This window comes from Rhodocyclus tenuis (assembly GCF_014197755.1).
Taxonomy (GTDB): domain Bacteria; phylum Pseudomonadota; class Gammaproteobacteria; order Burkholderiales; family Rhodocyclaceae; genus Rhodocyclus; species Rhodocyclus tenuis.
In genome coordinates, this window is record NZ_JACIGE010000001.1 from 345123 (window position 1) to 460465 (window position 115343).

The following is a 115343-nucleotide window of genomic DNA, read 5'->3' on the forward strand; positions in this document are numbered from 1 at the left end:
TTTCAGCGCGCCTTCGAGGGCGATCGGGTAGTGTCGGCCGCGGCCGAGGAAGAGCGCGTGCTGCTTGTCGGAGAAGCGTTCGGCCCAGGCCTTGATTTCCGGCTCCAGCTCAAGCACGCGGGCAACGGCGGCGGGCAGGTGGCGCAGCGCCTGCAGCGCATTGGCTTCGCGCACGGCGTCGAGACGGCCGAGGCGCGTGGCCAGCGCCAGCGTCAGCAGGTAGAGCGCGGCAAGCTGCGTGGTGAAAGCCTTGGTCGAGGCGACGCCGATCTCGGGGCCGGCGCGGGTGATGAAGCGCAGCGCCGTTTCGCGCACCAGCGACGATTCGGGCGCGTTGCAGATCGCCAGCGAGTGCGCCATGCCGAGGTTTTTGGCGTGCTGCAGCGCGGCCAGCGTGTCGGCGGTTTCGCCCGACTGCGAGATGGTGACGACCAGCGTGTGCGGGTTGGCGACCGATTCGCGGTAACGGTATTCGCTGGCGATTTCGACTACGCAGGGCACGCCGGCGATGGCTTCGAGCCAGTAGCGGGCAACCAGACCGGCGTGGTAGCTGGTGCCGCAGGCGATGATCAGCACCCGATTGACGTCGGCAAAGATCGCTTCGGCGTTGGCGCCGAACAGGCCCGGCTGCACGCTGCGCGCGCCTTCGAGCATTTCCAGCGTCGCCGACAGCGCTGCCGGCTGCTCGAAGATTTCCTTCTGCATGTAGTGGCGGTACTGGCCGAGTTCGATGGCGTCGGCCGAGAGTTGCGATTCAAACACCGGCCGCTCGACCGGCGTGCCGTCGACGCGCGTGATGCGGTAGCCGCTGCGCGTGATCTCGGCGCAGTCGCCGTTTTCCAGGCAGACCATGCGCCGCGTCACCTGCAGCAGCGCCGAGGCGTCGGAGCCGGCAAAGTAGCCGTCGATGGCGCCGTCGGCGCCTTCCGAAACGCCGAGCAGCAAGGGCGAGCCTTCGCGCGCGACGACGATGCGCTCCGGCTCGGCTTCGCGCAGCACGGCCAGCGCGTAGGCACCCTGCACGCGCGAGATCGCCGCGCGCACGGCGTCGAAGAAGTCGGCACCGGTTTTCAGCTCGTGCGCGATGAGGTGAGCGACCACTTCGGTGTCGGTGTCGGAGGTGAATACGTAGCCGGCGGCGGTCAGCTCGGCGCGCAGTGCCTCGTGGTTTTCGATGATGCCGTTGTGCACCACCGCGAGGCCGCCCGAGACGTGCGGGTGCGCGTTGCGTTCGCAGGGCGCGCCGTGCGTGGCCCAGCGCGTGTGCGCAATGCCGCTGTTGCCGGCGGCGGCGGTGGCTTCCACCTGCGCCGCCAGTTCGGCAACGCGGCCGACGGCGCGCAGGCGCAGCAGCCCGGATTCATTGACCAGCGCCAGGCCGGCCGAGTCGTAGCCGCGGTATTCGAGCTTGCGCAGGCCTTCGATGAGGACGGAGACGATATTGCGGTCGGCGACCGCGGCAACGATGCCACACATGAATGAACTCGCTTTCGGTCAGGCGATTGACGCTTCGACGCAGCCGGCGGTGGCCAGTACGCCGCGGAATTGGGGTCGGCTCAGTCTTTCTTCGGCTTCTTGGTCGGGCGCTGCCAGCCGGGGATGGTGGTCTGGCGGGCGCGCGAGACGGTCAGCGCGTCGGGCGGCGCGTCGCGCGTCAGCGTGGTGCCGGCGCCGAGCGTGGCGCCGCGGCCGACGGTGACCGGCGCTACCAGCTGCGTGTCAGAACCGATGAAGGCGTCGTCCTCGATGGTCGTCAGGTGCTTGTTGGCGCCGTCGTAGTTGCAGGTGATCGTGCCGGCGCCGATGTTCACCCGGCTGCCGATCACCGCATCGCCAACGTAGGCGAGGTGGTTGGCCTTCGAATGCGCGGCGACGCGTGCGTTCTTGAGCTCGACGAAATTGCCGACATGCACGTCGGCGCCAAGCTCGGTGCCGGGGCGCAGGCGGGCAAACGGTCCGATCACGTTGTCCGGGCCGACGATGGCGTTCTCGATGTGCGAAAAAGCTGCCAGGCGCGCGCCGGCGCCGATGCGCGCGTTCTTCAGCACGCAGTTGGGGCCGATCTCGGCGGCTTCGTCGATGCTCACTTCGCCTTCGAAGACGCAGTTCACGTCGATGAACACGTCGCGCCCGCAAACGAGCTCGCCGCGCACGTCGATGCGCGCCGGGTCGGCGAGGCGAACGCCCTGCTCCATCAGCCGCTCGGCGATGCGCCGCTGGACGACGCGTTCGAGTTCGGCGAGCTGCACCTTGCTGTTCACACCGGCGGTTTCCCACGCGTCGCTGACCGTTGCCGTGCGCACCGGCACGCCGTCGGCGACGGCCAGCGCCACCAGATCGGTAAGGTAGTACTCACCTTGCGCATTGTCGTTCGACAGCCGGCCGAGCCAGCCGGCGAGCTGCTGCGTCGGCAGCACCATGATGCCGGTGTTGATTTCGCGGATGGCGCGCTGCGTGGGCGTAGCGTCCTTCTGCTCGACGATGGCCTGCACGGCGCCCGCAGCGTCGCGCACGATGCGCCCGTAGCCGGTCGGGTCGGCAAGCTCGGCGGTGAGCAGGCCGACGCCGTCGCCAGAGGCGTGCAGCAGATTGCGCAGCGTTGCGGCGCTGGTCAGCGGTACGTCGCCGTAGAGCACCAGCGTGCTGCCGGCGGTCGGGCTGTCGTCGCCCAGATGCGGCAGCGCCTGCTGTACGGCGTGGCCGGTGCCGAGCTGCGGTTCCTGCAGCGCCCAGGCGAGGTCGGGCGCGTCGAGCGCCGAACGCACGGCGTCGCCGCCGTGACCGTAAACGATGCACAGGCGCTGCGGCGCCAGGCTGCGCGCGGTAGCGATGACGTGAGCGAGCAACGCGCGCCCGGCCAGCGGCTGCAGCACCTTGGGCAAAGCGGAGTGCATGCGCTTGCCCTGACCGGCAGCGAGGATGACGATGTTCATGAGGGGATCGTTCAAGAAGAGGCGCGTTGGCGGCAAACGGGCGAATGCTGCCGGAAACGCCGGGGTATCACATGGAAAAATATCACACCGAGATGACGCCGATCAGCGCTCGTCCTGACCCGAAAGGATCTCGTCGAGCAGCTGTTTGCCTTTCGGCGAGACGTACCAGTGCAGGACGTTGCGGTCGTTGATGCGCGTTTCGAGGATGCCGCAGGCTTTCAGCGCAACCAGCCGGGCGCCGACCAGTTCGCGGCCGAGGCCGGTCTTTTCGGTGAGGCCGGCGAGGTTGCCGTAGATGGTCGCCTCTTCGGCGATGGCACGCACGATCTCGATGTCGTTGTACGACAGCGCGTCCTTCTCGGCGTCTTTTGCCGCCTGCCTTTCGGCGGCCTCAGCCTGCTCGCGCGTGGCGGCTTCGGCAGCGGCTTCTTCCTGACGGCGTTCGATACGGTCGATGCGCTCGATTTCGGGCTGGATTTCGGCGACCTGCCGCTTCATCTGTTCGACCTGGCCGAGCAGGCGCAGCGCAACGTTCTCGAACAGCCGGCGCGAGGCGACGACGTAGAGCAGGCAGAAGCCGCCAAAGACGAACAGCTCGACCGGCCGCGTACGCGAGGCTTCGATCAGGTTGCTCGAAATCATGTTGAGGAAGAGCGGTACGGTCAGCGCGGCAACAACGCCGAGAACGCTGTAGCGCATGACGTCGCGCAGGTCGCGCGAGGCGGCGCGTTCGCTGAGGAAGTAGTTGGCAACGCCGGCGAGCGCGCCGGCGGCAACCATGACCAGCAGGATGAGCAGCAGATGGCTGTCGAGTGCGCCATCGCTCGCTGCCAGTTGCAGCGATTTCTGCAGTTCAGGATTCATCGCATCATCCCCCCGGATTCAGACGCTACTATGCCATAGCGCTGTCGCCGACCCAAGGCGGAAGCAGAGACACGACTCGCGGCAACGCAGGCACGTCGCCGCGGGCGTGGCCGCCGCCGGTCCGGCTGGCGACGGCCGCTGGCAGCATCAGCGCGGCAGCTTGCTGCTGCCGGTCAGGAAGGCGTCGACTTCACGCGCGCACTGACGACCTTCGCGGATCGCCCAGACGACGAGCGATTGACCGCGACGCATGTCGCCGGCAGCAAATACCTTGGGAACGCTGGTGGCGTAGGCACCTGCGCCGTCGGTCTTGGCGCGCACGGCACCGCGCGCGTCGAGGGCGACGCCGAGTTGCTCGAGCAGACCGGCCTTCACCGGCGCGACGAAGCCCATGGCGAGCAGCACGAGATCGGCTTCGATCTCGAAATCGCTGCCGGCGATCGGCGTCGGCACACCGCCAACCAGTTCGACGCGGGCGAGGCGCAGCGCGCGCACGCGGCCATTTTCGCCAAGCACTTCCTGCGTGGCGACGGCGAACTCGCGCTGGCAGCCTTCCTCGTGCGAGGTCGAGGTGCGCAGCTTGAGCGGCCAGTACGGCCAGGTCATCGACTTGTTTTCCTGCTCGGGCGGTTGCGGCATCAGTTCGAGCTGAACGACCGACTTGGCACCCTGGCGGTTGCTGGTGCCGACGCAGTCGGAACCGGTGTCGCCGCCGCCGATCACCACCACCTTCTTGCCGGTGGCGAGGATCTGGCCGGGAACGCTATCGCCGGCGACAAGCTTGTTCTGCTGGCCGAGGAATTCCATGGCGAAATGCACGCCGCCGAGCTCGCGGCCGGGAACGGACAGGTCGCGCGGCTTTTCGGCACCGCCGGCGAGAACGACGGCGTCGAACTCGGCGGTCAGCGTCGCCGCGGCGATGCCATTGGCGCCTTCGCCACCGATGTGCGCGTTGGTGCGGAATTCGACACCTTCAGCCTGCATCTGCGCGACGCGGCGGTCGATGTTCGACTTGTCGAACTTGAAGTCGGGAATGCCGTAACGCAGCAGGCCGCCGACGCGGTCGTTCTTCTCGAAGACGACAACATCGTGGCCGGCACGCGCCAGCTGCTGCGCCGCAGCCAGACCGGCCGGGCCGGAGCCGACGACGGCAACACGCTTGCCGGTCTTGACGGCAGCCGGTTGCGGAACGATCCAGCCGTTCTCCCAGCCCTTGTCGACGATGAAGTGCTCAATCGACTTGATGCCGACGGCCGACGAGTTGATGTTCAGCGTGCACGCCGCTTCGCACGGTGCCGGGCAGATGCGGCCGGTGAAATCCGGGAAGTTGTTGGTCGAGTGCAGCACCGTCAGCGCCGTATGCCAGTCGCCGCGATAAACGAGATCGTTCCAGTCGGGAATGATGTTGTTCACCGGACAGCCGCTGGTGCAGAAGGGGATGCCGCAGTCCATGCAGCGCGCACCCTGCGTCTTCGAATCGGCGTCGGAAAGGTGCTCGGTGAACTCGCGGTAGTGCTTCAGACGGCTGGCCACCGGCTCGGCGGTTTCGCTCAGGCGTTGAAACTCGAGAAACCCGGTCGGCTTGCCCATTATGCGGCCTCCTTCTGTTGCGCAGCGGCTTCGGCAAGCGCGCGGCGGTATTCGTTCGGCATGACCTTGACGAAGCGCGGAAGCGTCTCGCTCCAGTTCGCCAGCAGGTCCTGCGCACGCTTGCTGCCGGTGGCGGCGAGGTGCGCTTCGATCAGGCTGCGCAGCAGCGTCTCGTCGGCGGTATCGAGGTGGCGCGGTTCGCTGGTCGATTGCTCGGCGGCCGGAACAACCGGGCCGAGGCTGACCATCGCGGTGTTGCAACGCTTGGCGAAATCGCCGGCGACGTCATAGACGTAAGCAACGCCACCCGACATGCCGGCAGCGAAGTTGCGCCCGGTCTGGCCGAGAACGACGACGGTGCCGCCGGTCATGTACTCGCAGCCGTGATCGCCGAGGCCTTCAACGACCGCGGTGGCGCCCGAGTTACGCACGCAGAAACGCTCGCCGCCGACACCGGCGAAGAAGGCCTGGCCTTCGGTGGCACCGTAGAGAACGGTGTTGCCGACGATGATGTTTTCGCTGGCCGTGCCGTCGAAGCTGGCATCCGGGCGGACGATGATGCGGCCGCCGGAAAGGCCCTTGCCGACGTAGTCGTTACCTTCGCCGACGAGGTCGAGCGTGATGCCGCGCGTCAGGAAAGCCGCGAAGCTCTGCCCGGCGGTGCCGGTGAGGCGGATGTTGATGGTGCCGTCGGGCAGGCCGGCGTGGCCGTAGCGACGCGCCACTTCACCCGAGAGCATGGCGCCGACGGTGCGGTTCACGTTGCGGATCGGGATGTCGATGCTGACCTTCTCGCCACGCTCCAGCGCCGCTTGTGCCTGCGCGATCAGCTGATGGTCGAGCGCACGCGTCAGGCCGTGATCCTGGCTTTCGCAGTGCAGACGGCCAACGTCGGCGGTGGCTTCCGGTTGATGGAATATCTTGGCGAAGTCGAGGCCGCTGGCCTTCCAGTGATCGAGACCAGCCTTCATGTCGAGCAGGTCGGCACGACCGATCAGCTCGTCGAACTTGCGCACGCCGAGTTGCGCCATCAGCTCGCGCACTTCCTGGGCGACGAAGAAGAAGTAGTTCACCACGTGCTCGGGCTGGCCGGTGAAGCGGCGGCGCAGCACCGGGTCCTGCGTGGCGACGCCGACCGGGCAGGTGTTGAGGTGGCACTTGCGCATCATGATGCAGCCTTCGACGACCAGCGGCGCGGTGGCAAAACCGAATTCGTCGGCACCGAGCAGCGCGCCGACGACGACGTCGCGGCCGGTGCGCAGCTGACCGTCGACCTGCACGCGGATACGGCCGCGCAGGCGGTTCAGCACCAGCGTCTGTTGCGTTTCCGACAGGCCGAGTTCCCAAGGCGTGCCGCAGTGCTTGATCGACGACAAGGGGCTCGCGCCAGTGCCGCCGTCGTGGCCGGCGATGACCAGATGGTCGGCCTTGGCCTTCGAGACGCCGGCAGCAACGGTGCCGACGCCGACTTCGGAAACCAGCTTGACCGAGATCGAGGCGCGGTCGTTGGCGTTCTTCAGGTCATGGATCAGCTGCGCCAGATCCTCGATCGAGTAGATGTCGTGGTGCGGCGGCGGCGAAATCAGGCCTACGCCGGGAACCGAGTGACGCAGGAAGCCGATGTACTCGGACACCTTGTGGCCGGGCAGCTGGCCACCTTCGCCGGGCTTGGCGCCCTGTGCCATCTTGATCTGGATCTGGTCGGCATTGACCAGGTATTCGGTGGTGACACCGAAACGCCCCGAAGCGACCTGCTTGATCGCCGAGCGCAGGCTGTCGCCCGGCTGCAGCTGGTAGTCGCGTTCGATGCGGCTCTTGCCGACGATGTCGGAGAGCATTTCGCCGCCGGCGAGCGGCGCGAAACGACGCGAATCTTCGCCGCCTTCACCGGTGTTCGACTTGCCGCCGATGCGGTTCATGGCGATGGCCAGCGTCGAGTGCGCTTCGGTCGAGATCGAGCCGAGCGACATGGCGCCGGTGGCGAAGCGCTTGACGATCTCGCTCGCCGGTTCGACTTCGTCGAGCGGCACCGGCGTCGCCGCGGTCTTCAGTTCGAACAGGCCGCGCAACGTCAGCTGGCGCTTGCTCTGGTCGTTGATGATGCGCGCGAATTCCTTGAAGGTCTCGTACTTGCCCGAGCGCGTCGCGTGCTGCAGCTTGGCGATCGCGTCCGGCGTCCACAGGTGTTCTTCGCCACGCACGCGGTAGGCGTATTCGCCGCCGGCGTCGAGCATTTCGGCGAGCACCGGGTCGCTGGAGAAGGCCTGGTTGTGCAGACGGATCGCTTCTTCGGCGGCTTCGAACAGGCCGATACCCTCGATGTTCGACGGCGTGCCGGTGAAGTACTTGTCGACGAAGGCCTTCTGCAGACCGACGGCTTCGAAGATCTGCGCGCCGGTGTAGGACATGTAGGTCGAAATGCCCATCTTCGACATGATCTTGCACAGACCCTTGCCGACCGCCTTGGTGAAGTTCTTGACGTACTTTTCGCCCTTCTCGGCGTCGCCGCCGGCGAGTTCGCGCAGCGTCTCGAAGGCGAGGTAGGGATGCACGGCTTCGGCGCCAAAACCGCCGAGCAGCGCGAAGTGGTGCGTCTCACGCGCCGAACCGGTCTCGACGACGAGGCCGGCGCTGGTGCGCAGGCCCTTCTTGACGAGGTGCTGATGTACCGCCGAGGTGGCGAGCAGCGCCGGGATGGCGACGTTGGCGGCGTCGATCTTGCGGTCGGAGACGATCAGGATGTTGGCGCCCGAACGCACCGCGTCCTCGGCTTCGGCAGCGAGCGAGGCCAGTCGCGCTTCGACGCCTTCCTTGCCCCAGGCCGCCGGGTAGCAGATGTCGAGTTCGTGCGAGCGGAACTTGCCGGCGGTGTACTTGCCGATGTGGCGGATCTTCTCCATGTCGCAGGCGGAGAGGACCGGCTGTTCGACTTCGAGACGGATCGGCGGGTTGATGTCGTGCACGTTGAGCAGGTTCGGCTTCGGCCCGATGAAGGACAGCACCGACATGACCATTTCTTCGCGGATCGGGTCGATCGGCGGGTTGGTCACCTGCGCGAACAGCTGCTTGAAGTAGTTGTAGAGCACCTTCGGCCGCTGCGACAGCACCGGCAGCGCCGAGTCGTTGCCCATCGAGCCGGTGGCTTCCTCGCCATTGACGGCCATCGGCTGCATGACGAACTTGATGTCTTCCTGCGTGTAGCCGAAGGCCTGCTGGCGATCGAGCAGCGGCGCCGTCGAGTTTTCGCGCAGTTCGGTGACGACCGGCACCTCGTCGAGCTTGATGCGGATCTTTTCGATCCACTCGCGGTAGGGCTTGGCGTTGGCGAGCGAGTCCTTGAGTTCCTTGTCGTCGATGATGCGGCCCTGTTCCATGTCGATCAGGAACATCTTGCCCGGCTGCAGGCGCCACTTCTTGACGATGTTGGCTTCGGGAATCGGCAGCACGCCGGATTCGGAGGCCATGACGACGAAGTCATCCTTGGTCACCAGATAGCGCGCCGGACGCAGGCCGTTACGGTCGAGCGTCGCGCCGATCTGGCGGCCATCGGTGAAGGCGACGGCGGCGGGGCCGTCCCACGGCTCCATCATCGCCGCGTGGTATTCGTAGAAGGCGCGACGGTTCTCGTCCATCAGCGTGTGCTTTTCCCAGGCTTCCGGGATCATCAGCATCATCGCGTGGGCGAGCGAATAGCCGCCCATGACCAGCAGTTCGAGCGCGTTGTCGAAAGCGGCCGAGTCGGACTGGCCGGGGTAATGCAGCGGCCACACCTTCTTCAGGTCGTCGCCGAGCAGCGGCGAGGAGATTGCCTGCTCGCGCGCCTTGAACCAGTTGACGTTACCACGCACCGTGTTGATTTCGCCGTTGTGGGCGATCATGCGGAACGGGTGGGCAAGGTCCCAGGTCGGGAAGGTGTTGGTCGAGAAGCGCTGGTGCACCAGCGCCAGCGCCGATTGACAGCGCGGGTCGCGCAGGTCGAGGAAGTACTCGCCAACCTGGTCGGCGAGCAGCAGGCCCTTGTAGTTGACCGTACGTGCGGAGAACGAGGTGACGTAGAACGCCTGCCCGTGCTTGAGCTTGAGCGACTTGATGGCGTTGGCCGAGCGGCGGCGGATGATGTACAGCTTGCGTTCGAGCGCGTCGGTGACGAAAACGTCAGGACCGCGACCGACGAACAGCTGACGGATCACCGGCTCCTTGGCCTTCACCGTCGGCGACATCGGCATGCTGTGGTCGACGGGAACGTCGCGCCAGCCGATGACGACCTGGCCTTCGGCGCGCACGGCGCGTTCGAGCTCTTCCTGACAGGCGAGGCGCGAAGCCGATTCGCTCGGCAGGAAAACCGTGCCGACGCCGTATTCGCCGGCCGGCGGCAGCTTGATGCCGCGCGACGCCATGTCCTCGCGGAACAGCGTGTCGGGCAGCTGGATGAGGATCCCGGCACCGTCACCCATCAGCGGGTCGGCGCCGACGGCGCCGCGGTGATCGAGGTTCTTCAGGATGAGCAGGCCTTGCTCGACGATCGAGTGGCTCTTCTGACCCTTGATGTGCGCCACAAAACCGACGCCGCAGGCATCGTGTTCGTTGGCCGGGTCATACATCCCCTGCTGCTCGGGCAATGCCCCTCCGGGTTGTTCCCCGACTGCAACCAAATCCTTCACGCTCGAATCCTCACAAGACAAGCCGCGGCGCGCGGTCGCCCCGCTCTGCCGAAGGGCGCGCCAAACGTCAAAAAAGCCGGCGGATTGCCGGCTTGCGAAAAATGGGGGCGACTGCGGAATATACGCTGAAAGTGTAGGGTCTTCAAGATTGCAGAAGGCGCCAGATCGCCCCGGACAAGGCGCTTGCGCCCCCGCTGCAACACTTGGCGCGGCAAGGACTCGGCACTCGCCGACGGCGCCCGGCCGAGGCTCAGATTTCGCCGACGGCGAACAGGCGGCGATGTTCCTTCATCGCGTAGCGGTCGGTCATGCCGGCGATGTAGTCGGCGACGGCGCGCGGCCGGTCGCCGTCGGGCGGCGAACGATAGCGCGGCGGCATCAGGCGAGGATCGTCGATGAAGGCAGCAAACAGCTCGCCGATGATGCGCTGCGCCTTGGTCGTCATGCGCAGCACCTGATAGTGGCGGTACAGCTCGTCGCGCAAAAAGTGTTTCATCTCGCGCTGCAATGCATGAACCGCCGGCGAGAAGGCGACCAGCGGCGCCGCCCGGCGCACCGCGTCGACCGACGGCGGCTGCACGCGGGCGAGGTTTTCGGCGGTGGTGGCAACGAGATCGCAGACCAGCGTGTTGATCATGCGGCGCACCGTCTCATGCACCAGACGGCGCCCGGCGAGACCGGGATAGAGCGCGCGCACCTCGGCGACGTGGCGTCCGAACAGGCCGACATGCTCGAGCTGTTCGAGCGTGATCAGCCCCGAGCGCAGGCCATCGTCGACGTCGTGGTTGTTGTAGGCGATCTCGTCGGCGAGATTGCAGATCTGCGCTTCCAACGTCGGCTGGCCACCGGCGAGGAAGCGCTCGCCGACATCGCCGAGCAGGCGCGCGTTGGCCAGCGAGCAGTGCTTGACGATGCCTTCGCGCGTCTCGAAGGTGAGGTTGAGTCCGTCGAAGGCGGCGTAGTGCTCTTCGAGCACGTCGACGGTACGCAGGCTCTGCAGATTGTGCTCGAAGCCGCCGTAGTCGCGCATGCAGGCGTTGAGTGCGTCCTGACCGGCGTGACCGAAGGGCGTGTGGCCAAGGTCGTGCGCCAGCGCGATGGCTTCGGCGAGGTCCTCGTTGGCGCCGAGCGCGCGCGCGATGCCGCGCGCGATCTGTGCGACCTCGATGCTGTGCGTCAGACGCGTGCGGAAGAGATCGCCTTCATGATTGACGAAGACCTGCGTCTTGTATTCGAGGCGGCGAAAGGCGGTCGAATGCACGATGCGGTCGCGGTCGCGCTGGAACTGGCTGCGCCCGGCGGGTGGCGCTTCGGCATGGCGACGGCCGCGCGTCTGCTCGGCGCGGGCGGCCCATGGCGCCAGCGCCGGCGGATGCACCGGCAGGCTGGCAAGATCGGGGAAAGCGGGCAACTCAATCATGACGGTCGCCTCCAGCAGATCATTCGGCGCGGCAGCGCGCCGCGATGGCGGCGGCGATATCGGCCGCCGGCGCCGCAGAACTCAGCACCGCTTCGCCGGCGCTGCGCAGCAGCACCAGACGCAGCTTGCCGTCCTGCACCTTCTTGTCGTGCGCCATCAGTTCAAGGTAACGCTCGACGCCGAGCGCCGGCCCCTGCACCGGCAGGCCACAGCGAACGAACAGCGCTTCGATGCGCTCGACCGCGGCGGAGTCGATCCAGCCGAGGCGCCGCGACAGCTCGGCGGCCATCAGCATGCCGACGGCGATCGCCTCGCCGTGCAGCCAGACACCGTAGCCGCAGCCGGTTTCGATGGCGTGGCCGAAAGTGTGACCCAGGTTGAGCAGCGCGCGTTCGCCGCTTTCGCGCTCGTCAGCGGCGACGACCTCGGCCTTGTTGCGGCACGAACGGACGATCGCCTCGGCCAGCGCCTGCGGCTCGCGCGCCAGCAGCGCGTCGGTATTGGCCTCGAGCCAGGCGAGGAAGGCCGGATCGCGGATCAGCCCGTACTTGATCACTTCGGCGAGCCCCGAGCGGAACTCGCGCAGCGGCAGCGTCGCCAGCGTGTCGGTATCGGCGAGCACCAGCTGCGGCTGGTGAAAGGCGCCGATCATGTTCTTGCCGAGCGGATGGTTGATCGCCGTCTTGCCGCCGACCGAGGAGTCGACCTGCGCCAGCAGCGTCGTCGGCGCCTGGATGAAAGGAACGCCGCGCTGGTAGCAGGCCGCGGCAAAGCCGGTGATGTCGCCGATGACGCCACCGCCGAGCGCGATCAGCGTCGTCGAGCGCTCGCAGCGATTGGCGAGCAGCGCGTCGAAAATGCGGTTGAGCGTTGGCCAGTCCTTGTATTCCTCGCCGTCGGGCAGGATCACGTCGAGCGTGTCGATGCCGGCGGCAGTGAGCGGCGCTTTCAGCTTGGCCAGATGCAGCGGCGCGACCGTTTCGTTGCTGACGATGACGGCGCGCGGCTGCGCCAGCGCACCGGCGATCAGGTCGGCACGCGCCAGCGCGCCGGCGCCGACGACGATCGGGTAGCTGCGCTCAGCGAGATCGAGATTCAGAGTTTGCATCGGACGGCGGCCTCCCTGGCCAGCAACTGGGTGATCGACTGTGCGTTGCCGCGGCCGCCATCGACGATCAGGTCGGCAACTTCGCGATAAAGCGGATCGCGTTCGGCAAACAGCGTTTCGAGCCGCGCCAGCGGATCGGCAACGCGCAACAGCGGCCGGTTGCGGTCCTGGCGTGTGCGCTCGTGCAGCACACGCGGCGGCACGCGCAGGTAAACAACGAAACCTCCGGTACGCAGGCGCTCGCGGTTCTCGGGCAGAAGTACGGCACCGCCGCCGGTGGCGACGACCAGACCGTGCTCGCGCGTCAGCTCGGCGATGACCAGCGCCTCGCGCCGGCGAAAACCGGCTTCGCCCTCGATCTCGAAAATGGTCGGAATGCTGACGCCGGTTCGCGCCTCGATTTCGTGGTCGGAGTCGACACAGCGATAGCCGATGCGGCGCGACAGCGCGCGCGCGACCGTCGTCTTGCCGGCACCCATCAGACCGACGAGATAGATGTTGGGGGGATTGAGGACACTGTTAGGCACGGCGGCATTCTAGCGTAAGGACCGTGCCGGCGAGCGGGATCGCAACTGCAACGGAAAATGACGACGGCTTGCGCGCGGCGGGCGATCACGGCGCTCGCCGCGCGCAAGCAGGCGCGCTGGCAACGCCGCCTGAGCGGCCCGCCCCGATCAGGCAATCGCGAAATTGTCCGGAGTCCGGCGCGCGGAGGCGGCAGATGCCTGCGGGCCGGCGCCGGCTTAGCGGACGTTCAGCGTTTCGGTGACGATGCGCGGCGTGATGAAGATCAGCAGCTCGCTCTTGTCGTCGATCTTCTCGTTGTTGCGGAAGAAGAAGCCGATGTAGGGCAGATCACCGAGGAAGGGAATGCGGTTGGTCGTGTCCTTGGTTTCCTGCGTGTAGATGCCGCCGATGACAACAGTGCCGCCGTTCTCGACCAGCACTTCGGTGCTGACGTGCTTGGTGTCGATGGCAACGCCCGAGCCGGTGGTGATCTTGGTATTCGGCGTGTCCTTCTTAACGTCGAGGCTCATCGTGATCTTGCCGTCGGGCGTGATCTGCGGCTTGACCTTCAGCGACAGGTTGGCCTTGCGGAAAGAGACGCTGGTGGCGCCGGAGCTGGTCGCCTGCTGGTAGGGGATTTCGACGCCCTGCTCGATCAGCGCCTCGACCTGGTTGGCCGTCATCACGCGCGGACTGGAAATCACCTTGCCGCGACCATCGGCTTCAAGCGCCGAGATTTCGGTATTGAGGAAAGCGGTCTTGGCAGCGTTGAAGAGAATGAACGAGAAGGCGCCGGCGGTTCCTGAGCGCGGCGTGGCGGGGAGATTGACGCCATAGGTGCTGGAGAAATCGGGCTTGGTCGCAATCTGGCCGGTGTAATAGCCCGTCGCCGACAGACTGCCGCCAACCGAGACACCCGTGTTTCTGCCACCGCCGTTCATATCGTTGTAGCCGAGACGCACGCCGATATTCTTGCTGAAGGTATCCGAGGCTTCGACGATGCGCGCTTCGATCAGCACCTGCCGCACCGGCAGATCGACCTTGGCAATCAGCTGACGGACGTCGTCGAGGCGACTCGGCGTGTCCTGCACGAAAAGGATGTTGGTACGCGTATCGACGACGGCGCTGCCGCGCTTCGAGAGCAGGCGCTGGTTGGCTTCGGTGAGCAGTTTCTGCACCGCGTCGGCCTTCTGGTAATTGAGCTGGAAAGCCTCGTTGCGCAACGGCTCGAGGTCGCCGATCTGCAGACGCGATTCGAATTCGAGCTTTTCCTTGGTGGCAATTTCCTCGCGCGGCGCGATGAGCACGACGTTGCCGTTCTTGCGCATGTCGAGGCCCTTCTGCTGCAGGATGATGTCGAGCGCCTGATCCCAGGGCACATCCTTGAGGATCAGCGTGATCGAGCCGCCGACCGAGTCGCTGACGACCATGTTCAGGCCGGTGAATTCACCGATCACCTGCAGCAGGCGGCGCACATCGACGTTCTGGAAATTGAGCGACAGCTTCTCGCCCTGATAACCGCCGCGCGTTCCCTGAACGAGCTTGTTCGGGTTCTCGATGATCGGTTTGACCTCGATCACGAACTGGTTGTCCGACTGGTAGGCGTTGTATTCCCAGAGCCCCTTCGGCTGGATCGTCATGCGCGCGTTCGAACCCTGCTGAAGGACGCTGTACGCCAGCACCGGCGTCGCGAAATCGGTGACATCGGTGCGCTTGCGCAGCGTTTCCGGCAGGCTCAGGCGGACAAAATCGACAACAAGATTCGGGCCCTGCTGACGGATGTCGATACTGGCACTGGGATCGGAAAGGTCGACGGTGATGCGCGCCTCGCCCTCGGCGCCGCGGCGGAAGTTGATGTCGCGGATGCTGTTGCTGACCTTCGACGGACGCGCCTCGGCAAAGTGCGTGACGGTCTGCGTCTCGGTATCGGGCTTGGCGCTCGGCGTCAGCGCCAGCAACAGGCCGCCGTCCTCGAGCGTCGCGGTGTAGGACATCATCCGGCCAAGATTGAGCACCAGCCGTGTGCGCCCATCGACCTGCAGGATATTGGCGCTGCGCAGGTCGCCTTCGTTGAAGTTCTGCAAACTGCGCCCGAGACCGTTGGCGGTGTCTGGGAAATCGAAGGCGATGCGCGGCGGCCGGGCGACGCTGAAACTCGCGGGTACGGCGCTGAGCGGCTTGCGGAAGGCAAGCTTGACGTTGAGCACGCCGCCCTGCTGCGCGACGTTCATCGATTCGATCGCATTGCCGGGTGCGGCGCTGGCAGCGCTGTCCTGGGCCTGCGCGTTGGCGAACAGGCAGGCGCTCGCGAGCGCCAGCAGGAAGTGTTGTAGACGCTTCACTTTTTCGCCTCCTTTTCCTGCAACAGCAGGGTGCTCGCGCGTTCCACCCAGTCGCCGGTCGGGTCCTGGACAAGCTCGCGCACACCGACCTCGGTTTCATTGATACGCGTGATGACGCCGAAGTTCTGCCCCATATAGTTTCCGATTCTCACCTGATACAGCGACCCGTCCGCCTGGATGATGGCGAAGGCCTGCTTGTTGCGGATCATCACGCCGACATAGCGCAGCGATTCGAGCGGATAGGCTTCGAGCGGCTCGCGCGGACGGTTGAAGTCGGGCTGCAGACCGCCGCCGCCACCCTTGCGCTCGGGTTCGATTTTCGAGGGACGGAAGGGATCGAGCAGGCCGGCGCCTTCGTAGGCCACCGGTTCGTAAGGCTTCACCTGCGGCAGCGGCGGAATGCGTCCCTTGATGTCGCGCGTCGCTTCATCCATCCACTGCCGCAAATCCTCGTGATCGCCGCCGGAGCAGGCAACGAGCGTCAGGCAAGTCAGGGCGAGCGCCACGCCTTTCATCATTTGGCTCCCTTCGCGGCCTGCGCAGCTTTGCGCTGCCGCGCCACTTCCTCGTCGTCGAGGTAGCGGAAGGTCTTGGTCACCGCATCCATGGTCAGGCCGCCCGATCCGGGCGCTGCGCTGATCGCGACGTTGTTGAGCGTGACGATGCGCGAGAGGCGGCCGATGTCGCCGGCAAAGGCGCCAAAATCGTGATAACTGCCGGTCAGGCGGACATTGATCGGCAGTTCGGCGTAGAAGTCGCGCAGCACTTCCTGGCCGGGCTTGAACAGCTCGAACTGCAGACCGCGGCCCATGCCGGCCTGGTTGATTTCAACGAGCAGCGACTCGACTTCCGACTTGTTCGGCAATTGCTTGAGCAGGGCGCCGAAGGAGCGGTCGATTTCGGCGAGTTGCTGCACATAGAGGTCGAGGTTGACCGCCTGCGTCTTCTTGGCGACGAACTCTTCGCGCAACTGCGCTTCCTCGGCGCGCTTGCCGTCGAGCGTCTCCAGCTGATCCTTCCAGATGAACCACCAGCCGGCGGCGATGATGGCGACGAAAACGCCGGCGAGAACGGCGATGCGCGGCGCCAGCGGCCAGGTGCCGAAATCCTTCGGATTGAGGCCGCGAAAGTCATCGAGCAAGGCGCGGAAATCGACCGTCGGCAGCGAAACCTTGGGCAGGTCGGGCTTCTTCATTTCCTGTCCTTTGCCGCATCGGCCGGCTTGGCGCCGGGTTTTCCGGCATCCGGCTGCGCTTCGCGCCGGATGAAGACATTCATGGTGAATTCGTTGAGGCGTCGCTTGTCGACGGTCACTGCCTTGATCTCGACCAGTTGCGGTTTTTCCAGCCAGGGCGAGGCGTCGAAGTTGCGCATCAGCGTCGACACACGCGCATTCGACTGCGCATAGCCACCGAGGCTGACGCGCACGCCTTCCTGCTTGACCGAGCGCAGATAGACGCCCTCGGGCATCTGCCGCGCCAGTTCGGTGAGCAGCCGCGTCGCTTCGGCGCGATCACGCTGCAGCGACTCGATCACCTGTTTTCTCGCCAGCAGCGCCTGCGTCTGTTCCTTCAGGCGCTTGATCTGGTCGATCTGCTTGTTGAGCGTGGCGATTTCCTGCTTGAGGAACTCGTTCTTGTCGTTCTGGCTGTCGATGTAGCCACCGATGACGGTAAAACCGAGAAAGACGACCAATCCGGCGAGCACCGACACCATGCCCAGCAACGCAAAGAACTGCTGCCGCCGCGCGCGGCGCTTTTCTTCGCGGTGCGGCAGCAGGTTGATGCGGATCATTCGTCGAACCTCCGCAATGCGAGGCCGCAGGCGACGAGCAGCGAGGCTGCGTCGGCGAGCAGGCTCTTCGCCTTGACGCGATCGGAAAGAAGCATGTCGGCAAAAGGATTGGCGACGATGGTGTTGATCTGCGTACGCCCGGCAACGGCTTCGTCGGCGCCGGCGAGATTGGCGCAGCCGCCGGCAAGAACGATGTGGTCGACCTGGTTGAACTGCGTCGAGGTGAAGAAGAACTGCAGCGCGCGCGACACTTCGAGCGCCATGCTCTCGACGAAGGGACGCAGCAACTCGGTTTCGTAACCGTCGGGCAGGTTGCCGTTGCGCTTGGCGCTCTCGGCATCGTCGAAACTCATGCCATAGCGGCGGGCGATGTCCTGCGTCAGCTGGTTGCCGCCGAAAGCCTGCTCGCGCGCGTAGAGCTGCTGACCGTTGCGCAGGACCGTGAGATTCATGACATTTGCACCGACATCGACGAGCGCGACGATGCGTCCGCGACCGCCATCGGGCAGCTGCTGTTCGATCAGCGCGAACGAAGCCAGGATGGCGTAAGTCTCGACATCCATCACCGCCGGCTTGAGACCGGCGGCCTCGGCGACGGCGACGCGATCCTCGACGCGCTCCTTGCGCGAAGCGGCGATCAGCACCTCGATCTCGTCGGGTGACGAAGGCGCCTCGCCGATCACCTGGAAGTCGAGATTGACTTCTTCGAGCGGAAAAGGAATGTACTGGTTGGCCTCGGCCTCGACCTGCGCCTCGAGATCATCCTCGCGCTGACCGGCGGCAAGAATGATCTTCTTGGTGATCACCGCTGCCGGCGGCAGCGCCAGCGCGACCAGACGCGTCGGCGTCGCCAGACGCTTCCAGGCGCGCTTGACGGCTTCGGCAGCGGCTTCGAGATTGACGATATTGCCGTCGGAAACGACGTCTTTCGCCAGATACTCGATGCCGTAACGCTCGACGCGGTAGCCACCCTTACCATTGCTGGCAAGCTCGACCATCTTGACCGACGACGCACTGATGTCGAGGCCAACCAGGGCACGCGCCTTGGGATTAAAGATGGAAAAGTCGAGCTGCAATTGGCATCCCTTCGCCGAAAAAACCCTTGAATAATTGGTAGTTAGCGGATTTATAGATAATCTACTTTAGATCCTAGCAACAAGCCCCCGGACTGTAAAGCAATTTTTGGCAGCGTTCCGGGCACGCTTATAATGCTGAATCTACGTCCGAATACACGGAAATCCCCTTGCCAACCGCCCTACGCTGGATACTTTATCCACTCGCCCTTGTCGCCGGACTCGTCGCCATCGGTGTTGCACTACTGGCGATCGTTCTCGCCCTCGCCTATCCCAACCTGCCGTCGCTGGAAGTGCTCACTGACTACCAGCCGAAGATTCCACTACGCGTTTACTCGGCCGACGGCGCACTGATCGGCGAATTCGGCGAAGAGCGCCGCGCCGTCGTGCGCATCGCCGACGTGCCGGAAGTGATGAAGCAGGCGATCCTCTCGGCCGAGGACGAGCGCTTCTACCAGCACGGCGGCATCGACACGCTCGGCGTGCTGCGCGCGGCGTACTCGAACATCGTCGGCGGCGGCAAGCGCCAGGGCGCCTCGACGATCACGCAGCAGGTGGCGCGCAACTTCTTCCTCTCGGCCGAGAAGACCTACACGCGCAAGCTCTACGAAGCGCTGCTCTCGTTCAAGATCGAGGCTAACCTCAGCAAGGACCAGATTCTCGAGCTGTACATCAACCAGATATTCCTCGGCCAGCGCGCCTACGGCTTCGCCGCCGCGGCGCAGATCTACTTCGGCAAATCGCTGCACGACCTGACGGCCGCCGAAGCCGCGATGCTTGCCGGCCTGCCGAAAGCCCCCTCCGCCTACAACCCGGTGGTCAATCCGAAGCGCGCGCGCCTGCGTCAGCAATACGTGCTGCGCCGCATGCACGAACTTGGCTACCTCAGCGATGCGCAACACGAAGCGGCACTGAAGCAGACGCTGGTGGTCAAGCGCGACGCCAGCGAATTCTCGGTGCACGCCGAATACGTCGCCGAAATGGCGCGGCAGATGGCCGCCGAGCGCTTCCCCGACGACGTGTACACGCGCGGGCTGCGCGTCTATACGACGATCCTCAAGGCCGATCAGGAAGCCGCCTTCGCCAGCGTGCGCCGCGGCGTCTTCGATTACGACCGCCGCCACGGCTACCGCGGCGCCGAAGCCTACCTCGACCTCGCCGAAGTGAAGAGCGAGCAGGACGAAGCGCTCGACGAACTGCTGCAGGACGTTACCGACGTCGACGACCTGCATCCGGCGATCGTCCTCGAAGCCGGCGCCAAGCAGATCCGCGCCTACCGCCGCGGCGGCGAGATCGTCACGCTCGCCGGCGACGGCCTCAAGTTCGCCGCGCGCATGCTCGACGACAAGGCGCCGCCGAACAAGCGCCTCAAGCGCGGCGCACTGATCCGCGTGCAGCGCGACGACAAGGGCGCCTGGCAGATCGCACAGATGCCCGAAGTCGAAGCCGCGTTCCTCTCGGCCGACCCGCACAGCGGCGCCATCCGCGCGCTGGTCGGCGGTTTCGACTTCAACCGCAACAAGTTCAACCACGTGACGCAGGCGTGGCGGCAGCCGGGTTCGAGCTTCAAACCCTTCATCTACTCGGCGTCGCTGGAAAAGGGCTTCACCCCGGCAACGGTGATCGAGGACGAACCGATCATCTTCCCGGCGTCGGTGACCGGCAGCCAGGCCTGGGAACCGAAGAACTACGACGGCAAGTACGAAGGCCCGATGACCATGCGCACCGGTCTGGCCAAGTCGAAGAACATGATCTCGATCCGCGTGCTCGAGAAGATCGGCGTGCAGTACGCGCAGGACTACATCACGCGCTTCGGCTTCGACGCCGACAAGCACCCGCCCTACCTGACGATGGCGCTCGGCGCCGGTTCGGTGACGCCGTGGCAGATGGTTTCCGCCTACTCGATCTTCGCCAACGGCGGCTACCGCATCACCCCCTTCATCGTCAGCGAGATCCGCGACGAGAAGAACCACGTGCTGGCGCAGGCACAGCCAACGCCGGCCGGCGACGAGGAACTGCGCGCGATCGACGCACGCAACGCCTACGTGATGGACAGCATGATGCGCGACGTCACCCTCTACGGCACCGCCGCGCGCGCCTCGGCAACGCTCAAGCGCCGCGACCTCGCCGGCAAGACCGGTACCACCAACGAACACGTCGACGCCTGGTTCTGCGGTTATCAGCAGACCGTCGTCGGCTGCTCGTGGATCGGCTTCGACCAGCCGAAAAACCTCGGCAACGGCGAAACCGGCGGCACCGCAGCGCTGCCGACGTGGGTCAACTACATGTCGCGCGTGCTGAAGAACGTTCCCGAATCGTTCATGCCGCAGCCCGACGGGCTGGTTGCCGTCGACGCGCCGGGACGCGCCAAGGGGCCGGCCAAGGAGATGTTCTACAAGGAAAACATGCCGGCCGAACCGCCGACAGAACTGCCGACCGGCGACAGCGGACCGGCAGTCGATTGATGATGGTAAGTGGGGAGTGGGAAGTCACTCCCCACTTACCACTACCCAATTACCACTTCCTACTCGCCACTTACCAGATCCACCGCCGCGCCGGCCTGCGCTGATACCAGTCGCGACAGCGCGCTCATCAGTTCGCTGCCGTCGCGCGTGTCGCGCCAGACGGCACCGTCCCAGCGGTAATGGAAACCGCCGCTCTTCGCGGCGACCCAGATTTCCTGCGCCGCGCCGTGGCGATTGACGACGATGCGGCTGCCGTCGGCAAACTGCAGTTCGATGACGCCGACTGCCGGCGTCTCGAAATCGAGCTCGGCGGCCGAATCGTCCATCGCCGCCTCGAAGGCGGCCTCGATGTGTGCCAGTGCCGCGCCGCTCAGGGCCTCAAATTCGCTCTCGTTCATCTGTGCTACCATTTTTTCCTTTTCGGGTTAGCCACCGATGCGCTGCACACCTCGCTGCACACCCTTGAACCGCCTGCCTGCGCGCAGCGCACCCCTCATTCTTGCCGGCGCGCTCTTCGCCGGCACGCTGCTGAGCGGCTGCGGCACGCGCGGCCCGCTGGTGCTGCCGCCCAAGCCGGCCAGCGCGGCCAAGGCGCCAGCCAAGCCGGCAACAGCGCCGGCCACGACCAGCAGCGCGACGAGCACGCCCGACAATCCTAGCACGCAGACCAACAAGGCCGAGACCGCCAGATGAACCCCTTTACCCTGCAAGACGGCGTGCTGCACGTCGAAAACGTCGCCCTCGACCGCATCGCCAGCGAGTTCGGCACCCCCTGCTACGTTTACTCGCGCGCCGCGCTGGAAGCCTCCTTCCGCGAATTCCAGAACGAACTCGGCGGCCTCGATGCGCTCGTCTGCTACGCGGTCAAGGCCAACGGCAACCTCGCCATCCTCAACCTTTTCGCGCGCCTCGGCGCCGGCTTCGACATCGTCTCCGGCGGCGAACTGCAGCGCGTGCTCGCTGCCGGCGGCGACGCGCGCAAGGTCGTCTTTTCCGGCGTCGGCAAGACCGGCGCCGAGATGGAGCAGGCGCTCGCTGCCGGCATCCTCTGCTTCAACGTCGAATCGGCGCCAGAGCTCGAGCGCCTCAATGAAGTCGCCGGCCGTCTCGGCAAGGTGGCGCCGGTGAGCCTGCGCGTGAACCCCGACGTCGACGCCAAGACGCACCCCTACATCTCGACCGGGCTCAAGGAAAACAAGTTCGGCGTCGCCTTCGCCGACGCGCTGGCGATCTATCGTCGCGCCGCCGCGCTGCCGAACCTGGCGGTGCACGGCATCGACTGTCACATCGGTTCGCAGCTGCTCGACCCGGCGCCCTTCGCCGAAGCGCTCGACCGCCTGCTGGCGCTCGTTGATGCGCTCGCCGATGAAGGCATCGCCCTCTCGCACATCGACCTCGGCGGCGGCCTCGGCATCCGCTACCAGGACGAGACGCCGCCGTCGGTTGCCGCCTACCTGCGGCCGCTGCTGCACAAGTTGCAAGGGCGCGGCCTCAAGGTGCTGCTCGAGCCCGGTCGGCGGCTGGTTGGCGAAGCCGGCGCGCTGCTCACGCGCGTCGAGTACCTGAAGCCCGGCGAGAAGCACTTCGCCATCGTCGACGCGGCCATGAACGACCTCGCCCGCCCGGCGCTCTACGACGCCTGGCACGACATCGTTCCGGTGCGCCCGCGCAGCGACGTCGCCAGCGAGCAATGGGACGTCGTCGGTCCGGTCTGCGAATCGGGCGATTTCCTCGGCCGCGGCCGCACGCTGGCCTTGCAGGCGGGCGACCTGCTGGCGCTGCTTTCAGCTGGCGCCTACGGCATGAGCATGAGCTCGAACTACAACTGTCGGCCGCGCGCCGCCGAAGTGATCGTCGACGGCAGCACGGCACACCTTGTCCGCCGCCGCGAGAGCATCGCCGAGCTCTATGCCAACGAAAGCGTGATCGGCTGATCGCCCGCGCTCACGCCGCGGAAGCCGGCAGGCGCCGGCTTCCCGCTCAAGCCTCCGCGCTACAGCACGTAGCGCGACAGGTCCTCGTCCTGCGCCACTTCGCCCAGGCGGGCGTCGACGTAAGCGGCGTCGATGCGCAGCGCTTCGGCGCCGTGGCGGCCGCCGCTGAAGGAAATCTCCTCGAGCAGGCGCTCCATCACCGTGTGCAGGCGGCGCGCGCCGATGTTCTCGGTCTTCTCGTTCACCGACCAGGCGATCTCGGCCAGCCGGGCAACGCCGTCTGCGGCAAACTCCAGCGTGACGCCTTCGGTCGCCAGCAGCGCCTCGTACTGCATGGTCAGGCAGGCGTCGGTCTGCGTCAGGATGCGCTCGAAGTCGGCGACCGACAGTGAATCGAGTTCGACGCGGATCGGCAGCCGGCCCTGCAGTTCGGGGATCAGGTCCGAGGGCTTCGACAGGTGGAAAGCGCCCGAAGCGATGAACAGGATGTGATCGGTGCGGATCATTCCGTACTTGGTCGTCACCGTCGTTCCCTCGACCAGCGGCAGCAGGTCGCGCTGCACGCCCTGGCGCGAGACGTCGGCGCCGTGGCTATCCGATCGCGTCGCAATCTTGTCGATCTCGTCGAGGAAGACGATGCCGTTCTGCTCGACGTTCTTCACCGCGGCGAGCTTCACTTCCTCGTCGTTTACCAGCTTCGCCGCCTCTTCCTCGATCAGCAGGCGGCGCGCTTCGGCGATCTTCAGCTTGCGCGCGCTGCGCCGGCCGGCGCCGAGGTTCTGGAACATCCCCTGCAGCTGCGCCGACAGGTCTTCCATTCCCGGCGGCGCCATGATGTCGGCGCGCAGCGGCGAGGCAGCGAGGTCGATCTCGATCTCGCGTTCGTCGAGCTCGCCTTCGCGCAGGCGCTTGCGGAATTTCTGCCGCGTCGCGTTATCTTCGGCCGGTTTCGCTTCCTCGCCGAAAGCGGGCCGCGGCCCGGGCAGCAACGCGTCGAGCAGACGGTCCTCGGCGGCGTCTTCGGCGCGCATGTGCACGCCCTTCATCGCCTGCTCGCGGCCGTTCTTGATGGCGATCTCGACCAGATCGCGGATGATCGTATCGACGTCGCGGCCGACGTAGCCGACCTCGGTGAACTTGGTCGCCTCGATCTTGATGAACGGCGCCCTGGCCAGCCGCGCCAGCCGGCGCGCGATCTCGGTCTTGCCGACGCCGGTCGGGCCGATCATCAGGATGTTCTTCGGCGTGATTTCCTGCCGCAAGGGCTCGGCCACCTGCGAGCGGCGCCAGCGGTTCCTCAGTGCGATGGCCACCGCGCGCTTGGCGGCGGCCTGTCCGACGATGTGCTTGTCGAGTTCGTGAACGATTTCCTGCGGAGTCATTTGCGTCATGGCGAACCTGCGTGCATGCGGGGCTGAAAGCCCGGAAATCTAGCATGTTCTCGCGCTGCGGGCGATTGTGGCAGACTGCTGGGAATCGCACGACGCAGAGGACAAACGCATGAAAACCCGAACCGTCTGGTTGCCGCCAGGGCGCGTCGCGCCGGGAATGACGCTGGCCGTACCGGTGATCGGCCGCGACGGCAAGACGCTGCTCGCCGCCGGTGTGACGCTCGATCCGACGACGCTCGACCGGCTGACGCGGCGCGGCGTCGAAGCGCTGGCGGTGAGCGAGATCGACGCGCGCGACCCGGCCGAACTCGCGCGCGAACGCGCTGCCAGCGAGGAGCGCCTGCGTCACCTCTTCCGCGGCGAAGGCAGCGACGCGCGCAGCGAGCTGCACGCCGCGCTGCTCGCCTGGCGACTCGAGGAACTGCAATGAACCCGCCCGACCTCGAAGAGCTGATCGGCCACGCCGACGCAATCCCCTCGCTGCCCGAGATCGTCCGCCACCTGATCCACTCGCTCGACGACGATCTGGCCGACGTGGACACGCTGGTGCACGACATCAACGCCGACCCGGCGATCGTCGGCCGTCTGCTCGCCGCCGCCAACTCGGCGGCCTTCGGTCTGTCGGCAAGAATCGATTCGGCGCGGCAGGCCTTCCTCGTGCTCGGCATCAACCGCGTGTCGGCGATCATCCTCGGCGCCGCGCTGCTCGACCGCTACCACGCCGGATCGCCGGACTTCGATGCGCGTCTGCTCTGGCGGCACACCTTCGGCGTCGCCGTATGCGCACGCGTCATCGCCGAAGCCTGCGACGAAGAACCGGAGACGGCCTTCACCGCCGGACTGCTGCACGACATCGGCCAGCTGCTGATGGTCAGCGGCGCGCCGGCGGCGTACGCGCGCGTACTGGCGCTGCAGAGCGAAGACGATTGGTCGGTGCTCGCCGCCGAGCACGAGGTGTTCGGCTACAACCACGCGCAGGCCGGCGGCCGTCTCGCCGACTACTGGCGCCTGCCGCGCGACATCGCCGAGGCGATCGCCGCGCACCACGAACCCGACCGTTTCGACAGCACGCTCGGCGAGATCGTGCACCTTGCCGAAGCACTGGCGCACGCGCTCGATCTCGGCGGCCCGCCGAACAACCGCGTTCCGGCGGTATCCGACCGCGCCAGCGCCCGGCTCGGCGTGCGCTGGCGCGATCTGGTGTCGCACTTCGGCGAAATCGAGGCGCGCTACGACGGTCTGCGCATCGCGCTGGCGCTGTAAGCGCGGTCGCCACACCGGCGCGAGCGCGCCGGTCGCGCCACGCGCCGCCTTGCTTCAGTCGCCCGCTGCCGCGTCGCCGTCTTCGTCGCCGAGCGTTTCCAGCGTGAAGTTGCGGTTGGTGTAGATGCACAGGTCGGCGGCGATTTCGAGCGACTTCTTCACCACCTCGACCGGCGCAAATTCCGTGTTTTCCCACAGCGCGCGCGCAGCCGACTGCGCGTAGGCGCCGCCCGAGCCGATGGCGACGATGCCGAGTTCGGGCTCAAGCACGTCGCCGTTGCCGGTGATGATCAGCGAATGCTCGCGGTCGGCCACCGCCAGCATCGCTTCCAGCCGGCGCAGCGCGCGGTCGCTGCGCCACTCGCGCGCGAGTTCGACGGCAGCGCGCAGCAGCGCGCCCTGATGCTTGTCGAGGCGCGCTTCGAGGCGCTCGAAGAGGGTGAAGGCGTCGGCCGTGCCACCGGCAAAACCAACGAGGATCTTGCCGTGGTGGATGCGCCGCACCTTGCGCGCACCGGCCTTGACGACGATGTTGCCGAGCGTCACCTGCCCGTCGCCGCCCATGGCGACGCGATCGCCGCGGCGAACCGAGAGAATGGTGGTGCCGTGATACTGTTCCATGCACTGCTCTCCTTGCTGCGCCGACATGAACGTCGGCTGCCTTGCCGCTGGCGCTGCACCGCCCGCTGCCTGGTCGGCCCGGCGGAGCCGTCGCCGGCCGGCTGCGGCTAGCGCTGCGCGTTGACGATTTCGGCCAGCGCCGGCACGCCGAAAACGGCGAGCAGCTCGCTGACCAGATGATTGGGTTCGCGGAAAACCACGCGCTTGCCGGCGCGGCGCAGGCTTTCCAGCGTATTGAACAACGCGCCGGCGCTGACGAAATCGATGCGCTCGAGCCGCGTACAGTCGATCAGCACCCGCTCGTGCGTGGCGGCGAAAACCGGCAGATCGCTGAAGCGCGCGTTGCGCAGGTCACCGGCCAGACACCAGCAATCGCCGTCGGCGGCGTTGATCGTCGCCAGCGATTGCCTTTTCAGCTCGGCAGCCGCTTCGGCGTGGGCGCGGCCGGCGCTCGCCGCGCTGGCCGCCGGCCCTCTTGCCGCCGCCCGCGCGTCCCACGAAGGCGGCGATATTTCGAAAGTGACCGCATACGCAATCGCCGTATTCTCGAACACCTGCATATTGCCGATCTGCTGCAGTAATTCGAGCAGCAGCAGCCAGCTCTCGGCACCGGCATCCCGCCCCGGCTCGACCAGCGCCGACAGCTTCTCCGCCAGCGCCTCGGCGCCGACGAAAGCGATGTCGCCACCGGCACGCCGCGCCGCACCGAGCTGGGCGAGCAGAGCGGCGCAGCCGGCGCTATCGCAGGCGCTGAGCGCGCCAACATCGACCGCGATGCGCGGCGACTTCTTCAGCGCGGCGGCGATGCTGACGAGCGCCGGCGCGTCGGCGCCGAGCAGCGCGCCCGACAGTGGCAGCACCTTCGCCGCCGCCGGGCGTTCGCCGCTGGCCACCGGCGCCAGCGCGCCGCGCCAGATCGGCGGCGATTTTTCGAAAGCCTGCGCATAGTCGATACCGAGCGCTTCGAAATCGGCAGCGCGGCCGCTCAGCCGGTACAGATCGAAGAGCATCAGCCACAGTCGCTCGCCGGGGCCGGCGCGATGCGTGCGCACGCTGTCCTCGAGAAAGGCGCGTGCCGCCTCGACCTGCGCATTCGCCCAGAGCATCGCCCCCTGCTCGGCATCGGCGTCGATCGGGTCGATCGCGTCCTCGACCAGCACGCCGCTGGTGGCGTCGGAAAAACTGAAATCGGTGAATTCGAGCGAGTGCGACTCGCTGGCCGGCGCCGGTGCCGGCCGCTGCGTGGCGCCGGCGCTCGACCGCGCTGGCGCAGCCGGCGCCGCCGTGGCGGCTCTTTTGCCCGGGGCTGCCGCCGGCGCAGTGGCTTGCCGGGCGACCGGCGCGGTCGGCGCTGGCGTCGCCGCCGGCTTGCGCGCTGCCGCCACTTCCGTCGGCGGCTCCGCTGGCGCGGGCTTCGCCGCCGGACGCGTCGGCTCCGCTGGCGGACGGACCAGCATTTTTTCCGGCGCTTTCTTGAAGAAGGAGAACACCATGCGCAGTCAGCAGAGCTTGCGGTCGAGTGGGAAAAAATGAGTCGGCGGAGGTCGACGGTTGTAGCACATCGATATGGCGACTGCAATTTGCCGACAGGTAAAGATGGCTCAGTGAGCCGGCGGCTGTGTCCTGACTGCCGTTTGCCCGCGTGTTTCGCGGCGCGCCGGAATGAGCAGCGCGACAGCGGCGATGCTGACGAGCAGGCCGCCGAGCAGCGGCCCGAAGGGCTGGTCGAGCGCCAGCGCCAGCGCGAAGGCCGCGGCGAAGCTGAGCACGCCGACGCTGACGGCGAGCAGCAGCCCGCTGCGCCACGTGCCCGCCCAGCGCCAGGCGAGCAGCGGCGGCACGAAGATCAGCGCAAAAGCGCCCATCACGCCGATGCTCATCGTCGCCAGCGCCAGCGTTGCCGCGACCAGCAGGTCGAAAGCCAGCCGCGGCGCCGCGATGCCGCTGGCGCGCAGCAGCTCGGGGAAGAAGTGCGCCAGCAGCAGGCGGCGCGAGAGCACGCGCAAGACGACCAGCGCAGCGAGCACGCAGACGCTGGCGGTGAGCAGTTGCGCGTTGTCGCTGAAATAGAGTTGGCCGTCGAAGAGCGCGTGCGCCATGCGTTCGGCCAGCGGCAGATTGGCCGCGAGCAGTACCGAAGCGGCCCAGGCGAAAACCAGCAGCAGCGCGAAGAATGCTCCCTGCGCGCCGCGCGTGGCGCGGTCGAACAGGTTTTTCAGTGCCGCCGCCAGCGCCGCGGCGCCGACGCCGCCGGCGACCAGCGGCAAGCCGGCGAGCATCGCCAGCAGCGCGCCGGCCGCCGCCGTCTGCGCGAAAGCCAGCGCTGCCAGCCACTCGTCGCGCAGGCGCAGGTAGGCGCCCAGCAAGGGCAGCGCGACGGCGAAACACAGGCCGGTGGCGAAAGGGCCGACAAACAGCGCGTCGAACGGCAGGGAATCGAGGCCGACGGCGGATAACAGGCTGTCGGCGCTCATCTGCGCTCCTCCAGTGACACACTGGCGGTGGCCGACGTGCCGGCTTCGTTGCCGGAATCACAGCCGGAATCACAGCCGGAATCACAGTCGAATTCGTCGTCGGGCGGCGCTTCGGCCGGCGCATCGAGCTGCAGCACGCGGCCGCAGACGGCGGCGATGAAGCGCGCGTCGTGGCTGACCAGCAGCAGGCCGACACCGTCGGCGGCGCGCCGGCGCAAGGCAACTTCCAGCGCGGCGACGCCGGCCGGGTCGAGGTTGTTGGTCGGCTCGTCGAGCATCACCAGATCGGCCGGCGCCCGCAGCGAGGCCCACAGATGCAGGAACTGGCGCTGGCCGCCGGACAGCGTGTCGAGGCGCAGTGCGAGGCGCGACGCCAGCCACGGCGGCAGGCCGGCACTGCTGGCGCCGGTCAGCGCCAGCAGGTCGTGACCGTTGAAAGGCACGCCGGCGAAGGCCGGTGGCAGCTGCCGCTGGTGCGCCAGGCGCAGCCCCGGCCGACGCTCGACGCTGCCGGCGAAGATGCGCGCGCTGCCGGCGATGGCCGCCAGCAGCGTCGACTTGCCGGCGCCGTTGGCGCCGCCGATGCCGAGGATTTCCCCCGGCGCCAGCGCGAACGACAGCGGCCCGCAGACCGGGCGACGCGCCCCCGGCCAGCCGGCGGCGAGCGCGGTCACGCTCAGCAGCGGCGCCGGCTGCCGACTCACTCCTTCAGCCCCTGCAGCAGACGACGCACGGTGTCGTCGTAGAGCGAGAAGAGATCCTTCGCCTCGGGCGTGCCGCCGACGGTGAAGGGCAGCAGCACCGGTACGATGTGCGTCTGCGCCGCGACCCAGCGCGACGGCGTGTCGTACTGGTAGGCCGGACGCAGCACCATGCGCGCCGGATTGCTCGCCTGCCGCGCCACCACCGCCGCCAGCTGTGCGCTCGACGGTTCGACGCCGGGACGCGTTTCGAGGCTGCCCAGCTCCTTCATGCGCAGCCAGGCCGTCAGGTAGGGAAAGGCCTTGTGCTGCACGAGCACCGGCACGCCGGCGAGCGGCGCCGCCTCCTTCTCCCAGCGCGCGATCGCCGTGCGCAGGCGCGCGGCGAAGGACTGCCAGCCGGACTGATAGGCGGTGGCATTGGCCGGGTCGATCTCGGCCAGCCGCTGCGTCAGCGCCTCGCCGACCTTGAGCAGGTTGCGCGGATCGGTCTGGATGTGCGGATTGCCGGCCGCATGCACGTCGCCCTCGGCGCGGTCGAGCACCGCCGGCGCCTCGCGCATGACGACGTAGCGGGTCGCCTCGAAGTAGCCGGGCTGGCCCGGCTGCACGCGTGCGTTGCCCGATTCGCGCAGGACCAGCGGCAGCCAGCCGATCTCGAGCTCGGCACCGGTGGCGACGACCAGATCGGCGCTGCGCGCGCGCGCGATCAGCGAGGGCTTGGCGTCGATGCGGTGCGGGTCCTGCAGGCCGCTGGTCGCGGCATAGACGTCGACGCGCTCGCCGCCGATCTCCTTGGCCAGCGCCGCCCACTCGGGAACCGACGCGAACACCTTCAGCGCCGCCTGCGCCGGCAGGGCCAGCGCGGCGAACAGGGCAAACAGGAACAGGGGAATGATTCTTTTCATGGTCGTTGCTCCTTGGCTCAGAACTTGTGCGCGCCGTGCGCGCCCAGGCTCATGATGTATTGCAGCCACACCTGGTTGTCGGTGGCATCGGGACGCGTCTTGTCCTGCGCGAACTGCAGGCGGACGCGCGAGAACTCGCTGGCGCTCCAGTCGACCATCAGCGTGTTGCGCTTCGGCGTGAATTTCTCGAGTAGCGGCAGCTCGCTGGCGGCGATGGCACCGCTGTCGATCAGGCCGATCGCCGCGCTGCCGGCGTCGAGCCGGTCGTAGCGGTAGCCGACGCGCCAGCGCGGCATGAACTGATACACCGCCTGCGCATAGAAGCCCGATTGCGTATTGCGATAGCCGTCGCTGGCGCCGTTGCCGGTGACGTTCTTCGTATCGTAGGTCAGCGTGCCATCCTCAGTGCGCCGGAAGTACTCGCCCTGCAGCTTGAGGTATTCCGACTTGGCGTTGCCGTTCGGCGCCCATTTCCAGACGAAGTCGGCAATCCAGGTCTTGCTCGTGCCGCTGAAGCTGTTGTGCAGATCGGCGGTCGCGTTGAGCGGATCGTCGTAGACGCGGTCGCGTGGCTTCGACTGGAAGAACGACAGCCCGGCGCGCCAGTTGTTTTCGATGCCGACATCGCCGCCGACGTGCGCGAACAGCGCGCCCGACATGAAGCCGTTCTTGTTGCGCTCGCTGTCGCTCGCCGGGAAGCTCCTGGCGCGCGCCGCCTCGGCGCCGAACTCGAGGAAGAACGGCGTCGGTGCCAGCCAGCGCGCCTGCACGCCGTCCATGCCGAGTGCGTTGCCGAAGAAGGCCTGGTAGGGCAGCGGCGCGTCGGAGAAGTCCCATTCGTGCGGATGCATCTCGTTCTGGTAGCCAACGCCGGAGAGGAAGCGACCGGCCTTCAGGTTGGCGCCACCGCCGAGGCCGAGCGTCTGCACGCTCGCTTCCTCGACGCCGATCTCGTTCTCGGGCGACACCGCCAGGCGGAAGTTGCCGCGGAACATGTGATCGACGTTGGCCGAGATGGCCAGCTCGGATTCGCCGAGATTGAAGCTGCGCCCTTCCGGCAGCGTTTCGCCACCGGCCGGCATGAAGCCCTGCAGGCGGCGGTCGGACGGGTTCTGCGACAGATTGGTGTAGCTGCCGCCGAGGATCAGCGAGATTTCGGGGTTGAAGGCGGCGGCCGAATTCTGCCGCTGTCCGGCCTGCTGCGCGGCGACTGCCGCCTGCGTGGCGCCAAGCTCGGCGACCTGCGCCTTGCTTTCGGCAACGGTCGCGCTCTGCTCGGCGCGCGAGGCCGAAGTTTCGGCCTGCGCCAGACGCGCTTCCAGCGCCGCGATGCGCTGCTCGTAACTGCGTTTCATGTCGTTGATCTGCGCGCGGATCGCCGCCAGATCGGCGTCGCCGGCGGCGAAGGCCGGCGCCGGGGCGCCGAAAGCAAGGCAGACCGCGGCGCACAGCGCCGTCGGTGTGAAGACTGAGAAGGGGGTGCGCATGGCAACTCCTGCAAATGGGTGCGGATGAGGTCCGGTTGACCGGAGACAGTGCTTTCCCGCGGGAAACCGCCCGGCATGCCATGCGCGGCGACGCCGACGGCGTCGATGACGCGGTCGGCAGCGCAGGCTGCGGGTTGATCAGGTTAGCGGGAAAAACCGCTGCGTCAGGCAGCGGCGGGCCGACGGCACGAAGCGTCGGCAGGCAGCGCTCAGGCCGGCGGGCCGCGGGCGCGCGCCGGCAGCGCGCGCAGCGCGAACAGACCGACATGCGGCGCCGGCGCGGCGAGCGCCGGCGGATCGGCGAGCGCCGGCAGCGGTGCGCTCGCCGCCAGCGGCGTGTCGAGCGCATGGCCGGCAAGGCAGGCGACGCAGGAATGCGTTTCCGCCGGCGGCGCCTTGCCCTGCCAGTGGGAAAACTCGTGCGCCAGCACATGCGCCTGCGCGCCGACCAGCGCCAGCGCCAGCCACAGCGTCAGCAGCAGGCGACGCGGGCTGGCCGCATCACGGCGCAGCGCGTGCAGCAGGCTCATGCCGCCGCCGGCAGCGCTTCGACGCCACCGCAGAACATGGTGAAGGCCTTCGCCACGACCTCGCGCGACAGGCCGTCGACGATGAAGACGAGACGGCTGTCCTGGCACGCCGCGCGTGCCGCAGCGGCAGCGGCGAGTTTGGCAGGGCTCGCGACGGGCGCAGCCTCCGCCGGCCACGCCGGCAGCGTCGTCAGCGGGTAGCGCAGGTGCTGCACGCAATGCAGCACGCGCGGCCGGCTTTCGCCGACGACATTGACCAGCCCCTTGATGCGCAGGATGCGCGCGCCGCAGGTGGCGAGCAGCACGTCGATCGCCTCGGAAAACTCGGGCCAGACGAAAGGCTCGGCAAAGCGCAGCACGAAGGTATGCACCGCCGCGTCGTGCACCGGCTGGCCGGGCTCGAAACGCGAGCGGTAGAGCGGTAGCGCGTCGCCCTCGGCGGCGGCGGCAGTGGCAAGGCGATCGGCGGCAGCGGGATCTGCCGGCGACAGACGGCGACGTTCGGCAGCCGCCGCGGCGCGCAGGCCGGCAGCGGCGCGTTCCTCGGCAGCGGCGAGCCAGCACGCGAGTTCGTCGCCGCGGCGTTCGCTGCCACCGGCGAGGCCGAAGACGAAGCCGGCGTCGACCTCACCGTGCGCCATCTCGCGCAGCGGCGCGCCGGGGTTGAGCCGGTCGAGGCGGGCGCGCAAGGCGTCGATCTGCGCGCGCGGCGCCAGATCGCACTTGGCAAGCAGCAGGCGGTCGGCCATCGCCGCCTGCTTGACCGCCTCGACGTGGCGCGCCAGCTGCCCTTCACCGAGCGTCGCGTCGATCACGGTGACGACGCCGTCGATGCGGTAGCGCTCGGCGAGAAAGAAGTCGCCGCTGATCGTCGCCAGCACCGGCGCCGGATCGGCAAGGCCGGTGGTTTCGACGAGAACGCGCGAGAAGGGCGGAATCTCGCGGCGCAGGCGGCGCATGAACAGATCGCGCAGCGCCCGCGCCAGATCGCCGCGCGCGCTGCAGCACAGGCAGCCGGAAGCGAGCAGCACGACGTTATCGTCGATCTTCTCGACCAGATGATGGTCGATGCCGACGCTGCCGAACTCGTTGATCAGCACCGCCGTGTCGGCCAGCCGCGCGTCGCGCAGCAGCGCGTTCACCAGCGTCGTCTTGCCGGCGCCGAGAAAGCCGGTGACGACGGTGAGCGACAGTGTGCGCGCGGGGTCGGTGACAGTGGCCACGGTGGACGCTCTGCCCTGCTTACGGCCCGGCGCCATCGGGCACGTCGATGCCGTGGCTGGTGAGCCAGTCGCGGTCAAGCTTCCAGCGCACCGACTTGATTCCCGGCTGCTTGGCGACGATCTGCTGCGCCTCGCCCTGGATCGCGGCGAGTTCCTTCTGCGCGGCGACGAAGGCCGGATCGTTGGCGTCCTTCGTATTCACTTGCGGATGGATGACGGCGATCATTCGCGCCGCCGGCACGTCGGGGCTGCGCGGCGTGCCGACGAAAGCGACGTCGCCCTCGACCTTGAGCACGTGGAACGAGTAGGGATACGCCTTCAGCTCGGCGCTGCCCTGCTCGGCGATGACGCGCGTGAGGTCGCGCGCGCGCGAATCGGGCGCGCGGATGAACCAGTCGAGCGCCACCAGCGCGACGATCACGGCGGCGATCCAGGCAAACTTCTTCATGCGGCAACTCCGGCGAACCTGCTGGCTGCAGGGGGCAGAGCATAACGCAGCGCCGCTGGCAGCACAAAGACGGCGACGCTCGTGCCGGGCGGGGCGCAGTCGCGCGCAGCGTTGCGTGTAAACGAAAAAACGGGCGCCGAAGCGCCCGTTTTCAATTCCAGGATCGCGCCCGGGCGATCTCAGAAAGCGTGGCTCACACCGCAGCCGATGACGCTGCTGTCACCACCGGCAACCGGCGCCATCCCGGTGACGGTGTCACCGGAGCCGAACAGCTTGAGGCCGGCGTTGTTGTCATTCCTGACCACGGTGTAGGCGGCATAAGCCGTCGTGCGCTTCGACAGCGCGTGCGTGTAGCCGACCGTCCACGACTTGGCATCGTCGGCCTTGCGCGTGTCGAACTTGTCGTTGTAGGCGACATAGGCGGCGCGGATCGTACCCGCGGCGGTGACCGGAACGTCGACGCCCAACTGCCAGATGTCGAACTTGCCGCTCTCGCTGCCGCCGGTCTCGTTCTTCTGCGTCTGGAACGAAGCCTTCAGCTTGGCCAGACCGAAGTCGTACGAAGCGCCGAGGAAGTGCGCGTTGAGCTTGAGGTCGTCGCTGCCGCCGGCGAGGAGCTTGTCGACGGCGCGGCTGAAGACGTAGCCGGCGGCGATCGGGCCGTTCTTGTAGTTGGCGCCGAGTTCATAGACGCTGTCGCGGGTATCGGCCGTCGTCGCTTCCGCACCCGAGGCGCGGTTGCCGAAGGAGTAGGCCGCGCCGAAATCGAAGCCGGCAAAGTTCGGCGAGGTGTAGGCGATGCCGTTGTTGAAGCGGGTGATCGACGCCTGCAGCGCGCCGACCGTCGCCGTGCCGTTGTTCGCCGACGTTTGCAGCGAAGCCAGCGGCGACAACGGGCCGCCGCCGACACCGCCGGCAAAGGCGGCCACGGTGTAATAGCTGAGGCCTTGCAGGCGACCGGCGACGAGCGTGCCGAGGCTGCCCGACTTCAGGCCGACGAACTGCTGGCGCGCCATATGCGCCGTTGCGCCGACGCCGGTGTTCTTGTCGACATCAAGGCCGTACTCGAGCGTGAACACCGCCGACAGGCCGTTGCCCAGCGCTTCTTCACCCTTGAAGCCGATGCGCGAGGTGGCCAGGCCACCGGAATCGACGCCATTCTGGGCACGCGCGTTGTCGGCCGTGCGGTGTGCGCCATAAAGATCGACGATGCCGTAAATGCTGACGTTCGACTGCGCGAAAGCGCCGCCGGAAAGCAGGCCGGCGACGGCCAGCGCGATGATTTTCTTGTGCATGAGAAGTCTCTCCCCCGATTTGAAAAGCCGGCAACAGGCAGCGAAAGCCCGTGCGCCGGAGCTGACGTTTTTGTGACAAAACGTTGCCGGAGTCTGGCAAGGAGGGAAGAACTCGCGCAAGCGTCGGCGGGCAATGCCGGCGCGCTGCGCGCCAGGCTGTTGCATGATTGCGACAATGCGCTTGCGCCGCGACGCGCAAAAAAAAACGGGCGCCGAAGCGCCCGTTTTCATTCCAAGATCGCTGTCAGGCGATATTAGAAGGCGTGGTTGATACCAGCACCGAGGATGCTGCCATTGCCGCCAGCGACCGTCGGGTTGACACCATTGATGCCGGCATCAGCTGCGTTGTCGTTGTTCAGACGCGTGTAAGCAGCGTAGGCGGTGGTGCGCTTGGACAGCGAGTGCGTGTAGCCCAGGGTCCAGGCCTTGACCTTGTCGTCGTCGGCGCCAGCAGCCTTGTTCTTGTACTGAGCGTAGCCAACGCGAACGGCGCCAGCGGCGGTGACCGGAACGTCAGCACCGATTTGCCAGAGGTCGAACTTCAGATCATTAACACCGGCTTGCGTGGTCTTTTCGCGCTGGTAGGAACCCTTCAGCTTGGCGATGCCGAAATCGTACGACGCGCCGAGGAAGTGACCGGCATCCTTCGTCTGTTCAACAGCCAGCGGGGCATTGTCCTTGCCGCCGGAGTAGACGTAGGAAACAGCCAGCGGGCCGTTCTTGTAGTCGGCGCCGAGTTCATAGCCCTTGCTGCGGTCGTTGCTGGTCGTTTCTTCGCCGAAGACGTAAGCAACCTTGCCGCTGAAGCCGGCGAAGGTCGGCGAGACGTAGGCGATGGCGTTGTTGGCGCGAGCCGACGAGTTGATGTTCGCACCGGCGTACTGTTGCAGGGCGTACAGCGGCGAGAAAGCTGCGCCGCCGGAGATGCCGGCGCCGTAGGCGTTGGAAGCATCGAAGCCCGGGGTCTGCAGACGACCGGCGATGACCGTGCCGAGCGTGTTGCTGCTCAGGCCGAGGTATTGTTGGCGAGCGGCCAGCGTGCCGGTGCCGACGCCTTGGTTCGCATCAACGGTCAGGCCGTATTCCAGGGTGAAGATTGCCTTCAGGCCGTTGCCCAGCGCTTCTTCGCCCTTGAAGCCGATGCGCGAACCGCCGATACCGCCGGAGTCGATGCCGTTCTTGACTTGGTTGTCGTCAGCCTTGGTTTGGCCAGCGAAGACGTCAACGACGCCATAAACCGTAACGTTCGACTGCGCGTAGGCGCCGCCGGAAACCAGACCAGCAACTGCCAGTGCGATGAGTTTCTTTTGCATTGTGAATCTCCTCTAGGTTTGAAGTCGAAGGCCGGAACACGCGTTCCGGCCGCCGGGTCTTACCTCTCTGTGCGAGAAGTTGGCCCGATTCTGGCAAACCGGAGACGGCCGCGGCAACCTCGATCCGGCATTAGCCGCCAGCGCCGGCGAAAACTGTTGCGCTGCTGCAACACCCCGGAAAACCCCGAAAACACCCGCATCCCTTGCCCGCGCAGGCGCTCAGGGGGTTTCTCAACAAGGCCGACTAAGCTTATAAGCGGACGGGAAAAACTGCCGGCGGCACCCGTCCGGCAGCGGACGGCGCTGCCGCGCGGCGAGCTTCAGCGAAAAACGATGGTCTTGTTGCCGTGGATCAGCACGCGGTCTTCGAGGTGGTAGCGCAGGCCGCGCGCGAGCACGGCTTTCTCGATGTCCTTGCCGTAACGGACCATGTCGTCGACCGAGTCGGAGTGGTCGATGCGGATCACGTCCTGCTCGATGATCGGGCCCTGATCGAGGTCGCCGGTGACGTAGTGGCAGGTGGCGCCGATCAGCTTGACGCCGCGCTGGTAGGCCTGATGGTAGGGGCGCGCGCCGACGAAGCTGGGCAGGAACGAGTGGTGGATGTTGATGATCTGCCCCGGATACGCGGCGCACAGTTCGGGCGGCAGGATCTGCATGTAGCGCGCCAGCACCATGGTGTCGCCGCGCACTTCCTCGAACAGGCGGGTGATCTCGGCAAAGGCGGCGGCCTTGTTGTCGGCGCTGACCGGTACGTGGTGGAAGGGGATGCCGTGCCACTCGACAAAGCCGCGGAAGGTGTCGTGGTTGGAGATGACGCAGGGAATCTCGATGTCGAGTTCCTTCGACTGCCAGCGCGCGAGCAGGTCGTAGAGGCAGTGCTCCTGCTTGCTGACGAGCAGGACGACGCGCTTCTTCACCGCCGAGTCGCTGATCTTCCAGACCATGCCGAGCTCTTCGGCAATCGGACGGAAGCGCTCGCGGAACTCGGCGAGGTGGAAAGGCAGCGAGTCGGCGCGGATCTCGATGCGCATGGTGTAGCGGCCGGCTTCGGCGCGCGTTTCCACCGGTTCGACGGCGGCGTCGGCGTGGTAGCTCGATTCGAGAATCCAGCCGCGGTGCTCGGCGATGAAGCCGGCAACGCGGGCGATGATTCCCGAGCGGTCAGGGCAGGAAGCGGTGAGGGTGTAGAAGCGGTGCGGGTGCATGCGGGTCTTTCGGTGCTTGTCGCTCAGGCTGCGGCGCGCGCGAAGGCGGCGTCGATTTCGGCGCGCAGCGCGGCGTAGTCGCGAACGACCGGGTATTGCGGGAATTCGCGGATGACGTTTTCCGGCGGGTGGAAGAGGATGCCGCCGTGCGCTTCGCCGAGCATGGCGGTGTCGTTGTACGAGTCGCCAGCGGCGACGACGGTGAAATTGAGTTCCTTGAAGCGTTTGACCGCCTCGCGCTTCTGGTCGGGCATGCGCAGGTGGTAGTTGACGAGGATGCCGTCGGCGCCAGCCTCGAGGCTGTGACAGAACAGCGTCGGCCAGCCGAGCTGGCGCATCAGCGGGTGCGCGAATTCGTAGAAGGTGTCGGAGAGGATGACCAGCTGGTAGTCCTCGCGCAGCGCGTCGAGGAATTCGCGCGCGCCGGGCATCGGCCCCATTTCGGCGATGACCTTCTGGATGTCGGGCAGGCCGAGCTTGTGCTCGGCGAGGATGGCGAGGCGGTACTGCATCAGCTTGTCGTAGTCCGGCTCGTCGCGCGTGGTGCGGCGCAGCGCGTCGATGCCGGTGCGCGCGGCGAATTCGATCCAGATTTCCGGGACGAGGACGCCTTCGAGGTCGAGGCAGACGATTTTCATTGTGGCTCCCTGATTGATTCCGGGCGTACCCCCCGGTTGAGGCGAATTCTAGCAAACCGCGAGGCGCACCACGGCAGGCGCTGCCACTTCACGATCGCGGAAAACGTGCCGGCAAGGCCCCGGAGCATGGCTCCGTCGCCGACGAGCCGGCAAAAGCCGCTTGGACTACTGGGCGCGAGGATGGCTCGGACACGCAAGGCGACTTGTCCGGATAATGTCCGGACTGTATGATCGTCCAACTGATCGTCCAACAAGTTCATCGAGGAGACAGAGATGCCTGCTTTCAGCCCGGCCAAGTCCGAGCGGATCGATGTCCGCACCAGCACGCCCGTCAAGCAACTGCTGCAGGATGCCGCGCGGGCAAGCCACAAGAATGTGAGCGAGTTCCTGCTCGACGCTGGCATCACTGCGGCCAATCAGGCACTCGCCGAACGTCGGCATTTCGTTCTCGATGACGAGCAATGGCAAAGTTTCCAGCAGGCGCTGGATGCGCCGCCGCAGGCTTTGCCGCGCTTGAAGAAGTTGCTGACGGAGCCGGGCCTGCTCGATTGATCGTGGACAAGTTCGAGCACATTCGCAAGCTCGCGGCCAGCGATGGCGTAGACGGGTTTGATTGCGGGCAGGCAGCGCTGCACCAGTTCCTGCAAAGACATGCCCTGAACAGTCAGCGCGCCAACAGTGCCCAGACTTATGTCTGTTGTGCGCAGGGCCGCGTACTGGGCTTCTACAGCCTGACGGTCGGCAGCGTTGGCCACGAAGAGGCACCGGCGCGGCTGGTCAAAGGGCTGGCGCGCCATCCTGTTCCGGTCATGCTGCTGGCAAGACTGGCCGTCGACCGACAGGTACAGGGCCACGGCATGGGAGCGGCGCTGCTCAAGGACGCGCTATTGCGCACGGTGCAGGCGGCCGAAATCGCCGGAATCCGGGCGTTGCTGGTTCATGCCAAGGATGACGCCGCGCAAAGCTGGTATCAGGGCTTTGATTTCAAACCGAGCCCGACCGACCCATATCACCTTTTCCTGCTGATCAAGGACTTGAAACTGGCGCTCGGCGTCTGACGCTCAGCCCGCCAGCGCTTCGAGTTCGCCCTGACATTCGAGCCAGCGCTCTTCGCCGGCTTCGATCAGCGCCGCGAGTTCGCTGTGCCGGCGCTGCTGCTCGGCGAGTTCGGCGCTGCCGCCCTTGGCCCAGGTAGCTGGGTCGGCGAGCAGCGCGTCAAGCTCGGCGCGCTCGGCCTGCCAGGCGGCGAGATCGCTTTCCAGGCGGGCGACTTCCTTCTGCAGCGGGCGGCGGCGGGCGAGCAGCGCGGCGCGCTCGGCAGCGGCGAGTTCGCGGTTCTGCTTGCGTTCGGCGCGGCCGGCGGCGGCGGCGAGTGGCGGCGCGGCGGCGAGCTGGCGCTGTTTTGCCAGCCAGTCGGCGTAGTCGTCGAGGTCGCCGTCGAAGGGGGTAACGCCGCCGTCGGCGACGAGCAGCAGGCGGTCGGCGGTGGTGCGCAGCAGGTGGCGGTCGTGCGAAACGAGGACGACGCCGCCTTCGTATTCCTGCAGCGCCAGGTTCAGCGCTTCGCGCATTTCGAGGTCGAGGTGGTTGGTCGGCTCGTCGAGCAGCAAGAGATTGGGGCGACACCAGATGAGCAGCGCCAGCGCCAGACGCGACTTCTCGCCGCCGGAGAAACGGCCGCAGGGCAGCGTTGCCATGTCGCCGCGGAAGTCGAAGCTGCCGAGGTAGTCGCGCAGCTCCTGTTCGCGCGTGCTGCCGCCCTGCGCGGCGTCGACGCGGGCGAGCTGCGTCAGCGCCGACTCGTCGGCACGCAAGGCTTCGAGCTGATGCTGCGCGAAATAGCCGATCGAGAGCCCCTTGCCGTCGCGCCGCTCGCCGGCCGGCTGGCGTTCTTCAGTGGGTGGCAGCGGCGCCAGTTCGCCGGCGAGCAGGCGGATCAGCGTCGACTTGCCGGCGCCGTTGCGGCCGAGCAGCGCGATGCGCTCGCCGGGGCGCAGCGTCAGTTCGACATTGGCGAGGATGCGCCGGCCGGGATAGCCGGCGTCGGCGTGGCGCAGCGTCAGCAGAGGATCGGGCGCCGCCACCGACTCGCGGAAGCGGAAGCTGAACGGCGTGTCGACGTGCGCGGCGGCGACTTCCTCCATGCGCGCCAGCGCCTTGATGCGGCTCTGCGCCTGCCGCGCCTTGGTCGCCTTGGCGCGGAAGCGCTCGACGAAGGCGTGCAGGTGCGCGATCTCGCGCTGCTGCTTTTCATAAGTCGATTGCTGCAGGGCGAGACGCGCCGCGCGCTGCCGCTCGAAGGCGCTGTAGCCGCCGGTAGACAAGGCCATCGTCGTCTGCTCGATATGCAGGATGTGGCTCACCGTCGCGTCGAGGAAGTCGCGGTCGTGCGAGATCATCAACAGTGTGCCGGGGTAGGCGCGCAGCCAGGCTTCGAGCCAGAGCACGGCGTCGAGGTCGAGGTGGTTGGTCGGTTCGTCGAGCAGCAAGAGGTCGGCGCGGCGCATCAGCGCGCGCGCGAGGTTGAGGCGAACGCGCCAGCCGCCGGAGAATTCGGCGACCGGCCGGGCGAAATCGGCGTCGCTGAAACCGAGGCCGTGCAGCAGTTCGGCAGCACGGGCGCGCGCCGCGTAACCGCCGATGTCGGCAAGGCGTGCGTGCAAGGCGCCGATTATTTCACCCACGTCCTCGCCAGCACCGGCGGCTTCGGCCAGCGCCAGTTCGGCCTCGATCGCGGCAAGTTCGCTGTCGCCGGAAAGAACGAAGTCGAGCGCCGGATCGGGTAGCGCCGGCGTGTCCTGCGCGACATGCGCGATGCGCCAGCTGGCCGGCCAGTCGAGATCGCCGGCCTCGGCGTGCAGGCCGCCGGTGAACAGCGCGAGGAACGAGGACTTGCCGCAGCCGTTGGCGCCGGTCAGGCCGATCTTCCAGCCGGGACCGATCTGCAGCGAGGCATCGGCGACGAGCGGTTCGCCGGCACGGGCGAAAGTGAGACGACGGAGGGAGATCATGGGCAGGCCGGCTGGCGCGGGAAGCGTAAAGTGGCTATTTTACGGCCTCGGCGCAGCGCTACCGCGGCGCGGGACGGAAGGGATACAGCGAATGGCGGAAATGGAAGGCTTGGCACAGCGGCAAGAACTCTCGCAGCAGGGACGCTGGCGCCTGCGCGCGCTGGCGCTGGGCGCCTGCGCGCTGTGCCTCGGCGGACTGGCGCTGCCGACGGTCAGCGTCGCCGCCGCTGAGGCGGCGAAGATCGATTTTGCCTTGCCGCAGACGGTCGAGGAGTCGGAGGCGCTGAAGGCGCGCGCGGATGCGCTGCACGCCGAAGCCGACCGGCTGAACGCCATCGCGCAACAGCAGTGCTACCAGAAGTTCCTGGTCAACGCCTGCCTCGACGACGCTAAGAAGGCCTACAACCGCCTTAATCTGCAGGCAAGGCCGCTGGAGCAGGCGGTACGCGATTTCGAGCGCGCGCAACGACAGGCTGACGCCGACGCGAAAGAGACGAAGCGCGCCGCCGACGCGCTGAGTCGGGAGAAGGAGCAGCGCGAGCAGGCCGAGCGTTATCGCGCCGACGAAGCGCGACGAGCCGCCGAACGCGAGCAGAAAATCGCGGCCAAGGCCGCGCAGGCCGAGGCCGGCCAGCGCAAGACGGCCGCCGAAGAGGCCGATCGGCGCGAACGCGACGCCGATCGCGCCAAACGCAAAGCCGAGCGCGACGCAAAAAAGGCGGGAAACGCTGCCGACGGCAAGAGCGGCAGACAGGGCGTTCAGTAAGAACGCGCGGCGGCCGGGCAGCGGCACGCCGCAATCGCCCGGCGCAGCGAGACGACTAATTCTTGAAACGGATCGGCCCGGCCTTCTCGGGGAAGAGCGCGCGGCGGTCGGCGTAGTAGTTGGCGATCACTGCGAGATCGGCTTCTTCGTTGCCGGTCAGCGTGATCCAGCGACCGATGCCGACCTCGCGCCGGCCGTAGTCGATCAGCCCGAGCCCGACCGGAACGCCGGCGGCGAGCGCCAGCCGGTAGAAGCCCGATTTCCAGTGGTCGGTCCGGCTGCGCGTGCCTTCGGGCGTGATCACCATGTGGAAGCTGTCGCGCCGGGCAAATTCGGCGAGCAACTGCTCGGTCATTCCGGTGCGCTCACGGCGATTGATCGGCACGCCGCCGACGCGCAGGTAGAAGCCGCGCAGCGGCCAGCGGAACAGCGTGTCCTTGCCCGCCCAGTGCATGAAAACGCCCGAACTGATGCGAAAGAGCAGGCCGAGCGGGAAATCCCAGTTCGAGGTGTGCGGGTAGACGATGACCACCGACTTCGGTCCGGGCGGCGGCGCGAACACCGTCCGCCAGCCGACCAGCCGCAGGATGAAGACGCATAAACGGGGCAGCATGGTGTCTGGTGAGTTGGAAGTATCACTCACCAGATCAGTCGATGCCGCGGCTGGCGAGGAATTCCTCGTAGGTGCCGGGGTAATTCACGTGCTTGCCGTCCATGCGCACTTCGAGGATGCGCGTCGCCAGCGAGGAGACGAACTCGCGGTCGTGCGAGACGAAGACCAGCGTTCCCTTGAACTTCTCGAGCGCGGTATTGAGCGACTCGATCGATTCCATGTCGAGGTGGTTGGTCGGCTCGTCGAGGATGAGCACGTTGTTCTTGGTCAGCATCAGCTTGCCGAAGATCATGCGCCCCTGTTCGCCGCCGGAAATGACCTTGACCGACTTCTTCACGTCGTCGCCGGAGAAGAGCAGACGGCCGAGCGTGCCGCGGATCAGCGTCTCGACCTCGTCGCCTTCGCTGGCGTTGTCGCGCGCGTAGCTGGCAATCCAGTCGGTGAGGTTGACGTCGCTCCTGAAATCGTCGGCGTGGTCCTGCGCGTAATAGCCGCGCTTGGCCTTTTCGGTCCACTTGATGCTGCCGAACTGCGGCTGCAGTTCGCCCATCAGCAACTTCAGGAAGGTAGTCTTGCCGACGCCGTTCTCGCCGATGATGGCGACGCGGTCGCCGGCGTTGAGCGTGAAGTTGAAGTTGTTGAACAGCTTGCGCTCGCCGCCCTCGTAGGCAAAAGTCAGGCTGTCGATCTCGGCCGCCTGGCGGTGCAGCTTTTCCTTCTCGTCGTAATCGAAACGGATCCACGGGTACTGGCGCGACGAGGGCTTGACGTCTTCGGGCTTGAGCTTGTCGATCAGCTTCAGGCGTGAGGTTGCCTGCTTGGCCTTGGAGGCGTTGGCCGAGAAGCGGCGGACGAAGGTCTGCAGTTCGGCGATGCGTTCCTTGGCCTTGGCGTTGGCGTTCTGCTGCCGCTCGCGCGCCTGCGTCGACGCTTCCATGAAGTCGTCGTAGTTGCCCGGATAGATGGTGATCCTGCCGTAGTCCAGGTCGGCCATGTGCGTACAGACCTGGTTGAGGAAGTGGCGGTCGTGCGAAATGATGATCATCGTGCTGTCGCGCTCGTTGATCACGTTTTCCAGCCAGCGGATGGTGTCGATGTCGAGGTTGTTGGTCGGTTCGTCGAGCAGCAGGATGTCGGGGTTGGCGAACAGCGCCTGCACCAGCAGCACGCGCAGCTTCCAGCCCGGTGCGACCTCGCTCATCGGGCCGAAGTGCTGTTCGGCCGGAATGCCGACGCCGAGCAGCAGTTCGCCGGCGCGCGCTTCGGCGGTATAGCCGTCGTACTCGGCGAACTTCGCCTCGAGTTCGGCGGCGTGCATGTAGTCGTCTTCGCTCGCTTCGGGGTTGGCGTAGATGGCGTCCTTCTCGCTCATGCACGCCCACATTTCCTCGTGGCCCATGAGCACGACGTCGATGACGCGGCGGTCTTCATAGGCAAACTGGTCCTGGCGCAGATAGGCCATGCGCTCGTGCGCGTCCTTGGCGACGTTGCCGGCGCTCTGCTCGAGCTCGCCGGCAAGGATCTTCATGAAGGTCGATTTGCCGGCGCCGTTGGCACCGATCAGACCGTAGCGATAGCCCTCGCCAAACTTGATCGAGACGTTCTCGAACAGCGGTTTTGCCCCGAACTGCATGGTGATGTTGTTGGCGACGAGCACGGTAAACCCCGGAAAGATCAGCGTTTCAGAAGGGGCGTTATTGTACCCGAGGCCAGCACGAGCGGGGCGACGCTTAATGCGCGAGCGCCGGGCAGCGCGGCGCAAAAAAAACGGGCGCCCGGAGGCGCCCGCAAGAGGACTTCGCTGCTAGAGGAGTGAAACTCAGTGGTGGTAAGCCTGTTCGCCGTGCGAGGTGATGTCGAGACCTTCGCGTTCCTGTTCTTCCGGAACACGCAGACCGATCACCAGATCGACGACCTTGTAAGCCACCAGCGAGACGAGGCCGGACCAGACGATGACGGTTCCGACACCCCACAGCTGGCTCATCACTTGTGCGCCCATGTCATACGGGGCGACCGCGTTGGCAACGTAGTCATAGACACCGGTACCGCCGAGCGACGGGTCGCAGAAGACGCCGGTGAGGATGGCGCCGAGCATGCCGCCGATGCCATGCACGCCGAACACGTCGAGCGAGTCGTCGGCGCCGAGCAGGCGCTTCAGGCCATTGACGCCCCACAGGCAGACGACGCCGGCCAGCAGGCCGATGGCGATGCCGCCGCCGACACCGACGAAGCCGGCCGCCGGGGTGATCGCCACCAGACCGGCAACCGCGCCGGAAGCAGCGCCGAGCATCGAAGGCTTGCCCTTGAGCGCCCATTCAGCCGCCATCCACGACAGCGCTGCGCAGGCCGTCGCCACCCAGGTGTTGACCAGGGCGAGGGCTGCACCACCGGAAGCTTCGAGTGCCGAACCGGCGTTGAAGCCGAACCAGCCGAACCACAGCAGCGAGGCACCGATCATGGTGAAGGTGAGGCTGTGCGGCGCCATCGATTCGCGACCGTAGCCGATGCGCTTGCCGATCACGTAGGCACCGACCAGACCGGCCATGGCGGCGTTGATATGCACCACGGTACCGCCGGCGAAGTCGAGCGCGCCCTTCTGGAAGAGGAAGCCTGCCGTTGCGCCGGCTGCTTCACCCGCGGCAGCGTCGATGTAGGCATCCGGACCCGCCCAGTACCAGACCATGTGTGCCATCGGCAGGTAGGAGAAGGTGAACCAGATGACCATGAAGGCGAGCACGGCGATGAACTTGGCACGTTCGGCGAAGGAGCCGACGATCAGCGCGCAGGTAATTGCCGCGAAGGCGCCCTGGAAGACGACGTAGGCCAGTTCGGAGATGCCGACGCCCTTGCTGAAGGTCGCCGCGATCGAATCGACCGTGATGCCTTTCAGGAACAGCTTGTCGAGCGAGCCGAAGAAGGCCGACCCCTCGGTGAAGGCCACCGAGTAGCCATAAACGGCCCACAGTACGGTAACCAGCGAGAAGGTGACAAAAACCTGCATCAGCACCGAGAGCATGTTCTTCGAGCGAACGAGACCGCCGTAGAACAGTGCCACGCCGGGAATCGTCATGAGGATGACGAGCACCGCGCACAACATGACCCAGGCGTTGTCGCCCTTGTTGACGGTCGGTGGCGGCGGCGCATCGGCTGCCGGAGCTTCGGCAGCAGCCGCCTCGGCGGGCGCCGCGGCGGGCTCGGCAGCCGGCGCAGCCGCGGGGGCGGCAGCGGCGGGGGCCGTCGGAGCCGCCATCGTCGTTGCGGCTTCGGTGGCCGTCGCCGGCTTGTCGTCGGCCCAGGCCGGGGCGCCGAGGGTAACGGCTCCGAGCAAGGCCAGTAGTGCGATAAGGCGTCTCATGTTGACTCCTCCTACAGGGCTTCCTCACCGGTTTCGCCGGTGCGGATGCGGATGACTTGTTCGACATCGAAGACGAAGATCTTGCCGTCACCGATCTTGCCGGTGCTGGCGGATTTCTCGATCGCTTCGATGACCTGTTCGACGATGCCGTCCTTGACGGCGGCTTCGATTTTCACCTTGGGCAGGAAATCGACGACGTACTCGGCACCCCGGTACAACTCGGTGTGACCCTTCTGCCGGCCGAAGCCCTTGACCTCGGTGACCGTGATGCCCTGTACGCCGATGGCAGACAGCGCCTCACGCACTTCGTCAAGCTTGAACGGCTTGATGATGGCGGTGACCAGTTTCATGTTGGGCTCCTGGACTGGGGAGGCCGCAGCCTCCCCGGTTGATGCGGAATTACGATTTAGAACGTGCGGCTGACGGACAGGATGGCGATGCCGCGACCAGCGTCCTTGGTCTTGGATCCGGTGGTGGTGCCGCCGGCGCCATCGTCGGAGATCGAGTTGCGGATCGTATAAAACCCTGAATTGGCGTTGGTATCGACCCACGAGGCGCCGACGACCCAGCCATTGATGTCCTTGGTCACGCCGACCTTGTAGTCGGTGTAGCTGCCGTTGGTTACGTTCTTGTAGTCGAGGTGGCCGACGTGGCCATTGACGCCCCAGCCGTTGCCGAGGTCGTAGTTGGCCGACAGGTCGAGGTAGCTGGTGCCACGCGTCTTGGCGCCGCCATCACCGCGCGTCGCGAAATAGTCATCGATCGCGTACGAGTACTTGAGCGAAACGAACTTCCACGAACCGCCGATGTAGACTTCCTTGTTGTCGGCTGCGCCGGTGTTGACGCCACCGGTGTAGCCGCGCATTTCGCTACCCGGGTAGTAGTAGTAGATCGCGCCGACGTCGAGGCCGAAATCACCGAAGGCTTTCTTGTAGCCGCCGTAGAAGTCCATTTCCAGGTTGCCGTCGGGGAAGCCGGCGCCGGAGCTGACGTTGGAGTTCCAGTTGCCGACGTAGAAGCCGCTCGAGTGCGCGTAGTCGAAGCCGCCTTGCAGCGCCGGCTTGCCGAAGGTCTGGTCGATACCACGGAAGCGGTAGCTGCTGAACAGGCCGATGTTCGCGGTCAGCGCCGGTGCGGCGGCGGCTTCTTCGGCACAGGCCGATGAGACGAAAGCGGTCGGGGCAGCGAAAGCCGCGAGCAGCGCGGTGGCGACGATGGTCTTTTTCATATTTGACACTCCTCAAACAGAAATGAATAAGTGATACAAAAAGTTCTGCGCGAGTTCTTTAGCACGAGCCGTGCCAGAGAAAAAACCCGAGCAGCGTCAATGAGTTTGCCCGATTTTCGGAGACGGCGCAGCTGAATGCGCACCCGTATGGCGCAGCCCCCTGCGGACGTCGCACCATGCCGGTGCGGCAGCAATGCACCGCTGTGGACGCCGGCCCGCCGCGGCAAGGGTCGGCCCGGGCAGCTGTGCTAAAATCCGGCGCACCCGCAACGCTGCGACAAGCGAGACCTCTCATGCTCGACCCGAAAAAACTCGAAGAACTCGGCGCCCGCCTGAGCGCCGCCATCGCCGGCAGTCCGGCGGCCGATCTGGAAAAGAATGCGCGCGCCGTGCTCGGCAGTTTCTTCGCCAAGCTCGATCTGGTCAGCCGCGAGGAATTCGAGATCCAGACGCAGGTTCTCCTGCGCACGCGCGAGAAGCTGAAAGCGCTTGAAGCACGCATCGCCGCGCTGGAAAAGCCCCCGGAAAAAGCCGAGGACCAGCCGGCTGCCGGCCAGCCCTGAGCCGGCGCACGGCGGCCGGCTGACTTCGTCTAGCCCCACAGCCGCCGGCAATGTCGCTCGCCGTCCTGCATAGCCGCGGCCTTGACGGGCTGACGGCGCCCGAAGTCGCCGTCGAAGTCCATCTCGCCGGCGGCCTGCCTGCCTTCACCCTCGTCGGCCTGCCCGACGCCGAGGTGCGCGAAGCGCGCGACCGCGTGCGTGCGGCGCTGCAGAATTCCGGCTTCAAGTTCCCCGACAAGCGCATTACCGTCAACCTGGCGCCGGCCGACCTGCCGAAGGAATCCGGCCGCTTCGACCTGCCGATCGCGCTCGGCATCCTCGCCGCGTCCGAACAGTTGCCTGCCGGCGCGCTCGACGAGTACGAATTCGCCGGCGAGTTGTCGCTGACCGGCGCGCTGCGCCCGATCCGCGGCGCGCTGGCGATGACGCTGGCCGCCGACCGGCGCGGGCGGCGTTTTGTCCTGCCGACCGACAGCGCGCGCGAAGCGGTACTCTCCGGCGCGCCGGTGCTCGCCGCCAGGTCGCTGCTCGAAGTCTGTGCGCACTTTGCCGGAGAAGAGCCCTTGCCGGCTTTGCAGCGTGACGCGGCAACGACCGTTGCCATCGACTACCCGGATCTCGCTGATGTGCGCGGCCAGACGCGCGCCCGGCGCGTGCTCGAAATCGCCGCCGCCGGGCGGCATTCGCTGCTGCTCGCCGGACCGCCCGGCGCCGGCAAGTCGATGCTCGCCGCGCGCCTGCCCGGCCTGCTGCCGCCGCTTGCTGCCGACGAGGCACTCGAGTCGGCAGCGCTGCTGTCACTGGCCGGGCAGTTCCGCCCGGAAAATTTCCGCCAGCACCCCTATCGCTCGCCGCATCACACGGCGTCGGCGGCGGCACTGGTCGGTGGCGGTGTAAGACTTCTAAATATCTGCGACGGTTCACATAACGATGCAAATAGGGCAAATTAACTGCGAATATGACCCTTACAGCAATTTATGGCCGTCAAAATCGAAGACTTCAGGTTCGACGACAAACCATGGCGCATCACTTGGCTCGGACGGCTTGTTTATCCCCCTTCTTCGCGTACTGAGCCCCGCATCACCGTCCACCTTACTGAACTCCTCCCGGAGTTTGGAGACCCGTTCTCCGCAGACTCTCAGCCAAAGTCACCGAGGTACAAGCAGGTAGCGGTAAAGGTCGGTTTCATCCCCTTTCTCAAGATAGGGTCAGTTTGGCTCGAAGGAGTGCGAGTGCCGGCTCAGTCGAGAGAGGTCGAATGCACCTTGGTACACGAGAAATGCCAACTGGTCCGCTTCGATAGCAAAGTCCGGATTGGGAACACTTGGGAGCCAATATTTGCTCCAAATAGGTACCGAGTTGGGCTTGACGCACTAACTGAGGTCAATAGCTCGTGGGTTGTGCTTCTACACGATCCGACGCCCGCCATTCGCCTCCTCGTGATACCTGCGACTACGTTATTCCAGCGGGCGATGGCCACATCCCCGAAAGCTGTCCGTCGTCTCGTCCTCGGGCAGTTCGATAAGATCGTCGACCCCTCATCAGCCCCACTTCTCGACGATCCGAAAACGTTTTTTCTTCTCTTGTTCAAGGATTTCGATGATGCGGAAGGTCCGGCGCTAGCCAATCTCATCGCTGATCCTATTGCATCCCAGGAGTACGCTCGGTTCCGCAAGGCCCTCACGATCGAATCCGCGAACTATCAAGGGCGTGAGCAGCCACCGGCCCACATCAAGCTCAACCTGCCTTTCAAGAACCCAGCTCGACTCAAAGCCCGCGGAAAGTTCATGCCATTCAAAGTACTGGAAGGCAAGAAAGACGTCACAAAGTGGGGGTTCTTGGCGACAGATATAACAGACTTGCAACCCAGATTTTGCTTCGACCGCCTTATCGTAGAGCGGAAGAACAACGCCAACAAAGGCCAGAATGCAGGCGACCCCGACCTTGCGCCCACGTGGGGTGGCCGCATTCGCTCCCCCGTCGAACTAGATAAGCCAGTTGTCACGTCCGCAGTAGACCCTGCCGATGATTTGGAAGCTGCCTGTATCGAGGAATCCGGAAATTTCAACGACCCTCTCGTTACGATAATTAAGGATCAGAAGTTGGTACAGCAGTACCGATCCCGGGCGCGACAACCTCGTGGAGCCGGAGAGTCCGACGGTACCGCCTCGACTGGCGACCTATCAGGAAAAGGCTCTACAACCGAGTTGGATATAGAAGTTGCTCCAACGCCTGAGATCCCAATCACGCTTGACGTCTTCTTCGATGCGCTCGCGTTGGTAGTCAAGGCAGGCTATCCGTTCGAGACCATTCCGATTTCGTCTTCCTTCCGCCAACGACCAGACAGTGGCGTCGTCAACTTCTTGCCACGGCACATCAGAAGGGTCCGCAGTTGGCATCTAACCTCGGACAGTGCAGGCGCCGCTCCTCGCGGCTATGTAGTTGCTGAGCTGTTCCAAGGAAGTGTATGGCGGTATCTCATCGAGATTCAACGAAAAGGCGCCGAAACACTAGCCCTCCTGTACGTCCGACACTATCAGGGCCAACGAATCGAGAAGCGCGAACTTGAGCAGTTTATGCTCAGTGTTGCGCGCGAGAACGGTTGGGGGGCCAAGGAATATTTCAAGAAATGGGTCTGCATCCCAATCAAACACCGTCCCAAGAAGGGGACGCTGGCATTCTCGCAAGACATCATCAAGCAGCTCTAACAGGGATCAAAATGCTCGCCCTTTGTTTCACTACGGACGATGAGCGTTACCATCGCTAGCTGATGCCGATTAGCTGACTCTTTTCAGCGTCTAGAGGCAGGATTTCGGCCTTAGCTATCTTCCACCCCGCTAGCTCTGAGCTTCTGTTCAAGGCCACATACCGGTCGTTTGGGGGCCGTGTTAGCTAAAAATTCTGGCTCGTGTTATGCCACTCTCTTCTTGAACCCGTCGATCCAGGTGATGACCACGTCTAGGTCTGCTGAGAGCTCGTCAACCGAAGGCAAGGTCCCAGGAAGCTCATCAGACTGGGAGTGCTCAAATCTTGAGTACTTGGTCATCATCTCCTCAACGGTTGAGCAGTCGTCCACGGTAATTTTGGCGAGTGACTTGATCTGCTGCGTCTGTACTGACCGCCGGAAGCGTTCAACGAGCCCGTTCAGGAGGATTTTTTCCACGGTCCGTTCGATGAGGATACGGAAATCGCCGCAAGCGGCTTTCAATGCGGCGTCGTAGGCCCCGCCATCACCGGTGTCCGCATGCTTGCGGATCTGCGGAAGCTTTTGATCACGGATGACGATGAAACCCTTGTCAGGTTTTCCATGCCGGACATCCAGAGTGTCCACCATGCCCACATTAGGTCCGACGCGCCGCAGCGTATTGATCGAAAGGGCAACACTTTTCCCGGCCGCTTCTTCAATGAGGGCGAGCAGCGAAAGACGGTGGGTGAAGACGATGACCTGCCGGGATTTTGCCAATTCAACTAGACGTTCCACGACCCGCTCTTCAAATTCTTGATCGAGCGATGAGACCGGATCGTCAAAGACAAACGGTGTGGGCTGGCCGGAACCGGTAATGTCAGCAAGGAATGCGGACAGTGCGACGATTCGGTTTTCGCCTTCGCTCAGAATCTCACCGGCACTAGTTTCCTTCGACGCGCCCATGATGGCGAGCTTGAAGCTCACTTTTCCTTTACCTTCTGAAACCGGAACCGGCTCCACCTTCAGGCGGCTTCCTCCCAGCGTTTTGAGCTCCGCGACGAAACGGTCCCGGTAGCCAGTGGCCAACTCGTTGTTGGCCAGTTCGTTCTTCTTTGCGGTGAACACATTCGTCTTCGTCGTACCTTCGGCCTTAGTCAGCCGCTTGATGGCCGCTAGGCGGATAATTTCGTCGGCCACCGCATTTTTCTGTTGAGAGAGCCATTGACGCGCCTTGAGTTCCTTCAGCTTCTTCTCGAGTTCTGCTTTTTTCCCGTCCTTCGCAAGTTCCTCCAAAGCCGCAGTTTCTTTCGTTTGGGCCGCAGCAGTAGCGTCCAATGCTAGGTCGACTACAGACCAATCGACTTCAGGTAGCGGGATTGCCCCGTCTGTTTTTGGAATGGCTTCGAGCCGGAGTCCGATTGCCGTACGTAAGGCAGATCCGACTGCGGCCGGGACCTTGATGAACTCCATGTGCAAGTCCCATTTCACTTGGTCTGGCACTCGGGGTAACGTGGCTATCGCTGCCGCATAGTCCTTTTCGGCCTTGGTTGCGGCGGATTCCAATCCGCCCTTCACGAACGATTCGAAGTCGGACATTCTTCCACGAGCCGCGTCGTCGAGAGGTTGGTGGCAGAGGACGCAAAGCTTCCCCTCGTCTGTGACAGGGAACGGTGCTTCGGGATAGGCAGTACTTTCGGAATATTTTCTCGCCTGCTCCCACAGCAGGCTCCACGATGCGCCGCCGATTCCATCGAGGGCTGCACCGGCGAATGCCTTCGCAGCGTCTTCGACAGCGGCTTTCCGCTTAGCGGCAGCATCCTTTCTCGCGGCAACAAGCTTCGCAACCTCCGCGTCCGATACGGCGAGCTTCATGGCGTCGTAAGCTTCCTGGAAGATCATCAGGGTCCGTTTGTCCAAACCGAGCCGTTTGATTCTTTCAGCGACATCGTGCTTTTTCAGCGACGTTTCGGTCTCCAGGCGCAGTTCGTCGTCGGTGAGCGTCCATGCGCACGCATCGTTGAGCGCAATCGAGGTCGTGGTGTCCTTGAGTTGGGCGATAAAGGAGGCTGCCGCGGTTTCGGAATATTCCAGCGGAACGAGCGGGAGTTTCTTAGGAAGTGCGCCTTTCCTGTCGCTTAAAAGTGCCGCAACAGCGTCGCAGATCTTGATCATCGACGTGAGAAAACGCATCTGGCGCGTTTCGTAGGAGGCTTCGTTCTTGGAGTCGACGTAGGATTCCGCCACGGCGGTATCGAACACGTGAACCGACCTGAGCTGCGGGAATCCTTTGGAATCGCCTTGCCATTGGAGCAATTCCTTCCCGGCCGCGGTGGAAATGACCACATCGCAGGAAGGGATAGTTTTTGTCGAACTGAAAACGTCGGGCAAGAGGTCCGATTTGTGGCGCGCTCCGCAGGTGTGTTTCAAGAGTCTCGCGTATCCAGACTTGCCGGACCCGTTCATTCCAAAAACTACGGACAAGTCCGAATTTCCGAAATCGAGGCTCGCTTTGTGCCGTATTGCGTTTACGCCGACGACTTTGTCCAGCTTCGTGAGTTTGAACGAAGCCGTACCGACGGCGGCACCAAATATCCCGTGCGGGACTGTTTCGAAAACCGCGCCAGCCACGCCATTGGCTTCTGCTACACAGAGGTCGGCCAACTTCCCTATCTCTACATCCGAGGGGAATTTTCGACTGGCAGCAAGCCGGGCCGCCGCTGTTTGAACCCACTTTGGCCTAGCAAAGAACCACTCCACAAACACATCTTTCTGAACCTCAACTGCTGCAATGGCTTTCATCGGTCTGGCCTAGATAGTAATGTCTCAGGAATTCTATCCGAATAACCTTGGTGTATACCAATGTCGTCAACGGTTCTGATAATCGACGCTATGTCCCGAACAACACAACAGGCAACAAGTCGGCCAAAGCCTCCGTTCGGCTCATCCTCTCTTTGTGTCGGTAAGGTAACCGTTAGCTGGCATTGAAAGAACGAACACCCATGGGAGGCGCAATTTCAGGGGGTGTCGGGCGCTCAAAGTTCCGCGTCTTTCCATCTCGTGAAGTCGAGTTCCCCAAATGAGAACCAGCCGTTAGCTCTTGTCCAGAGATGGTAAGGCGGCTTAAGGTTTTGTTCGCATTGGTCCCACTGAACCGCGGAGTAAAGGTGCCCAACACGCTTTTGCCAGTAGGACACGTTGTCCAAAGTAGGCGTACCTTTTCTGCTGCTGACAGACTCCGAAATGCATGCAACGAACCCCTGTGCAAAGCGTTGCAGATCAGTTGGTTCATTTACGTTCTTGCTCTGATGTGCAAGAGCAACAAGCGGATGATTCCTGTTGGCGGTCGGGAACGGCGTCTCGACTGCCACAGCATTCGTGGCAGCGCCGACGTAATTGAGGAAAAATCCCGACACGCTGAAAGCGACACTCCGCTTGTACATTCCTAAAGGAATACCCCGGTCAGGTTGGGCGGTTGGATCAAAAACCACTTGACCATCTCTAATATCCAAAGCGCTCATGAGCAGGACACTTGATCTCATTTGCCAAGACAGCGACGGAAGTTCCTCTCCTTTCGCTTCCCAATCTTTGAGCGACAGGTCGGGGCCGACGCTAGCGCCCTGTTTGTTTCGTAAGGCGAAAGAGTCATTCTCATCAGCACACATCAACAGTTCGCCAAGTTCGCGAACCTTGCGCCACTCAATCTGCTCGTCGTTGTCGACCAAGGATACGGAAAGCGTTTCCCATAGCGCTGACGATGGAATCCAATCAATGGGAATGCTGTAAATAACAGACAACTGCCAAAAAGTTTGTGGCAAAAGCCCTTTGGAAAGGTAGTTGGTTAGTTGTTTCCATAGCATCCCATTTCCAATATTGAACGAGCTATTAATCCTTCTCCAGCCGGGTAGTTGCTGCGATAAGTTTTGATCCGGAGGAGTCCGGCCGGGAGTTATTTCCGGCTTCAGGTCGCCTCTTGTGTCAATAAGCGCGGGGGACATGCAATAGATACCCGAGTTCCGCCATCCCAGTCGATGTCGGATAGTATCTGCATCAGAATGCCGACCCGGTTCCCCCCCGACCAATATTCCGTCGACACAAACTTGAATGTCGCTGTGTTTATTTAGTGGAAAAGGAGTTGTTTCTGGACGGACTCTTAGTGCCCAGTTTTTTCCCGGGCCTGCGGCATCTGCTATCCATTCTGCCTCGCGATTGTTGAGGCAAGGCAGTCCAGCATCGTCCAGCAAGACAGAATTCCGGATGAATCCCCGTAAATTTTTTGACACTTCGGAAACGTCTTGCTCGAAAGTCTGCGCCGCTTTGATATTGGCTAATTCGAGTATTGTTGGAGTCTTTTCGATCATGACGGGGATCGTCACTATGTCTTCAATTTCCTTAACTTCACATTTCCCGAGGATAGGAAATTCGGTTGCTAGGGCATAGCCTCTGAGGACGGTAGTGAGCTTGACTTTGTCCGTCCATTCGTCGACTAACGACGGCTTCTTGCGTGCCACGATCCTTACGGTCGTGCCGATGGATTGCTGATTACTTCCCTTTCGAACCACGATTAGACCGCTCAAGCCCTGAATTTCGACGACAAGCGGATCGCCCCACTCTCGGCCGTGCCCGTAGTCCTTGCGAGTTTCAATGGTGATCCTGTCCCCCAACATAAAACATGACATGAAGCCTATGCCAAATCGGGAGCAGGGATCAAAATCGCTACCGGTGGCTCTCCACCTCGTCCGCTCGCGTTCGAATTCGGGTGACCGGTAAAAGCTTCTGCCAACTTTCACAAGGAATCTGCGAATGATGCCTTCGTCCATCCCCGTTCCGTTGTCTCGGCATTCGACAACCTCGTAACCATCGTTATCAACAAAGTGGCGAAACTCAACTTCGCCTTTGCTCCACTGTATGCCAGAATCTGCGAAGAGTGCTTGGCGATACCTGAGTGCATCGAGCGAGTTCTGCAACAGTTCGCGAATGCACAGGTGTTCTCCGCCGTAGAGCTTGTCGGTCATCAGCAGACGAATAATTTCATCTCTGGAAAGAGAGAATTCAAGGTTGTGATATCGGTATGAATCTCCATCGGGTTCGATTCGAGATCGATCAACGTGGGTCGGAAGTCGTAGCTGGTAACCGTCGATGTCGCGCGGCTGCAGGCGGCAAATCGAGTGTGCGGCTTCAAGTTCCTGATCAATCCAGCCCATGTAAGTGAGTGCGGCAGCTTGATAAGCCGGATGCTCGCACTTCACAGAAAACCGGATCAGTTCCTTTGAAATTACCCACCCATCTACGGCACGGTGTTTTTCCCATTCAAACAAACTTACGGGAGATGTGAAGTGGATGCTCTTGAAAAGTACTTCGGGTGTGCGTTCACGGTCGAAGTCTAGAATGTCGGCGAGCCTCAGAACTGCAGCTAGGAAAGGCATGTTGATTCGATAGGTCCCGACCTGCTCGTCGTATCTAAAACCTCGGGTTGGGATTAAATCATCCGCAGGAAGCGTGTGTGCCTCACATAGGAGCCCGATCAGAGGGGATAGGTTTGTTCCTTGAGCCTCAATGCGTTTATCGTCTTTATAGCGGGATAGAACGTACTCAGATGACCGCTTTCCGTGCCCTTGACGCAGGAAGTCGGTGAGCATTGCGGTGTCGAGTTCAGCTATCTGCGCGCCCAGTAGCTCTCTTCGTCCGATAGCAACCGTAGAGTCGGCAAGTTGCCTCGATGTCTCCGCGAAATTTGGATGATCGACGCGCCAATTATCCTGAAAAAGCTTGAACTCTTCGGAATCCCTAAGCTTCAACAAATCACTGTCGGATGGAAGCATTCCTTGGTCATGAAAAAACGCCGAAAGAATCAAGAGGGCCAGTTCGATCTCATTGAGTTTCTTCGCTTCGTCACCAAGCACCAGGCTCATTAGCTCTGTGGTTCTAAGTAGGTGACGTTCATCATGAAGCGTGTACTGCGGTGCATATCCGGCCATTGCTTTCATGCGATCAGCAGCCTCGGCACACACCGCCACAACATTCGTAGCCAAGTGTTTTGCGGTCTCTGAATCTCGATTCGATAGCTCCTTCCAGAGGTTCGTCTCTTCGACCCGAGTGACACAGATTGTTCTTGTCATTGGCTGTCCTTGGCTTCCTATGTAAGCTGGGTCCAATTATGCCCGCAGTTCGTATGGGTGACAGGAACGATTCAGCTGTAAGCATCAGAAGGAACGCTACGTTCGCCGGAATTCCAAGTCGAACGGCGAGTAACGGGCGCATTGCCGACTTATACTGGCAATCATTCCATTGACCGCTTTGGCCGAATACTAGACGGACTGTGGTATGACTGCAGCTCGGCCGAAGCTGACCTTGGCCCCCTGGTCAGAATCGTGCGGCAATATGCTGATTACCTGCCGTTCTGCCGCCGAAGGTATCAACATCCAGACGGTCAGGAATGATTGACCTTCACCATCACCGTGCGAACCACAGGCGTGTTGTGGGTTCCGCCCCGACGGCTGTACCATTCATCCTGACGTACTTGTCTCAACCATCCCGGTTAGATGACGCGGAACTGGAACGACTCGTTGTTCCATCTATGCGTCAGTACGGAAACCCGAGGCAGGTACGTCACTTGTCTTTTTTGCACCACCAAGCTGCTAGCACAGCTATCTGTTTGACATCTGCTGCACTAAGCGGGCGTGTTGCCCATTCTGTCGGGTAGGTAATCTCTTCTCGGATGCGAATCAAAAGCGAGTGACTCTCTCCATCGACTGCGAGGGCCTGCCGATACCAGCACATCAAGTATCGCGTCTCCGTCGTTGTCGGACCATTCACTTGTAATCCAACGAAGTTGCAAGCGTAGCGGTCTGGCGGGCTAGCGAGAAACGCCTTCAGGTATGGAACGATTCTCAGCGACAGGGTGCGCCTAGCTTGAGACTTTGAGCGCCTTGTGATGTGACGCCAAGCCAGTCGTGTGATTTGAAGATTCCCAACCAGCGGGTTGTCCCAAGCCTGCGCCTTGAGCGCTTTGAATGCCTCCTTGGCTTTGGGCATTATTTGAGTACTGGACAACCTCCCAACAGTTTGCTTCGTATAGCGTCGCGACCATGAAGCGTAGTCGTACAACCGGGAGAGATCATAGCGAAGTGAAGGGCGCAGGTACTGCGTTCTTCGTAGCTTCGCAGGGGTTTTGAGCGCGCTGCGTGGGTCGGTAGCATACCAATAGAGCCGGTCCATAGGGGGTGGCGGAACCCAAATCACCAATCCAGGCATGCCAGTCCCGGACAATGCTTGAAGTGTTGCTTTGTCGATTCCAAGCGCCAGAAATTGTGCGTCTGATGATGCCCTGCGATATGAAGGGCCGGCTTTTACTTGTGCATGTGCAGTAATCACCTTTCCTGGTGCCGCTATGTGGCGGAACGAGAACTTTACGTCCACCTTGGCCGCGTCCTCAGCCATTGTGGTAGCTGTGGTTTCTGCACAGGTGGCGACCCCAAGGAGGCCTGCTGCATATCGAGCAGCAGCAGCACCATCAGTTTTTGTGTGGGCAGGAAGGGTCATTTTGTGATTTCTAGGTTACGTCAATGGTTGTAGCTGCGCTCTTCCATGTAATCATGGTTTCCGACACGCAAAAACGTCTTTTTACCTTTTTCGACGGACCTGGATCTAAGTCTTCCGGGTATCAAGGTGAGATGTGAGCCAACCCACAACTACCTGTGACGTTTCCTCATCCCAAAAAAAATAGACGCGCAGCGCATGGCGCGGATCGTACGAAGTACCCTTACGAACGTGAATGTCTAGGAAGCGCCGACGTGTCGATCCAGATGGATAGGTAACGTAGTATTCTTCTCCCTGTTCGCCTGCCCTCACGGACGATATTGAGCCCGACTCTGTCAATTCGAGGCTTCGCAATTCCTCTTCGTAGGCTTCGCGCCCGATTAAACCGAGGCGCATTTGTCGGTACACCCCGGCGAGCATCAATAGCGCCTTGTAGACCAACGAAGGGTTGTCATAGGGAGCGCCCCGAACCGAACGCGCAGCACGCGGCACAAGCATTAGACGGCCAGCGAGGTTCTTGTCACACCAATCGGGCAACTCGTCATAGGTATCTGGGATCAGAATTTGCGCATCGGGGTCAGTCCCGCCGCGCTGCGTAAGTAGCCCACGCAGGCGGTCATTCTCAACGCGTAGAAAGTAAGCACGAGCCTCTGCGGCTTCTGCAATCCCCTTTCGTTCATCGGCGAGCGTGTTGTACTCATTCGCGTCTGTTTCAGCTTGATTGAGTTGCTGCTGGAGCCTACCCACCTCCTCCTCGTACAGCTTAATAACGCTACGATCATCATTTGCCGCGCGTGCTCGTGCCGCTTCTTGGGCGAACCGCTGGTTCTGGATATCGGCGAAGGATGTCCAGCATTGCCGTGACTTTGGCGTATCTACGCTCGTCGAGTAAAGCGTCCGGGTAATGAAAGGACTGAACGCGTCTGCGCCAAACGCCTCACCGTCTCGGAAGCTGCGCACCGTTTCTAGCGTCGCCATGGGGTGTCGAAAAAGTTCCTGCGAAGAAGGGTCAAAGTCCGGCTTGTAGGTTCGTAATGAGCCCTTAAAGGCGACCCACTCGCGGCCGGCCAACCGCATCCAAGCGTAGTTCTGTTCTCCGTAAAAGTGACTACGTGTGCTACGCCGACTAGCGCGTTCGCCGTCACATCAGGATTGAGCGCGTATTCGCCGGTTCCAAATTCCGGGGTAAGGACTAAGACGGGAAGATTTCGCGCAGGATCGCGTAGATGCTTCCAGAACAGGGCAAGCCGTTCGTCAGAGTCAATACGATAAGGAGTGGCTGCAATCGGAAGACCCGCATCGTTAAGGCCTATCTGAGCTGCGATTTCTCGCAGAAAGCGTGGCACAGACAACGGTGGCTGATCGCGCCCATCAGAGTGAATAGCCGTCCGGATACTTAGCACGACCTCCGATCTGGCGTGAACCAGTAGGACCTCCACTGACCAGATTCGGGCAAAATTTCGTCCTTCGGTGGTATTGTCGGGGTGCTCGACCTTGGCGGCCCAGACTTGATCGAAGCCCTCTGGCGGAGGATCGAGGCGTACGGCAGCAAACTCCCGGCCTGGTTGGTCGATAGCGAAGCTTTCTCCACGCAGAGCGTGAGGTGGAAGTGCGCCGCCAAGAATTGCACGATGTTTCTCGTCTATCCACCTCAAGACAAGCCGCTGAGCAGCCACGAAGCGTTGTTCCGCTGGCATGACCAAATCCCCAACAGATGCGGTCGTTAGCTGCATGACCGGACGAGTAACAGTCCGCGACTGGACCTCAGAGCGTGTTCGAGAAAGTTGGTCGTAAAGTGGCATGTGAAGTGCCGCCTTTGTGCCGGACATTATTTTCCCCTTTGGCATAATCAATTCGCCGATTATGGCATTTTCTTGAAAGCGGTGATGAGATCGCCCCCATCCTCTTTCGGGTCGCTACTAGTGTCCGAGTAGATTACCAGCGCATAACATTGGCAGACACAATCGGCCGCTCGTCAAGTCTTTAAAGGGGTTGAGCATGCTCATTTTCTTCGACACCGAATTCACTGAACTGGGCATCGATCCCAAGCTGATTTCTATCGGCCTAATCTCCGAGGATGGCGGGCACACTTTCTACGCTGAGCTATTGGACAGCTATCGACTAGCGGATGTGGGCGACTTTGCCCGACAAGAGGTATTGCCGCAGCTTGAAGGCGGAAACGCGCTCATGACGATGTCCGACCTGGCTCTTCGTTTGGGCAATTGGCTAAAAAGCTTCGAACAACCGGTGCAACTGGCGACTGATTCGCTGGCATGGGATTGGCCACGGATTCAGGAGATATTCTCGAGCAAATGGACGTGGCCGGAGAACCTTGCCGGCAGACCGCTGCTGCTGACCGTGAATTGCCTCAATGACTACGACCGCTTCGTCGAGGCTGTGGAAGAGGCGTTCCGTGATCTGCGCCGGCACCACTCGCTTGATGACGCGAAAGCAAACCGGCTGGGGTGGATTGCGGCCGGCGGCGACATCGAGCAAGGAACGAGGTTGGCATTAGCGCAAGCCCATCGAAAACTTACCCAGACGTTGCGCTGAGAGGTTCTCACCAATTTCCTCCTTCGTCTTAGATTGCAGGGCGAACCGGCGCGGAAATCCGTAGAGGCCACGGATGTGCCCGAAGAGCGCGCAATTGTCGCGGAGCTGCGATCAGGAGGCTAAGCCTTCCTGCTCTATCGTGAAGCCGGCTTCGGCGACTGCCACGCCCAGCTCCGGCCATCCGGCTGCGGTGGCAAAACGCTTTATGCGCTCTAGAACGTAGGGGGTTGCTTTGCGGCGCACCTCGACGGGCACGTCATCCGGGTGCATCTTCCAGGGGCGCAACACGTGACCGGCCGTCTGTACCTCTCGGGCCAACGCAGCAGCGATCCGGAAACCGCCCTCGTCAACGTCACCCCAGTGGAAGACTGGCGTTGTCTTAGGTAATCCCAGTAGGAGCCGTCGGAACATAGCGCGCCAAGCCGGAGAAGGCATTCCTGCGGTATAAATGAGCAGCACTTCCTCGTTGAACCGCTGCTTCGCCTCGCTGTGGAACGTCGTCAGGTTTTCGATGGTGAGCACTTGGCGGGGAATACTCTCAAGGCCCCGCACGGTGATTGCCGGCAACCCCACGTACGGGGCGTCGAGGCAAGCCGACACCCTTTCCCGGGTGATGACTACGTTGCCCGCAAGTAGCACGGGATGCTCTTCGCGGAATAAGCCCAACTCCTCCCATACCGCTGCGGGCGCACGAGGCGCCGCTTCTACGCTGCCACACAACAGAACGTCGACCGGACCAGCCAGTTTCTCAATGCGCTTACTGTCCTTGAAGACACGGTAACTTGCCTCCCGTATCGGAACCGAGATCGCGTCTGCAGCCATGGCGCGAGCCGAGTCAATGATCTTCACCGCATCCAACCAGTCCTGTACCGAGGCTGGGGGTAACGTCCGAACGGTGCGCAGCTTTGACCATCGCAGCAGGACGTCATTGAGCACCGGAAACCGCGCTAGGTACGGCGCCAACTGCGCAGAGGCACCGGCCAGAACATCGGCCAGCGGCTTATGGCCTAGGAATCCGGCCAAGGCTCGCCGATCAACCAAATCCACCCGTTTAATGAAGCCGTTTCCATCCTGCGGATCATCCCAGATCAGAGTGACAGCGCCCGTAGCTTGAGCCGCTTGCATGTTAGCCTCGAACGACTCCTTGGCCTGTAGTGACCTTTCGCTACGGTAGTCCGTGAGATTCGACTGGGTAAGCGCAGCAGCACGCGAGCGGACACCTGCATCTGCCCTATCACCGTCGCGAAGTAGCTTCTCAAGCAACCTGAAGGCGCGCTCATCCATCGGATCAGATGTCCTCAGCCACGACCGGCTTAGGCGCCTTGCCGCGGCGCATCGCCGCCAGTTCCTGATCGACTATCCAGGGGTTGAACTCGGGCAGGTCTTCGCGGAACAATGCTCGCGTCTCCGGCTTCACTTCCCTACCTTCGATCATTACCGCGTTGTTGTCGACGTCGCGCAAGATGTCGTAGTAGCGGTGCAAGAAGGCCGTCAAGATGCCAAGGTTTTCGCCGGGACTAGCCATCAGCACCTGCAGGCCAAGCTCTTCCAAGTAGCGCATCGTAGCAATGATGTTGGTCGGGTCCATCTTGTTGAAGGCTTCGTCGAGCAACATCAGCCGCAGACCATCTTTGTGGCCTCGGTCGAGGCGGTAGGCAGACGCTAACGCTGCACCAGCAATGACGTAGAGTGGTGACCGATGCTCACCGCCCGAGCCCGGCCCCAAGCGCTTGCTGAGATGGCCGACGACCTTCGGCGTCTTAGTCAGCGGGTCCTCGCGCAGAATTTCGATGTCGAACTCGAAGAACTCACGGTAATCATCCAGAGGGCTTTGCACGCCGGTGGCGCCGGGCGCGATCTTGTCCTCAAGCAGCGTCCTGAATTCCTCTGGTAGCTCGCCAGGGCCGCCCCACAGGTCATCCGTCGGGCCGTAGGCCGCGACGTTTTTCACAAAATTGAGTAGGGATTCCAATTTCGGCCGAGCTACCCGCCGAAAGCGGTAGCGCTCGCCGTTCGAAAACGTCGGGCACTCGCGCAACACAGCGTTCAGGCGCTCCATGGTCTCGTGAAGCCAGTCGAGATTGTTGTTGAGCGCAATCGCCACATCGTTACGAAAAGTCTCCTGCGAGGTGCGATAAGCCGCATCCATGTCAGCCTTGAATGGCGCAAGCTGGGTCTCATTTAGCTGCTTCAGCAGATCCTTAAGCCATTCCCTGGCCGTCTGCCAGTCAGTGGCAATTTCCTGGGGGGCATGCTCTCGGTATTTCTGAAGGAAGATACCCAGTTCCCGGCTGCCAGCGGCAACAGCTGTCGCCATGCGCCGACGGCAAGCTGTCTGTTGCTCCTCTGCATGCAGCACCATGGCCGCGTAGGCAGTGTCGTATTTGTCGAGGAGCACGTCCCACTGGCGAGCCTCGAAGTCTTTATCCACCGCAGGATGCTGCCTTGCCTCCGTAGCCGCTGCGTAAGTGGCCTCGACCGCGAGCTTTGCGGCCGCCTCCAAAGTCTCGCATTGCGTACGTTTGGTCTTAGCACCACCGATCTCTTCAGCCACTTCCCGAAGGCGCTCCGCCGCCTCCGCGGCTTGCTGCCGCGCTTCCGCCTCTTCTGCGCCCAAGCGCACGTAGTCTTCGTCTACTGCCCCCCTTAGCAGCTCCGTCTTGCTGGTTACCTCGTGCTGAGCCTCTTCCATGGCGCTCCACACGTCCCCTAAGTACTTCAAAAGCGTCTCTTCATGAGCCACTCGTTGCAGCGCGTTTATCAGTTTAGTCAATGTTCGTTCTTGGCCTTCCAGCTCAAGAATCGCCCTCTGTGCACGATCTAGTTCGCCCTGAACAGCGCTGCGCTGGCTGGTACTACCCGCGCCAATCCGGAACTGCGCTGGTGGCACAGGGCGCAAACGCTCAATCTCGCCACCGGACACCAGCATCCCGTCCTTGGTGAGGGTACGTTGACCAGAAAATGCATCCTTGTCACTGTCAGCGCAACGCAGATCACCGAGCTGGCGTTGTAGGTAAGCGACGGCTGCCGGATTGTCTCCGTCGATCAGATCAGCGACCGAGCCCTGCTCGAACCGCTTGCCGATGGTTTGGCGGCTCTCTAGGGCGATCTTGGCACCATAGACGGTGTGCGAACCCGTGAGGTTGCGATAGATGCGGAAAGCATCCCGCTCTTGGTCGGAAGAAACCAGCAACGCTTCCATCGTGCGTTTCAGGTAGGCCTCAATGACTGGCTGCCATTCCGGATCGACGATGCGCACAAGGTCGCATACAGGGGCTGCGTGAACGCCGTGATCTCCCAATTCCGTAAGCAGCCGCTGAGCCTCTGAAGACAGCGGGGCGCGCCCACTCCGGATGCGCGCCAGGTTTTCCTTCGCCTCTCGCTCTGCCTTCCGGGCTTCTTCGAGGGCACGTTTGAGTGTGCCGCCTTGGTTGAACAACTCATTGAACGCAATCTGCGCTGTTTTGAGAGCTGGACGCAACACGGTTACGACCTCGTCCCGAGTTGATGTGCCCTCGGATACCTGCCGCTTAGAAAAATCGAGCGCACTCACCGCAACTTGGAGTCCGGACGCTTGCGCCTCGAGAAACCCAGAGCCAGCGGCCTCATCCAGCGTTCGCCGCACCAACTGGATACTATTGGCGACCTCTGTACGCTTGGCCTGTACTCGAGCCTCTGCAGCTTGGATTGAAGTTTGCAGTGCACCGTAATCCTTATGGGCCGCATGCGCTTCGCGCTGCGTGCGCGCCCGCTCTTCTGCCGTCTTGGCTTCCGTTGCTTCGAATTCCAGTGCAGCCTTCTTGTCCTCACAGACCCGCACGGCCTCCTCGGCGCTTTCCGTAGCGAGGCGTGCTCGTTGTAGATCTTCGTTGGCGACTTGGGTCGCAGCCATCTTCGATAGCGCATTCCAAGTCACAGCGCGCCGGGATTCGTCCGCAGCCTTGTCGTATTCGAAACTAACCCGCACTCCATCGGCGATCTTGGCCTCTACCTGCGCGACCATTTCCGCCAAGCGCCTGAATGACTCGGTCACCTCCTTAAACTTTTTGATGTTCGTCGGTCGAGCCTCAAGCACGTCATTGCGCACAATCTGGTCCACCGTCTTGTCGAAGCGCATGCGCAGGGCGAAGCGGAAAGCACGTGTGAAAGCCTCCGGCACAGGCGCGCTGCCTGAACCACGCAGGGCCAGCATGGCAGCCCGAATATACCGCTCGGAATCCGCATAGAGCGGATCCTGACCTGACACTTTGGACCGCTCAATCAAATGATGACGAAATATCGCCCACGCCCGTGGTCGCTCAGAACCATTGACGACTTCGAGGTGATCACCTAGGGACAACTCAACGTTCGGCAGGATGTACCGTCCTAATACGTCATGGCTATCGCGGTCGGCAGATGCATATAGGCACACTCCCATGGATAGCGGAGCACCGGTCTCGGTGTCTCGCCAGATCAGCGTGATGTAGGTCGTCGCGTTATCGCGGGCACGGTGCTCCAGACTCTCACCATACTGACCAAGGCAATACGCCCGAAGCGAACGTGTTGTCGCCTGCTCGTCAGCCTGCGCGTTGAGCGCGCATAGGCGACTGTTGGCGCCCAGCATGGCAATCTGTACCGCATCGAGGAGCGAGCTCTTGCCGCTGCCGTTCGGACCGAAAATGCCGGTGATCTCTTCCAGAGGGACATCCTGTTGCTCGAAGAGGAAGAACTGCACCACCCTGATTTTTTCGAGGTACTTCATTCGTGGCTCACTCCTTCTTCCGCAGCCGGCGTCACGACATCCGCTTCACTGACGTCTGCAGCGGCGACGTTTCGGAATTGCACCAGGCGCGCCAGTGCAGCCTCACCCAGAACGTCAGCAATCGCCGGCCGAATGATCACGGCGTACGGCTGACCCACTAGGTCGTCGCCTTCATCAATGCCTTGATCCTCGGATTTACGCGCGATGCCCCAGCGCTTCATAGTCTCCATCAAGGCATCTAGTTTGCCCTTGGCAGGTAGCTCTTTACCCGACATCAGGCGAAACTTTTCAGCCAGCTCCACAAGGTCACAGCCCACTTCGCCATCGTCAGTCAATTGCCCGGCACTGGCCGACTCGTCATAGATCGCGCGTAGGACCAGCGCAAAGACGGTCTGCGCAATGGAAGCGGCGCCGGCCTTCGCGTGCTTAGGCAAGGCATAGGCATAGCGCAGTTGGCGATTCACTTGGACGTCGATGCCTAAGGGCGCAAGTGCCTGTCGGAAGTCTCGCTCGTAACGCTCGACCATCCAGTAGGCTGTCCGGCTGTTGCGGTCCGCGTAGTACAGTACTTGCTCGACCGCGAGCCGGTAAGCCGCCATTTCGAGTTCTTCGCTTGAGTGCAGACAGTCTGTTCGAGATGCCAGTGATTCCCAGTATTGGCTCATCTGGATTTCTCCGCCGCCGCTTTTCGCCGTTCAACGGTGAAGGAGCGACCCGCGATTAGCGCCTGTTCGGGTTCGCTGTCGTCCTCCAACGTCACGCGGAAACCCTTTGCCATTACTGAGGCTGATAGCTGCAATCTCCGGCTGTCGGAGCTCATGGCTAAACCGAGTCCAGCCAATGCCTGATAGGCACGGACGTCGCCAATTGAGTTAAGTGCGAGTCTGCCGCTAGACACCTTATCGGCGCCGGCGAGGCGGCCGACCACGAACTCTGCGAGCGTGAGCGGCGTAACGCTGCGGGCTTCCCGTGCCCGAAGCATGACATGGGCGCGCGCAACCTGCGCATCGGAGGGACGTTCGCGGCGCAAGCTCGAGGGCGGTGCCCGGTCGACGCTCTTTCTCGGCTCGGCAAGACGGTCGCCGCTGATCATTTCGCCTGGCGGAAATGGATCGCTGATTGCCGGGAGATTTCCAGCGAGAGCTTCCACGATAGCTTGCTTGACTAAATTATCAATCGGTCGCAGCGAGCGTAGCCGGTAGTCCAGGTAGGCCAGCGCGCGCCGGTTGGCGCGACGAATTTCATCGTCGAGTCGGTCAAGGTATTCGTCGATCCGATTCAGCTCTAGGAGACGGTGAATGTCCTTATCAAAAAGGATTCCGGCCTTCTGACGATCGCCGGAGCAGCGCTTCGTCTCGTACCAAGCAATCAAACGCGCCCGATGGGCCTCCGACGAGGAAAGCTCCTCCACGGCGCGTATGATTTGCTGGCGACGGGACAGTGGGTGCTCCTTAGTGCGCAGCTCGCGGTAGTCGCCGATGAATACCTGCTCGATGTAGTCGCTAAAGAAACGGCGGACGTACTCGGCTGTGGTGGTAGCGCGCGCCAAAGCCTCCATGATGTCCCGGATGTTAGTCCCCGTATTGCGGACGTGCTCTAGGAGATGGCGGGCCTGCTCGGCGGTCTCGCTCAGCGTGTCACCATCGGCCTTTCCTTCGATGACCTGCTGGATGTTGAGGTCGATGGAGCGGATTTTCCCCGAGAGGAAGACCGGTCCGGTCTCAGCAAACGAGACCAGAATCGTCAGGAACTGGTTGACCGTCGGCCGCATGGTGACGCGCTTTTCGACGCCATGCTTCTCCAAGCGGAACCAGCCTGACTCTTCAAAGCGATGGAATACCTGCGCGGCGCGGATGCTGATCGGCGTCTCCGGCGAATGCCCATCCTCGGCTTCCCAGACGTCTTGGGTAAGCAACTCATCTTCGATGTCCTGCGAGATCTCGCGCACCAAGAATCCGTGGCTAGGTGGCAACGGAGCGTCAGGACCGAAGCGCCTCTCATGGAGGCGGCAAAGCAAGGCCCAGTACCGGTGTCGGTTGGCGGAAGAGAGTGGTGCGAAGAGCCGGTCCGGCAGCCGCTCGAACAACAGCGTGGCGGCCGTTGCATTAGCGCGTCGAGATACTTGTGTCAGCTGGGGAATAACCAAGGCTTCACCTCCTCAAGGTTAGCTACGGCCAACTGGTAGTCAGGTGGGCACTGCTTCTTGACGTCGGTTGCCGCGCGCACGTCCTGAATGAAGTAGCTCACTAGCGCTCCGCGACAGGTTTCTACTCGGGCGGCAGTATTGCTGAAATACTCGAAACGGATAAGTGACTCCTGCTCGGGCGTCAAATCCGGATGGGCGACGAGCCGCACACGAACGTCAGCTAGCCACGCCTTGTCGTCTTGTTCAACCTTGGTCGCTGGCGTTGCTAACAGCTTGACCTCAACTATCCGACCGAGCGCGTAGTCTCGGAAGTCCTGTCGAGTGTGGCAATAGGCCCGCACATGCCAACGACGGCCTGCTCGAATCAGATTGTGGGGCGAGATGATTCGCTGATGTGGCTCAGGGTTCCGCATGGAGCGGTAGCTAAGCTGAACCGCACGGCCTCGACGAATCGCCTCAGAGACGATGGCGAAGTGCTGTGGTGAAGGCGTCGAGAGATCCGGGAATGCCGCTAATATTCCTCCATTGCCGGGCGCGACGCTGGTGGCCGCGTATGGCAATCCAACTAGGGTCAGGTACTGAGTCAGGGATGTTGCATCCGCCAACCTGCGCGGATCGGAGGTCCGCCAAGCCTTATAGGCGGCCGGCGTTGTATGGAAGCTCCGAGTCTTCGCATCCCACATGAGCCAGTCCGGATACTGCTCACGGAATTCCCGAATCCAGACGCTAGCCCAGTTGGAGCTGAGGTCGAAGAGATCCATTAGTCGGCCACGATTTAAGCGTCCCTCCCAGATGAGGAGGAGCTTGAGCATCGCCAGCCGTTGGTGAGTTGTATCAGCCTTTTCTATCATATCGAATAGAATATCATACCGTTTTAGGTATCATACCTGATGCGGTACGATTTGCAGGGCTATTCGTGGTGGAACGATTCTTTTGGCGAGCCGCTATGCTCCCGAGAACTCAGGCTCTGCGTAGATTTGGCCTCTGAGGACGCAACGTCCCACAGTGATCTGGAGCGTTAGCCGTGAGCCCCACCTGCCAGAAGTTTGCCCGCATCACGCTGTTCAGCCAGTAGGGCGGACATTCATCATGACAAAACATTGTGTACGGTCGGCGAACGTGCTTGCAAAACATCAGGAGGTCCTCTGGCCAGTTCCGCAGCAACCTGACCGCGTGACGCATCAGAAGTAGCCGACTTTCGATATCACAGCGCTCGAAGTTGCGGTTTGAAGGCGTCACGATCTTGAAGCGACGAACCCCATGCATGAGAGTACGCAACCCATCGAAGTACAGATGCGAGTAGAGGCTTGAGTTTTCTCCGATGCACGTGTATCCCGTCTCGATGACCCGCTCTATCGATCGCTGCATGGCGACGTCACGACTATCGGCACGTACAGGCGAGCCCGAAATGGGTTTTCTGCAAAAGCCGCATGTACGCATGTCTCCTCTTGCCGGAAAGCTGTGGCGGGTCGTCATGTCGGCCCGGTGCGGTGCGAGCGGTTTGCCGCACTTCCCGCAACGATCCTGCAGAAGCAAGCGGTGCTTAGTACATGCCACAAGCAACGCCAAGCGCCAGCTTCGGCGCAAGTAGGGTTCTTTGTCTTCGTCTAGACACGCCGGGCAAAATTGCTGCCCGAAGGCCCGGTGGATCCGATGATAGATGCCCACCGGCAAGACAAACCTGGTTAAGCCATGCTCCTGAAACTCATCAAACACGGTTGACTCGTAAGCCCTTAGTGTCATCCGGTTGAGCTGCTCCAGACTTACTCCAGCGCGCTGCGAAAGTCCTTCTAGTAGCCAATCTGGCGCATGGTGATCGACATCCCGATTCCATATCTGGCGTGCTCTACCAAAGCAAGAGGCGTAGAAGCTGTGAACTTTGTATCCGTTTCCTCTTGCAAGGCGGATCATCCAAGACGACAAAAGTTCGTCCGGCAAGGGGTGAGGATGGATAGGCCAAATCGTGTGTGCCACGATTCACCTACAGAGTTGCGGCAACTTGCTTGCGCTGAGTTGGCGGCACGTATCCGCAACGCTCTAGCATCGACACCGTGATTCGTTCCTCGCCGGCCTTGATCGCGTGAATAGCCGCCATGTTAAGCAAAGTGGACATTTCCCCAATCGTTCCGGAAGACATATCGAGGATGCGATCCGCCAAGGGCGACTTCGACAACTGCGAAGGCTCGCGCAATGGTAGAACTCGCTCAAAGCTCGACATCAGTCGCGCGAACTCCGCATTGCGCGTCCACTTATTCAGAACCTCTGGGGTAAATCGATTTGCCAGCTGTGGATCAGTCTGAATTGCGCGCACAGCTTCCGCAGTACCGATACCAACGATTGGAACCCGCAGCTCGTTGCCGAGGTACTTCAGCACGTTGAGGCAGTTGCGTTGTTTCACATATGCGCCGGCCATCAAGTGGTGAAGCTCGTCGATCATCACCAAGCCGAGGCTCACGCGCCTCAGAACTGCCACGACACGATCACGCTTCGCATCGGTCGATTCGCTCCGCGGGTTGCCTTCAAAAAGGCGGGTGAGGATAGCGTTGTAAATTCCCCTCTCATCTGGCCCAGGTGGCGCCTGGATGTAAAGAACAGGGATCTTCACTGCCTCACCGGTGGGATTTTCGCTTGCAGGATGCTTCTCCCGAAACTTTTCCACCAACATGGTCTTGCCGTTGTTTGTTTCGCCGACAATCAGCATGTTCGGCATGCGAGGCTGGACGGGATGAGTGAGCAGTTCTTCCAGCTTTCCAAGAATCTCACGCGCGCGGGTATAACCGATCCATCTGGGCTTTTTGATGTGTTGAATCCTCTCCTGGTCGGACAGCTCGAGCTTGGAGATGGCAGTATCTGAGAGGTGCGGATAGCTCATTGCGCCTCCTCGATGTCCTCGAAGGGTTGAACTTCGCCGTCCCCTCTCGGCGCCGGCGTTTCAACTGGAGAGTTTGTCGACGCGGCTGGCATTGCATTCTGTCGCCAGCCCACGCGGCGTTGAGAAGTGCGTCGAGCGCTTCGGGACTTCTCTCCAGCCGCGCGCTCAATGCGGGCCATTTCTGCCAGCCCCTGAAAGATGGTGTCTTCATCGGGCTGAAGCTCTGGCTGCGCAGCGATGCGCTTCAGGGCTGCATTCAGTTCCCACACGCTGATCTTCGGACGCGTAATGTTGCGATAGGGCACTGCAAAGTAGGTCTTCGTATCCGGATCAAAGAAGTACACCTCGCTGATATCGCGAGGATCACGCACGAAGACAAACTTCCGCTTGAGCTTCGCGTTCTTGGGGTCGCGGGCGTGGATCCACGGCCGCAGTACGTCTGCGTAGTAGTGGATGTTATCGATGACGACGCCGTACTCCTGGATCGTTCTCTCGACATACGGCATGAAATCCAGTCGAAGCTTTCGCTCATCGCGGACAGGCTCAGGGAGCCCGATTCCAATAGTCGTGCTGGTCCCGAGAAGGAACTGCTCGTAGTACTTGATGGGCGGAATGCGGCCAATTCCGCGATGTGGTCTCTGGTGATATACCTTCAGCGAGAAGATCGAGAACCAGTGTTCAAACTCGCTCAGGGTCATCACTGCACGACCTTGGGAGTCATATTCGCCGCGCTCTTGCACGTTGGAAAACGTGGTGCCGGGTAACGCCTGAACACGATGCATAAATGTGCGAAACAAGCGCTCAACGTGCCCGCCATAGTTCGGCAGTCCTTTCGGACGGTTCTCCATCACGATGTTGTACTCACGACATGCCCTTTCAAGCATGGTCCCTCGAAACTCTGATGCGTTATCGGCATAGATTTTGGAGGGGATGCCATAGATAGGCCACGCCGCATCGATGGATCGCTCGGTCAGCCATTGCACCTTTGGCAAGATTGCATGTGCCAATGCCAATCCGGTCGAGAGCGCGCCAGGCGGATCGAGAGATGCGCAGAAGCCTGCAAGCATGCGCGTGCAGCTATCCGTGACGATCGTTAGATAGCCCCTACCGATCTCCCGCCGGTACTGCTCATCCACGAAGCACATGTCGATCGGAGAGTGATCAATCTGGTAGACGGCTAGCGGCACATCTGCTCCAGGGAACGAGCCTCGCAACGGCTGGTACTTTTCTCTAGCCTCTTTGAAGCTGTGCCGCTTCGCGACGATCAATCGATCCTGAAGCCCATTGATTCTGCGACGGATCGTCGAGATACTCGGGGCGCTAAGCTGCTTCTCTCGGCACGAAAGCGCGATACGCTCCCACAGTGCAACAACGGAGGGGCGCTCCCGAGTCAGGAAAAATGCTTCAATCTCGGACTGAATAACGGCCTCCACTTCGGTGGCTAATCGCGTCTTGCCGCTATCACTCCGCGCGCGGCGCACCAGCACAGAAACCGTCTTGCTTTCTTGCCACTTGGCAATCCAGCGATATACGGTGGCGCGATCCTTCCCAAGCCTAGCCGCGACCTCGTCGACCTCTTGGCGGGTGCGAGTTCGGCTTTTACGCTCAACGAGGGGTCTAATGGCCTCAAAGCGATTCCAAGCCGCGTTCCAGTCCTCGTCCGGAATAGTCATGAGCCCTTGCTTGCCCTTTTCCGTTGTGAGCGTCGTCTGTAGCTCAGCGGCGGGAGCAAGCTCCATGTGGCCACTTACCGGATCTTTGATGAGGACGCGGTCGATCGACGGAATATCGAGGAGGATCCAGTCGCGATCGTGCCAAGAGACTGGACAACCAGGAATGAGTTGGCTCATGCGTAGCCCCCAAGAAACCAAATAGGTGATTGCATCGTGAGTGGTTGCACAAGGTCAAAACCAATCCGACGTTCAGCGAGCAATTTCCAGATCGTTGGGAGAACCTCGGCTTGGCGCCAACGGTCTGTAGAAATGAACTCAGCGAGACCGCGTGGCGTGGTCTCGACAAGTTCGTCGATAGCGGACATCACTGTATCTTCTGCACCGTGATCAAAGGAGCGATTGCGGTAGGGCAGAAGAAAGCGGGCGTTGTCGAGATAAGGAGTTCGTATCTCGCGCTCGGTGTATATCTCGAAAAGCCAGCCGCGCTCTTCGGCATATTGCTTCGCTGCCTTGGCGAGTTTCCGCCAGTTCCGCCATTGTCCGCGGAAGGCTTCGCGATACTTGATTTCGACCAGCACCGGTTGGCAGTTCGGGCGAAGATCTGCTCTCCATTCGATCAGTCCGTCAGGCGTGTACCGACACCAATTTCCGCCCTGATCCTGGAACTTCAGAACTACCGGCTGGGGAGTGTAAATATCTACGGAGAAATCGAACTGGAGTAAGAGCATGAAGTCTCGCTCCAGCGAGGACTCGTAACGATTGCCGTTTGGCATCGTTCCAGTGACACTACGGCTTTGGACGCCAATCTGGCGAACAGGGCCGGAGACTAGGGAAGAGACTTTGTTCGCATTCAATGTGCTCATTTATACCACCTGTTCGCAATTAATTAGCTTGTTTACAGGCGGCGCAACGCCCCGCCCCGGCGAGATTTCACTGGCGCATCACGGCGTGCTGTTCCTCGACGAACTGCCCGAGTTCGACCGGCGCGTGCTTGAAGCGCTGCGCGAACCGCTGGAGAGCGGCCGCATCCACATCTCGCGCGCGGCGCGGCAGGCCGAGTTTCCGGCGCGCTTCCAGCTCGTCGCGGCGATGAATCCGTGCATGTGCGGCTATGCCGGTGACAGCAGCGGCCGCTGCCGCTGTACGCCGGACCAGATCGCACGCTACCGCTCGCGTCTCTCGGGCCCGCTGCTCGACCGTATCGACCTGCAGATCGAGGTGCCGGCGCTCGACGCCGCCGCCCTGCAGGGCGCGCCCGACGGCGAGTCGTCGGCGCTGGTGCGCAGCCGCGTGCGCGTGGCGCACGAACGCCAGCTCGCGCGCCAGGGCAAGAGCAACGCGCTGCTCGCCGGCAAGGAGATCGACCGCCACTGCACGCCCGATGCCGAAGGCAGGAAGCTGGCAACACAGGCGATCGACCGGCTGCGCCTGTCGGCGCGCGCCTACCACCGCGTGCTGCGCGTCGCGCGCAGCATCGCCGATCTGGCCGGCAGCGTCGGCGTCGGCGCCGCGCACGTGGCCGAGGCGATCCAGTACCGGCGCTTCGCGCGCGACTGATTTGCCGGTTCCTGCTCCCTTGCCGGCCACCCGCAGCACGCCGCCGCCGCGCGGCATCGCCCTGTTGCTCGCCGCGCTGTCGTCGCTCGGGCCGTTCGCGATCGACACCTACCTGCCGTCCTTCCACGATATCGGCGCTTCGCTTTCGGCGACGCCGATCGAGGTGCAGCAGACGCTCACCGCCTACCTGCTGCCTTTCGCGCTGATGACGCTGTGGCACGGCGCCATCGCCGACGCGCTCGGCCGGCGGCGCGTCATTCTCGTCGCACTGGCGCTGTTCGCGCTGGCCACCGCCGGCTGTGCGCTGGCAACGCGCATCGAGGTGCTGTGGCTGCTGCGCGCGCTGCAGGGAATGACCGCCGGCGCCGGCGTCGTCGTCAGCCGGGCGATCGTTCGCGATCTCTACGACGGAGCGCCGGCGCAGCGGCTGATGGCGCAGATATCGATGATGTTCGCGCTGGCGCCGGCAGTCGCACCGGTGGTCGGCGGCTGGCTGCAGGCCTGGTTCGGCTGGCGCGCGGTGTTCATCTTTCTCGTGCTGCTGACCGTGCTGCTGTGGCTGGTCTGCTGGCGCCTGCTGCCGGAAACGCTGCCACCGGAACGGCGGCAGTCGTTGCGCCCGGCCTACCTGTGGCAAAGCTATCGCAGCGTGCTCAGCTCGCCGCGTTTTCTCGCGGCGACGGCGGCCTTGTCGTTCAACTTCCTCGGCTTTTTCGTCTACGTACTGTCGGCGCCGGTGTTCCTGATGCGTCACCTGCAGTTGCCGGAGACGGCCTTTTTCTGGCTGTTCGGCCCGGCGATGGGCGGGCTGGTCGTCGGCTCCTGGCTATCCGGGCGGCTGGCCGGGTGCGTGTCGACCACCGGCACGCTGCAGCGCAGCTACCTGCTGATGGCTGCGGCCGCGACGATCAATATCGGCCTCTGCCTGGCGCTGCCACCGGCGCTGCCGTGGAGCGTCGCGCCGATCTTCCTGTACACGCTCGGCATGGCGCTGGCGATGCCCAGCCTGACACTGCTCGCGCTCGACCCGTATCCGGAAAAGCGCGGGCTCGCCGCCTCCTGCCAGACTTTCCTGCAGTCGGGCTTCAATGCCGTGGCCGCCGGCGTGCTGGCACCGCTGCTGTGGGGGTCGACGCTGACGCTGGCCGCCGGCATGGCCGGCTTCATGCTACTCGGCGGCTGTGCAGCGTGGGCGCAGCGGCGGCTGGAGTAGGCACTCGCCGCCTCCCGCCTCTGCTTCCGCTCAGGCCGCCTGCCGGCAATGCGTTTCGCGGGCAAAGACGATGAGCATCAGCGAGACGGCGACGGCGGCAACAAGCAGGCCAAAGCCGGCCTGATAGGCAGCGGCGTCGTAGATGCGCGCACCGGCCACACTTTCGCCCTGCCAGTGGCGGTCGAGGATCCAGCCGACGCCCGGCTGCAGCAACATGCCGCCGAGCAGCGGCCCCATGTTGCAGACACCCGACGCGGCGCCGACCAGATGCGCCGGCGCCGACTCCTTGGCGAAGGCGAAACCGATGATCAGGTTTCCGGAGACGAAGCCGGTCAGCACCAGCGCGACGACCAGCAGCGGCAGCGACAGCGGCACGAAGACGATGAGCGCCCAGCCGGCCAGCGCCGCCGCCGTCGTCGCCACATAGAGCGGCTTGCGCCGGCCGATGCGTTCCGACGCCGCGCCGAGCAGCGGCCCGCCGAGCGCCCAGGCGATCAGCAGCGCCGAGGTGATCGCCGCCGCGCTCCTGGTATCGAGCCCGTGCACCTGCCGCAGGTAGGGAACGCCCCACAGGCCGGCGAAGGCGAGTACGCCGCCGGCAACGCCAATCGGCGTCAGCAGCAGGATCCAGGTGTTGCGCAGCGCCAGCACCTGCAGCACGCCGCGCAGGATCGGCGCGTGCCCGCCCGCCGGCACCGGCGGCGCGTAGCTGCGCCAGCCGGCGTCGGCTGGATCGTCGCGCACGCGCCACCAGATCAGCGCCGCGAGCAGCGCCGTCGCCGCCGCCGAGACCAGCATCACCGAGCGCCAGCCGATGGCTTCGACGGCGATGCGCAAGGGCACGCCGGCAATGACGCCGCCGACGACGCCGCAGAGCAGCGCCAGTCCCGACGCCAGCGCGAACTGGCGCGGCGGGAACCAGCGCGTGGCGAGCTTGAGCATCGAAACGAAGGCCACCGCCACCGCAGCGCCGACCAGCAGGCGGCCGAAACTCGCCAGTTCAAGGCTGTCGGCCAGCGCGAACAGCGCCGTGCCGCCGGCCGCCACCGTTGCGCCGGCGATGAGCAGGCGACGCGGCCCCCAGCGGTCGGCGATGACACCGGTGGGAATCTGCATGGCGACGTAGGAATAGAAGTAGAACGCCGACAGATTGCCGAGCGCGGCGGCGCCGAGCGCGAAGTCCTCCATCAAGCGGTCGGTGATCACCGCCGGCGCGACGCGCTGGTAGAAGCCGATCAGGTAGAGCAGCGCCGCCAGCCCCCACACGCTCCAGGCGAGCACCGCCGGCGGATGCGGCCGGTCCGCAACAGCGCGCCCAGTAACAGCCTGGCGCGCGCTCAAACTGGCACTTCCAGCATCAGGGGAATGGCACGAGGTCCGGGGCTGGCGTGGCAAAGCATCATGCGCTGTCTTCCTGGCAAACCGGAGGGATTGGAAGGAGGGAAGTGAGGTGCCGCAGCGCAGGACGTTTGCGCAGACCGATTGTAGCCGGCGGCGGCGCAAACGCCAGCGGCGCCAGCTGGCGACATTCTGCCTGCACGCGCCGCATTGCGTCAGCGGCGGGCGGCGCGCTGGCCGTTCGCGCGAGCTTCGCGGTAGAGTCCGCCTGTTCGCCGCCGCCCCGACCTCGCGTGAGCACGTATCGCTCGCCCCGAAGTACCTCAGCCGCCCCCGGAAAACACTGCGCATCCTTTCGCCGCCATCGCTCATGCCACTGCTGCAGCCCCTGCTCCCTTTCCTCTTCGTCCTGCTGTGGAGCACCGGCTTCATCGGCGCGCGCTTCGGGCTGCCGCACGCCGAGCCGCTGAGCTTCCTTTTCATCCGCTATCTGCTGGTGATCGTGCTGCTCGCGCTGCTCGCACTGGCGGCGCGCGCACCGTGGCCGCGCGACGCGCGACTGATCGTGCACCTGGCGATTGCCGGCGTGCTGGTACATGGCCTCTACCTCGGCGGCGTTTTCCTCGCCATCGCGCAGGGGCTGCCCGCTGGCATTACCGCGCTGGTGGTCGGCATGCAGCCGCTGCTCACCGCCGCCAGCGCCGGCTGGCTGCTCGGCGAGCGCGTCACACGCCGGCAGTGGCTGGGCCTTGCCGCGGGATTCGCCGGCGTGGCGCTGGTCGTCTCGAGCAAGATCAACGGCGAGGTGCCGCTCGGCGCCGCGCTGTTGCCGGCATTGGTCGCGCTGCTGGCGATCACCGTCGGCACGCTCTATCAGAAGCGTTTCTGTCCGCAGTTTGATCTGCGCAGCGGATCGGTGATCCAGTTCGCCGCAGCGGCGCTGCTCACCGGGCTCGCCGCCGCCGCGAGCGAGACGATGGTCATCGACTGGGCGCCCGAGTTCGTCGGCGCCCTGCTCTGGCTGGTGCTGGCGCTCTCGGTCGGCGCCATCAGCCTGCTCAACCTGCTCATCCGCAGCGGCAGCGCGGTCAACGTGAGCAGCCTGTTCTACCTGACGCCGCCGCTGACGGCACTGATTGCCTGGCTGCTCTTCGACGAACGGCTGACGCCGCTGGCGCTCGCCGGTTTCGGACTGGCGGTGAGCGGCGTCTATCTGGCGCGCAGCACCGCCAGCGCCAGCAAGTGAGCACCTGCGAGAGGATCGGGAAAGTGAGTGCGAACCAGCCGAACGAGCGCGCAAGTGCCGCCGCTGCCGAGGTACTGCCTGCGGCGCCGGGCGTCGTGCGCATTCTCGGCGTCGATCCGGGGCTGCGCATCACCGGCTTCGGCGTCATCGACCAGTGCGGGCAGCAGCTTGCCTACGTCGCCAGCGGCTGCATTCGCAGCAAGGACAAGGAATCGCTGCCACAGCGTCTGGGCACGCTTTACGCCGGCCTGCGCGAACTTGCCGCGAAGTACCAGCCGCAGCAGGCTGCCGTCGAGATCGTCTTCGTCAATGTCAATTCGCAGTCGACGCTGCTGCTCGGCCAGGCGCGCGGCGCCGGCATCGTTGCGCTGGTCGCCGCCGGCGTCGACGTGGCCGAATACACGGCGCTGCAGGTGAAGCAGGCGGTGGTCGGCAACGGCCACGCCGACAAGGTACAGGTGCAGCACATGGTACGCCGCCTGCTCGATCTGCCCGGCGACCCCAGCCCCGACGCTGCCGACGCGCTGGCCTGCGCGATCGCTCACGCGCACGGCGGCCAGGGCCTTGGCGCGCTGTCCACCAAGGGCCGGCGCGTGCGCAACGGGCGCCTGCTGTGAAGCGGCGAGAAGCAGCGGACAGGCGCTGGCAGCGCCTGTTACCCTTGGCGGCAGCCCTCAACATCAAGCCAGGAATAAACGCATGATCGGAAGACTCGCCGGAACACTGCTGAGCAAGAACCCACCGCAGGTGCTGATCGACGTCGCTGGCGTCGGCTACGACGTCGACGTGCCGATGAGCACCTATTACAACCTGCCGGCGAGCGGCGAAAAGACCGTGCTGCTGATCCACCACGCGGTACGCGAGGACGGCCACTTCCTCTACGGTTTTGCCAGCGAGGGCGAGCGCTTTGCCTTCCGCCAGCTGCTGAAGATTTCCGGCATCGGCGCGCGCATGGCGCTGTCGGTGCTCTCGGGAATGTCGGTCGACGATCTGGCCGACGCCGTGGCGCGCCAGGAAAGCGGCCGGCTGGTGAAGGTGCCGGGAATCGGCAAGAAGACCGCCGAACGCCTGCTGCTCGAACTCAAGGGCAAGCTCGCCGACGCACTGCCCAACGCCAAGGCGGCGCCGGCCGACAGCCACCATGACATCATCAATGCCCTGCTGGCACTGGGTTACAATGACCGCGAGGCAGCCGGTGCAGTGAAGGCACTGCCTGCCGGCACGGCGACGGCCGACGGTATCCGCCAGGCGCTGAAGCTGCTCTCGCGTCTGTAGGCGGCCCGCCGCGCAGTTCCCGCCGTCAGCGCGTCTGCTTTTCGCGCGTTGTACTTTCCTGACCCTCTCCGGACCCGCCGCTGCCTGCCCGCATGCTCAACCCGTCGAAGCAGTTTGCCCAGATCGCGCTCGTCACCCTGCTGCTTGTCGGCTGCGTGCTGGTGCTGCGCGGCTTCGTCGCCGCCATCCTCTTTGCGGCGGTGATCTGCATCGCCACCTGGCCGGCCTACGCGCTGCTGCTGCGCAAGCTGAAACGGCGGCAGGTACTGTCGGCGACGCTGATGACGCTGGCCTTGACCATCATCTTCGTCGCGCCGCTGACGCTGATCACGCTCAGTCTGGCCGAGGGCGTCTCGCTCGCCGTCGAGAAGATCGGCCCGCTGCTGCAACAGGGGCTGCCGCGACACCCACCCGACTTTCTGCGCACGCTGCCCTTCATCGGCGAACGCATCGACGCCTACTGGAACAACATCGCCGGCAGCCGCGAGGAAATCTCGCGCCTGTTGCGCCAGGCGATCGACCCGGCGCGCGGCGTCCTGCTGCAGACCGGCGGACTGATCGGCAACGCCCTGCTGCAGCTGGCGCTGGTCGTCTTCATCGCCTTCTTTTTCTACCGCGACGGCGAAGCCATTGCCGGCCTGTTGCGCACCGGTTCGCGCCGTCTCGGCGGCGAGCTCGGCGAGCATCTGCTCGAAGCCTCGCGCAACACGGTGATGGGCGTCATGGTCGGCATCGTCGGCACCGCCGCCGGGCAGGCGCTGGTCGCGCTGATCGGTTTTGTCATCGCCGGCGTTCCCGGCGCGCTGCTGCTTGCTGCCGGCACCTTTTTCCTGTCGATGGTGCCGATCGGTCCGCCGCTGCTCTGGGGTGGCGCCGCCTGGTGGCTGTACGACCAGGGCGAGCTAGGCTGGGCGATCTTCATGGTGATCTGGGGCCTGCTCGTGATCAGCAGCATCGACAACTTCCTCAAGCCCTTCCTGATCAGCAAGACGGCGAGCCTGCCGCTGCTGCTGATCGCGCTCGGCGTCTTCGGCGGCGCGCTGGCTTTCGGTCTGATCGGCGTCTTCCTCGGACCGACGCTGCTGGCGCTCGGCCTGATGCTGGCGCAGCACTGGACCAGTCCGCAAACGCCGGCACCGCCCCAGCCAGAGAGCTGAACGCAACGCCCGCCAGCACCGGCGATTCAGCCGACGACAGCAACGCCAGACTGAACGCGACCATGATCGAAACCGACGACTTTGCCCCCTCACCGAAACAGCGCCTGATCGCGCCCGAATCGAAATCGGCGCAGGAAGACGCGATCGAACGCGCGCTGCGCCCGAAACGCCTCGCCGATTACGTCGGCCAGGCGAAAATCCGCGAACAGCTGTCGATTTTCATCGAGGCGGCGACGCGCCGCCAGGATTCGCTCGACCACGTGCTGCTGTTCGGCCCACCGGGGCTGGGCAAGACGACGCTGGCGCACATCGTCGCCGCCGAGATGGGTGTGAACCTGCGCCAGACCTCGGGCCCGGTGCTCGAACGCGCCGGCGATCTGGCGGCGATCCTGACCAATCTCGAACCGCACGACGTGCTGTTCATCGACGAAATCCACCGCCTCTCGCCGGTGGTCGAGGAAATCCTCTACCCGGCGCTCGAGGATTTCCAGATCGACATCATGATCGGCGAAGGGCCGGCGGCGCGCTCGGTGAAGCTCGACCTGCCACCATTCACGCTGGTCGGCGCGACGACGCGCGCCGGCATGCTGACCAACCCCTTGCGCGACCGCTTCGGCATCGTCGCCCGGCTCGAGTTCTACACGCCGGACGAGCTGACGCAGATCGTCACGCGCTCGGCGCAACTGCTCAATGTGCCGATCGAGGCGCACGGCTCGCTCGAAATTGCGCGCCGTTCGCGCGGCACGCCGCGTATCGCCAACCGCCTGCTGCGCCGCGTGCGCGACTACGCCGAAGTGCGTGCCGGCGGGCGCATCACGCAGGACGTCGCCGATCTGGCGCTGGTCATGCTCGACGTCGATCACGGCGGGCTCGACCTGATGGACCGCAAGCTGCTTTCGGCGGTGATCGACAAGTTTGCCGGCGGCCCGGTCGGTGTGGACAACCTCGCCGCCGCCATCGGCGAAGCACGCGACACCATCGAAGACGTGCTCGAACCCTATCTGATCCAGCAGGGATTCCTGCAACGCACGCCGCGCGGCCGCGTCGCGACGCCAGCGGTCTATCAGCACCTCGGCCTGCCCGTCCCTGGCCGCGACGGCGAGCTGTGGAACGGCAGCTGAGCCGGCACGGGTAAGCGCTGCAGCAGCGACCGGCAAAAAAAAGGCCCGACTTGCGTCGAGCCTGAATCTCCTGGTTGTCCGCACCGAGAAGAATCCGGGTACGAACCTTTGTCTATCAGCACGAGTCGTGCCAAGAAGCGGCAAGAAGCCGAAAAGCCCACTGCTACAGGCTTCGCAGGCAATCGCGCCAGCGCATGTCGGCAGCGCAACGTTGCAGGATGAAACGAACTGACATCGACCGGCGTTGCGCAAAACCACGGTCGTTGCGAAGTGCAACTTTCTGTTGAATAATTCAACGATGAAAATGAAGCACTTCCAGTCGCTGCACGCCAAGATCCTGCTCGGCTTCGGCATTCCCGGACTGCTCTTCGTCGGGCTGGCGGTGTCGGCGCTGCTGCATTTCCGTGGTCTGGAAGACCAGATCGCCGACCAACAGCGCGTCACCGCCGTACACGACTCGATCCGCTACGCGCGGCGGATGGAAAAGAACTTCCTGCTCTACCGCAAGAAGGCCGATCTGGCCGAGGCGATCGAACGCGCCAACCGCGCCGCCAGCCTGTTCGCCGAATTGCCGCCGATCCCGCGTGCCGGCCGTGCGCAGCCGCAGGAAGGCGAGTTGCTGCGCCAGTACCGGCAACTGCTCGCCGAGCTCGACGCCGCCAACCGGCATGCCCGCCCTTCGCCGGAGACTGTCGCTGCGCTCGCCGAGGTCGGCAGCGAGCTGCTGAATCTCGGCGAACAGCTCGACGCACTGGCACGCCAGCGCCTCGACGACGCCATCGCCGCGCACCACCGCGACCTGCTGCGCGCCATCGCCGTCGCCATCGCGCTGGCGCTGGTGTCGGGCTTTGCCGTCGCGCGCAGCGTGGCGCGGCCGCTGCGCCGCGTCGAAGAACGCCTGGCGCGCATCGCTGCCGGCGAGACGGGTCGCCTCGACCGCCTGTCGGAGGATCGCGAAGTCGAGTCGCTGACCGACGCGATCAACCGCGCGCTCGCCGAACTCGAAGGCCGCGAGAAGGCGGTGGCGCGCTCGTCGCGTCTGGTGGCGCTCGGCGGCATGCTCTCGGGCGTCGCACACGAACTGAACAACCCGCTCTCGAACATCTCGACCTCGTGCCAGATCCTGCTCGAGGAGATCGACGAACTCGACGCCGACGGCGCGCGTCAGCTGCTCGCGCAGATCGACGATCAGGCGCTGCGCGCGCAGCGCATCGTCGGCGACCTGCTCGATTTCGCGCGCGAGCGGCCCTTTGTCCGGCGCGATGAGCCGGCCGGACCGCTGATCGCCGAGACCCTGCCCCTGCTCGGCAACCAGATCGGGCGCATGCCGCGGATCGACATCGACGCACCGGCTGGGCTGACGATCTGCGTCGACCGGCAGCGCTTCCAGCAGGTACTGCTCAACCTGCTGAAAAATGCCGCCGAAGCGGCCGGCGCCGACGGGCACATCCGCGCCTTCGCCGCTGCCGCGGAAGATTCGCCGCCGGGAACGATCCTCGTCATCGAAGACGACGGGCCGGGAATCGCGGCGGCCGACCTGCCGCGCGTTTTCGACCCCTTCTTCTCGACCAAACCGGTCGGCAAGGGCGTCGGCCTCGGCCTCTTCGTCGTGCACGAGATCATCGCCCGCCACGGCGGCACGATCAGCGCCGACAGTTCGCCCGGCGCCGGCTGCCGTTTCCGCATCTTCATTCCGAGCGCTGCCGGCAGCACGCCCGCCCCGCTCATCGAGTCGCCACCGCCAAGCGGCAGCGACAGCCAGCAGGAAGCAGCCGATGAGCGACGCTGAATACAAGGCACGAGTTCTGGTTGTCGACGACGAGGCGATCGCCCGGCGCAACCTCGCGCATGTGCTCGAACGCGAAGGTTTTACGGCCGACTGCGCCGATTGCGGCGAAGCGGCACTCGAGCAACTGGCGCAGGCGCGCTACGACCTCGTCCTCACCGACCTGCGCATGCCCGGCATCGACGGCATGGCGCTGTTGCGCGAAACGCGCCGGCGCAGCCCGGATACCGAAGTGATCGTCATCACCGCGCACGCCAACGCCGGCTCGGCGGTCGAGGCGATGAAAAGCGGCGCCTTCTACTACATCGAGAAGCCCTTCCGCCTGCCGGAAGTGCGCAAGGTCGTGCGCGAAGCCGCCGAAAAGGTACGCCTGAAGCGCGAGAACGTGAGCTTGAAGGTGGCGCTCGAACAGGCCGGCGAGCGGCCGCAGATCCTTACCAACGCACCGGCGATGCGCGAGCTGCTCGGCGTCGCCGCCGGGGTAGCACCGACCGACTGCAATGTGCTCATCGTCGGCCCCACCGGCTCGGGCAAGGAGCTGCTGGCGCGCTACGTGCACCAGCACAGCCGGCGCGCTCGCGGGCCTTTCGTCGCCATCAACTGCGGCGCGCTCTCGGAGGAGCTGCTCGCCAACGAACTCTTCGGCCACGAACGCGGCGCGTACACCGGCGCCGCCGGCGTCAAGCCCGGGCTGATCGAGGTGGCTGCCGGCGGCACACTGTTCCTCGACGAAGTGACCGAGATGACGCCGGCGATGCAGGTGAAACTGCTGCGCGTGCTGCAGGAACGCGAGTTCTACCGCCTTGGCGGCACACAGCCGATCGCCGCCGACCTGCGCTTTCTTGCCGCGACCAACCGCGACCCGGGCAAACGCGTCGCCGAAGGGCGTTTCCGTCAGGATCTCTATTTCCGCCTCAACGTCGTCACGCTGCAACTGCCGCCGCTAAGTGAGCGCCGTGGCGACATTCCGCTGCTGGCGCTGCATTTCCTCGCCCGCTTCGCGCAGCGCATGGGCAAGGCGGTCGCCGAAATCGCGCCGGAAACCTTCGAGCGCCTGCTCGCGCACGACTATCCGGGCAACATCCGCGAGCTGGAAAACCTGATCGAGCGCGGCGTCGCGCTGGCGCCGGGCGGCGTACTCAGCGCCGATCTGCTGCCGGCCGGTGTCGGCCGGCACGCCGTCGGCGCCGGCGACACGCAGCCGGCCAGCAGCAAGCTGATCGCAGTGGCCGGTACAGCCGGCGAAGCCAGCGACGCACCGCGCATCGCCAGCAGCGGCAGCACTGCCGGCGCTGGCGCGCACATCGCGCCGCTTGCCGAAGTCGAACGCCGGCACATTCTCGATGCGCTCAGCCACGCCGGCGGCAATCGCGCGCTGGCCGCGCGTCTGCTTGGCATCGACCGCGTTTCGCTGTGGCGCAAGCTGCGCCGTTTTGAGGAAGACGCGCCGGCGACGTCGCTGCCGGGCGCCGCCACCGACGAAGCCTTGGAGTAGAATTCGCGCATGAAAAATGCCCATCCGCATGAGCAGAAGGCCAACGCCTTCACCATCCCCGTTCGCATCTACTACGAGGATACCGACGCCGGCGGCGTCGTCTATTACGCCAACTACCTGAAATTTTTCGAACGCTGCCGCACCGAATGGCTGCGCCAGATCGGCCATGACCAGGCCGACCTGCTGCGCGATCCGGGAATCGTTTTCGTCGTGCGCGCGGTGAATATCGAATACCTGAAGCCAGCGCGCCTCGACGATCAGCTGCTCATCGGCCTCGAGGTCGACAAGATCGGTCGCGCCCAGATCACTTTCCGTCAGCACGCGCGCCGCGCCAATGCCGAGGTCGAAGGCGGCTGGGAGGAACTCACCACCGCCGTCGTGCAGATCGTCTGCGTCAATTTCGCGCAGATGAAATCGACGCCGATCCCCGCTTTTCTGCGGAGCAAACTGGAAGCACTGCAATGAACGTCACGCAAGACCTGTCGATTTTCAGCCTGATCCTCAACGCCAGCGCCGTCGTCCAGGTGGTGATGCTGCTGCTCGCCGGCGTTTCCTTCATGTCCTGGTACTACATCTTCCGCAAGTGGTTCGCGGTGAAGACGGCGCACCGGCAGACCGAGACCTTCGAGCGCGATTTCTGGAGCGGCGGCGACCTCAACACCCTGTACCAGGGCGCCGTCGGCAACCACCACGAAACCGGCGCCATGGAGCGCATCTTCGAGGCCGGCTTCCGCGAGTTCGCCAAGCTGAAGAGCCAGAAGAACCTCGACCCGAAAGACGTCATCGACGGCTCGCGCCGCGCCATGCGCGCAACGTACCAGCGCGAGGTCGATGCCATCGACGCGCACCTCTCCTTCCTCGCCTCGGTCGGTTCGGTCAGCCCCTACGTCGGCCTGTTCGGCACGGTGTGGGGGATCATGCACGCCTTCCGCGGCCTCTCCAACGTCGGCCAGGCGACGCTCGCCTCGGTCGCACCGGGCATCGCCGAGGCATTGGTCGCCACCGCCATCGGCCTCTTCGCGGCGATTCCGGCGGTGCTCGCCTATAACCGCTTCGCGCACGAGATCGACCGTCTGTCGTCGCGCTTCGAGTCGTTCATGGAAGAGTTTTCGAACATCCTGCAGCGCCAGCTGCGCTGAGGAGCGGAGCGAAACATGCGTCCGCGCCGCCTGAAAAACGAGATCAACGTCGTTCCCTACATCGACGTCATGCTCGTGCTGCTGGTGATCTTCATGGTCACCGCGCCGATGATGACCACCGCCAGCATCGACCTGCCCTCGGTCGGCCAGGCCGCACAGCCGCCGGCGCAGCCGCTGCAGGTGACGATCCGCGCCGACGGTTCGCTGACGTTGCGCGATCTGGCGCGCGGCAAGGGCGACGAGCGCGAGACGAGCCGCGCCGAACTGGCGCAGGCGATACTCGCCGCGCAGGCCGACAACCCCGATCAGCCGGTACTCATCGCCGGCGCCAGGGACGTCAGGTACGAAGCCGTTCTCGGCGTCATGGACGAACTGCAGCACGCGCAGGTCAAGCGCATCGGCCTGCTCGTGCAACCGACCGGCAAGTAAGCCCGCCGCTACAGCACCGTGACCGGCCACATTCCCGCCACTGACGCCGACCGGCGCCTGGAACAGCTCGATAACGAGCAGCGCGATCCGGGCAAGCGCAAGGCGCTGTTCCTCGCCGCCGCCGTGCATCTCCTGCTCATCGGCGCGCTGGTCCTCGGCGTGCAGTGGAAGAGCCAGCCGCCGGCGTCGGTCGAAGTCGAAGTCTGGCGCAGTGTGCCCCCCCCCGCGGCGACGCCGCCGGAAGCGAAGCCGGAGCCAAAACCCGAGCCGCGCGTCGAGCCAAAGCCCGAGCCGAAGCCGGAAATCAAGACGCCGGCCAAGCCGGACATCGCGATCAAGGAAGAGAAGAAGCCGAAAGAAGCGCCGAAACCCGAGCCGAAGAAGGAAGAGCCGAAAAAGCCCGAGCCAAAGCCCGAACCGAAGAAGCAGGAAGCGAAGCCAGAGACCAAGGCTGAGCCAAAGAAGCCGGCCTTCGACCCCTTCGCCAACATCGAGAAGGAGACGAAACAGCTCGACCGGCAACGCGAGTTGCAGCGCCAGCGCGAACGCGCCGACGCCGAGGCGCGCCAGCTTGACCAGTTGAAGGCCGAGCAGTCGGCCGCCTCACGCTCGCGCGGACTCGCCGACTACGCCGGCAAGGTGCGCGGCAAGATTCGCGGCAACATCGTGTTGCCTCCCGGTATCCAGGGCAACCCGGAAACGATCTTCGAAGTGACGCAGCTGCCTTCCGGCGAGGTGCTCTCGGTGCGCATCAGGAAGTCGAGCGGCAACCCGGCACTCGACGCCGCCGTCGAGCGCGCCATCCTCAAATCGTCGCCGCTACCGAAACCGGATTCGGCCGAACTCTTCGAGCGCGTGCTGAAAATCCCTTACCGCCCCTTCGATTGAAGGCGCCCACCGCGCCCGGCAGCGCGTCGGCGTTAGAATCGACGCCGAGATGAAAGCCCTTCGCCCCCGCTCCGCCGCATCGACCGAGCGCCCGCGCAATGCACCAGCGGCGGGCCGCGCGTCGCGCCGCAACGGCGCGCCGGCAGAAACTTCCGGCGCTCTGCCGCGCCATCTCGCTTTCGCCTACGCGGCGCTGGTCGTCTATGCCAGCCTGCATCCGTTCACCGGCTGGCGCGACCTTGGCCTTTCGCCCTTCGCTTTTCTCGAAGGCGGCTGGCCGCGTTACTGGACCGGTTTCGATCTGGCGATCAACGTGCTCGCCTACCTGCCGCTCGGCTTTCTCGTCGCGCTCGCCTTGCGCCGTCGTCTCGGCAACTTCGGCGGCGCGCTGGTGGCGCTGCTGCTCGGCGCCCTGCTCAGTCTGCTGCTTGAAAGCGTCCAGAACTGGCTGCCGGCACGTGTGCCGTCAAACCTTGATCTCGCCTGCAACGCCGCCGGCGCCTGCCTCGGCGCGCTGCTTGCGCTGCTCGTCGGCGAGCGGCTGGCACGGCGCGCCGCGGCCTGGCGACATCTGCTGGCGGCGTCGACGCATGCCGAGCTCGGCGTCGTCCTGCTCGGTATCTGGCTGCTGACGCAGCTGTCGCCGGAAACGCAGTTGTTCGGTACCGGCGACCTGCGCCAGCTGCTCGAACTGACGCCGGCGGTCCCTTACGCAGCCGATTCCTTCTTCCTCATCGAAGCCGCAATCACCGCCTGCCACCTGCTGGCGATCGGCCTGTTTGCACGCACGCTGCTCGGCGCGCGCATCGCGCCGGCACCGGTGCTGTTCAACTTCGTCCTCGGCGCGCTGATCGTGCGCACCCTGGCCGCGGCGGTGCTGGCGCCGCCGCAGGACGCACTCGCCTGGCTGACGCCGGGAGCCGGACTCGGCCTTGCCGTCGGTGGCGCGGCACTGGCGCTGGCGCTCTTGTTGCCCGACCCCTGGCGCATCGCGCTGGCGGCACTGGCGCTGATGGCCGGCGCCGCGCTGGTCAATCTGGCACCCGCCAATCCGTATTCAGCGGCAGCGCTGGCGACCTGGCGGCAAGGGCACTTTTTCAATTTCAACGGTCTGACGCGCATCGCCGCCAGTCTGTGGCCGTACATCGCCTTGCCTTACCTGACCATGACCGTACGTCGCCGGGCCTAGCGCCGCCGGCGCAGCGCAAGACCCGCCACCCTTGGGCATTCCCCGGCCGGCTTCTTCCTGCCGCCGCCGATTTGCGATAATCGACGCCACCCGCCCACTCCTCTGCCGCCAACGACCGGAACACCATGAGCTATTTCAAACACCATCTGTTTTTCTGCTGCAACCAGCGCGACAACGGCCGCGACTGCAATTCGCGCGGCGCGAGCACGATGTTCGCGTGGACCAAGGAACGCGTCGCCGAACTTGAACTGAACGGTCCCGGCGCGGTGCGTGTGAGCAAGGCCGGTTGCCTCGGCCGCTGCGAGATCGGCCCGGCACTGGTCGTCTATCCCGAAGCCGTCTGGTACAGCTTCGCGAACCAGAGCGACATCGAGGACATCATCCAGCAGCACCTGATCGGCGGGCGCGTCGTCGAACGCCTGCGCCGCTGATGATCCACACCGAAACGCTGTTCATCGCCGGCGCCGCCGGGCTGATCGAGACCATCGTCGAGACTCCCGCCGAGACGCCACGTGGCATCGCGCTGATCTGCCACCCGCATCCGCTGTTCGGTGGCGCCAACAGCAACAAGGTGACACACACGCTGGCGCGCGCAGCGCTGAAGCTCGGCTGCGTCGCGTTGCGTCCGAATTTCCGCGGCGTCGGCGGCAGTGCCGGGCAACACGACGACGGCGCCGGCGAATGCGCCGACATGCTCGCCGTGCTCGCCTGGGCGCAGCAGCGTTTCGGCGATCTGCCGGTGTCGCTGGCCGGCTTTTCCTTCGGCGCCTACGTGCAGACGCGCGTCGCGCAGGCGCTGGCCGACGCCGGCCAGCCGGCACGCCGCTTGGCGCTGGTCGGCACCGCTGCCGGCCATGTCGAGGGCGCCCGCCGCTACGAGACCGCCGCGGTGCCGCCGGAGACGCTGGTCATTCATGGCGCACGCGACGAGACGGTGCCGCTGGCTAACGTACTCGCCTGGGCCGAACCGCTCGACCTGCCGGTCGTCGTCATCCCCGGCGCCGACCACTTCTTTCACCGGCGCCTGCAACTGATTCGCGATATCGTGCTGCGCGCCTGGCGCGACTGAGGTACACCGCGGCGCGGTTCATTCATTTAGCATACCGTAGACCACGTATTACTAAGGTGATATAAAACACCCCTTCTCCGGTAGCGTCCTCGCGCTACCCAACGTGATGCGCGGCAACAGAATCCCCTGAGGGATCGCCGCGACCGCTGCCCGGGAGGGGCGCCGTGAAAAAGAACTTGCCGGTCACGCAGACCGAACTGCCGTTCCCGAAGGGTAAGTACATCGTCTCGAAGACGGACCTCAAGGGAATCACCACCTACGCCAACGACGCCTTCGTCGAGCTCAGCGGCTTCACCCGCGACGAGCTGATCGGCAAGAACCACAATGTCGTCCGCCATCCGGACATGCCACCGGCGGCCTTCGCCGACCTGTGGGCGACGGTCAAGGACGGGCGTCCCTGGCAAGGCATCGTCAAGAACCGCTGCAAGAACGGCGATTTCTACTGGGTCGATGCGCTGGTCGTGCCGGTGCGCAAGAACGACGCGACGATCGGCTACATGTCGGTACGCACACCACCGACGCGCGCACAGATCGCCGCCGTCGAGCCACTCTACCGGCAGCTCAACAGCAGCGGCGCCGGACTGCCGCGGCCGTCGGCGCTGAAGAAAATCAGTCTGCGCACGCGTTTCTCGCTACTCACGCTGAGCATGCTCGCGGCGCTTGCCGCCACCGCCGGAATCGAACTCTTCGGCGCGCAACTGACGCAGACGCTGGATCTGCCCTTGTCGGCGGCACACAGCCTGGCGGTCGGCCTGAGCGCAATCGGCATTCTTGCCGGCGGCTTCCTCTATCTCAGCCAGCGCCGCGCGCTGGCCGCGCTGCAGCAGATCACCCAGCGCCTTGATCACATCACGCAGGGCGACCTGACCGACGACATTCCGCTGCATCGCCTCGACGAACTCGGCCAGCTCAACGACGGCCTGCTCGCCATGCAGACGCATCTGAAAGTGATGCTCGCCGAGATCGGCGAAGTGGCAGGCTGCGTTGGCGACAACGCGCGCCAGGTCAATGCCGAAATGCTCGACGTGCATCGCCAGTCGGAACGGCAGTCCGATTCGGTCTCGCAGATCGCCGCGGCGATGGAGGAAGTGAGCACGACCGTACGCGATGTCGCCGATTCGGCGCAGAACACCGCCAGTGCGGTGCTCAGCGCGCAGCAAGAACTCGGCCGCGTGTCGCGGCAGATGCACGCCAGCCGCGACGCTTCGCGCGCGGTGGTCGATTCGGTAGCGACCGCGGGAACGACGATGCAGAACCTGGCGCAGTCGATCACGCAGATCGGCACGATCACGCACACCATCCAGGAAATTGCCGAACAGACCAATCTGCTGGCACTCAATGCCGCGATCGAGGCGGCGCGTGCCGGCGAGACCGGGCGCGGCTTTGCCGTTGTCGCCGACGAGGTAAGAAAGCTCGCCGAGCGTGTCAGCAAGCAGACCGACGAAATTTCCGCGACCGTCTCGACCATCCGCCAGGCGACGCAGCAGGCGGAAACGAGCATGCACTCGGCCGGCGACAGCGTGCAGCGCACCGACAGCGAAATGGACCGCACCGAGGCCGGACTGGAGCTCGCCGCCGAACAGGCCGGGCAGATCAACACCATGTCGCAGCACATCGCCGACGCTTCGGCGCAACAGGCGCAGGCCAGCGACGAGGTGACGCGCAACATCGGCGAAATTGCCGCGGCGGTCGAAGCGAGCGTTGTCATCATCGCGCAGACGCAGCGGCAGACCGAGGCGCTGCGCGCGCGCTCCGAGCAGTTGCGCGAACTGATGCAGTATTTCCGCTACATCCGCGAGACGGCCTGAAATCACCCGGCGACGCGAGCGGCCGCGGCACCCCGGCCGATCAGCCCCAAGCGATCTCCCCGCAACTCACTGCCGGCCCGTTTTCAGCCCGCGCCGAGCCGGGCGCGACGCGCCGGCGCGCGAGGTACAATCCGCGCATGAACACGCCGCCTGCCTGCCTGCTCGTTCTCACCACGCTGCCTGACCGCGCCAGCGCCGAAGCGCTGGCCGCACATCTGCTCGAGGCGCGGCTCGCCGCCTGCGTCAGCATCCAGGCGCCTTGCCGTTCGCTCTACCGCTGGCAGGGCGCCGTTGAGCAGGCTGACGAAGTTCCGCTGCTGATCAAGACCGCTGCCGACCGCTACGCAGCACTCGCCGCGGCGATCGGCGAACGCCATCCCTACGCGCTGCCCGAGCTGATTGCGCTTCCCATCACCGCCGGCAACGCCGCCTATCTTGAATGGATCGGCGCGGAAACCCGGCCGCTTGCTGCCGGTGACGCGGCAAGGGCAAGCACGTGAGCGCGGCGTCCGCCTTGCGCCTTGAGGGCAGATCGTTCGGTCAGCGCGTACGCAGCGCACTGCTGGCGCCGCTCGTCTTGCTGCTGGCGCTCGTCGCCGGCGCCGCCGGCGCGCAGGAATTCCTCGACCCGGCAGTCGCCTTCCGGCCGAGCGCGCGCGCGCTCGACGGCAGTACCGTCGAAGTGCGCTTCGAGATCGCGCGCGGCTACTACCTCTATCGCGACAAGCTGCGCTTTGCCGCCACCGACGCCGCCGGTGAAACCGTCACGCTTGGCCCACCGCGCCTGCCGGCCGGCAAGGAGAAGGTCGACGACGCTTTCGGCCGCGTCGAGGTCTATTACCGCGAAGTGAGCGTCCTGCTGCCGCTGACGCGTAGCGACAGCGGCACGCTGCCGCTGAGCCTCAAGGTGACTTCGCAGGGCTGTGCCGAAGCCGGCATCTGCTATCCGCCGCAGCAGCAGACGCTGACGCTGCAACTGCCGCCGCCCGCCACCGGCGACGGTGGCGCGCTCGCAGCCAGCGCTGCCGATGGCAGCGCCGACGCGGGCGACGAAAGCGGCCGCATCGCAGCACTGCTGCGCGGTGCTTCGTTCTGGGCGATCCTCGGCAGCTTCTTCGGCTTCGGCCTGCTGCTGGCGCTGACGCCGTGCATGCTGCCGATGCTGCCGATCCTCTCCGGCATCATCGTCGGCAGTCGCGGCAAGGGCGCCGCTGCAGTTTCGCGCGGGCGCAGTTTCGCGCTGTCGCTGGCCTACGTCCTCGGCATGGCGCTCACCTACGCAGCCGCCGGCGTCGCCGCCGGGCTGTCGGGAACGCTGCTCTCGTCGGCGCTGCAGACGCCGTGGGCGCTCGGCGGCTTCGCACTGGTCTTCGTTGTCCTTGCCGGATCGATGTTCGGCTTTTACGAGCTGCAACTGCCGAGTGCGCTGCAAAGCCGCGCCTCAAGCAGCGCCAGCCAGCTGCGCGGCGGTTCGCTGCCGGGCGTGGCGGCGATGGGTGCGCTGTCGGCGCTGATCGTCGGCCCCTGCGTCGCCGCGCCACTGGCCGGCGCGCTGCTCTACATCGGCCAGAGCGGCGACGCGCTGCTCGGCGGCGCCGCTCTGTTCGTCATGGCACTCGGTATGGGCGTACCGCTGCTGGCCATCGGCGTTTCGGCCGGAGCGCTACTACCGAAAGCCGGCGCCTGGATGGCGATGGTGAACAAACTGTTCGGCGTCATCCTGCTCGGCGTCGCCGTCTGGCTGGTTTCACCCTTGCTGCCGCCGGCGGCCTTGCTCGCCGCCTGGGGCGTTCTGCTGATCGTCCCCGCCGTATACCTGCACGCCATCGACCCGCTGCCGGCGCAGGCGAAGGGCGGCCGGCGCGTCGCCAAGGGCGCGGCGCTGGTGCTGCTGCTCTACGGCGCGGCGCTGCTCGTCGGCGCCTTGTCAGGGGCGCGCGACCCGCTGCAGCCGCTCGCCGGACTGCGCGGCAGCAGCACCGAAATACGGCCGCTGCCTTTCGTTCGCGTCGCTTCAACCGCCGAGCTCGACGCGCGTCTCGCCGAAGCTGCGGCGCGCGGCCAGCCGGCGATGCTCGACTTCTACGCCGACTGGTGCATCACCTGCAAGGAGATGGAACGCGACAGCTTCGCCGACGCCCGCGTGCGCGAACGCCTCGCCGGCTGGCTGCTGCTGCAGGCCGACGTCACCGCCAACAGCGATGCCGACCGCGCCCTGCTGCAACGCTTCCAGCTCTATGGCCCGCCGGGGATCGTCTTCTTCGACCGGCAAGGCCATGAAATCGCCGGCCGGCGCGTCGTCGGCTATCAGGACGCCAACACCTTTCTGAAGTCGCTGTCCGGGCTCGACTGAGCAGCCACCGCTGGCGGTCGTTCCAGGCGCAAGCGGAGTGGACCGGCTCAGCAGCTACGGCGGCTGCGCCCGCTTCTCCCCCGGTAGTGGCGACGCTGCGCGCCGCCTTGCGGCTGGCGCACACGGCTGTCATCTCGCCGACATCGACTCTTCATGAAAAAAGGCTAGGCTGCGGCGCATCCTCAAGTCCGGCTCGCGCCATGAATGCGCCCATGCGAAAGGCAGCTTGCGACGCGCGTGCGCTCGAGCGCTGGGCGTTCGCTGGCGCATCGCCCAGCCTTCACCGCTGGCATAAACGGTTTATACTGTATATCGTCTTTAACGCGACTGGGGAGAACAGCATGAGCAAGGAACTGATCACGGCGAGCGCAACGCCGGCCGAGAGCATTGCCGCAGCGGCAAGCGCTGCACCGGGCGAGAAGAAAACGCGCAAGCCGGCGGCAACGCCCGCCATCACCGCAGCGGCGGCGTCGGCGCCGGCCGTGAAGAAAACCCCGGCCAGATCGGCACGGAAGGCGACTGCTGCTGCAGCGCCCGCCACGACCGCAGCTGCCGAAGTCGCCGCGCCCGCCGTGCCGGCCGAAAGTGCTCCAGCCGCTGCCACCGCTGCGCCGGTCGACAAGGCCGCGCGCAAAGTCGCCGCGACCAAGGCAGCCCGGAACAAGAAGCCCGGCGCGAAGAAAGCGAAACTGGTGCGCGACAGCTTCACCTTCCCCGAGAACGACTACGCGCTGTTCGCCACGCTCAAGCAAAGAGCGCTGGCGGCCGGCGGCGAAATCAAGAAAAGCGAACTCGTGCGTGCCGGACTGGCGCTGCTCGACCAACTGAACGACGCCGAACTGCTCAAGGTGCTGGATAAGGTCGAGCGCATCAAGACCGGACGCCCGAAGAAGTAGCTGTCTTGCCGGTGGAGTGGCAGCGCCTCACCGGCACTGCCGCTCGCCGCTTCTGACCGCGCCGCCCGGCCAGGTGCAGGGCAGGCGGAGGTGCACGACGAGGCCGCCGTCTTCGGCATCGCCCAGCGTCAGTTCGCCGCCACAGCCAGCGACGATACGGCGGACGATCGCCAGGCCGAGTCCGCAGCGGCCGCTGGTGGCGCGTGCCGGTTCCAACTGGGTAAACGCGTCAAGCACGCGTTCGCGGTCGGCGGCGGCGATTCCCGGCCCGTGATCGCGCACGCACAGACAGAATTTCGGCGAAGCTGCGGCGGACAGCACCGACAGGCTCAGTTCCACCGGCGGCGCAGCGTGTTGCAGGGCATTGTCGATCAGGTTGTCGAGTACGCGCTGCAATGCCGCCGCGTCAATGGCGACGCGACAGTCGGCACTGGCCGCATCGGCAAGCAGCGTCACCGGCCGACCCAGTTCCTGCTGGCGTGCAACCGCCTCGCTGATGGCTGCCGCAATCGGCAGCGGCGGCGCCGTTCCGGCCACCGCCTCGCTGCGCAGGAAAGCCAGGCACTGGCTGACGATGCGCTCCATGTCGTCGGCGTCGCGCGTCAGCCCGGCGCGTTCCTCGTCACTGGCGAGCAGCGCCAGACGCAGGCGCAGTCGCGCCAGCGGCGCGCGCAGGTCGTGCGTCAGTCCGGCGAGCATTTCGCGGCGTTCGGCGTCGGCAGCCGCCAGACGCGCGAGCATGCCGTTATGGCGCTCGGCGAGATGGCGCACCTCGCTCGGGCCTGCGGGAACGACCGGCCGGCCGGCACCGTCGCCGGCAGCGTCGACCGCCTCGCCCAGTCGCGCCAGCGGGCCGACGATGCCGCGGACGAAGATGGTGGCGATCGCGGCGAGCAGCGCCAGCGCCAGTGCCAACCCGGCCCACAGTTGCGGCGGCAGTTCTGGGGGCTCGAAGCGCGGTGGCGGCAGCAGCAGCCACCAGCGTTCGCTGCCGGCCATGAAGCCGATCCACAGGCCACTGCGCGGGCGCGGCTCGCCGCGAGGCGGCGAAGAGTCGGTCTGCGGCGGCTGGCCGCGCGGATGATTGATATGGCGCAGGCTGATCGGCTCGCCGAGCTGCTCGCTCAAGGTCTCGGCAAGACGCCGCCCGAAACCGAAATCGGGTTCCTGTGACGGCACGCCCGGCCCGTCGGGCATCAGTTGCAGTTGCGGCCCATCACCCGCCGGAAGGCGGGCCAGGCGCTCACGGGCGCTCGCATCCAGCCCCGGCAGAACGGTCTGCAGCAGGCGGATCTGCCCGGCGACCAGCTGCGTCGTCTGCGCCACATGCGCGCTGCGCCGCACCTCGCCGATCAGCGAAACGATCGTTGTCGCGGCGACGACGACGACCGCCAGCACCAGCAGCAGCGTGCGCCCGGCAAGCGAGGCAGGCAGAAGATTCATGCGCGTGGCGGCGCTGTGAGCGCTGCGTCGTGAGCGGCGCCGCCCCCCGCCGTCGCGGGCGTTGCCGCCGAGTCGGGGACGAATACGTAGCCGACGCCCCACACCGTCTGCAGATAGCGCGGATGCGCCGGATCTTCCTCGATCAGCCGGCGCAGGCGGTGGATCTGTACGTCGATGGCGCGGTCGAACGACTCGCTGTCGTCGCCACGCGTCAGCTCCAGCAGGCGCTCGCGGCGCATCGGCCGCTGCGCGTTGGCCACCAGCGCGTTGAGCAGCGCGAACTCGCCGCTGGTCAGCGGCGACTCGCTGCCATCGCGCGACAGACGGCGCGCGCCGCGGTCGAAGCGCCAGTCGCCGAAGCAGAAAACGCCGCCACCCGGTTCAGGTGCTGCCGGCGGCGTCGCACCCCGGCGCAGCACCGCCTCGATGCGGGCGACCAGTTCGCGCGGGTCGAAAGGCTTGCCGACATAGTCGTCGGCGCCCATCTCGAGACCAAGCACGCGGTCGATCGGCTCGTCGCGCGCGGTAAGCATGATCACCGGCCGCTTCTCGCCGCGCGCGCGCAGGCGACGACAGGCGGCGAGGCCGTCCTCGCCCGGCATCATCAGATCGAGTACCAGCAGGTGCGGCTGATAGCGCTCAAGGTACTCGTCGAGCTTGCGCGTATCCGGCAGTTGCAGCGCGTCGAAGCCATGACGGGCGAGATAGGTGGCGAGCAGCTGGCGCAACTCGGGGTCATCGTCGACGATGAGGATTTTCTTCATGCTTTGGCTCCTTGGCGGGCAGCGGACGCGCTGGCTGGCGATGAGCACGGAGGACTTGCGGCTGCGATCGTGCGCGCCAGACGAGCAGCGATTCTAGACCGCCGGCCGGTCGGCGATGCTCGCGGCAACAATTTGCAATGACTGCGGCGCGACGATGCGCCTCGCCGGCCGGGGTGACGCGCTTGCCTGTCCGGCCGACAGGCCTACAATGGCTATCCCGCTGTCTTCAAGACAGAAGAACTCGGCGACCGCCATGCGTAAGCTGCCCCCCTCGCCCGACCGCGCCGAACCCGCCACCGCAGCGCCCGTGCCGGCAACGGGAAAAGACGAAGCCGTACTGCGCGCGCTGCTTGATGCGCTGCCGTTGCGTCTTTTCGTCAAGGACCGCCAGTCGAATTATCTGTTCTGCAACCGGACCTACGCCAGCGTGCTCGGCCTGAGCGGCGAGTCGATGGCCGGGCGAAACGATTACGCTTATTTCCCCGCTGAACTCGCCAGCCGTTACCGCGGCGATGACCAGCGGGTGATGAGCGAGCGGATCACGCTCAGCCAGGAAGAACCCTTCCACCTCGACGGTCAGCCTGGCTGGATCCGCATTACTAAGCTTCCGTGGCTGGACGCGGCTGGCGAGGTCGGCGGCGTGATCGGCTACTTCACCGACATCACGCCGCACAAGCGCGCCGAAGCGCGTTACGAAACGATCATCCAGACCTCGCTCGACGCCTTCGTCATGGTCGGCAGCGACGCGCGCCTGCTCGAAGTCAATGACGCGAGCTGTCGCCTGACCGGCTATTCGCGCGACGAACTGCTGGCGATGACGCTGTTCGATCTTGAAGCGCAGCAGACCGCTGATGAAATTCAAGCCAATCTCACGCGCATTACCCTGGGCGGCGGCGGCGTCTTCCAAAGCCATTGGCGCGAGCGCGGGGGCCGGCACATCCCGGTTGAGGTGAGCGTGCGCATGCTCGACGAAGGCAGCGGCGCGCACTTCTTCGCCTTCCTGCGCGACATCAGCGAGCGCAAGCGAACCGAGCAGGCACTGGCGCGCAAGACGGCGATGTACGCGCTGCTCAGCCGGGTGAACAACGCCATCGTCAAGACCACCGATGCGCAGACGCTGTTCGACGAGGTCTGTCGCGACGCGGTGGTGCTCGGCGGCTTTGCGCTGGCCTGGATCGGCCGGGCCGACGCTGACGGTCGCGTTCGTGTTGCCGCCCGCGCCGGCACCGAAAACTGCGCCGCCTACCCGGAAACTATCGCGATCAGTGTGTCGGCGGAGCTGCCCAGCGGACGCGGCGCCACCGGCACGGCGATCCGCGAGGAGCGGCCGGTGATCAGTCGCTACCTGCTGCAGGACGAGGACGCGCCGTGGCACGGGTCGGCCGAGCACTACGGGCTGCGTTCAAGCGTCGCGTTGCCGATCGGTGGCGGCGACTTCAGGGGAGCGCTGAACATCTACTCGCGCGTCGACGACCATTTCGACGAGGACATCTTCGCTCTGGTCAAGGAAGTCGCCGGCGACATCTCCTTCGCCCTGCGCAAGATTTCCGACACCGAGCAGCGCGAACGTGCCGAAGCGCAGCTGGCGCTGTACGCGCAGGTATTCGGTAACAGCAGCGACGGCATGACCATCACCGACGCCGACAACAACATCGTCGCCGTCAATCAGTCCTTCGTCGACATTACCGGCTACACGCGCGACGAGGCGCTCGGGCAGAACCCGCGCCTGCTGCGCTCCGGACGCCACGACCACCAGTTCTACCAGGACATGTGGCGTGCGCTGAACGAGCAGGGTTCCTGGCAGGGAGAGATCTGGAACCGGCGCAAGAATGGCGACCTGTTTCCGGAATGGGTGACGATCAATGTCGTGCGTGACCGCAGCGGCCGGATCACCAACCACTTCGCCGTGTTCAGCGATCTGGTGCAGAAGAAGGCTGCCGAAGAACTCAGCCGCCTGAAGCGTTTCGATGCGCTGACCGGTCTGCCCAATCCGGTGATGATGGAAGACCGCATCAGCGAAGCGATCGTACACGCGCAGCAGCACGGCCGTTACGTCGGTCTGTTGTTCATCAACATCGACCATTTCCACATGGTCAACGATCTCTTCGGCCATGTCGCCGGCGATCAGGTGCTGCGCCAGAGTGCGCAACGTCTGGTCGACGTGGTCGGTCCGCGCGGCACCGCCTCGCGGTTTTCCGGCGATATTTTCGTCGTCGCCCTGCCCGACCTCAATGCCAGCAGCGAGATCAATCCGCTGGCGGCAGCGCTGTTGACGGCCATTGCCGAGCCGTATTCGGTCGACGGACAGGCGATCAATCTCTCGGCACGCATCGGTATCGCGGTCTTTCCCAACGACGGCGACGACTTTGCCACGCTGATGAAGAACGCCGATGCCGCTCTGCTTGATGCCAAGGTCGGCGGCAAGAACACTTTCCGCTTCTTCACCGCGCGCATGAACGAACACGCGCAGCGGCTGCTGACCATCGGCGGCGAATTGCGCGACGCCATCCGCGAGCGACGGCTGCTGCTGCACTACCAGCCACAGGTCGATCTCGGCAATGGCCGCATAGTCGGCTTTGAAGCACTGGTGCGCATCGCACATCCCGAGCGCGGACTGATTCCACCCGGCGAGTTCATTCCCATCGCCGAAGAGAACGGCATGATCAACGAACTCGGCAACTGGGTCATCGACGAAGCCTGCCGACAGCGACGCGCCTGGCTCGACGCCGGCTTCGGCAACTTCGTCGTCGCCATCAATCTTTCGCCGCTGCAACTCGCCCAGCCTGGGCTGCCGTCTTTCATCGCCGGCGCGCTGACGCGGCACGGCCTGCCAGGTTACCTGATCGAGCTCGAGTTCACCGAGAGCGCGCTGATGCGCAGGGTCGAGCAAACGCTGGCGCTGATGAACGAATTCCGTTCGCTCGGCCTGCGCCTGTCGATTGACGATTTCGGTACCGGCTACTCCAGCCTCTCGTACCTGCGCCAGTTCCCGCTCGACAAGCTGAAGATCGACCAGTCCTTCGTGCGCAACCTCGCCGCGCGCGGCAGCGACGCCTCGATCGTGCAGGCGGTGATTGCGCTGGCCCGGGCACTGCGTCTTTCGACCATCGCCGAAGGCGTCGAAACCGAAGCGCAACGCGCCGAACTGCAACTGCTCGGCTGCGACGAGATGCAGGGCTATCTGTTCAGCCGCCCGCTGTCGGCGGCGACGGTGACGCCCCTGCTGCAGCGCTCCCGCTGAAGCGACAGGCGCGCGCTCGAGAGCTCGAGCGTCGCAACAATTTGCAAAGCTCCGGCGACACTCTGAAATCCTTTGCAATGGCCCGGTCCGGAAAATGCCTCCATCGACGCCCGCCAGCGCAAGCCGCGTTGGCGAGTGGCGCCGAGACCCGCCATGAGATGAGGACAGCCCCATGAACACCTTCAATTCCAGCAGCAACCCCGCTGTGCGTCGCTTTCTTGCCGCCGCCGCACTCGGCCTTGGCCTCGGCGCCGCCGGCGCCAGTTTCGCCGTCCCCCCCGGACCGGGCGAGAACGGCGCCGCCTGCGGCGAATGGAACGCGGCGCAGCATCACGCCCGGCACGGCCGCGATTTCGGCCGTAGCCTCGCCCGCCTGCATGACGAACTCAAGCTTGACGCGAAGCAGGAAGCACTCTGGAAGACCGCTGAACAGAGCCAGCGCGAAGCGCGCAAGGACGTCGGCGAACGCCTGCGCGATGAACAGAGGAAGACACTCGCCGCGCTTGACGCCCCCGGTGCCGACCTGCGCAGCGTACTTGCACGCATGGACGAACTGCGCGCCGAGGGTGACAAGCGCCGCCTGGCCGAGCGCGAACGCTGGCTGGCGGTTTACGACAGCCTCAATCCGACGCAGCAGGAACAGGCGCGTGCCTTCTTGCGCAAGCTGATCGACGGCGGCAATCGTCAGGGCCCCGCGGACGAGCGTCGCGGTCCGCCCCGCCGCTAGGCTTCCAAGCGCCCCGCGCTGGCCGGATCAGGACATTGAGGATCCGGCCAGCGCGGTCGTCGGCGCACCGACGACCGGATCGGCCTGGCGGTAGGCGCAGTCACTGCGGACGCAGACGCGGCAGGTCTGCCCGACCGGCGTCGCGCGTGCCTGTGCCGACAGATCGATCCCTTCGCCATACACCAGCGCAGCGGCATGACGCGCGTCGCATACGAGCATGATCGACATGAAATGCTGCGGCATGCCGAAGGCCGAACGCTCCTTTTCGACCGCCCGCGCCAGCAGCAGGAAGCGCTCGCCACCGGGCATCTCGACCAGCTGCCGCAACAGCGCACCGGGCGTCTGGAAAGCGCGATAGACCGCCCACAGCGGACAGCCGGTTCCGTAGCGCGGCAAGGGCAGACCCGGCAGCGGAAAACGCTTGGTCACGTGTCCCGCCGGGTCGGAACGCATGTAGCCGAAACGCACGCCTGCGGCGCCGGGGCGACGCAGACTGACCAGGCGGTGACAAACCTGTTCGAAGCTGGCGTTGAAGCGACGCGCGAGCAGGTCGATGTCGTAACGCGTCGCCTGCGCTGCCGCGAGAAACTCGGCATAGGGCAGCAGCAGCGCACTGGCGGTATATGAGGACAGCGCGCGCGCGGCGCGTTGCCGCGACGCTGCCGAGGTGAGCACCGGCGAAGCGGCAATTTCGGCAGCAATCGCCTCGCCGGCGCCGAGTTCGGCCGCCAGCCGTGCCAGTTCGAAACGGCGGCTCGCTTCGGGAGCGAGCTCGAGCAACTCGAACACGCGCGTCTGCCGATCGAAGTGCGACACGCGCCGGCGCGGCGAAGCGCCAGCGCCTCCGGGCAAGGGCGACGAGCGCACCTGTACCCGGTGCACTTCCTCAAGGTGGTCGACCAGCGCGCTCTCGAGGTGTCCGCTGCGCAGACCGATCTCGCTCTGCAGGGACTCGGCGACGCGTTCGAACTGCGGAAAGTGGTTGTCGTGGCTGACGACAAAGTCCTCCAGCTCCTCGATCGGTGTCAGCGGACGCGGTGCCGACGGCGTCTTCGCCAGATAGCCGGCCAGCGTTTGCGTCACCGCGGCAAGGCGGCGGCTGTCGTCGGCAATGTCGGCGATGACATCTTCGCGCAGCGCCGGAGCCGGTCCAGCCAAGCGCCCCAACTGGTCGACAGCGAGGCGTATCGAAGCGATGTGGGCAGACATTTCCTGCACCGTTTCGCCGAGAAAAGGATCGCGCGCGTAGCGATCCGACAAGGCGGCAACGACCTCGTTGCGCTCGCTACAGGCCCGGTGCAGCTTGACGATGGCGTGTGCCCAGGGCGCGTGCTGCGCTACCAGATCGGCAGCCGACGTCGCTGCGAGTGCGGGCGAGGCAAGCAGCGGGTCGGCAGCAATCTCGGCCAGTTCGTGCAGCAGGCGACGCTCGGCGGCGCCGTCGAAGCGTTCGATCGGCAGCTCAAGCGCGTCGGCAACGCGTTTCAGCAAGGCACCGCCGATATTGCGCCGGTCACTCTCGATCAGATTGAGATAGGAAGCAGAAATACCGCAGCGTTCTGCCAGCGCGGCCTGCGTGATGCCGAGGTTTTTCCGGTGCTCGCGAATCTTGCTGCCGATGCGGATACGTGCCACTCGAACCCCTCCCGTGCAAGGCTGCTGAAGGCGACAAACGTTGTCAATAATTTACAAAAGCGAAGGTCGTTTTTGAAAAATGTTGACGACATTCGGCCGGCAAGTCAATTACGTATTGAATGATTGATTGCACTATGCGAACCTTGCGGCGCTGATTATCGGGATCAATTCGCATGTCCCGGTGGTACAAGCCCCTAAAAAAACTACGGAGACAAATGATGGAAAACCAGAATCGCCGCACCGTGCTGAAAGGAATGGCTGTCACCGGCGCCAGCATCGCCGCGCCGAGCTTCTTCGTTCGCAACGCCTGGGCCGCCGACTTCCGCAACGACCCGAGCAAGAGCAAGACCGCCAAGTTCGGTTTCACCGTCCCCTTGAGCGGCGCTTACGCCGACGAGGGCGCCGACGAAGTGCGCGCCCTCGAACTCGCCGTCAAGCACCTCAACGGCGAAGGCGACGGCGGCATGCTGAAGACCTTCAAGCCTTCCGTGCTCAAGGGCAACGGCGTTCTCGGCAAGAAGATCGAGTACGTCACCGGCGACACGCAGACCAAGTCCGACATGGCACGCTCGGTTGCCAAGCGCATGGTCGAAAAGGACGGCGTCATCATGTGGACCGGCGGCTCGTCCTCCGGCGAAGCCGTCGCCATGTCGGCGCTGGCGCAGGAAATCGGCGTCATCTTCATGTGCGGCCTGACGCACTCCAACGACACCACCGGCAAGGACAAGCGCCGCTACGCCTTCCGCCACTTCTTCAACGCTTACATGTCGGGCAAGGCGCTCGGCCCGGTGCTGGCCAAGGAATACGGCAAGGAACGCAAGGCCTACCACCTGACCGCCGACTACACCTGGGGCTGGACGCAGGAAGAGTCGATGAAGAACTCGACCGAAGCGCTCGGCTGGAAGACCACCGCCGCGGTACGCACGCCGCTCGGCGCCGGCGACTTCTCGCAGTACATCACGCCGGTGCTCAACTCGGGCGCCGACGTGCTGATCCTCAACCACTACGGCAAGGACATGATCAACTCGCTGACGCAGGCGGTGCAGTTCGGCCTGCGCGACAAGATGGTCAACGGCAAGAAGTTCGAGATCGTCGTGCCGCTCTTTTCCGAACTGATGGCGCAGGGTGCCGGCGATGCGATCAAGGGCATCCTCGGCACGTCCAACTGGGACTGGCAACTGCCCGACGCGGCGACCAAGGCTTTCGTCAAGTCCTTCGGCGCCGCCTACGGCCAGCCGCCGTCGCAGGCCGCGCAGACCTGCTATGTGCAGGCGCTGCTCTACGCCAACGCCTGTGAAATGGCCGGAACGTTCTACCCGCCCGAAGTGATCAAGCAGCTCGAAGGCTTCAAGTTCGACGGACTGGGTAACGGGCCGACCGAATACCGCGCCGCCGATCACCAGTGCATGAAGGACGTGCTGGTCGTTCGCGGCAAGCAGAAGCCGACGAACAAGTTCGATCTGCTCGAAGTGGTCCAGGTCGTTCCGCGTTCGGCGGTCGAGTACGACCCGAAGATCTTCGGCGGCGAACTCGGCCCCTACACGGTCTAGTCAGGCTGTCTTCCTCCGGACAGGCGCCGGCCGCAACTCGCGGTCGGAGGGCGCCTGTCCGCCCCCCACGCTTATTGCGGGCTGCGCCCCCGGCAACGGGTGGCGCGCGCCTGCGTCACTACGCGCCCCTATGGATTCCATCGTCCTCCAATTGCTCAACGGCCTCGACAAGGGCGGCGCCTACGCGCTCATTGCTCTCGGCCTGACCCTGATCTTCGGCACGCTCGGCGTCGTCAATTTTGCCCACGGTGCGCTGTTCATGCTCGGTGCCTTCTGCGCCGTCAGCTTTCAGAAGCTGCTGACCCTGTCCACCAAGGTCAAGGACGAGAGCGTAACTTTCTTCGAAAGCTACACCGACGTTCCTTACCTGCAGATGTGGTTCGGCGACACCGGCATGAAGATCATCGACTATGCGGTACCGCTGTCGATCCTGTTCACCATCCCGGTGATGCTGCTGATCGGCGTCTCGCTCGAACGCGGGCTGATCCGCCACTTCTACCGGCGGCCGCATGCTGATCAGATTCTCGTCACCTTCGGGCTGGCGATCGTGCTGCAGGAGATCGTCAAATCCTACTTCGGCGCCAATCCGATCCCGCAGGCGGCGCCCGCGGCCTTCGCCGGCAGCGCCAACGTCGGCGAACTGCTCGGCCTTGGCGACTCGGTGGTCTATCCGTGGTGGCGCCTGATCTACTTCGCCTTCTCGGCAGCCGTCGTCGCCATCGTCTTCGCCTTCCTGCGCTACACCACCTTCGGCATGGTCGTTCGCGCCGGCATGCGTGACCGCGAAACGGTCGGCCTGCTCGGCATCAACATCCAGCGCCGGTTCACCATCGTCTTCGGCATGGCCGTCGTCGTCGCCGGCATCGCCGGCGCCATGTATACGCCGATCCTGCCGCCCGACTACCACATGGGAATGGATTTCCTGGTGCTGTCCTTCGTCGTTGTCGTCGTCGGCGGCATGGGCTCGCTGCCCGGCGCGGTGGCAGCAGGCTTCCTGCTCGGCATCCTGCAGTCCTTCGCGTCGATGAACGAGATCAAGGGAATCATTCCGGGGATCGACCAGATCATCATCTACCTGATCGCCGTCGTCATCCTGCTGGTAAGGCCGCGTGGCCTGATGGGACGCAAGGGCGTCATGGAGGACTGACGATGACACCGACCCTGTTCACTCGCGCCACCCGCCTGCAACAACCCGGCGGCACGGCGCTGCCGCAAGCCCCTGTCTCGACCTCCGTCAAGGACGGCCAAGAGGAATACCCATGCTGAAACCCACTCCAAAAAACGACAACATCCTGTTCGCCTGCTTCGCGCTGGCGGTGCTGGCCATGCCGGTCTGGCTGCAGCCTTTCGGCGCCGCCTATCCCGACCTGATGCAGAAGTTCGCCATCTACGGCATCTTCGCCATCGGCTTCAACATCCTGTTCGGGCTGACCGGCTACCTGTCCTTCGGTCACGCAGCCTTCCTTGGCGTCGGCTCCTATACCGCGGTATGGAGCTTCAAGCTCTTGTCGATGAACGTGCTGCCGGCGATCGCGCTGTCGATGGTCACCGCCGGCCTCTTCGCGCTGGTGATCGGCTACATGTGCCTGCGCCGCTCCGGAATCTACTTCTCGATCTTGACGCTGGCCTTCGCGCAGATGTCGTACAACATGGCCTACTCGGTACTGACGCCGATCACCAACGGCGAAACCGGACTGAAGATCGCGCAAACCGACCCGCGCGTTCTCGACGGCGTGTTCGGTGGCGCCGTCGAAGCCGGCGCCGTTCCCGCAGCCAACCTCTTCGGCATCGGCATGACCGGCTACGGCGGCTTCTACTTCTGTGCGGTGATCATGATCATCAGCTTCTACATCGCCCTGCGCATCACGCGCTCGCCGTTCGGGATGATGCTGAAGGCGATCAAGTCGAATCAGAACCGCCTGAAATACACCGGCGTCAACACCAAGCCGTACGCGCTGCACGCCTTCGTCATCTCCGGCTGCTTCGCCGGACTGGCCGGTGCGCTGCTGGCGGTGACCGACCCGCTCGCCGGCGCCGAACGCATGCAATGGACGGCCTCCGGTCAGGTGGTGCTGATGACCATCCTCGGCGGTGCCGGTACGCTGCTCGGTCCGGTGCTCGGCGCGGCAATGATCAAGTACCTCGAAAACATCTTCTCCTCGTTCAACGAACAGGTGCTGCACGGCTTCTTCGGCTTCCTGCCCGACTTCATCGAAACGCCGGTCGTCGCCATCGCCAGCCTGTTCGTCGGCGAGGGCTGGGAACTGACCATGGGCGTCATGTTCATGGTGCTGGTGATCTTCCTGCCGGGCGGTGTCATGGAAGGCGTTCGCCGTATCTGGGCCTTTGTCCAGAAACGGACGAAGGGCAAGCCGGCAGCGGCCGAACCCGCCGCGCAAACCTCGACCGGCGCCTAGGGAGAAAACATGTCAATTCTGCAAATCAGCGGCGTCAACAAGAGCTTCGGCGGCCTGCGCGCACTCAGCAACGTCAATCTATCGGTTGAGGAGGGCAGCGTTCACGCCGTCATCGGCCCCAACGGTGCCGGCAAATCGACCCTGCTCAACTGCCTGGTCGGGCGCCTCATTCCCGATACTGGCTCGGTCACTTTCGACGGCAAGTCGCTGGTCGGCCTGCAGCCGCACCAGATCAACCAGGCCGGCGTCGGCCGGGTATTCCAGACGCCGGAAATCTTCGGCGAGCTGAGCCTGATCGATAACGTCCTCATTCCGACGCTGGCGCGTCGCGACGGCACTTTCAAGGCCAACACCATTCCGCGTGTCGACCAGCAGAAGGAAGTGAACGAGCGCGCCCTGCAGATGCTCGAGGATGTCGGCCTCACCAGCAAGCGCGACATGATCGCCAACAACCTGTCGCGCGGCGACAAGCGGCGGCTGGAACTGGCGATGTGCCTAGTGCAGCGGCCGAAGCTGCTGCTGCTCGACGAACCGACCGCCGGCATGTCGCGCGCCGACACCAACAACACCATCGACCTGCTGCAGCGCATCGTCGTCGGCCACGTCACCATGATCATCATCGAGCACGACATGCACGTCGTCTTCTCGCTGGCGCAAAGGATTACCGTCATGGCGCAGGGAACGCCGATCGTCGAGGGCGAGCCCGATTCGATCAAGGGCGATCCGCGCGTTCAGGAAGCCTATCTCGGGGGAGCCCATCTGTGAGCCAACTTCTCAACATCGCCATCGACAAGGCGACGGCGCCGGGCGTGCCGGCGGTCAGCGCGCAAGGTTCGGCGCCCGCCTACTTTTCCTGCCGCAACATCCACTCGTATTACGGCGAAAGCTACGTCGTGCAAGGCGTCAGTTTCGACATCCGCGAAGGCGAGATCGTCGCGCTGCTCGGCCGCAACGGCGCCGGCAAGACCTCGACGCTGCGCTCGATCGCGCGGCTCGACGATCCGCAGATGAAGCACGGCGAAATCTGGCTCGACCACAAGCCGCTGCACCGCATGGCAGCGTGGCAGGCGGCGCGCAACGGCGTCGGTCTGGTGCCTGAGGACCGGCGCATCATCCCCAGCCTGACGGTCGAGGAAAACCTGCAGCTGGCGCAGATCGAGGAGCCGGTCGGCTGGTCGATCGAGCGCCTCTACGAGGCTTTCCCACGGCTCGGCGAACGGCGCCAGCAGGAGGCCGTCACCATGTCCGGGGGCGAGCAGCAGATGCTGGCCATCGCCCGGGCGCTGGCGCGCGACGTCAAGCTGCTGCTGCTCGACGAGCCTTATGAGGGCCTCGCGCCGGTGATCGTGCACGAGATCGAGCGCATCCTCGAGGACATCAAGAAGCTCGGTATGACCACTATCATCGTCGAGCAGAACGCGATCGCTGCGCTGCACCTCGCCGACCGCGCGCTGATCCTCGACATGGGCCAGATCGTCTTCGACGGCACGGCGCAGGAAGTGATCGACAACGCCGAGCTGCGCCAGCAGTACCTCGCCATCTGATCGCTGCACGACGCTCAGGCGGGTGGCCGGTTTTCCGGCTGGCTACCCGCCGCAGGTGGGCACGCGTATAGTCTTTGCGACGGGGCAGCTGCAAGCCAAGGCGCCCCGTCGTCACGCCACCATCAGGAAAAGCACCGTGAGTTCCGCATCCTCTCCTCTGCCGGCCTACAGTTTCCGCGAGGAACTGGCGAACGCCATCACGCACGGCGTCGGCATCGTGCTGGCGATTGCCGGGCTGGCGGTGATGGTTGCCTATTCAGCCTTGCACGGCGATTTCTGGCACATCGTCAGCTGCGCCGTCTTCGGCGCCACGCTGATCCTCTGCTACACCGCGTCGACGCTGTATCACTCGGTTCAGGGCGAACGCCTGCGGCAAGTACTGCGCACGCTCGACCATTCGGCGATCTTCCTGCTCATCGCCGGCACCTACACGCCGTTCATGCTGGTCAGCCTGCGCGGCCCCTGGGGCTGGTCGCTGTTCGCGGTGATCTGGACGCTGGCGGTCGCCGGCATCGTCCTGCGCCTGACCCTGCGCGGCCGGCTGCACGGGCTGGTCGTCGCGCTTTACGTGGCGATGGGCTGGGTGGCCATTGTCGCCGTACAGCCGCTGCTGCATACGCTCGGCGGCGGCGGGCTGGCGCTGCTCGCCGCTGGCGGACTGGCCTATACCGGCGGCGTCATTTTCTACAAATGGAAGCGGCTGCCGTACAACCACGCCATCTGGCATGGCTTCGTGCTGCTCGGCAGCGCGCTGCACTTCTTTGCCGTGCTCTTCTACGTCATTCCCTGGCCGGCCAGCGGCGGCGCGTAAGCGCTTCAGCAGGAGAATGAACGGCTCAAACCGCCGGTAGCGGCGAACCTTCCTCGGCCATGCGCCGGATGGTCAGGCGAACTTCCGCCGGCAGCACCAGTTCGGCCCATGCCAGCGGCGTCGTCATGTTCTGGTCGAAATGCAGCAGCGCTGCGCTTTCCTTCTTCGCCTTCGCGTCCTTGCCGTCCTTCGCTTCGGCCGCCTCGGCACCGACCGGAAGCTCCTCGCGCAGTAAGCCGGTTTCGAGCAGGTGGCCAACGACGCCGGCAAATACCGCGCGTTCGGAAAATTCGGGCGAATTGAATTCGTAGAGCAGCGTCAGCCGCTGCCCGAGCAGGTGGCTGGCGTCTTCCAGCGCTCGCCGCGTCAGGCGGCCGCTGCCGTAGCGTTCGAGCAGGGCGAGGATGAGGAAGTGGCGTTCGAGCGTCGGCCGGATTGCCTCGCCAAGAAAACGCAGTTCGACGAACTCGCTGCGGTTGGGCTCGGGTGCTGCGAGACTGCCATCGGTGGCACGCACAAGCAGCCCGCGCGCGATGAAGACCTCGACGCAGGCGTCGATCACCGCCGGCAGTTCGTCGTCGCACCAGCGTAGATAGAGTTCGGGCCGCATCAGCGCATAGATGCCGATCGTCGCCGCGCGCATGCGTTGCGCGTCGAGGCGACGGTTGTGGCCGAGCAGGCAGGCAATCAGCGAGGGCAGGGCAAACAGGTGCAGCACGTTGTTGCGGAAATAGGCGAGCTGCGCCGCTTGCTGGTCGGCAACGCGCAGCATGTCGCCGAGCGGATGTTCGATGCGCTCGACGTAGCCAAGCCGCTCGCCGGCGCTGATGATCGCGTCGGTGGGCAGGCTACATTGCACTGTCGACGGCGAGTATGGCACCTCGGCGAGCAGCGCCTGGCAATGTTCGATCTGGCGCAGCAGCAGTTGCCGGTCGGCGGTGTGCTTGGGTGTCGACAGCAGGGTCAGCGCGATCAGGTTCACCGGATTGACCGTCGCCGCCTCATTGATGCGTTGCGCCAGTTCTCCGGCTGCGGCGCGGATCGGGTCGCGCACCCAGTCGCCGGCGGCGCCCTCGGCCTCGCCCGCCCAACCGGGATGCACGCCGTCGAGAAAATCTGCCAGCGCCAGCGGTTCGCCGAAATTGACATGCACCTTGCCGAATACACGCTTGATCTTGCGCGCCGTGCGCAGCACGCCCCACAGCGATTCGCGCTGCTTCGGCCGGCCTTCAAGTTCGCGGATGTAGGTGGCGCCTTCAACGACCTTTTCATAACCGATATAGACCGGAACGAAGATCAGCGGCCGCGCGTGCTCGCGCACGAAGCTCTTCACCGTCATGCCGAGGATGCCGGCTTTCGGCGCCAGCAGACGGCCGCTGCGGCTGCGCCCGCCTTCGATGAAGTACTCGATCGGAAAACCGCGCGCGATGATCAGGTGCAGGTATTCGTGGAACACCGCGGCGTACAGCGGTTCGCCCTTGAAGGTGCGACGCATGAAGAAGGCGCCGCCGCGGCGCAGCAGGGGACCGATCAGCGGCATGTTGAGGTTGGCGCCGGCGGCGATGTGCGGCGGCGTCAGGCCGTTGCGGTAGAGGATGAACGACAGCAGCAGGTAATCGACGTGGCTGCGGTGGCAGGGCGTGTAGATGACGCTCTGCCCCGGTGCGATGCGCGCCAGGCGCTCGATGTGGTGCACCTCGATGCCGTCGTAGAGACGGTTCCACAGCCAGGTGAGGAACAGCTCCATGGCGCGGACGACGCCATACGAGTAATCGGAAGCGATTTCCAGCGCAAAGCGGCGCGCCCGCGCCTCGGCGGCGTCGGGCGAGAGCTTGCGCGCTACCGCCTCGGCGGCAATCGCCGCACGCACTGCCGGCGCGGTGAGCAGCGCCTCGACCTGCGTATTGCGGTGCGACAGATCGGGGCCGATCGCCATCTCGCGCTGCCGGCGGAAATGCACGCGCAGCACGCGCGACAGCTTGCGCAAGGCGGTCGCCTCGTCGGGCAAGACGAACGGGCGCTCCGTATCGGCGCCATGCAGCAGGGTCGCCAGTGAAATCGGCGCGTTGAAGCGCACCAGCACCTTGCGTCCGTGCAGCAGGACGGCGAGCAGCTGCCCGAGCAAGCCCGGCGAGCGCCAGGTTTCGGAAAACAGCGCGCCGAGAATCGAGTCCTGATGCGTCGGACTGCGCCCCCAGAGGATGGGCACCGGCACCAGCTGCACGCCGATTTCGGGGTCGGCGCAGGCGGCCTTGACCAGCCGCAGCAGCACCGGCGAATGCTGGTAGCGCAGGCGCGCCGGTGCCATCAGCGATTGCCGGCGGGTGAGTGCAAACACCGAGCGCGGCTCGCGCAGACCGCCGACCAGCAAAGGCGCCTCGGCCAGCGGCAATCCGGCGCGCCGGGTCACGTCAAACAGCGTCAGCAGGCTGGTCAGACGGTTGTCCTGCACTACGTAGCAGACCGGTTTGGCCGGATCGAGACCGAAGTCCGCGGGCGCTTCGGGAAAGACATCGGCGCGCACGACGGCCCGCAACAGGCGGCGGATGATGACGCTGGCGGACAGGTCGAGAAAACGGGACATGGTCAGTGGCGGAGAGGCGCAAAAACAGGGCGGCGGCGAGCGGGCAGGGTGGCGCGCGGGCAAGGAAGAGGCTGCAAAACTGGAGAGGAACGCGAAGCTCCGGCGCCTGCGGCCGCCGCGCAGACACCCGCGAAAAATGGCTCACGAAGGGCGCGGGGCACTGCCGCCGGCGCGGCGGGGCTCGATTCTACCGCGGGGCAGCGTCCGCGGCATGTCCATGCGCGTGCTAGAATCCTCGTCCTTTCGCCATAAGGGATTGATCGATCATGTTTTCCGGAATCATTGCCGGGCTTGGCCATATCGAGAGCCTGACGCCGCGTGCCGATGACAATTCGACCGTTCGCCTGACCATTGACGCCGGCAATCTGGCGCTCGATGACGTCGCGCTGGGAGATTCGATCGCCTGCAACGGCGTCTGCCTGACCGTTGTGGCGCTCGCGCCCGGCCACTTCTGCGTCGACGTGTCGCCGGAGACGCTGGCCTGTACCGTCGGCCTCGATGCGCCGGGCGGCGTCAATCTGGAAAAAGCGCTGCGTCTCGCTGACCGCCTAGGTGGACATCTGGTTTCGGGCCACGTCGACGGTGTCGGCGAGGTCTTGCGTTTCGATCCCGTCGGCGAAGGCGACGACGCCTGTCGTCTGCTAGAGATCCGCGCACCGCAGTCGCTGGCGAAGTACATCGCGCGCAAGGGTTCAGTCACCGTTGACGGCGTCAGCCTGACCACCAACACCGTCGATGGCGCCGTGTTCACCATCAACCTGATTCCGCACACGCTGACGGTGACGACGCTCGGCCGCCTGCAGCCCGGCGCCCGCGTCAATCTTGAAGTCGACCTGATCGCGCGCTACTGCGAACGCCTGCTGGCGATGGCCGACGAGTAAGCACCGGCGTTGGCCGGGGCTGCTGCTCCCTGGCCGACGAGTCCCGTTGCGAGTCGCTCCGCCACGCCTCTCGCCAGTCGCTGATTTCCCGACACCGGATCGGGAACTACCACCCGAACCGACAATCCACGAAGCACGATTCGACGATTCACCGTCCTGCGCCCCGAGGGGCACCTTCCTTCTTCTGCCAAAGGCCGCTTTCATGTCGCCGCAAACCGCTTCACCCGCCATTTCCCCGATCGAGGACATCATTGCCGACCTCAAGGCCGGCCGCATGGTCATCTTGGTCGATGAGGAAGACCGCGAAAACGAGGGCGACATCGTCCTCGCTGCCGACCACATCACGCCCGAAGCGATCAACTTCATGGTCAAGCACGCGCGCGGGCTGGTCTGCCTGACGCTGACCGAAGAGCGCTGCCGCCAGCTGGGTCTGGTGCAGATGGCGCGCGACAACCGCAGCCAGTTCTCGACCGCATTCACCGTCTCGATCGAAGCCGCCGAAGGCGTCACCACCGGCATTTCGGCGCAGGACCGCGCACGTACCGTGCAGGCGGCGGTAGCAAAGGACGCGCGCCCGCAGGACATCGTTCAACCTGGCCACATCTTCCCGATCATGGCGCGCCCCGGAGGTGTGCTGGTGCGTGCCGGCCATACCGAAGCCGGCTGCGACCTCGCGCAGCTCGCCGGCTGCTCGCCGGCGGCGGTGATCTGCGAAGTCCTCAAGGAAGACGGCACCATGGCGCGCCTGCCCGACCTCGAGGAGTTCTCGCGCCTGCACGGCATCAAGATCGGCGCCATTGCCGACCTGATCCACTACCGCAGCCGCAACGAAAAGCTGGTCGAACTGCGCCACTCGAAGCCGGTGAGCACGCCGCAGGGCGAGTTCATGCTGCACGCCTTTTCCGACCGCAGCTCGGGTGAAGTTCATCTGGCCTTGACGCATGGCGACATCCACGCCGATCGCGAAACGCTGGTGCGCGTGCATGAGCCGCTGTCGGCGCTCGATTTTCTCGATCCCGAGGGCGCACACCATACCTTCCCGCTGCACGTCGCGCTGAGCGCGATCAACCGCGCCGAAGCCGGTGCCGTCGTGCTGCTGCGCCGTCCGCAGAGCGGCAACGATCTGCTCGCCGCGCTGATCGGCGAAGACAAGCCGAAGACCGCGGCGGCGCGCTGGGACCCGCGCACCTATGGCATCGGCGCGCAGATCCTGCGCGAACTCGGCGTTGGCCGCATGAAGCTGCTCGGCAGTCCGCGCAAGATGCCGAGCGTCACCGGCTTCGACCTCGAAGTGACCGGCAACATCGCCAATCCTGCCGAACTGGCGCTGGCGAACAACCTGAGCCGCTGATCAGTGGCAAACTTGTCATCCAGCCGAGTCCGACACCCGCAAACCTGATCCCCATCCGCGGCCGCTTGCCGAAAGCGACCGCAACATCGCAAGAGAGCCAAGCATGGCGCACTACGCAAACATCCGTGAATTCGATTTTTCGACACCCGCTGCCGGCAGCGGCGCCGGTCGCCGTATCGGCATCGTCGTTGCCCGCTTCAACCCAGACATCTGCGACGGCCTGCTCGGCGCCTGCATCAGCGAGTTGCGCCAGCTTGGCGTCGCCGACGCCGACATCAGCATCGCCTCGGTTCCCGGCGCGCTGGAAATCCCGCTGGCGCTGCTCAAGCTCGCCGACAGCGGCCGTTACGACGCGCTGATCGCCCTCGGCGCAGTCGTTCGCGGCGAGACCTACCATTTCGAAGTGGTCTCCAACGATTCCTGCCGCGCAGTCATGGAAGTGCAGCTGGAAACCGGAATTCCGATCGCCAACGGCATCCTGACCACCGAAGACGACGACCAGGCGCTGGCGCGCATGCAGACCAAGGGCGCCGACTGCGCCCGTGTCGCCGTCGAGATGTCGACCCTGCTGCCGGCACTGGAGGCCAAGCCATGAGTACCGAGAAGGAACAAAGCACCGACAAGGCCGGCGACAGGAAAACGGGCGCCGGCCGTGGCAAGCCGGCCGCACGCAGCGGCAAGTCGCCGCGCCGGCGCGCGCGCGAATTCGCGCTGCAGGGACTTTATCAGTGGCGCGTCGGTGGTGCCGACGCGGCGGCGATCGAGGCGCACGTGCACAACGGCGAAGGCTTCGACAAGGCCGACGGCGACTTCTATCGCGCGCTGCTGCGTGGCGTTCTCGCCGGCCACGAGGCGCTGCAGGCGGAAATCGCGCCCTTCCTTGACCGTCCTTTCGGCGAGTTGTCGCCGATCGAATCCTGCGTGCTGCTCGCTGCCGCTTTCGAGCTCGGCAACTACCGCGAAACGCCGTACCGCGTGATCATCAACGAGTCGATCGAGCTGGCGAAGAGTTTTGGCGGCGCCGACGGGCACAAGTTCGTCAACGGCGTGCTCGACAAGCTCGCCGCGCAACTGCGCCCGGAAGAGGTCGCGGCGCGGCGCGCGGCACGCTGATCGCGACGAACGGGCAAGGCGGAAGGCGCGTGGCGTTCGCAGCCATTGCACGGAGCGCCGGCCGCCGCTGCTGCTGCGTCAGCTTCCGCAGCAGTGAATCCGGCAGCACGGCTGCGGCAAGCGAACCGAAGGCGCCGGCAGCGTGAGTGGCGAATTCGACCTGATTCGCCGCCACTTCGCGCGGCCGACGCCGGCGACCCTGCTCGGCCCCGGCGACGACTGCGCGCTGCTCGCGCCGACGCCCGGACAGACGCTGGCGATCACCACCGACATGCTCGTTGCCGGTGTGCATTTCTTCGCCGACACCGATCCCGGCCGTCTCGGCTGGAAGACGCTGGCCGTCAATCTCTCCGACCTGGCGGCGATGGGCGCCCAGCCACGCTGGGCGACGCTCGCTGGCGCGCTGCCGGAAGCCGACGACAGCTGGCTCGGCGCCTTCGCCGACGGCTTCTTCGCCTGCGCCACGCGCTACGGCGTTGATCTGGTCGGCGGCGACACGACGCGCGGGCCGCTGACACTGTCGGTCACCGCGATCGGCGAGCTGCCTCTGGGTTCAGCGCTGCGCCGCGACGGCGCGCATGCCGGCGACGATCTGTGGATTTCCGGCTCGCCCGGACTGGCCGCGCTGGCGCTGGCGGCACTGCAGGGAAGGACAGCTTTGCCCGCCACGCTCGCCGAACGTTGCCGCGATGCGCTGGAGACACCGACGCCGCGCATCGAGCTCGGTCTGGCGCTGCGCACGCGGCAACTGGCCAGCGCCGCGATCGACGTTTCCGACGGCCTGCTCGCCGATCTCGGACACATCCTCGAGCGCTCGCATCTCGCCGGCGAAGTCGAACTCGCCGCGCTGCCAGCAGCGCCCGCGGACATTGACTCGGCGCTCTGGCGCGACTGCCTGCTCGCCGGCGGCGACGACTACGAACTGATCTTCGCTGCGGCGCCGGCAGCGCGCGCCGACATCGCCGCGCTGGCGCAATCGCTGGCGCTGCCACTGACACGTTTCGGCCAGCTGCTGCCCGGCGCCGAAACCGGCAGTGGCCAAGCCCCTCGGCTGAGCGTCCGCGACGCCAACGGCCAGCCACTCACTCTCACGCACCGAGGCTACGACCATTTTGCTTAAGAAATCGACCGCGCCGGGCTGGCGCTTCCTGTTCACGCATCCGGCGCACTTCATCGCTTGCGGCTGCGGCAGCGGACTTTCGCCCTGGGCGCCGGGAACCATCGGCACGCTGTTCGCGTGGGCGAGCTTTCCGCTGCTGCAACTGCTGATGACCGGAACGACGCTGCTCGCCTTTCTGGTGCTCGCTTTCATCATCGGCGTCGCCGCGGCGCAACGCACCGGCGCCGATCTCGGCGTCGTCGATCACGGCAGCATCGTCTGGGACGAGA

General features: G+C 64.7%; 98 protein-coding genes and 2 pseudogenes (2 of these 100 cut by a window edge). 47 read left to right on the top strand and 53 right to left on the bottom strand.

Features of this window, described 5'->3' with window-relative positions; translation table 11 throughout:
• From glmS to GGD90_RS01680, 13 genes are all read right to left on the bottom strand, one after another.
• A protein-coding gene (gene glmS, locus GGD90_RS01620; protein ID WP_153115031.1) for a glutamine--fructose-6-phosphate transaminase (isomerizing) crosses the window boundary here: on the bottom strand, window positions 1–1476 show its 5' portion. 372 nt of this gene lie to the left of the window's left edge; 1476 of the gene's 1848 nt are visible here — the first part of the coding sequence; its start codon is at window positions 1474–1476; its stop codon lies beyond the left edge, outside the window.
• An 80-nt stretch (window positions 1477–1556) separates the two neighbouring features.
• A complete protein-coding gene (gene glmU, locus GGD90_RS01625; protein WP_153115170.1) occupies window positions 1557–2933 on the bottom strand; it encodes a bifunctional UDP-N-acetylglucosamine diphosphorylase/glucosamine-1-phosphate N-acetyltransferase GlmU in 1377 nt (458 codons plus the stop codon).
• A gap of 102 nt (window positions 2934–3035) precedes the next feature.
• Window positions 3036–3797, bottom strand: a complete 762-nt coding sequence (locus GGD90_RS01630) for a YEATS-associated helix-containing protein (RefSeq protein ID WP_153115030.1) — start codon at window positions 3795–3797, stop codon at window positions 3036–3038.
• Window positions 3798–3944: 147 nt separating this feature from the next.
• Complete coding sequence (locus GGD90_RS01635) at window positions 3945–5387, bottom strand: glutamate synthase subunit beta (protein WP_153115029.1); 1443 nt, start codon at window positions 5385–5387, stop codon at window positions 3945–3947.
• On the bottom strand, window positions 5387–9988 hold the full coding sequence (locus GGD90_RS01640; RefSeq protein WP_153115169.1) for a glutamate synthase-related protein: 4602 nt from the start codon (window positions 9986–9988) through the stop codon (window positions 5387–5389). Before GGD90_RS01640 ends, GGD90_RS01635 begins: the two co-directional genes overlap by 1 nt.
• Before the next feature lie 310 nt (window positions 9989–10298).
• The gene (locus GGD90_RS01645; RefSeq protein ID WP_153115028.1) at window positions 10299–11468 is read right to left on the bottom strand and encodes a deoxyguanosinetriphosphate triphosphohydrolase; all 1170 of its coding nucleotides are present in this window, start codon (window positions 11466–11468) and stop codon (window positions 10299–10301) included.
• Window positions 11469–11487: 19 nt separating this feature from the next.
• The gene (gene aroB / locus GGD90_RS01650) at window positions 11488–12576 is read right to left on the bottom strand and encodes a 3-dehydroquinate synthase (protein WP_153115027.1); all 1089 of its coding nucleotides are present in this window, start codon (window positions 12574–12576) and stop codon (window positions 11488–11490) included.
• Window positions 12564–13103 (bottom strand): shikimate kinase, encoded by a 540-nt coding sequence (locus tag GGD90_RS01655; protein ID WP_228273616.1) that lies wholly within the window; start codon window positions 13101–13103, stop codon window positions 12564–12566. Before GGD90_RS01655 ends, aroB begins: the two co-directional genes overlap by 13 nt.
• 216 nt (window positions 13104–13319) lie before the next feature.
• Window positions 13320–15425, bottom strand: coding sequence for a type IV pilus secretin PilQ (pilQ, locus tag GGD90_RS01660; RefSeq protein ID WP_153115026.1), 2106 nt, complete (start codon window positions 15423–15425; stop codon window positions 13320–13322).
• Window positions 15422–15943: a pilus assembly protein PilP gene (locus GGD90_RS01665; protein ID WP_153115025.1), complete on the bottom strand. Its 522-nt coding sequence runs from the start codon at window positions 15941–15943 to the stop codon at window positions 15422–15424. The genes pilQ and GGD90_RS01665 overlap by 4 nt, the downstream gene beginning before the upstream one ends.
• Window positions 15940–16620 carry a type IV pilus inner membrane component PilO gene (locus tag GGD90_RS01670; protein WP_153115024.1) on the bottom strand — a complete coding sequence of 227 codons (681 nt, stop codon included), beginning with the start codon at window positions 16618–16620 and terminating at the stop codon, window positions 15940–15942. Before GGD90_RS01670 ends, GGD90_RS01665 begins: the two co-directional genes overlap by 4 nt.
• Entirely contained in the window at window positions 16617–17219 is a 603-nt protein-coding gene (locus tag GGD90_RS01675; protein ID WP_153115023.1) for a PilN domain-containing protein, read from the bottom strand. Before GGD90_RS01675 ends, GGD90_RS01670 begins: the two co-directional genes overlap by 4 nt.
• Window positions 17216–18295 carry a pilus assembly protein PilM gene (locus GGD90_RS01680; RefSeq protein WP_153115022.1) on the bottom strand — a complete coding sequence of 360 codons (1080 nt, stop codon included), beginning with the start codon at window positions 18293–18295 and terminating at the stop codon, window positions 17216–17218. The genes GGD90_RS01675 and GGD90_RS01680 overlap by 4 nt, the downstream gene beginning before the upstream one ends.
• 167 nt (window positions 18296–18462) lie before the next feature.
• On the opposite strand from GGD90_RS01680, the gene GGD90_RS01685 reads away from it, so the two are divergent.
• Window positions 18463–20757 carry a penicillin-binding protein 1A gene (locus tag GGD90_RS01685; protein WP_153115021.1) on the top strand — a complete coding sequence of 765 codons (2295 nt, stop codon included), beginning with the start codon at window positions 18463–18465 and terminating at the stop codon, window positions 20755–20757.
• Window positions 20758–20816: 59 nt separating this feature from the next.
• Here the strand turns inward: GGD90_RS01685 and cyaY are convergent, their stop codons facing one another.
• Window positions 20817–21155: an iron donor protein CyaY gene (gene cyaY, locus GGD90_RS01690; RefSeq protein WP_153115020.1), complete on the bottom strand. Its 339-nt coding sequence runs from the start codon at window positions 21153–21155 to the stop codon at window positions 20817–20819.
• Between the two features lie 64 nt (window positions 21156–21219).
• On the opposite strand from cyaY, the gene lptM reads away from it, so the two are divergent.
• Together lptM and lysA are read left to right on the top strand one after the other, a co-directional pair.
• Window positions 21220–21450, top strand: a complete 231-nt coding sequence (lptM, locus tag GGD90_RS01695) for an LPS translocon maturation chaperone LptM (RefSeq protein ID WP_221227618.1) — start codon at window positions 21220–21222, stop codon at window positions 21448–21450.
• Complete coding sequence (gene lysA / locus GGD90_RS01700) at window positions 21447–22691, top strand: diaminopimelate decarboxylase (protein ID WP_153115019.1); 1245 nt, start codon at window positions 21447–21449, stop codon at window positions 22689–22691. The genes lptM and lysA overlap by 4 nt, the downstream gene beginning before the upstream one ends.
• A gap of 59 nt (window positions 22692–22750) precedes the next feature.
• Here lysA and hslU read toward each other — a convergent pair whose 3' ends face one another.
• Entirely contained in the window at window positions 22751–24082 is a 1332-nt protein-coding gene (gene hslU, locus GGD90_RS01705; RefSeq protein ID WP_153115018.1) for an ATP-dependent protease ATPase subunit HslU, read from the bottom strand.
• Between the two features lie 109 nt (window positions 24083–24191).
• Here hslU and GGD90_RS01710 point away from each other — a divergent pair, with 109 nt between their 5' ends.
• Both GGD90_RS01710 and GGD90_RS01715 read left to right on the top strand, forming a co-directional pair.
• On the top strand, window positions 24192–24512 hold the full coding sequence (locus tag GGD90_RS01710) for a hypothetical protein (protein WP_153115017.1): 321 nt from the start codon (window positions 24192–24194) through the stop codon (window positions 24510–24512).
• Window positions 24509–25345, top strand: coding sequence for an HDOD domain-containing protein (locus tag GGD90_RS01715; RefSeq protein ID WP_153115016.1), 837 nt, complete (start codon window positions 24509–24511; stop codon window positions 25343–25345). Before GGD90_RS01710 ends, GGD90_RS01715 begins: the two co-directional genes overlap by 4 nt.
• Window positions 25346–25399: 54 nt before the next feature.
• Here the strand turns inward: GGD90_RS01715 and hslV are convergent, their stop codons facing one another.
• The 13 genes from hslV to thrH all read right to left on the bottom strand — a co-directional run bounded on the left by hslV (window position 25400) and on the right by thrH (window position 38191).
• Window positions 25400–25966 (bottom strand): ATP-dependent protease subunit HslV, encoded by a 567-nt coding sequence (gene hslV / locus GGD90_RS01720; protein WP_153115015.1) that lies wholly within the window; start codon window positions 25964–25966, stop codon window positions 25400–25402.
• 107 nt (window positions 25967–26073) lie between these two features.
• A complete protein-coding gene (locus GGD90_RS01725) occupies window positions 26074–27459 on the bottom strand; it encodes an STAS domain-containing protein (protein ID WP_153115014.1) in 1386 nt (461 codons plus the stop codon).
• Between the two features lie 108 nt (window positions 27460–27567).
• Window positions 27568–28440, bottom strand: a complete 873-nt coding sequence (locus GGD90_RS01730; RefSeq protein ID WP_153115013.1) for a metal ABC transporter permease — start codon at window positions 28438–28440, stop codon at window positions 27568–27570.
• Window positions 28437–29144, bottom strand: a complete 708-nt coding sequence (locus tag GGD90_RS01735) for an ATP-binding cassette domain-containing protein (protein ID WP_153115012.1) — start codon at window positions 29142–29144, stop codon at window positions 28437–28439. The genes GGD90_RS01730 and GGD90_RS01735 overlap by 4 nt, the downstream gene beginning before the upstream one ends.
• Complete coding sequence (locus GGD90_RS01740; protein WP_153115011.1) at window positions 29141–30049, bottom strand: metal ABC transporter substrate-binding protein; 909 nt, start codon at window positions 30047–30049, stop codon at window positions 29141–29143. Before GGD90_RS01740 ends, GGD90_RS01735 begins: the two co-directional genes overlap by 4 nt.
• Window positions 30050–30066: 17 nt before the next feature.
• Complete coding sequence (locus GGD90_RS01745) at window positions 30067–31536, bottom strand: TonB-dependent receptor (protein WP_153115010.1); 1470 nt, start codon at window positions 31534–31536, stop codon at window positions 30067–30069.
• Window positions 31537–31745: 209 nt separating this feature from the next.
• Window positions 31746–32066 carry a hypothetical protein gene (locus tag GGD90_RS01750; protein WP_153115009.1) on the bottom strand — a complete coding sequence of 107 codons (321 nt, stop codon included), beginning with the start codon at window positions 32064–32066 and terminating at the stop codon, window positions 31746–31748.
• On the bottom strand, window positions 32063–33289 hold the full coding sequence (locus GGD90_RS01755; RefSeq protein ID WP_228273615.1) for a CobW family GTP-binding protein: 1227 nt from the start codon (window positions 33287–33289) through the stop codon (window positions 32063–32065). The genes GGD90_RS01750 and GGD90_RS01755 overlap by 4 nt, the downstream gene beginning before the upstream one ends.
• A 19-nt stretch (window positions 33290–33308) precedes the next feature.
• Window positions 33309–33737, bottom strand: a complete 429-nt coding sequence (locus tag GGD90_RS01760; protein WP_153115007.1) for a hypothetical protein — start codon at window positions 33735–33737, stop codon at window positions 33309–33311.
• Window positions 33738–33916: 179 nt separating this feature from the next.
• The gene (locus GGD90_RS01765) at window positions 33917–35032 is read right to left on the bottom strand and encodes a porin (protein WP_184414891.1); all 1116 of its coding nucleotides are present in this window, start codon (window positions 35030–35032) and stop codon (window positions 33917–33919) included.
• Between the two features lie 254 nt (window positions 35033–35286).
• On the bottom strand, window positions 35287–36345 hold the full coding sequence (locus GGD90_RS01770) for a porin (RefSeq protein ID WP_153115005.1): 1059 nt from the start codon (window positions 36343–36345) through the stop codon (window positions 35287–35289).
• A 320-nt stretch (window positions 36346–36665) separates the two neighbouring features.
• On the bottom strand, window positions 36666–37553 hold the full coding sequence (gene purU, locus GGD90_RS01775) for a formyltetrahydrofolate deformylase (RefSeq protein ID WP_153115004.1): 888 nt from the start codon (window positions 37551–37553) through the stop codon (window positions 36666–36668).
• A gap of 23 nt (window positions 37554–37576) precedes the next feature.
• Window positions 37577–38191 (bottom strand): bifunctional phosphoserine phosphatase/homoserine phosphotransferase ThrH, encoded by a 615-nt coding sequence (thrH, locus tag GGD90_RS01780; protein WP_153115003.1) that lies wholly within the window; start codon window positions 38189–38191, stop codon window positions 37577–37579.
• Between the two features lie 273 nt (window positions 38192–38464).
• On the opposite strand from thrH, the gene GGD90_RS01785 reads away from it, so the two are divergent.
• Window positions 38465–38743, top strand: coding sequence for a type II toxin-antitoxin system TacA family antitoxin (locus tag GGD90_RS01785; RefSeq protein WP_153115002.1), 279 nt, complete (start codon window positions 38465–38467; stop codon window positions 38741–38743).
• Window positions 38744–38745: 2 nt separating this feature from the next.
• The gene (locus GGD90_RS01790; RefSeq protein WP_228273614.1) at window positions 38746–39249 is read left to right on the top strand and encodes a GNAT family N-acetyltransferase; all 504 of its coding nucleotides are present in this window, start codon (window positions 38746–38748) and stop codon (window positions 39247–39249) included.
• Window positions 39250–39252: 3 nt separating this feature from the next.
• Here the strand turns inward: GGD90_RS01790 and GGD90_RS01795 are convergent, their stop codons facing one another.
• Window positions 39253–41202 carry an ATP-binding cassette domain-containing protein gene (locus tag GGD90_RS01795; RefSeq protein ID WP_153115001.1) on the bottom strand — a complete coding sequence of 650 codons (1950 nt, stop codon included), beginning with the start codon at window positions 41200–41202 and terminating at the stop codon, window positions 39253–39255.
• A gap of 91 nt (window positions 41203–41293) precedes the next feature.
• Here GGD90_RS01795 and GGD90_RS01800 point away from each other — a divergent pair, with 91 nt between their 5' ends.
• Entirely contained in the window at window positions 41294–41968 is a 675-nt protein-coding gene (locus tag GGD90_RS01800; RefSeq protein ID WP_153115000.1) for a hypothetical protein, read from the top strand.
• A gap of 55 nt (window positions 41969–42023) precedes the next feature.
• On the opposite strand, the gene GGD90_RS01805 is transcribed toward GGD90_RS01800, so the two are convergent.
• The 5 genes from GGD90_RS01805 to GGD90_RS01825 form a co-directional block, all read right to left on the bottom strand.
• Window positions 42024–42581: a lysophospholipid acyltransferase family protein gene (locus GGD90_RS01805; protein ID WP_153114999.1), complete on the bottom strand. Its 558-nt coding sequence runs from the start codon at window positions 42579–42581 to the stop codon at window positions 42024–42026.
• Between the two features lie 34 nt (window positions 42582–42615).
• Window positions 42616–44238: an ABC-F family ATPase gene (locus tag GGD90_RS01810; protein WP_153114998.1), complete on the bottom strand. Its 1623-nt coding sequence runs from the start codon at window positions 44236–44238 to the stop codon at window positions 42616–42618.
• 162 nt (window positions 44239–44400) lie between these two features.
• Window positions 44401–45936: an ammonium transporter gene (locus GGD90_RS01815; protein ID WP_153114997.1), complete on the bottom strand. Its 1536-nt coding sequence runs from the start codon at window positions 45934–45936 to the stop codon at window positions 44401–44403.
• A gap of 11 nt (window positions 45937–45947) precedes the next feature.
• Window positions 45948–46286, bottom strand: coding sequence for a P-II family nitrogen regulator (gene glnK / locus GGD90_RS01820; protein ID WP_153114996.1), 339 nt, complete (start codon window positions 46284–46286; stop codon window positions 45948–45950).
• A gap of 56 nt (window positions 46287–46342) precedes the next feature.
• Entirely contained in the window at window positions 46343–47164 is an 822-nt protein-coding gene (locus GGD90_RS01825) for a TorF family putative porin (RefSeq protein ID WP_153114995.1), read from the bottom strand.
• Window positions 47165–47457: 293 nt separating this feature from the next.
• On the opposite strand from GGD90_RS01825, the gene GGD90_RS01830 reads away from it, so the two are divergent.
• From GGD90_RS01830 to GGD90_RS01840, 3 genes are all read left to right on the top strand, one after another.
• Window positions 47458–47727, top strand: coding sequence for an accessory factor UbiK family protein (locus GGD90_RS01830; protein ID WP_153114994.1), 270 nt, complete (start codon window positions 47458–47460; stop codon window positions 47725–47727).
• A gap of 50 nt (window positions 47728–47777) precedes the next feature.
• Window positions 47778–48677: a YifB family Mg chelatase-like AAA ATPase gene (locus GGD90_RS01835; RefSeq protein WP_153114993.1), complete on the top strand. Its 900-nt coding sequence runs from the start codon at window positions 47778–47780 to the stop codon at window positions 48675–48677.
• 522 nt (window positions 48678–49199) lie between these two features.
• Window positions 49200–50435, top strand: a complete 1236-nt coding sequence (locus GGD90_RS01840; RefSeq protein WP_153114992.1) for a hypothetical protein — start codon at window positions 49200–49202, stop codon at window positions 50433–50435.
• 203 nt (window positions 50436–50638) lie between these two features.
• On the opposite strand, the gene GGD90_RS01845 is transcribed toward GGD90_RS01840, so the two are convergent.
• The 4 genes from GGD90_RS01845 to GGD90_RS01860 form a co-directional block, all read right to left on the bottom strand.
• Window positions 50639–53212, bottom strand: a complete 2574-nt coding sequence (locus GGD90_RS01845) for an AAA family ATPase (protein ID WP_153114991.1) — start codon at window positions 53210–53212, stop codon at window positions 50639–50641.
• A 233-nt stretch (window positions 53213–53445) separates the two neighbouring features.
• Window positions 53446–56529 carry an HD domain-containing protein gene (locus tag GGD90_RS01850; RefSeq protein WP_153114990.1) on the bottom strand — a complete coding sequence of 1028 codons (3084 nt, stop codon included), beginning with the start codon at window positions 56527–56529 and terminating at the stop codon, window positions 53446–53448.
• 490 nt (window positions 56530–57019) lie between these two features.
• Window positions 57020–57952: a hypothetical protein gene (locus tag GGD90_RS01855; RefSeq protein ID WP_153114989.1), complete on the bottom strand. Its 933-nt coding sequence runs from the start codon at window positions 57950–57952 to the stop codon at window positions 57020–57022.
• 105 nt (window positions 57953–58057) lie between these two features.
• Window positions 58058–58927, bottom strand: a complete 870-nt coding sequence (locus tag GGD90_RS01860; protein ID WP_153114988.1) for a hypothetical protein — start codon at window positions 58925–58927, stop codon at window positions 58058–58060.
• A 1020-nt stretch (window positions 58928–59947) separates the two neighbouring features.
• Between GGD90_RS01860 and GGD90_RS01865 the strand changes: the two genes are divergently transcribed.
• Complete coding sequence (locus tag GGD90_RS01865; RefSeq protein ID WP_153114987.1) at window positions 59948–60502, top strand: 3'-5' exonuclease family protein; 555 nt, start codon at window positions 59948–59950, stop codon at window positions 60500–60502.
• 111 nt (window positions 60503–60613) lie between these two features.
• On the opposite strand, the gene GGD90_RS01870 is transcribed toward GGD90_RS01865, so the two are convergent.
• From GGD90_RS01870 to GGD90_RS01910, 9 genes are all read right to left on the bottom strand, one after another.
• Window positions 60614–61786 (bottom strand): Wadjet anti-phage system protein JetD domain-containing protein, encoded by a 1173-nt coding sequence (locus GGD90_RS01870; RefSeq protein ID WP_153114986.1) that lies wholly within the window; start codon window positions 61784–61786, stop codon window positions 60614–60616.
• 4 nt (window positions 61787–61790) lie between these two features.
• The gene (locus GGD90_RS01875; RefSeq protein WP_153114985.1) at window positions 61791–65243 is read right to left on the bottom strand and encodes an SbcC/MukB-like Walker B domain-containing protein; all 3453 of its coding nucleotides are present in this window, start codon (window positions 65241–65243) and stop codon (window positions 61791–61793) included.
• A complete protein-coding gene (locus GGD90_RS01880) occupies window positions 65240–65908 on the bottom strand; it encodes a DUF4194 domain-containing protein (RefSeq protein WP_153114984.1) in 669 nt (222 codons plus the stop codon). Before GGD90_RS01880 ends, GGD90_RS01875 begins: the two co-directional genes overlap by 4 nt.
• Entirely contained in the window at window positions 65905–67191 is a 1287-nt protein-coding gene (locus GGD90_RS01885) for a Wadjet anti-phage system protein JetA family protein (protein ID WP_153114983.1), read from the bottom strand. Before GGD90_RS01885 ends, GGD90_RS01880 begins: the two co-directional genes overlap by 4 nt.
• Before the next feature lie 179 nt (window positions 67192–67370).
• Window positions 67371–68201 carry a WYL domain-containing protein gene (locus tag GGD90_RS01890; protein WP_184414893.1) on the bottom strand — a complete coding sequence of 277 codons (831 nt, stop codon included), beginning with the start codon at window positions 68199–68201 and terminating at the stop codon, window positions 67371–67373.
• A 148-nt stretch (window positions 68202–68349) separates the two neighbouring features.
• On the bottom strand, window positions 68350–69363 hold the full coding sequence (locus tag GGD90_RS18375) for a TniQ family protein (RefSeq protein WP_153114981.1): 1014 nt from the start codon (window positions 69361–69363) through the stop codon (window positions 68350–68352).
• Window positions 69364–69370: 7 nt separating this feature from the next.
• The gene (locus GGD90_RS01900) at window positions 69371–70261 is read right to left on the bottom strand and encodes a TniB family NTP-binding protein (protein ID WP_153114980.1); all 891 of its coding nucleotides are present in this window, start codon (window positions 70259–70261) and stop codon (window positions 69371–69373) included.
• Window positions 70258–72111, bottom strand: coding sequence for a Mu transposase C-terminal domain-containing protein (locus GGD90_RS01905; RefSeq protein ID WP_153114979.1), 1854 nt, complete (start codon window positions 72109–72111; stop codon window positions 70258–70260). Before GGD90_RS01905 ends, GGD90_RS01900 begins: the two co-directional genes overlap by 4 nt.
• Complete coding sequence (locus GGD90_RS01910) at window positions 72108–72797, bottom strand: TnsA endonuclease N-terminal domain-containing protein (RefSeq protein ID WP_153114978.1); 690 nt, start codon at window positions 72795–72797, stop codon at window positions 72108–72110. The genes GGD90_RS01905 and GGD90_RS01910 overlap by 4 nt, the downstream gene beginning before the upstream one ends.
• 25 nt (window positions 72798–72822) lie before the next feature.
• Here GGD90_RS01910 and GGD90_RS01915 point away from each other — a divergent pair.
• Window positions 72823–73491: pseudogene (locus tag GGD90_RS01915) on the top strand (ATP-binding protein); the annotation flags it as partial.
• A gap of 19 nt (window positions 73492–73510) precedes the next feature.
• On the top strand, window positions 73511–74704 hold the full coding sequence (locus tag GGD90_RS01920; RefSeq protein WP_153114976.1) for a multidrug effflux MFS transporter: 1194 nt from the start codon (window positions 73511–73513) through the stop codon (window positions 74702–74704).
• A gap of 30 nt (window positions 74705–74734) precedes the next feature.
• On the opposite strand, the gene GGD90_RS01925 is transcribed toward GGD90_RS01920, so the two are convergent.
• On the bottom strand, window positions 74735–75985 hold the full coding sequence (locus tag GGD90_RS01925; protein WP_221227619.1) for an MFS transporter: 1251 nt from the start codon (window positions 75983–75985) through the stop codon (window positions 74735–74737).
• A 427-nt stretch (window positions 75986–76412) separates the two neighbouring features.
• Between GGD90_RS01925 and GGD90_RS01930 the strand changes: the two genes are divergently transcribed.
• From GGD90_RS01930 to GGD90_RS02015, 18 genes are all read left to right on the top strand, one after another.
• Window positions 76413–77288 (top strand): DMT family transporter, encoded by an 876-nt coding sequence (locus tag GGD90_RS01930; protein ID WP_153114975.1) that lies wholly within the window; start codon window positions 76413–76415, stop codon window positions 77286–77288.
• 74 nt (window positions 77289–77362) lie between these two features.
• Complete coding sequence (gene ruvC / locus GGD90_RS01935) at window positions 77363–77905, top strand: crossover junction endodeoxyribonuclease RuvC (protein ID WP_200384914.1); 543 nt, start codon at window positions 77363–77365, stop codon at window positions 77903–77905.
• 82 nt (window positions 77906–77987) lie between these two features.
• Entirely contained in the window at window positions 77988–78563 is a 576-nt protein-coding gene (gene ruvA, locus GGD90_RS01940; protein WP_153114974.1) for a Holliday junction branch migration protein RuvA, read from the top strand.
• Between the two features lie 92 nt (window positions 78564–78655).
• Window positions 78656–79720 (top strand): AI-2E family transporter, encoded by a 1065-nt coding sequence (locus GGD90_RS01945; RefSeq protein ID WP_153114973.1) that lies wholly within the window; start codon window positions 78656–78658, stop codon window positions 79718–79720.
• A 62-nt stretch (window positions 79721–79782) separates the two neighbouring features.
• Window positions 79783–80841, top strand: coding sequence for a Holliday junction branch migration DNA helicase RuvB (ruvB, locus tag GGD90_RS01950; protein ID WP_153114972.1), 1059 nt, complete (start codon window positions 79783–79785; stop codon window positions 80839–80841).
• Between the two features lie 298 nt (window positions 80842–81139).
• Complete coding sequence (locus GGD90_RS01955) at window positions 81140–82630, top strand: sensor histidine kinase (RefSeq protein ID WP_153114971.1); 1491 nt, start codon at window positions 81140–81142, stop codon at window positions 82628–82630.
• The gene (locus tag GGD90_RS01960) at window positions 82617–84122 is read left to right on the top strand and encodes a sigma-54-dependent transcriptional regulator (RefSeq protein WP_153114970.1); all 1506 of its coding nucleotides are present in this window, start codon (window positions 82617–82619) and stop codon (window positions 84120–84122) included. The genes GGD90_RS01955 and GGD90_RS01960 overlap by 14 nt, the downstream gene beginning before the upstream one ends.
• Before the next feature lie 9 nt (window positions 84123–84131).
• The gene (ybgC, locus tag GGD90_RS01965; protein WP_153114969.1) at window positions 84132–84587 is read left to right on the top strand and encodes a tol-pal system-associated acyl-CoA thioesterase; all 456 of its coding nucleotides are present in this window, start codon (window positions 84132–84134) and stop codon (window positions 84585–84587) included.
• Window positions 84584–85261: a protein TolQ gene (gene tolQ / locus GGD90_RS01970; protein ID WP_153114968.1), complete on the top strand. Its 678-nt coding sequence runs from the start codon at window positions 84584–84586 to the stop codon at window positions 85259–85261. The genes ybgC and tolQ overlap by 4 nt, the downstream gene beginning before the upstream one ends.
• Before the next feature lie 15 nt (window positions 85262–85276).
• Window positions 85277–85690, top strand: coding sequence for a protein TolR (gene tolR / locus GGD90_RS01975; protein WP_153114967.1), 414 nt, complete (start codon window positions 85277–85279; stop codon window positions 85688–85690).
• A gap of 18 nt (window positions 85691–85708) precedes the next feature.
• Window positions 85709–86578 (top strand): energy transducer TonB, encoded by an 870-nt coding sequence (locus GGD90_RS01980; protein ID WP_228273613.1) that lies wholly within the window; start codon window positions 85709–85711, stop codon window positions 86576–86578.
• Between the two features lie 49 nt (window positions 86579–86627).
• Window positions 86628–87767, top strand: coding sequence for a VanZ family protein (locus tag GGD90_RS01985; protein ID WP_153114966.1), 1140 nt, complete (start codon window positions 86628–86630; stop codon window positions 87765–87767).
• A 125-nt stretch (window positions 87768–87892) separates the two neighbouring features.
• Window positions 87893–88198, top strand: coding sequence for a (2Fe-2S) ferredoxin domain-containing protein (locus GGD90_RS01990; RefSeq protein WP_153114965.1), 306 nt, complete (start codon window positions 87893–87895; stop codon window positions 88196–88198).
• Window positions 88198–88836, top strand: coding sequence for an alpha/beta hydrolase (locus GGD90_RS01995; protein ID WP_221227620.1), 639 nt, complete (start codon window positions 88198–88200; stop codon window positions 88834–88836). The genes GGD90_RS01990 and GGD90_RS01995 overlap by 1 nt, the downstream gene beginning before the upstream one ends.
• A 164-nt stretch (window positions 88837–89000) precedes the next feature.
• Window positions 89001–90644, top strand: a complete 1644-nt coding sequence (locus GGD90_RS02000; RefSeq protein WP_153114964.1) for a methyl-accepting chemotaxis protein — start codon at window positions 89001–89003, stop codon at window positions 90642–90644.
• Between the two features lie 137 nt (window positions 90645–90781).
• A complete protein-coding gene (cutA, locus tag GGD90_RS02005; RefSeq protein WP_153114963.1) occupies window positions 90782–91144 on the top strand; it encodes a divalent-cation tolerance protein CutA in 363 nt (120 codons plus the stop codon).
• Window positions 91141–92997, top strand: a complete 1857-nt coding sequence (gene dsbD / locus GGD90_RS02010; protein WP_228273612.1) for a protein-disulfide reductase DsbD — start codon at window positions 91141–91143, stop codon at window positions 92995–92997. The genes cutA and dsbD overlap by 4 nt, the downstream gene beginning before the upstream one ends.
• 341 nt (window positions 92998–93338) lie before the next feature.
• Window positions 93339–93893: a hypothetical protein gene (locus GGD90_RS02015; protein WP_153114962.1), complete on the top strand. Its 555-nt coding sequence runs from the start codon at window positions 93339–93341 to the stop codon at window positions 93891–93893.
• A 27-nt stretch (window positions 93894–93920) separates the two neighbouring features.
• Here GGD90_RS02015 and GGD90_RS02020 read toward each other — a convergent pair whose 3' ends face one another.
• The 3 genes from GGD90_RS02020 to GGD90_RS02030 form a co-directional block, all read right to left on the bottom strand.
• On the bottom strand, window positions 93921–95336 hold the full coding sequence (locus tag GGD90_RS02020) for an ATP-binding protein (protein WP_153114961.1): 1416 nt from the start codon (window positions 95334–95336) through the stop codon (window positions 93921–93923).
• Window positions 95333–96100: a response regulator gene (locus tag GGD90_RS02025; RefSeq protein WP_153114960.1), complete on the bottom strand. Its 768-nt coding sequence runs from the start codon at window positions 96098–96100 to the stop codon at window positions 95333–95335. The genes GGD90_RS02020 and GGD90_RS02025 overlap by 4 nt, the downstream gene beginning before the upstream one ends.
• A 93-nt stretch (window positions 96101–96193) precedes the next feature.
• Entirely contained in the window at window positions 96194–96355 is a 162-nt protein-coding gene (locus GGD90_RS02030; RefSeq protein ID WP_184414895.1) for a hypothetical protein, read from the bottom strand.
• On the opposite strand from GGD90_RS02030, the gene GGD90_RS02035 reads away from it, so the two are divergent.
• Window positions 96354–99341, top strand: coding sequence for a sensor domain-containing protein (locus GGD90_RS02035; protein ID WP_184414896.1), 2988 nt, complete (start codon window positions 96354–96356; stop codon window positions 99339–99341). The genes GGD90_RS02030 and GGD90_RS02035 overlap by 2 nt on opposite strands.
• A 172-nt stretch (window positions 99342–99513) precedes the next feature.
• Window positions 99514–100068, top strand: a complete 555-nt coding sequence (locus GGD90_RS02040; protein ID WP_153114958.1) for a Spy/CpxP family protein refolding chaperone — start codon at window positions 99514–99516, stop codon at window positions 100066–100068.
• A 27-nt stretch (window positions 100069–100095) separates the two neighbouring features.
• Here GGD90_RS02040 and GGD90_RS02045 read toward each other — a convergent pair whose 3' ends face one another.
• Complete coding sequence (locus GGD90_RS02045) at window positions 100096–101703, bottom strand: helix-turn-helix domain-containing protein (RefSeq protein WP_153114957.1); 1608 nt, start codon at window positions 101701–101703, stop codon at window positions 100096–100098.
• A gap of 215 nt (window positions 101704–101918) precedes the next feature.
• On the opposite strand from GGD90_RS02045, the gene GGD90_RS02050 reads away from it, so the two are divergent.
• The 7 genes and pseudogenes from GGD90_RS02050 to trhA all read left to right on the top strand — a co-directional run bounded on the left by GGD90_RS02050 (window position 101919) and on the right by trhA (window position 108025).
• A complete protein-coding gene (locus GGD90_RS02050) occupies window positions 101919–103253 on the top strand; it encodes a substrate-binding protein (RefSeq protein WP_153114956.1) in 1335 nt (444 codons plus the stop codon).
• Between the two features lie 130 nt (window positions 103254–103383).
• A complete protein-coding gene (locus GGD90_RS02055; protein ID WP_153114955.1) occupies window positions 103384–104400 on the top strand; it encodes a branched-chain amino acid ABC transporter permease in 1017 nt (338 codons plus the stop codon).
• Between the two features lie 112 nt (window positions 104401–104512).
• Window positions 104513–105670, top strand: a complete 1158-nt coding sequence (locus tag GGD90_RS02060) for a branched-chain amino acid ABC transporter permease (protein WP_153114954.1) — start codon at window positions 104513–104515, stop codon at window positions 105668–105670.
• Window positions 105671–105679: 9 nt separating this feature from the next.
• Window positions 105680–106198: pseudogene (locus tag GGD90_RS02065) on the top strand (ABC transporter ATP-binding protein); the annotation flags it as partial.
• Window positions 106199–106339: 141 nt separating this feature from the next.
• Complete coding sequence (locus GGD90_RS18380) at window positions 106340–106435, top strand: ABC transporter ATP-binding protein C-terminal domain-containing protein (protein ID WP_411841039.1); 96 nt, start codon at window positions 106340–106342, stop codon at window positions 106433–106435.
• Window positions 106432–107214, top strand: a complete 783-nt coding sequence (locus GGD90_RS02070) for an ABC transporter ATP-binding protein (protein WP_228273611.1) — start codon at window positions 106432–106434, stop codon at window positions 107212–107214. Before GGD90_RS18380 ends, GGD90_RS02070 begins: the two co-directional genes overlap by 4 nt.
• Window positions 107215–107350: 136 nt before the next feature.
• A complete protein-coding gene (gene trhA / locus GGD90_RS02075; protein ID WP_153114952.1) occupies window positions 107351–108025 on the top strand; it encodes a PAQR family membrane homeostasis protein TrhA in 675 nt (224 codons plus the stop codon).
• Between the two features lie 25 nt (window positions 108026–108050).
• Here trhA and plsB read toward each other — a convergent pair whose 3' ends face one another.
• A complete protein-coding gene (gene plsB, locus GGD90_RS02080) occupies window positions 108051–110609 on the bottom strand; it encodes a glycerol-3-phosphate 1-O-acyltransferase PlsB (RefSeq protein ID WP_153114951.1) in 2559 nt (852 codons plus the stop codon).
• Between the two features lie 266 nt (window positions 110610–110875).
• On the opposite strand from plsB, the gene GGD90_RS02085 reads away from it, so the two are divergent.
• The 6 genes from GGD90_RS02085 to GGD90_RS02110 form a co-directional block, all read left to right on the top strand.
• Complete coding sequence (locus tag GGD90_RS02085) at window positions 110876–111490, top strand: riboflavin synthase (RefSeq protein WP_153114950.1); 615 nt, start codon at window positions 110876–110878, stop codon at window positions 111488–111490.
• 202 nt (window positions 111491–111692) lie between these two features.
• Window positions 111693–112841: a bifunctional 3,4-dihydroxy-2-butanone-4-phosphate synthase/GTP cyclohydrolase II gene (gene ribBA / locus GGD90_RS02090; protein ID WP_153114949.1), complete on the top strand. Its 1149-nt coding sequence runs from the start codon at window positions 111693–111695 to the stop codon at window positions 112839–112841.
• Between the two features lie 103 nt (window positions 112842–112944).
• Window positions 112945–113436 (top strand): 6,7-dimethyl-8-ribityllumazine synthase, encoded by a 492-nt coding sequence (gene ribH / locus GGD90_RS02095; RefSeq protein ID WP_153114948.1) that lies wholly within the window; start codon window positions 112945–112947, stop codon window positions 113434–113436.
• Window positions 113433–113954, top strand: coding sequence for a transcription antitermination factor NusB (nusB, locus tag GGD90_RS02100; protein ID WP_153114947.1), 522 nt, complete (start codon window positions 113433–113435; stop codon window positions 113952–113954). The genes ribH and nusB overlap by 4 nt, the downstream gene beginning before the upstream one ends.
• A 142-nt stretch (window positions 113955–114096) precedes the next feature.
• Window positions 114097–115074, top strand: a complete 978-nt coding sequence (gene thiL / locus GGD90_RS02105; RefSeq protein ID WP_153114946.1) for a thiamine-phosphate kinase — start codon at window positions 114097–114099, stop codon at window positions 115072–115074.
• Window positions 115067–115343 carry the 5' portion of a phosphatidylglycerophosphatase A family protein gene (locus GGD90_RS02110; protein WP_228273610.1) on the top strand. Its footprint extends 233 nt past the window's final position, so the window shows 277 of its 510 coding nt (coding positions 1–277); its start codon is at window positions 115067–115069; the stop codon falls past the right edge of the window. The genes thiL and GGD90_RS02110 overlap by 8 nt, the downstream gene beginning before the upstream one ends.

Excerpts from the sequence above, each read along its gene's own strand:
- glmU (WP_153115170.1), bottom strand. The coding sequence starts at position 2,933 with ATGAACATCGTCATCCTCGCTGCCGGTCAGGGCAAGCGCATGCACTCC.
- GGD90_RS01630 (WP_153115030.1), bottom strand. The coding sequence starts at position 3,797 with ATGAATCCTGAACTGCAGAAATCGCTGCAACTGGCAGCGAGCGATGGC.
- GGD90_RS01635 (WP_153115029.1), bottom strand. The coding sequence starts at position 5,387 with ATGGGCAAGCCGACCGGGTTTCTCGAGTTTCAACGCCTGAGCGAAACC.
- GGD90_RS01640 (WP_153115169.1), bottom strand. The coding sequence starts at position 9,988 with ATGTATGACCCGGCCAACGAACACGATGCCTGCGGCGTCGGTTTTGTG.
- GGD90_RS01645 (WP_153115028.1), bottom strand. The coding sequence starts at position 11,468 with ATGATTGAGTTGCCCGCTTTCCCCGATCTTGCCAGCCTGCCGGTGCAT.
- aroB (WP_153115027.1), bottom strand. The coding sequence starts at position 12,576 with ATGCAAACTCTGAATCTCGATCTCGCTGAGCGCAGCTACCCGATCGTC.
- GGD90_RS01665 (WP_153115025.1), bottom strand. The coding sequence starts at position 15,943 with ATGATGAAAGGCGTGGCGCTCGCCCTGACTTGCCTGACGCTCGTTGCC.
- GGD90_RS01670 (WP_153115024.1), bottom strand. The coding sequence starts at position 16,620 with ATGAAGAAGCCCGACCTGCCCAAGGTTTCGCTGCCGACGGTCGATTTC.
- GGD90_RS01675 (WP_153115023.1), bottom strand. The coding sequence starts at position 17,219 with ATGATCCGCATCAACCTGCTGCCGCACCGCGAAGAAAAGCGCCGCGCG.
- cyaY (WP_153115020.1), bottom strand. The coding sequence starts at position 21,155 with ATGAACGAGAGCGAATTTGAGGCCCTGAGCGGCGCGGCACTGGCACAC.
- lysA (WP_153115019.1), top strand. The coding sequence starts at position 21,447 with ATGAACCCCTTTACCCTGCAAGACGGCGTGCTGCACGTCGAAAACGTC.
- hslU (WP_153115018.1), bottom strand. The coding sequence starts at position 24,082 with ATGACGCAAATGACTCCGCAGGAAATCGTTCACGAACTCGACAAGCAC.
- GGD90_RS01710 (WP_153115017.1), top strand. The coding sequence starts at position 24,192 with ATGAAAACCCGAACCGTCTGGTTGCCGCCAGGGCGCGTCGCGCCGGGA.
- GGD90_RS01715 (WP_153115016.1), top strand. The coding sequence starts at position 24,509 with ATGAACCCGCCCGACCTCGAAGAGCTGATCGGCCACGCCGACGCAATC.
- hslV (WP_153115015.1), bottom strand. The coding sequence starts at position 25,966 with ATGGAACAGTATCACGGCACCACCATTCTCTCGGTTCGCCGCGGCGAT.
- GGD90_RS01725 (WP_153115014.1), bottom strand. The coding sequence starts at position 27,459 with ATGGTGTTCTCCTTCTTCAAGAAAGCGCCGGAAAAAATGCTGGTCCGT.
- GGD90_RS01730 (WP_153115013.1), bottom strand. The coding sequence starts at position 28,440 with ATGAGCGCCGACAGCCTGTTATCCGCCGTCGGCCTCGATTCCCTGCCG.
- GGD90_RS01740 (WP_153115011.1), bottom strand. The coding sequence starts at position 30,049 with ATGAAAAGAATCATTCCCCTGTTCCTGTTTGCCCTGTTCGCCGCGCTG.
- GGD90_RS01745 (WP_153115010.1), bottom strand. The coding sequence starts at position 31,536 with ATGCGCACCCCCTTCTCAGTCTTCACACCGACGGCGCTGTGCGCCGCG.
- GGD90_RS01750 (WP_153115009.1), bottom strand. The coding sequence starts at position 32,066 with ATGAGCCTGCTGCACGCGCTGCGCCGTGATGCGGCCAGCCCGCGTCGC.
- GGD90_RS01760 (WP_153115007.1), bottom strand. The coding sequence starts at position 33,737 with ATGAAGAAGTTTGCCTGGATCGCCGCCGTGATCGTCGCGCTGGTGGCG.
- GGD90_RS01765 (WP_184414891.1), bottom strand. The coding sequence starts at position 35,032 with ATGCACAAGAAAATCATCGCGCTGGCCGTCGCCGGCCTGCTTTCCGGC.
- GGD90_RS01770 (WP_153115005.1), bottom strand. The coding sequence starts at position 36,345 with ATGCAAAAGAAACTCATCGCACTGGCAGTTGCTGGTCTGGTTTCCGGC.
- purU (WP_153115004.1), bottom strand. The coding sequence starts at position 37,553 with ATGCACCCGCACCGCTTCTACACCCTCACCGCTTCCTGCCCTGACCGC.
- thrH (WP_153115003.1), bottom strand. The coding sequence starts at position 38,191 with ATGAAAATCGTCTGCCTCGACCTCGAAGGCGTCCTCGTCCCGGAAATC.
- GGD90_RS01785 (WP_153115002.1), top strand. The coding sequence starts at position 38,465 with ATGCCTGCTTTCAGCCCGGCCAAGTCCGAGCGGATCGATGTCCGCACC.
- GGD90_RS01795 (WP_153115001.1), bottom strand. The coding sequence starts at position 41,202 with ATGATCTCCCTCCGTCGTCTCACTTTCGCCCGTGCCGGCGAACCGCTC.
- GGD90_RS01800 (WP_153115000.1), top strand. The coding sequence starts at position 41,294 with ATGGCGGAAATGGAAGGCTTGGCACAGCGGCAAGAACTCTCGCAGCAG.
- GGD90_RS01805 (WP_153114999.1), bottom strand. The coding sequence starts at position 42,581 with ATGCTGCCCCGTTTATGCGTCTTCATCCTGCGGCTGGTCGGCTGGCGG.
- GGD90_RS01815 (WP_153114997.1), bottom strand. The coding sequence starts at position 45,936 with ATGAGACGCCTTATCGCACTACTGGCCTTGCTCGGAGCCGTTACCCTC.
- glnK (WP_153114996.1), bottom strand. The coding sequence starts at position 46,286 with ATGAAACTGGTCACCGCCATCATCAAGCCGTTCAAGCTTGACGAAGTG.
- GGD90_RS01825 (WP_153114995.1), bottom strand. The coding sequence starts at position 47,164 with ATGAAAAAGACCATCGTCGCCACCGCGCTGCTCGCGGCTTTCGCTGCC.
- GGD90_RS01830 (WP_153114994.1), top strand. The coding sequence starts at position 47,458 with ATGCTCGACCCGAAAAAACTCGAAGAACTCGGCGCCCGCCTGAGCGCC.
- GGD90_RS01835 (WP_153114993.1), top strand. The coding sequence starts at position 47,778 with ATGTCGCTCGCCGTCCTGCATAGCCGCGGCCTTGACGGGCTGACGGCG.
- GGD90_RS01840 (WP_153114992.1), top strand. The coding sequence starts at position 49,200 with ATGGCCACATCCCCGAAAGCTGTCCGTCGTCTCGTCCTCGGGCAGTTC.
- GGD90_RS01845 (WP_153114991.1), bottom strand. The coding sequence starts at position 53,212 with ATGAAAGCCATTGCAGCAGTTGAGGTTCAGAAAGATGTGTTTGTGGAG.
- GGD90_RS01850 (WP_153114990.1), bottom strand. The coding sequence starts at position 56,529 with ATGACAAGAACAATCTGTGTCACTCGGGTCGAAGAGACGAACCTCTGG.
- GGD90_RS01855 (WP_153114989.1), bottom strand. The coding sequence starts at position 57,952 with ATGACCCTTCCTGCCCACACAAAAACTGATGGTGCTGCTGCTGCTCGA.
- GGD90_RS01860 (WP_153114988.1), bottom strand. The coding sequence starts at position 58,927 with ATGGCGACGCTAGAAACGGTGCGCAGCTTCCGAGACGGTGAGGCGTTT.
- GGD90_RS01865 (WP_153114987.1), top strand. The coding sequence starts at position 59,948 with ATGCTCATTTTCTTCGACACCGAATTCACTGAACTGGGCATCGATCCC.
- GGD90_RS01870 (WP_153114986.1), bottom strand. The coding sequence starts at position 61,786 with ATGGATGAGCGCGCCTTCAGGTTGCTTGAGAAGCTACTTCGCGACGGT.
- GGD90_RS01875 (WP_153114985.1), bottom strand. The coding sequence starts at position 65,243 with ATGAAGTACCTCGAAAAAATCAGGGTGGTGCAGTTCTTCCTCTTCGAG.
- GGD90_RS01880 (WP_153114984.1), bottom strand. The coding sequence starts at position 65,908 with ATGAGCCAATACTGGGAATCACTGGCATCTCGAACAGACTGTCTGCAC.
- GGD90_RS01890 (WP_184414893.1), bottom strand. The coding sequence starts at position 68,201 with ATGCTCAAGCTCCTCCTCATCTGGGAGGGACGCTTAAATCGTGGCCGA.
- GGD90_RS01900 (WP_153114980.1), bottom strand. The coding sequence starts at position 70,261 with ATGAGCTATCCGCACCTCTCAGATACTGCCATCTCCAAGCTCGAGCTG.
- GGD90_RS01905 (WP_153114979.1), bottom strand. The coding sequence starts at position 72,111 with ATGAGCCAACTCATTCCTGGTTGTCCAGTCTCTTGGCACGATCGCGAC.
- GGD90_RS01910 (WP_153114978.1), bottom strand. The coding sequence starts at position 72,797 with ATGAGCACATTGAATGCGAACAAAGTCTCTTCCCTAGTCTCCGGCCCT.
- GGD90_RS01930 (WP_153114975.1), top strand. The coding sequence starts at position 76,413 with ATGCCACTGCTGCAGCCCCTGCTCCCTTTCCTCTTCGTCCTGCTGTGG.
- ruvA (WP_153114974.1), top strand. The coding sequence starts at position 77,988 with ATGATCGGAAGACTCGCCGGAACACTGCTGAGCAAGAACCCACCGCAG.
- GGD90_RS01945 (WP_153114973.1), top strand. The coding sequence starts at position 78,656 with ATGCTCAACCCGTCGAAGCAGTTTGCCCAGATCGCGCTCGTCACCCTG.
- ruvB (WP_153114972.1), top strand. The coding sequence starts at position 79,783 with ATGATCGAAACCGACGACTTTGCCCCCTCACCGAAACAGCGCCTGATC.
- GGD90_RS01955 (WP_153114971.1), top strand. The coding sequence starts at position 81,140 with ATGAAAATGAAGCACTTCCAGTCGCTGCACGCCAAGATCCTGCTCGGC.
- GGD90_RS01960 (WP_153114970.1), top strand. The coding sequence starts at position 82,617 with ATGAGCGACGCTGAATACAAGGCACGAGTTCTGGTTGTCGACGACGAG.
- ybgC (WP_153114969.1), top strand. The coding sequence starts at position 84,132 with ATGAAAAATGCCCATCCGCATGAGCAGAAGGCCAACGCCTTCACCATC.
- tolQ (WP_153114968.1), top strand. The coding sequence starts at position 84,584 with ATGAACGTCACGCAAGACCTGTCGATTTTCAGCCTGATCCTCAACGCC.
- tolR (WP_153114967.1), top strand. The coding sequence starts at position 85,277 with ATGCGTCCGCGCCGCCTGAAAAACGAGATCAACGTCGTTCCCTACATC.
- GGD90_RS01985 (WP_153114966.1), top strand. The coding sequence starts at position 86,628 with ATGAAAGCCCTTCGCCCCCGCTCCGCCGCATCGACCGAGCGCCCGCGC.
- GGD90_RS01990 (WP_153114965.1), top strand. The coding sequence starts at position 87,893 with ATGAGCTATTTCAAACACCATCTGTTTTTCTGCTGCAACCAGCGCGAC.
- GGD90_RS01995 (WP_221227620.1), top strand. The coding sequence starts at position 88,198 with ATGATCCACACCGAAACGCTGTTCATCGCCGGCGCCGCCGGGCTGATC.
- cutA (WP_153114963.1), top strand. The coding sequence starts at position 90,782 with ATGAACACGCCGCCTGCCTGCCTGCTCGTTCTCACCACGCTGCCTGAC.
- GGD90_RS02015 (WP_153114962.1), top strand. The coding sequence starts at position 93,339 with ATGAGCAAGGAACTGATCACGGCGAGCGCAACGCCGGCCGAGAGCATT.
- GGD90_RS02020 (WP_153114961.1), bottom strand. The coding sequence starts at position 95,336 with ATGAATCTTCTGCCTGCCTCGCTTGCCGGGCGCACGCTGCTGCTGGTG.
- GGD90_RS02025 (WP_153114960.1), bottom strand. The coding sequence starts at position 96,100 with ATGAAGAAAATCCTCATCGTCGACGATGACCCCGAGTTGCGCCAGCTG.
- GGD90_RS02035 (WP_184414896.1), top strand. The coding sequence starts at position 96,354 with ATGCGTAAGCTGCCCCCCTCGCCCGACCGCGCCGAACCCGCCACCGCA.
- GGD90_RS02030 (WP_184414895.1), bottom strand. The coding sequence starts at position 96,355 with ATGGCGGTCGCCGAGTTCTTCTGTCTTGAAGACAGCGGGATAGCCATT.
- GGD90_RS02040 (WP_153114958.1), top strand. The coding sequence starts at position 99,514 with ATGAACACCTTCAATTCCAGCAGCAACCCCGCTGTGCGTCGCTTTCTT.
- GGD90_RS02050 (WP_153114956.1), top strand. The coding sequence starts at position 101,919 with ATGATGGAAAACCAGAATCGCCGCACCGTGCTGAAAGGAATGGCTGTC.
- GGD90_RS02055 (WP_153114955.1), top strand. The coding sequence starts at position 103,384 with ATGGATTCCATCGTCCTCCAATTGCTCAACGGCCTCGACAAGGGCGGC.
- GGD90_RS02060 (WP_153114954.1), top strand. The coding sequence starts at position 104,513 with ATGCTGAAACCCACTCCAAAAAACGACAACATCCTGTTCGCCTGCTTC.
- GGD90_RS18380 (WP_411841039.1), top strand. The coding sequence starts at position 106,340 with ATGGCGCAGGGAACGCCGATCGTCGAGGGCGAGCCCGATTCGATCAAG.
- plsB (WP_153114951.1), bottom strand. The coding sequence starts at position 110,609 with ATGTCCCGTTTTCTCGACCTGTCCGCCAGCGTCATCATCCGCCGCCTG.
- GGD90_RS02085 (WP_153114950.1), top strand. The coding sequence starts at position 110,876 with ATGTTTTCCGGAATCATTGCCGGGCTTGGCCATATCGAGAGCCTGACG.
- ribBA (WP_153114949.1), top strand. The coding sequence starts at position 111,693 with ATGTCGCCGCAAACCGCTTCACCCGCCATTTCCCCGATCGAGGACATC.
- ribH (WP_153114948.1), top strand. The coding sequence starts at position 112,945 with ATGGCGCACTACGCAAACATCCGTGAATTCGATTTTTCGACACCCGCT.
- nusB (WP_153114947.1), top strand. The coding sequence starts at position 113,433 with ATGAGTACCGAGAAGGAACAAAGCACCGACAAGGCCGGCGACAGGAAA.